The sequence below is a fragment of the Algoriphagus sp. 10J20-15 genome (assembly GCF_055809615.1).
The window spans coordinates 1-115,343 of record NZ_JBVVUG010000006.1; the positions used below are offsets into that span (position 1 = coordinate 1).

General features: G+C 40.4%; 117 protein-coding genes and 7 pseudogenes (1 of these 124 running past the window's edge). 36 read left to right on the plus strand and 88 right to left on the minus strand.

All coding sequences use genetic code 11. From position 1 onward, the window contains the following. The first annotated feature begins 520 nt into the window (after window positions 1–520). Window positions 521–1,141, plus strand: coding sequence for a response regulator transcription factor (locus AC0L6R_RS03325; protein ID WP_473269915.1), 621 nt, complete (start codon window positions 521–523; stop codon window positions 1,139–1,141). A 484-nt stretch (window positions 1,142–1,625) separates the two neighbouring features. Here the strand turns inward: AC0L6R_RS03325 and AC0L6R_RS03330 are convergent, their stop codons facing one another. The 5 genes from AC0L6R_RS03330 to AC0L6R_RS03350 all read right to left on the minus strand — a co-directional run bounded on the left by AC0L6R_RS03330 (window position 1,626) and on the right by AC0L6R_RS03350 (window position 6,455). Continuing rightward, complete coding sequence (locus AC0L6R_RS03330) at window positions 1,626–2,543, minus strand: hypothetical protein (RefSeq protein WP_473269916.1); 918 nt, start codon at window positions 2,541–2,543, stop codon at window positions 1,626–1,628. A gap of 415 nt (window positions 2,544–2,958) precedes the next feature. Beyond that, a complete protein-coding gene (locus AC0L6R_RS03335; RefSeq protein ID WP_473269917.1) occupies window positions 2,959–3,366 on the minus strand; it encodes a response regulator in 408 nt (135 codons plus the stop codon). A 728-nt stretch (window positions 3,367–4,094) separates the two neighbouring features. Beyond that, the gene (locus AC0L6R_RS03340; protein ID WP_473269918.1) at window positions 4,095–4,538 is read right to left on the minus strand and encodes a hypothetical protein; all 444 of its coding nucleotides are present in this window, start codon (window positions 4,536–4,538) and stop codon (window positions 4,095–4,097) included. Beyond that, window positions 4,483–6,102 carry a hypothetical protein gene (locus tag AC0L6R_RS03345; protein WP_473269919.1) on the minus strand — a complete coding sequence of 540 codons (1,620 nt, stop codon included), beginning with the start codon at window positions 6,100–6,102 and terminating at the stop codon, window positions 4,483–4,485. The genes AC0L6R_RS03340 and AC0L6R_RS03345 overlap by 56 nt, the downstream gene beginning before the upstream one ends. Beyond that, entirely contained in the window at window positions 6,099–6,455 is a 357-nt protein-coding gene (locus AC0L6R_RS03350) for a hypothetical protein (RefSeq protein WP_473269920.1), read from the minus strand. Before AC0L6R_RS03350 ends, AC0L6R_RS03345 begins: the two co-directional genes overlap by 4 nt. A gap of 1,478 nt (window positions 6,456–7,933) precedes the next feature. Between AC0L6R_RS03350 and AC0L6R_RS03355 the strand changes: the two genes are divergently transcribed. The 5 genes and pseudogenes from AC0L6R_RS03355 (at window position 7,934) to AC0L6R_RS03375 (ending at window position 13,445) form a co-directional block, all read left to right on the plus strand. After that, window positions 7,934–8,497, plus strand: coding sequence for a glycosyltransferase family 2 protein (locus AC0L6R_RS03355; RefSeq protein WP_473269921.1), 564 nt, complete (start codon window positions 7,934–7,936; stop codon window positions 8,495–8,497). A gap of 369 nt (window positions 8,498–8,866) precedes the next feature. Beyond that, window positions 8,867–10,687, plus strand: a pseudogene (locus AC0L6R_RS03360) (ABC transporter ATP-binding protein). Next, a complete protein-coding gene (locus AC0L6R_RS03365; protein ID WP_473269922.1) occupies window positions 10,684–11,628 on the plus strand; it encodes a glycosyltransferase in 945 nt (314 codons plus the stop codon). Before AC0L6R_RS03360 ends, AC0L6R_RS03365 begins: the two are co-directional and overlap by 4 nt. Before the next feature lie 3 nt (window positions 11,629–11,631). Further along, the gene (locus AC0L6R_RS03370) at window positions 11,632–12,576 is read left to right on the plus strand and encodes a glycosyltransferase family 2 protein (RefSeq protein WP_473269923.1); all 945 of its coding nucleotides are present in this window, start codon (window positions 11,632–11,634) and stop codon (window positions 12,574–12,576) included. A gap of 20 nt (window positions 12,577–12,596) precedes the next feature. Beyond that, window positions 12,597–13,445: a glycosyltransferase family A protein gene (locus AC0L6R_RS03375; RefSeq protein WP_473269924.1), complete on the plus strand. Its 849-nt coding sequence runs from the start codon at window positions 12,597–12,599 to the stop codon at window positions 13,443–13,445. A gap of 421 nt (window positions 13,446–13,866) precedes the next feature. Here AC0L6R_RS03375 and AC0L6R_RS03380 read toward each other — a convergent pair whose 3' ends face one another. From AC0L6R_RS03380 to AC0L6R_RS03410, 7 genes and pseudogenes are all read right to left on the minus strand, one after another. Further along, a complete protein-coding gene (locus AC0L6R_RS03380) occupies window positions 13,867–14,985 on the minus strand; it encodes a gamma-glutamylcyclotransferase family protein (protein ID WP_473269925.1) in 1,119 nt (372 codons plus the stop codon). A gap of 703 nt (window positions 14,986–15,688) precedes the next feature. Further along, complete coding sequence (locus AC0L6R_RS03385) at window positions 15,689–16,219, minus strand: glycoside hydrolase (RefSeq protein WP_473269926.1); 531 nt, start codon at window positions 16,217–16,219, stop codon at window positions 15,689–15,691. Further along, window positions 16,143–17,278 (minus strand): annotated as a pseudogene (locus AC0L6R_RS03390) (glycoside hydrolase). Before AC0L6R_RS03390 ends, AC0L6R_RS03385 begins: the two are co-directional and overlap by 77 nt. 43 nt (window positions 17,279–17,321) lie before the next feature. Then, on the minus strand, window positions 17,322–19,019 hold the full coding sequence (locus AC0L6R_RS03395) for a RagB/SusD family nutrient uptake outer membrane protein (RefSeq protein ID WP_473269927.1): 1,698 nt from the start codon (window positions 19,017–19,019) through the stop codon (window positions 17,322–17,324). Between the two features lie 11 nt (window positions 19,020–19,030). Next, window positions 19,031–20,290, minus strand: coding sequence for a SusC/RagA family TonB-linked outer membrane protein (locus tag AC0L6R_RS03400; protein ID WP_473269928.1), 1,260 nt, complete (start codon window positions 20,288–20,290; stop codon window positions 19,031–19,033). Continuing rightward, a complete protein-coding gene (locus AC0L6R_RS03405; RefSeq protein WP_473270029.1) occupies window positions 20,199–21,692 on the minus strand; it encodes a SusC/RagA family TonB-linked outer membrane protein in 1,494 nt (497 codons plus the stop codon). Before AC0L6R_RS03405 ends, AC0L6R_RS03400 begins: the two co-directional genes overlap by 92 nt. A gap of 101 nt (window positions 21,693–21,793) precedes the next feature. Continuing rightward, window positions 21,794–22,129: pseudogene (locus AC0L6R_RS03410) on the minus strand (carboxypeptidase-like regulatory domain-containing protein); the annotation flags it as partial. Window positions 22,130–22,326: 197 nt separating this feature from the next. Here AC0L6R_RS03410 and AC0L6R_RS03415 point away from each other — a divergent pair. The 4 genes and pseudogenes from AC0L6R_RS03415 to AC0L6R_RS03430 all read left to right on the plus strand — a co-directional run bounded on the left by AC0L6R_RS03415 (window position 22,327) and on the right by AC0L6R_RS03430 (window position 26,409). After that, a complete protein-coding gene (locus tag AC0L6R_RS03415; protein ID WP_473269929.1) occupies window positions 22,327–23,418 on the plus strand; it encodes a ligand-binding sensor domain-containing protein in 1,092 nt (363 codons plus the stop codon). Next, entirely contained in the window at window positions 23,360–24,742 is a 1,383-nt protein-coding gene (locus tag AC0L6R_RS03420; protein WP_473269930.1) for a ligand-binding sensor domain-containing protein, read from the plus strand. The genes AC0L6R_RS03415 and AC0L6R_RS03420 overlap by 59 nt, the downstream gene beginning before the upstream one ends. 105 nt (window positions 24,743–24,847) lie before the next feature. Then, window positions 24,848–26,080: pseudogene (locus tag AC0L6R_RS03425) on the plus strand (sensor histidine kinase); the annotation flags it as partial. Between the two features lie 74 nt (window positions 26,081–26,154). Further along, window positions 26,155–26,409 (plus strand): helix-turn-helix domain-containing protein, encoded by a 255-nt coding sequence (locus AC0L6R_RS03430; RefSeq protein ID WP_473270030.1) that lies wholly within the window; start codon window positions 26,155–26,157, stop codon window positions 26,407–26,409. A gap of 133 nt (window positions 26,410–26,542) precedes the next feature. Here AC0L6R_RS03430 and AC0L6R_RS03435 read toward each other — a convergent pair whose 3' ends face one another. The 9 genes from AC0L6R_RS03435 to AC0L6R_RS03475 form a co-directional block, all read right to left on the minus strand. After that, window positions 26,543–27,334, minus strand: a complete 792-nt coding sequence (locus tag AC0L6R_RS03435; protein ID WP_473269931.1) for an endonuclease/exonuclease/phosphatase family protein — start codon at window positions 27,332–27,334, stop codon at window positions 26,543–26,545. A 61-nt stretch (window positions 27,335–27,395) separates the two neighbouring features. Further along, window positions 27,396–28,094 (minus strand): endonuclease/exonuclease/phosphatase family protein, encoded by a 699-nt coding sequence (locus AC0L6R_RS03440; RefSeq protein WP_473269932.1) that lies wholly within the window; start codon window positions 28,092–28,094, stop codon window positions 27,396–27,398. 96 nt (window positions 28,095–28,190) lie between these two features. Beyond that, window positions 28,191–29,357, minus strand: coding sequence for an Sb-PDE family phosphodiesterase (locus AC0L6R_RS03445; RefSeq protein WP_473269933.1), 1,167 nt, complete (start codon window positions 29,355–29,357; stop codon window positions 28,191–28,193). 19 nt (window positions 29,358–29,376) lie between these two features. Beyond that, the gene (locus tag AC0L6R_RS03450; RefSeq protein WP_473270031.1) at window positions 29,377–30,792 is read right to left on the minus strand and encodes a RagB/SusD family nutrient uptake outer membrane protein; all 1,416 of its coding nucleotides are present in this window, start codon (window positions 30,790–30,792) and stop codon (window positions 29,377–29,379) included. 56 nt (window positions 30,793–30,848) lie between these two features. Further along, complete coding sequence (locus AC0L6R_RS03455) at window positions 30,849–31,130, minus strand: hypothetical protein (protein WP_473269934.1); 282 nt, start codon at window positions 31,128–31,130, stop codon at window positions 30,849–30,851. 19 nt (window positions 31,131–31,149) lie between these two features. Next, window positions 31,150–31,761, minus strand: coding sequence for a hypothetical protein (locus AC0L6R_RS03460; RefSeq protein WP_473269935.1), 612 nt, complete (start codon window positions 31,759–31,761; stop codon window positions 31,150–31,152). Beyond that, window positions 31,715–34,669 (minus strand): SusC/RagA family TonB-linked outer membrane protein, encoded by a 2,955-nt coding sequence (locus tag AC0L6R_RS03465; RefSeq protein ID WP_473269936.1) that lies wholly within the window; start codon window positions 34,667–34,669, stop codon window positions 31,715–31,717. Before AC0L6R_RS03465 ends, AC0L6R_RS03460 begins: the two co-directional genes overlap by 47 nt. 116 nt (window positions 34,670–34,785) lie before the next feature. Continuing rightward, complete coding sequence (locus tag AC0L6R_RS03470) at window positions 34,786–35,751, minus strand: FecR family protein (RefSeq protein WP_473269937.1); 966 nt, start codon at window positions 35,749–35,751, stop codon at window positions 34,786–34,788. A gap of 109 nt (window positions 35,752–35,860) precedes the next feature. Further along, window positions 35,861–36,448, minus strand: coding sequence for an RNA polymerase sigma factor (locus AC0L6R_RS03475; protein ID WP_473269938.1), 588 nt, complete (start codon window positions 36,446–36,448; stop codon window positions 35,861–35,863). Between the two features lie 328 nt (window positions 36,449–36,776). Between AC0L6R_RS03475 and AC0L6R_RS03480 the strand changes: the two genes are divergently transcribed. The 5 genes from AC0L6R_RS03480 to AC0L6R_RS03500 all read left to right on the plus strand — a co-directional run bounded on the left by AC0L6R_RS03480 (window position 36,777) and on the right by AC0L6R_RS03500 (window position 39,999). Beyond that, window positions 36,777–38,375 carry an alkaline phosphatase D family protein gene (locus tag AC0L6R_RS03480; RefSeq protein ID WP_473269939.1) on the plus strand — a complete coding sequence of 533 codons (1,599 nt, stop codon included), beginning with the start codon at window positions 36,777–36,779 and terminating at the stop codon, window positions 38,373–38,375. An 85-nt stretch (window positions 38,376–38,460) separates the two neighbouring features. Then, window positions 38,461–39,186 carry a site-specific integrase gene (locus AC0L6R_RS03485; RefSeq protein WP_473269940.1) on the plus strand — a complete coding sequence of 242 codons (726 nt, stop codon included), beginning with the start codon at window positions 38,461–38,463 and terminating at the stop codon, window positions 39,184–39,186. Then, window positions 39,149–39,391: a tyrosine-type recombinase/integrase gene (locus AC0L6R_RS03490; protein ID WP_473269941.1), complete on the plus strand. Its 243-nt coding sequence runs from the start codon at window positions 39,149–39,151 to the stop codon at window positions 39,389–39,391. Before AC0L6R_RS03485 ends, AC0L6R_RS03490 begins: the two co-directional genes overlap by 38 nt. 85 nt (window positions 39,392–39,476) lie before the next feature. After that, on the plus strand, window positions 39,477–39,770 hold the full coding sequence (locus AC0L6R_RS03495) for a helix-turn-helix domain-containing protein (RefSeq protein WP_473269942.1): 294 nt from the start codon (window positions 39,477–39,479) through the stop codon (window positions 39,768–39,770). Beyond that, complete coding sequence (locus AC0L6R_RS03500) at window positions 39,757–39,999, plus strand: hypothetical protein (RefSeq protein ID WP_473269943.1); 243 nt, start codon at window positions 39,757–39,759, stop codon at window positions 39,997–39,999. The genes AC0L6R_RS03495 and AC0L6R_RS03500 overlap by 14 nt, the downstream gene beginning before the upstream one ends. A 305-nt stretch (window positions 40,000–40,304) precedes the next feature. Here AC0L6R_RS03500 and AC0L6R_RS03505 read toward each other — a convergent pair whose 3' ends face one another. From AC0L6R_RS03505 to AC0L6R_RS03595, 19 genes and pseudogenes are all read right to left on the minus strand, one after another. Beyond that, window positions 40,305–40,775 (minus strand): JAB domain-containing protein, encoded by a 471-nt coding sequence (locus AC0L6R_RS03505; protein WP_473269944.1) that lies wholly within the window; start codon window positions 40,773–40,775, stop codon window positions 40,305–40,307. Between the two features lie 298 nt (window positions 40,776–41,073). Further along, window positions 41,074–41,799 (minus strand): hypothetical protein, encoded by a 726-nt coding sequence (locus AC0L6R_RS03510; RefSeq protein ID WP_473269945.1) that lies wholly within the window; start codon window positions 41,797–41,799, stop codon window positions 41,074–41,076. A gap of 7 nt (window positions 41,800–41,806) precedes the next feature. Then, window positions 41,807–42,643, minus strand: a complete 837-nt coding sequence (locus tag AC0L6R_RS03515; RefSeq protein WP_473269946.1) for a DUF4138 domain-containing protein — start codon at window positions 42,641–42,643, stop codon at window positions 41,807–41,809. 24 nt (window positions 42,644–42,667) lie between these two features. Beyond that, window positions 42,668–43,291 carry a conjugative transposon protein TraM gene (gene traM, locus AC0L6R_RS03520; RefSeq protein WP_473269947.1) on the minus strand — a complete coding sequence of 208 codons (624 nt, stop codon included), beginning with the start codon at window positions 43,289–43,291 and terminating at the stop codon, window positions 42,668–42,670. A gap of 4 nt (window positions 43,292–43,295) precedes the next feature. Beyond that, window positions 43,296–43,910, minus strand: a complete 615-nt coding sequence (locus tag AC0L6R_RS03525) for a hypothetical protein (RefSeq protein WP_473269948.1) — start codon at window positions 43,908–43,910, stop codon at window positions 43,296–43,298. A gap of 8 nt (window positions 43,911–43,918) precedes the next feature. Then, the gene (locus AC0L6R_RS03530) at window positions 43,919–44,188 is read right to left on the minus strand and encodes a hypothetical protein (RefSeq protein WP_473269949.1); all 270 of its coding nucleotides are present in this window, start codon (window positions 44,186–44,188) and stop codon (window positions 43,919–43,921) included. Beyond that, window positions 44,185–44,652: a conjugative transposon protein TraK gene (gene traK / locus AC0L6R_RS03535; RefSeq protein WP_473269950.1), complete on the minus strand. Its 468-nt coding sequence runs from the start codon at window positions 44,650–44,652 to the stop codon at window positions 44,185–44,187. The genes AC0L6R_RS03530 and traK overlap by 4 nt, the downstream gene beginning before the upstream one ends. Before the next feature lie 155 nt (window positions 44,653–44,807). Beyond that, a complete protein-coding gene (traJ, locus tag AC0L6R_RS03540) occupies window positions 44,808–45,872 on the minus strand; it encodes a conjugative transposon protein TraJ (RefSeq protein ID WP_473269951.1) in 1,065 nt (354 codons plus the stop codon). Continuing rightward, the gene (locus tag AC0L6R_RS03545) at window positions 45,869–46,414 is read right to left on the minus strand and encodes a TerB family tellurite resistance protein (RefSeq protein ID WP_473269952.1); all 546 of its coding nucleotides are present in this window, start codon (window positions 46,412–46,414) and stop codon (window positions 45,869–45,871) included. Before AC0L6R_RS03545 ends, traJ begins: the two co-directional genes overlap by 4 nt. Window positions 46,415–46,506: 92 nt before the next feature. Further along, a complete protein-coding gene (locus tag AC0L6R_RS03550; RefSeq protein WP_473269953.1) occupies window positions 46,507–47,172 on the minus strand; it encodes a hypothetical protein in 666 nt (221 codons plus the stop codon). Continuing rightward, window positions 47,162–49,423 carry a TraG family conjugative transposon ATPase gene (locus AC0L6R_RS03555; protein ID WP_473270032.1) on the minus strand — a complete coding sequence of 754 codons (2,262 nt, stop codon included), beginning with the start codon at window positions 49,421–49,423 and terminating at the stop codon, window positions 47,162–47,164. The genes AC0L6R_RS03550 and AC0L6R_RS03555 overlap by 11 nt, the downstream gene beginning before the upstream one ends. Continuing rightward, on the minus strand, window positions 49,347–50,114 hold the full coding sequence (locus AC0L6R_RS03560; RefSeq protein WP_473269954.1) for a hypothetical protein: 768 nt from the start codon (window positions 50,112–50,114) through the stop codon (window positions 49,347–49,349). Before AC0L6R_RS03560 ends, AC0L6R_RS03555 begins: the two co-directional genes overlap by 77 nt. Before the next feature lie 33 nt (window positions 50,115–50,147). Then, a complete protein-coding gene (locus AC0L6R_RS03565; protein WP_473269955.1) occupies window positions 50,148–50,297 on the minus strand; it encodes a DUF3875 domain-containing protein in 150 nt (49 codons plus the stop codon). Window positions 50,298–50,299: 2 nt separating this feature from the next. Continuing rightward, window positions 50,300–50,482 carry a DUF4133 domain-containing protein gene (locus AC0L6R_RS03570; RefSeq protein WP_473269956.1) on the minus strand — a complete coding sequence of 61 codons (183 nt, stop codon included), beginning with the start codon at window positions 50,480–50,482 and terminating at the stop codon, window positions 50,300–50,302. Between the two features lie 58 nt (window positions 50,483–50,540). Then, a pseudogene (locus AC0L6R_RS03575) lies at window positions 50,541–50,618 on the minus strand (DUF4133 domain-containing protein); the annotation flags it as partial. Between the two features lie 83 nt (window positions 50,619–50,701). After that, complete coding sequence (locus AC0L6R_RS03580) at window positions 50,702–51,136, minus strand: hypothetical protein (RefSeq protein WP_473269957.1); 435 nt, start codon at window positions 51,134–51,136, stop codon at window positions 50,702–50,704. Between the two features lie 53 nt (window positions 51,137–51,189). Beyond that, window positions 51,190–51,462 (minus strand): DUF4134 domain-containing protein, encoded by a 273-nt coding sequence (locus tag AC0L6R_RS03585; protein WP_473270033.1) that lies wholly within the window; start codon window positions 51,460–51,462, stop codon window positions 51,190–51,192. A gap of 67 nt (window positions 51,463–51,529) precedes the next feature. Next, window positions 51,530–51,754 carry a hypothetical protein gene (locus AC0L6R_RS03590; RefSeq protein ID WP_473269958.1) on the minus strand — a complete coding sequence of 75 codons (225 nt, stop codon included), beginning with the start codon at window positions 51,752–51,754 and terminating at the stop codon, window positions 51,530–51,532. A gap of 202 nt (window positions 51,755–51,956) precedes the next feature. Continuing rightward, window positions 51,957–52,869: pseudogene (locus AC0L6R_RS03595) on the minus strand (RteC domain-containing protein). Window positions 52,870–53,272: 403 nt separating this feature from the next. On the opposite strand from AC0L6R_RS03595, the gene AC0L6R_RS03600 reads away from it, so the two are divergent. From AC0L6R_RS03600 to AC0L6R_RS03625, 6 genes are all read left to right on the plus strand, one after another. Further along, complete coding sequence (locus tag AC0L6R_RS03600) at window positions 53,273–53,833, plus strand: hypothetical protein (RefSeq protein WP_473269959.1); 561 nt, start codon at window positions 53,273–53,275, stop codon at window positions 53,831–53,833. After that, complete coding sequence (locus AC0L6R_RS03605) at window positions 53,830–54,081, plus strand: LytTR family transcriptional regulator DNA-binding domain-containing protein (protein ID WP_473269960.1); 252 nt, start codon at window positions 53,830–53,832, stop codon at window positions 54,079–54,081. The genes AC0L6R_RS03600 and AC0L6R_RS03605 overlap by 4 nt, the downstream gene beginning before the upstream one ends. Before the next feature lie 362 nt (window positions 54,082–54,443). After that, window positions 54,444–55,061 carry a lantibiotic dehydratase gene (locus AC0L6R_RS03610; RefSeq protein ID WP_473269961.1) on the plus strand — a complete coding sequence of 206 codons (618 nt, stop codon included), beginning with the start codon at window positions 54,444–54,446 and terminating at the stop codon, window positions 55,059–55,061. 6 nt (window positions 55,062–55,067) lie between these two features. Beyond that, entirely contained in the window at window positions 55,068–55,517 is a 450-nt protein-coding gene (locus AC0L6R_RS03615) for a hypothetical protein (RefSeq protein ID WP_473269962.1), read from the plus strand. Then, the gene (locus AC0L6R_RS03620) at window positions 55,477–55,989 is read left to right on the plus strand and encodes a lantibiotic dehydratase (RefSeq protein WP_473269963.1); all 513 of its coding nucleotides are present in this window, start codon (window positions 55,477–55,479) and stop codon (window positions 55,987–55,989) included. Before AC0L6R_RS03615 ends, AC0L6R_RS03620 begins: the two co-directional genes overlap by 41 nt. Next, window positions 55,908–57,089: a lantibiotic dehydratase C-terminal domain-containing protein gene (locus tag AC0L6R_RS03625; protein WP_473269964.1), complete on the plus strand. Its 1,182-nt coding sequence runs from the start codon at window positions 55,908–55,910 to the stop codon at window positions 57,087–57,089. The genes AC0L6R_RS03620 and AC0L6R_RS03625 overlap by 82 nt, the downstream gene beginning before the upstream one ends. Here the strand turns inward: AC0L6R_RS03625 and AC0L6R_RS03630 are convergent. After that, entirely contained in the window at window positions 57,082–57,810 is a 729-nt protein-coding gene (locus AC0L6R_RS03630) for a LytR/AlgR family response regulator transcription factor (RefSeq protein ID WP_473269965.1), read from the minus strand. The two genes, AC0L6R_RS03625 and AC0L6R_RS03630, sit on opposite strands and share 8 nt — an antisense overlap. A 285-nt stretch (window positions 57,811–58,095) precedes the next feature. Then, window positions 58,096–58,872, minus strand: coding sequence for a sensor histidine kinase (locus AC0L6R_RS03635; RefSeq protein WP_473269966.1), 777 nt, complete (start codon window positions 58,870–58,872; stop codon window positions 58,096–58,098). Between the two features lie 1,017 nt (window positions 58,873–59,889). Here AC0L6R_RS03635 and AC0L6R_RS03640 point away from each other — a divergent pair. Together AC0L6R_RS03640 and AC0L6R_RS03645 are read left to right on the plus strand one after the other, a co-directional pair. Beyond that, complete coding sequence (locus AC0L6R_RS03640; protein WP_473269967.1) at window positions 59,890–60,222, plus strand: MauE/DoxX family redox-associated membrane protein; 333 nt, start codon at window positions 59,890–59,892, stop codon at window positions 60,220–60,222. 631 nt (window positions 60,223–60,853) lie between these two features. Continuing rightward, on the plus strand, window positions 60,854–61,147 hold the full coding sequence (locus AC0L6R_RS03645) for a DUF6520 family protein (RefSeq protein WP_473269968.1): 294 nt from the start codon (window positions 60,854–60,856) through the stop codon (window positions 61,145–61,147). Between the two features lie 42 nt (window positions 61,148–61,189). On the opposite strand, the gene AC0L6R_RS03650 is transcribed toward AC0L6R_RS03645, so the two are convergent. The 8 genes from AC0L6R_RS03650 to AC0L6R_RS03685 form a co-directional block, all read right to left on the minus strand. Further along, window positions 61,190–61,891: a RagB/SusD family nutrient uptake outer membrane protein gene (locus AC0L6R_RS03650; RefSeq protein WP_473270034.1), complete on the minus strand. Its 702-nt coding sequence runs from the start codon at window positions 61,889–61,891 to the stop codon at window positions 61,190–61,192. 71 nt (window positions 61,892–61,962) lie between these two features. Continuing rightward, window positions 61,963–62,514 (minus strand): RagB/SusD family nutrient uptake outer membrane protein, encoded by a 552-nt coding sequence (locus tag AC0L6R_RS03655; RefSeq protein WP_473269969.1) that lies wholly within the window; start codon window positions 62,512–62,514, stop codon window positions 61,963–61,965. 155 nt (window positions 62,515–62,669) lie between these two features. After that, on the minus strand, window positions 62,670–63,497 hold the full coding sequence (locus tag AC0L6R_RS03660; protein WP_473269970.1) for a hypothetical protein: 828 nt from the start codon (window positions 63,495–63,497) through the stop codon (window positions 62,670–62,672). Between the two features lie 405 nt (window positions 63,498–63,902). Continuing rightward, a complete protein-coding gene (locus AC0L6R_RS03665) occupies window positions 63,903–64,229 on the minus strand; it encodes a hypothetical protein (protein ID WP_473269971.1) in 327 nt (108 codons plus the stop codon). Window positions 64,230–64,287: 58 nt separating this feature from the next. Beyond that, window positions 64,288–64,644, minus strand: coding sequence for a hypothetical protein (locus AC0L6R_RS03670; RefSeq protein WP_473269972.1), 357 nt, complete (start codon window positions 64,642–64,644; stop codon window positions 64,288–64,290). Then, window positions 64,616–65,374, minus strand: coding sequence for a TonB-dependent receptor plug domain-containing protein (locus tag AC0L6R_RS03675; protein ID WP_473269973.1), 759 nt, complete (start codon window positions 65,372–65,374; stop codon window positions 64,616–64,618). Before AC0L6R_RS03675 ends, AC0L6R_RS03670 begins: the two co-directional genes overlap by 29 nt. Next, window positions 65,346–65,900 (minus strand): carboxypeptidase-like regulatory domain-containing protein, encoded by a 555-nt coding sequence (locus AC0L6R_RS03680; protein WP_473269974.1) that lies wholly within the window; start codon window positions 65,898–65,900, stop codon window positions 65,346–65,348. Before AC0L6R_RS03680 ends, AC0L6R_RS03675 begins: the two co-directional genes overlap by 29 nt. After that, window positions 65,897–67,288, minus strand: coding sequence for a hypothetical protein (locus AC0L6R_RS03685; protein WP_473269975.1), 1,392 nt, complete (start codon window positions 67,286–67,288; stop codon window positions 65,897–65,899). Before AC0L6R_RS03685 ends, AC0L6R_RS03680 begins: the two co-directional genes overlap by 4 nt. A gap of 1,031 nt (window positions 67,289–68,319) precedes the next feature. Here AC0L6R_RS03685 and AC0L6R_RS03690 point away from each other — a divergent pair. Then, window positions 68,320–68,619, plus strand: a complete 300-nt coding sequence (locus AC0L6R_RS03690) for a hypothetical protein (RefSeq protein ID WP_473269976.1) — start codon at window positions 68,320–68,322, stop codon at window positions 68,617–68,619. 135 nt (window positions 68,620–68,754) lie between these two features. Here the strand turns inward: AC0L6R_RS03690 and AC0L6R_RS03695 are convergent, their stop codons facing one another. Together AC0L6R_RS03695 and AC0L6R_RS03700 are read right to left on the minus strand one after the other, a co-directional pair. Further along, the gene (locus AC0L6R_RS03695) at window positions 68,755–69,417 is read right to left on the minus strand and encodes a hypothetical protein (RefSeq protein WP_473269977.1); all 663 of its coding nucleotides are present in this window, start codon (window positions 69,415–69,417) and stop codon (window positions 68,755–68,757) included. Between the two features lie 82 nt (window positions 69,418–69,499). Continuing rightward, on the minus strand, window positions 69,500–71,050 hold the full coding sequence (locus AC0L6R_RS03700; RefSeq protein WP_473269978.1) for a reverse transcriptase/maturase family protein: 1,551 nt from the start codon (window positions 71,048–71,050) through the stop codon (window positions 69,500–69,502). 440 nt (window positions 71,051–71,490) lie between these two features. Here AC0L6R_RS03700 and AC0L6R_RS03705 point away from each other — a divergent pair, with 440 nt between their 5' ends. Both AC0L6R_RS03705 and AC0L6R_RS03710 read left to right on the plus strand, forming a co-directional pair. Further along, the gene (locus AC0L6R_RS03705; protein ID WP_473269979.1) at window positions 71,491–72,054 is read left to right on the plus strand and encodes a hypothetical protein; all 564 of its coding nucleotides are present in this window, start codon (window positions 71,491–71,493) and stop codon (window positions 72,052–72,054) included. 146 nt (window positions 72,055–72,200) lie between these two features. Then, window positions 72,201–72,668 (plus strand): WYL domain-containing protein, encoded by a 468-nt coding sequence (locus AC0L6R_RS03710; protein WP_473269980.1) that lies wholly within the window; start codon window positions 72,201–72,203, stop codon window positions 72,666–72,668. A 99-nt stretch (window positions 72,669–72,767) separates the two neighbouring features. Here the strand turns inward: AC0L6R_RS03710 and AC0L6R_RS03715 are convergent, their stop codons facing one another. The 4 genes from AC0L6R_RS03715 to AC0L6R_RS03730 all read right to left on the minus strand — a co-directional run bounded on the left by AC0L6R_RS03715 (window position 72,768) and on the right by AC0L6R_RS03730 (window position 77,075). Next, window positions 72,768–73,526: a hypothetical protein gene (locus tag AC0L6R_RS03715; protein ID WP_473269981.1), complete on the minus strand. Its 759-nt coding sequence runs from the start codon at window positions 73,524–73,526 to the stop codon at window positions 72,768–72,770. 31 nt (window positions 73,527–73,557) lie between these two features. Then, window positions 73,558–73,920 carry a 4-fold beta flower protein gene (locus AC0L6R_RS03720; RefSeq protein WP_473269982.1) on the minus strand — a complete coding sequence of 121 codons (363 nt, stop codon included), beginning with the start codon at window positions 73,918–73,920 and terminating at the stop codon, window positions 73,558–73,560. A gap of 324 nt (window positions 73,921–74,244) precedes the next feature. After that, window positions 74,245–75,717, minus strand: coding sequence for a hypothetical protein (locus tag AC0L6R_RS03725; protein ID WP_473269983.1), 1,473 nt, complete (start codon window positions 75,715–75,717; stop codon window positions 74,245–74,247). A 149-nt stretch (window positions 75,718–75,866) separates the two neighbouring features. Then, window positions 75,867–77,075, minus strand: coding sequence for a PIN-like domain-containing protein (locus AC0L6R_RS03730; protein WP_473269984.1), 1,209 nt, complete (start codon window positions 77,073–77,075; stop codon window positions 75,867–75,869). A gap of 91 nt (window positions 77,076–77,166) precedes the next feature. On the opposite strand from AC0L6R_RS03730, the gene AC0L6R_RS03735 reads away from it, so the two are divergent. Beyond that, window positions 77,167–77,376 carry a hypothetical protein gene (locus tag AC0L6R_RS03735; RefSeq protein ID WP_473269985.1) on the plus strand — a complete coding sequence of 70 codons (210 nt, stop codon included), beginning with the start codon at window positions 77,167–77,169 and terminating at the stop codon, window positions 77,374–77,376. A 621-nt stretch (window positions 77,377–77,997) separates the two neighbouring features. Next, window positions 77,998–78,285, plus strand: a complete 288-nt coding sequence (locus AC0L6R_RS03740) for a hypothetical protein (protein ID WP_473269986.1) — start codon at window positions 77,998–78,000, stop codon at window positions 78,283–78,285. Here the strand turns inward: AC0L6R_RS03740 and AC0L6R_RS03745 are convergent, their stop codons facing one another. The 6 genes from AC0L6R_RS03745 to AC0L6R_RS03770 form a co-directional block, all read right to left on the minus strand. After that, a complete protein-coding gene (locus tag AC0L6R_RS03745; RefSeq protein ID WP_473269987.1) occupies window positions 78,286–78,909 on the minus strand; it encodes an RloB family protein in 624 nt (207 codons plus the stop codon). After that, on the minus strand, window positions 78,899–80,197 hold the full coding sequence (locus AC0L6R_RS03750) for an AAA family ATPase (RefSeq protein WP_473269988.1): 1,299 nt from the start codon (window positions 80,195–80,197) through the stop codon (window positions 78,899–78,901). The genes AC0L6R_RS03745 and AC0L6R_RS03750 overlap by 11 nt, the downstream gene beginning before the upstream one ends. Window positions 80,198–80,538: 341 nt before the next feature. Continuing rightward, on the minus strand, window positions 80,539–81,873 hold the full coding sequence (locus AC0L6R_RS03755; protein WP_473269989.1) for a helicase-related protein: 1,335 nt from the start codon (window positions 81,871–81,873) through the stop codon (window positions 80,539–80,541). Between the two features lie 386 nt (window positions 81,874–82,259). Next, window positions 82,260–85,004 carry a CHAT domain-containing protein gene (locus AC0L6R_RS03760; protein ID WP_473269990.1) on the minus strand — a complete coding sequence of 915 codons (2,745 nt, stop codon included), beginning with the start codon at window positions 85,002–85,004 and terminating at the stop codon, window positions 82,260–82,262. Window positions 85,005–85,188: 184 nt separating this feature from the next. After that, window positions 85,189–85,746 (minus strand): hypothetical protein, encoded by a 558-nt coding sequence (locus tag AC0L6R_RS03765; protein ID WP_473269991.1) that lies wholly within the window; start codon window positions 85,744–85,746, stop codon window positions 85,189–85,191. Between the two features lie 79 nt (window positions 85,747–85,825). After that, entirely contained in the window at window positions 85,826–86,371 is a 546-nt protein-coding gene (locus AC0L6R_RS03770; RefSeq protein ID WP_473269992.1) for an RNA polymerase sigma factor, read from the minus strand. A gap of 140 nt (window positions 86,372–86,511) precedes the next feature. On the opposite strand from AC0L6R_RS03770, the gene AC0L6R_RS03775 reads away from it, so the two are divergent. The 7 genes from AC0L6R_RS03775 (at window position 86,512) to AC0L6R_RS03805 (ending at window position 91,349) form a co-directional block, all read left to right on the plus strand. After that, window positions 86,512–86,733 (plus strand): hypothetical protein, encoded by a 222-nt coding sequence (locus tag AC0L6R_RS03775; protein ID WP_473269993.1) that lies wholly within the window; start codon window positions 86,512–86,514, stop codon window positions 86,731–86,733. A 28-nt stretch (window positions 86,734–86,761) separates the two neighbouring features. Beyond that, window positions 86,762–86,977 (plus strand): hypothetical protein, encoded by a 216-nt coding sequence (locus AC0L6R_RS03780; protein WP_473269994.1) that lies wholly within the window; start codon window positions 86,762–86,764, stop codon window positions 86,975–86,977. 4 nt (window positions 86,978–86,981) lie between these two features. Next, window positions 86,982–87,851: a hypothetical protein gene (locus AC0L6R_RS03785; protein ID WP_473269995.1), complete on the plus strand. Its 870-nt coding sequence runs from the start codon at window positions 86,982–86,984 to the stop codon at window positions 87,849–87,851. 3 nt (window positions 87,852–87,854) lie between these two features. Then, on the plus strand, window positions 87,855–88,439 hold the full coding sequence (locus tag AC0L6R_RS03790) for a hypothetical protein (protein WP_473269996.1): 585 nt from the start codon (window positions 87,855–87,857) through the stop codon (window positions 88,437–88,439). Between the two features lie 11 nt (window positions 88,440–88,450). Continuing rightward, a complete protein-coding gene (locus tag AC0L6R_RS03795) occupies window positions 88,451–88,966 on the plus strand; it encodes a hypothetical protein (protein WP_473269997.1) in 516 nt (171 codons plus the stop codon). 194 nt (window positions 88,967–89,160) lie between these two features. Further along, window positions 89,161–90,081: a hypothetical protein gene (locus AC0L6R_RS03800; RefSeq protein WP_473269998.1), complete on the plus strand. Its 921-nt coding sequence runs from the start codon at window positions 89,161–89,163 to the stop codon at window positions 90,079–90,081. Window positions 90,082–90,371: 290 nt separating this feature from the next. Next, window positions 90,372–91,349: an OmpA family protein gene (locus tag AC0L6R_RS03805; RefSeq protein WP_473269999.1), complete on the plus strand. Its 978-nt coding sequence runs from the start codon at window positions 90,372–90,374 to the stop codon at window positions 91,347–91,349. An 828-nt stretch (window positions 91,350–92,177) separates the two neighbouring features. On the opposite strand, the gene AC0L6R_RS03810 is transcribed toward AC0L6R_RS03805, so the two are convergent. From AC0L6R_RS03810 to AC0L6R_RS03845, 8 genes are all read right to left on the minus strand, one after another. Beyond that, window positions 92,178–93,098 (minus strand): MBL fold metallo-hydrolase, encoded by a 921-nt coding sequence (locus AC0L6R_RS03810; protein WP_473270000.1) that lies wholly within the window; start codon window positions 93,096–93,098, stop codon window positions 92,178–92,180. Window positions 93,099–93,191: 93 nt separating this feature from the next. After that, window positions 93,192–94,049 carry an alpha/beta fold hydrolase gene (locus AC0L6R_RS03815; RefSeq protein ID WP_473270001.1) on the minus strand — a complete coding sequence of 286 codons (858 nt, stop codon included), beginning with the start codon at window positions 94,047–94,049 and terminating at the stop codon, window positions 93,192–93,194. 171 nt (window positions 94,050–94,220) lie between these two features. Beyond that, window positions 94,221–94,784 carry a TetR/AcrR family transcriptional regulator gene (locus tag AC0L6R_RS03820; RefSeq protein WP_473270002.1) on the minus strand — a complete coding sequence of 188 codons (564 nt, stop codon included), beginning with the start codon at window positions 94,782–94,784 and terminating at the stop codon, window positions 94,221–94,223. A gap of 260 nt (window positions 94,785–95,044) precedes the next feature. Further along, complete coding sequence (locus tag AC0L6R_RS03825) at window positions 95,045–95,782, minus strand: SDR family oxidoreductase (RefSeq protein ID WP_473270003.1); 738 nt, start codon at window positions 95,780–95,782, stop codon at window positions 95,045–95,047. Window positions 95,783–95,862: 80 nt separating this feature from the next. Continuing rightward, window positions 95,863–96,429 carry a Crp/Fnr family transcriptional regulator gene (locus tag AC0L6R_RS03830; protein WP_473270004.1) on the minus strand — a complete coding sequence of 189 codons (567 nt, stop codon included), beginning with the start codon at window positions 96,427–96,429 and terminating at the stop codon, window positions 95,863–95,865. Window positions 96,430–96,495: 66 nt separating this feature from the next. After that, complete coding sequence (locus AC0L6R_RS03835) at window positions 96,496–97,110, minus strand: class I SAM-dependent methyltransferase (protein WP_473270005.1); 615 nt, start codon at window positions 97,108–97,110, stop codon at window positions 96,496–96,498. A 125-nt stretch (window positions 97,111–97,235) separates the two neighbouring features. Next, window positions 97,236–98,801, minus strand: coding sequence for an MFS transporter (locus AC0L6R_RS03840; RefSeq protein WP_473270006.1), 1,566 nt, complete (start codon window positions 98,799–98,801; stop codon window positions 97,236–97,238). Between the two features lie 24 nt (window positions 98,802–98,825). Beyond that, window positions 98,826–99,095, minus strand: coding sequence for a hypothetical protein (locus AC0L6R_RS03845; protein WP_473270007.1), 270 nt, complete (start codon window positions 99,093–99,095; stop codon window positions 98,826–98,828). 113 nt (window positions 99,096–99,208) lie between these two features. On the opposite strand from AC0L6R_RS03845, the gene AC0L6R_RS03850 reads away from it, so the two are divergent. After that, window positions 99,209–99,583, plus strand: a complete 375-nt coding sequence (locus AC0L6R_RS03850; RefSeq protein WP_473270008.1) for a Fur family transcriptional regulator — start codon at window positions 99,209–99,211, stop codon at window positions 99,581–99,583. 284 nt (window positions 99,584–99,867) lie between these two features. On the opposite strand, the gene AC0L6R_RS03855 is transcribed toward AC0L6R_RS03850, so the two are convergent. From AC0L6R_RS03855 to AC0L6R_RS03940, 18 genes and pseudogenes are all read right to left on the minus strand, one after another. Next, window positions 99,868–100,611: a GLPGLI family protein gene (locus AC0L6R_RS03855; RefSeq protein WP_473270009.1), complete on the minus strand. Its 744-nt coding sequence runs from the start codon at window positions 100,609–100,611 to the stop codon at window positions 99,868–99,870. Between the two features lie 136 nt (window positions 100,612–100,747). Beyond that, complete coding sequence (locus AC0L6R_RS03860; RefSeq protein ID WP_473270010.1) at window positions 100,748–102,127, minus strand: outer membrane beta-barrel protein; 1,380 nt, start codon at window positions 102,125–102,127, stop codon at window positions 100,748–100,750. After that, window positions 102,082–103,572, minus strand: coding sequence for a carboxypeptidase regulatory-like domain-containing protein (locus AC0L6R_RS03865; RefSeq protein ID WP_473270011.1), 1,491 nt, complete (start codon window positions 103,570–103,572; stop codon window positions 102,082–102,084). Before AC0L6R_RS03865 ends, AC0L6R_RS03860 begins: the two co-directional genes overlap by 46 nt. Window positions 103,573–104,273: 701 nt before the next feature. Then, the gene (locus AC0L6R_RS03870; RefSeq protein ID WP_473270012.1) at window positions 104,274–104,525 is read right to left on the minus strand and encodes a hypothetical protein; all 252 of its coding nucleotides are present in this window, start codon (window positions 104,523–104,525) and stop codon (window positions 104,274–104,276) included. 12 nt (window positions 104,526–104,537) lie between these two features. Further along, a complete protein-coding gene (locus AC0L6R_RS03875; protein ID WP_473270013.1) occupies window positions 104,538–104,762 on the minus strand; it encodes a hypothetical protein in 225 nt (74 codons plus the stop codon). Between the two features lie 91 nt (window positions 104,763–104,853). Continuing rightward, window positions 104,854–105,411: an FGGY-family carbohydrate kinase gene (locus AC0L6R_RS03880; protein WP_473270014.1), complete on the minus strand. Its 558-nt coding sequence runs from the start codon at window positions 105,409–105,411 to the stop codon at window positions 104,854–104,856. 61 nt (window positions 105,412–105,472) lie between these two features. Continuing rightward, on the minus strand, window positions 105,473–106,519 hold the full coding sequence (locus AC0L6R_RS03885; protein WP_473270015.1) for a ribulokinase: 1,047 nt from the start codon (window positions 106,517–106,519) through the stop codon (window positions 105,473–105,475). Then, a pseudogene (locus AC0L6R_RS03890) lies at window positions 106,516–108,017 on the minus strand (sodium:solute symporter family protein). Before AC0L6R_RS03890 ends, AC0L6R_RS03885 begins: the two are co-directional and overlap by 4 nt. A gap of 73 nt (window positions 108,018–108,090) precedes the next feature. After that, a complete protein-coding gene (locus tag AC0L6R_RS03895; protein WP_473270016.1) occupies window positions 108,091–109,032 on the minus strand; it encodes a dihydrodipicolinate synthase family protein in 942 nt (313 codons plus the stop codon). A 1-nt stretch (window position 109,033) separates the two neighbouring features. Beyond that, a complete protein-coding gene (locus AC0L6R_RS03900; protein ID WP_473270017.1) occupies window positions 109,034–109,480 on the minus strand; it encodes a TolB family protein in 447 nt (148 codons plus the stop codon). Further along, window positions 109,446–109,628: a hypothetical protein gene (locus AC0L6R_RS03905; RefSeq protein WP_473270018.1), complete on the minus strand. Its 183-nt coding sequence runs from the start codon at window positions 109,626–109,628 to the stop codon at window positions 109,446–109,448. Before AC0L6R_RS03905 ends, AC0L6R_RS03900 begins: the two co-directional genes overlap by 35 nt. A gap of 74 nt (window positions 109,629–109,702) precedes the next feature. Next, window positions 109,703–110,155, minus strand: coding sequence for a DUF3748 domain-containing protein (locus AC0L6R_RS03910; RefSeq protein WP_473270019.1), 453 nt, complete (start codon window positions 110,153–110,155; stop codon window positions 109,703–109,705). Further along, window positions 110,082–110,390 (minus strand): hypothetical protein, encoded by a 309-nt coding sequence (locus AC0L6R_RS03915; RefSeq protein WP_473270035.1) that lies wholly within the window; start codon window positions 110,388–110,390, stop codon window positions 110,082–110,084. The genes AC0L6R_RS03910 and AC0L6R_RS03915 overlap by 74 nt, the downstream gene beginning before the upstream one ends. A gap of 216 nt (window positions 110,391–110,606) precedes the next feature. Next, on the minus strand, window positions 110,607–111,461 hold the full coding sequence (locus AC0L6R_RS03920) for a sialidase family protein (RefSeq protein ID WP_473270020.1): 855 nt from the start codon (window positions 111,459–111,461) through the stop codon (window positions 110,607–110,609). A gap of 107 nt (window positions 111,462–111,568) precedes the next feature. Next, entirely contained in the window at window positions 111,569–111,772 is a 204-nt protein-coding gene (locus AC0L6R_RS03925; RefSeq protein ID WP_473270021.1) for a hypothetical protein, read from the minus strand. 24 nt (window positions 111,773–111,796) lie between these two features. Continuing rightward, window positions 111,797–112,924, minus strand: coding sequence for a sialidase family protein (locus tag AC0L6R_RS03930; protein WP_473270022.1), 1,128 nt, complete (start codon window positions 112,922–112,924; stop codon window positions 111,797–111,799). Window positions 112,925–112,948: 24 nt separating this feature from the next. After that, window positions 112,949–114,577 carry a RagB/SusD family nutrient uptake outer membrane protein gene (locus tag AC0L6R_RS03935; protein ID WP_473270023.1) on the minus strand — a complete coding sequence of 543 codons (1,629 nt, stop codon included), beginning with the start codon at window positions 114,575–114,577 and terminating at the stop codon, window positions 112,949–112,951. Between the two features lie 32 nt (window positions 114,578–114,609). Beyond that, window positions 114,610–115,343 carry the 3' portion of a hypothetical protein gene (locus tag AC0L6R_RS03940; protein ID WP_473270024.1) on the minus strand. The gene runs 280 nt beyond the window's last position, so 734 of the gene's 1,014 nt are visible here — the last part of the coding sequence; its start codon lies beyond the right edge, outside the window; it ends in the stop codon at window positions 114,610–114,612.

Sequence of the window (115,343 nt, forward strand, 5' to 3'; positions counted from 1 at the left end):
TCATATGATCATCTAGTGAATACTACTATTAGAAAAAGGTATTCATAGACGATCAAGAAGCACTAAGATTGATCAATTAATTCTATAAAACCAACGTCGGCATCAACCTAAATCGGGGAAATACAATACAAAAAACAGGATTAAAATCATTTGAAAATCAAATAAAATTCATATCGAATCATGAAATAAACTGACACAAATTCGCTCTAAATCTCCTGATAAACGATGTGCTTAATACACTTCAAGGCAAAAATAGCCATTAAAAACAGGATGAAAATAATAATAACAGAAACTGTTACTATTTCATAAAATTATGTAACCAAGATGCAGTATTACGATACCTAAATTATAAAAGGGCACATTTTAAAACCAGATAAATCCTATTTTTTTAGTTTTACTAATTGGATACATGGAATAATTGCAAAAATATTGAAATTATACTCCAACAAATATGTAAATGGTATTCATTTTAATTCAAAAAAAATTAATTTACAGCTTCAAATGAACTTCAAAGATTACAATGCAAACAAGTATAATATTAATTGAGGACAACAAAAGGTTATCAGAAAACATCAATGAAATACTAACCATTCAAAACTATTCGGTTCTTGGAATTTTGGATAATGCAGAAGATGCCTTGATTGAGATTGAAGAAAAAAAACCAGATCTGGTTTTAATTGACATCAAACTAAAAGGAGTTAAAACCGGTATCAACCTCGCCGCAGAAATTAGGAAAAAAATGAGCCTACCCATAGTATTTTTGACATCGGCATCCGGAAAAGAGGTAATAGAAAAAGTTGCCCATTTGAATCCTGAAGGGTTTATAACCAAACCCTTCAATATAAAAAGTATTGTCACTACCATAGAATTTGCGGTCAATAACTTCAAAGCTAAGAAAAAGCTAAATGAAGCCAATTTAGTCCCGAGTGATAATGCAGATATCTATATCCGAGAAAACGGCTGGTTAATCAGAATAGAAGTAAAAGAAATCGATTGGTTAAAGGCAGACGGCAGCTATACCCATTTGTGGGTCAACGAAAAAGCCTATACATTACGAAATACCGCAAAAGAAATTTTGGTGCATTTACCTGAAAGCCAATTCTTTCGAGTTAATAAATCGGACATTGTGAAATCTAAATAAAATCAATGCGATCAATTCCAAAATTATTAAATTGAAAAACCGCGAAATTCCAATAGGAAGAAATTACTATAAGGAGATCATGCAGTTGATCAACAAAATATCAGGTTAAGACTTGTCGTCGAATCCCTGGAAATAAACTGATCAAATTTCAAATCAAGATCCTTTATTTCTTCCTCGAATTAAACTCAATATTTCCGTGGCAGATTGAAGCAGCTCGATATCTGTTTCATCATTTTTTATGATATTCAACAGTCCCAAAACGTTGGCAACAGGTTTTCTGAAAACATGCGAAACGACCCATGGGACCTGTTTTTTCATCCACTCAACTTCCATTTCGGGAATTTTCCCATCAGTTACGTCGAGTGATGTCTATGAGGTTCAGTCGTTGGAAGTCAAATTGAAGCCAATTTTTTTGAACCCTACTTCAAAAGAATAATAGAAATCTTGGGAATTTAATGTCATGGTTGTTTTTTTGGGATTGCCATCAAATAATACCTCTGCTGATAAATCTGTAAAAATCAATCACCCTTTTAAAGTCCTCACGCTGGAGCTTTCTCTTCAAAAATCTGAAAAATTCAACAAACGTAAAGTTCCTTGCTTCGAAAAATGGATATTTCACAAATACCTTATCATTTATTTTGATGACTTTCTCAAAAAGGTCCACTTCCAGTAAAAAGGAATTCGGAATATCACTTATACGTTTAAAACTGTTGAAAGAACTAAGAATAGGGTTTTCATAATTAACCTTTCTTTCAGGCGTCATTCCTACTACCATACCACCTGTAAATGAATTACTTGCATTGAAAAGAAAACAAGAGATTTTAAAATAATCCTTGCCTATTTTTTCCTCAGAGGTGATCATCTCCAATTCTTTCTGTCTACCAATGTAAATGGAAGATCTTTTAATTGAGGGCATCATCCTTTCCACGAATTCAGGTCTGGGATGAAGCTCAGTAATGGAATTGGTGTTATTGAGCAAATCCTGCATCAGTGGATTAGGATAAAAAATCTGCCCCTCCTTATTAAATAAGAAGAAGAGTTTGCTTTCATTTTTTATCTTATCAAATAGATTCCCTGAATAATACTTAATCAATATATAATTATTTTCTATCAGAAAATAGAAGGCTGCCAAAAAACCTGTTAACACAATAGACAAGCCCGGAAGACTTCTATTATAAAATATAGGAAATATAAATTGAGAAACAGTAGCAAACAACACCACTACTAGGGCTATATAGTTTACAAAATTCAATCCAACAATCTTATTTTTAGTAGTTCTGACAGTCATAAACAAGAAAAATAGTGTCACAAGCAATTCAAAAAAAATCCATATGGGAATAGCAAAATCTTTAGAGTCTTCACGAAACTCAAGTGCATATCCAAAAACACTGGAATGTTGCATACTTATTTCAGCTGGAAAAGTAATATAATCTATAAACAACCATAAACTATAGATTAACATAATCAACTTAATCAAAAAATATCTTCTCCCCTGCTCATTTACTAATCCGGTAACCAAATCAAACAAGAGGTATCCGATAATAATATAAAAAATAGAAAAATAATTATTAAAACCCTTAACAATATTCAAAAAATAGCCGCTCCTTAAACAAAGCTCATACAATTGCCATACCAATAAAGACAAGTTAAATAGTAAGAATTTTCTTTCAATAGGAGAATTCAATCCTTTTGAAACAGATAATCCTAAGAAAATGGATGAAACAAGCAAACAAATGAATGTGATCAAAAAAAAAGAGTATACATTGTACTATTTAAATTTACACGATTGATTTAATTTTCCAATAGTATGCATCAATTTAAGAAATCCATTTCATTACACTACTTGCTTTATCTTGAGTCATAGGTTTAGATATATAATAATCAACATGGTTGATCTTTATTGCTTTTTCTCTATCCAAAATATTATTAGAGGAAGAATGGATAATTACCTTTATTCGTTTTTGCAAATCGATTGCTTTGAGATGTTCCATAAATTTCCATCCATCCATGCCAGGCATATTCAAATCCAGAAGAATTCTGCTATTTTCATGGCAATACCTTTCTGAACCACAAAAATCCTTCACATACTGCAATCCTTCAAATGGACAGCAAAAGCATGTAACCCGCACAGAACCATCCTTTGGTATGGTTTTCTCAAGAAAGAACCTTGATAGAAGTATTGAAATAGGGTCATCATCAATCAAAAGTATTTCCGAAGTATTCATAAAAAAACAGCGATATTTTAACTATTAAAATTATTTGGCTCTATTCCTAAAGCCCTATTATCCAAATATATAAGTTCCTGCTTAGTAATAAAAATGTGCTAATTCAATGTCCATTGCCCATATATTTCAAACCACATATTTACATTATAATATACATTTTTCTGCTCTTCATAAACCTATGGATTTAATCGTTATGGAATCACGATCACCTTTATATTAATTTCCGTAACAATATTTATACATATCCCTACAAAATCCTTCAATGAAACAAACCATCAGGTATAAATGATCAATATCCTTAAGAAAACATCGATTTCTGAAAGAAAGGCAGACCAAGAATTAAATAATGAAAAGGATGAAATGATCTCTGGCCAATCTGCTTCATTCATCACATTCACGGCTAGTAAAATTTTTTCTTATCCGCAAAGATGGCAGTCAACTTAGATTATTTGATTATCTGGTCGGAAGATCGATGCCCTAAGATTCCCGCACTGACAGCACAGGCTGAAACAGCCTCAATTCTTAAGTCTAACTTATCCTTTTAAATCCTCAGAAAACATCAAATTTTACAGAATGTATTCGAATAAAAAACAGTACTGGGATCAGGATGCCACGATAATCCGAACCCGATACTAACCATAAAACAGACTTGATTTAATAATACCTCACCCATTCCATGCATCTGAAAACCATAATGAACTTCATACCAAGTTCACTAAAAATTAAATTCATTTTTTTATCAAATGAAAACTATGTTTGACTTCTTGGTCAAACAACAATAAAAAATACTCACCCAAGGCAATTGATTCCAAATTTACTATCATGAAAGGCGATTGTGGCTCAATTAATGCCTGTCCATTTGCGACAAGCGCACCCTGACTGGAGTAGAGATAGTAGGTTAGTTTCTTAGCACTGTATTCAGTAGTACCAATAGAAAAAGAATCCTTGAAATGATTAGGGTAAACAAATAATTCAGCTTCTGAAAAATGGGGAATGAAGACCCTGTTAAGTTTTGAAACCAAAGGCGCAACTCCAGTATCCGAAATTACCCGAATCCTATAATAATTATCACCGAACATGGGGTTAGTATCCTCAAAGCTCCCATACTCCCCATCCTTAAGATTCCCATTCCAGATCTCTTTGAAAATCATATCGGAACCGCTTCTTTCCATGGACCACAGAGCTTGACAATGAATTTTCATGGACTTTCCATTCTACCAAAACCGTTCTTTCCGGTCGTGTTTCTGCATGAAAAAACTGGACGGATCTGTTTAATATCCTAGCCATAGAATTCAAACTCACTAATTTCGGTGAAGGTGCTGAACATCCTTCTTCAGGTTGCCAAACCAGAAAATAATTGATCGAATCAAACTGGTCCGAGTAGGTCAGCCCAGAAATACTCAAGCTTCCTTCATCCACTGAGTAAGACACCCCATCCACCAAACTCCCATGTTGGATTTCAACAGTTTGATTCTCGTCCTGGTACCATTTGAATTCCCCTTCACCTGACCAATCAGTCAAGGCTGGGGTAAGAATTACCGGATTGATTCCTTCTATATAAGTAAAAAGGCCATTTTCATCTATCCCCACCTCTCCAGATGGGGTAACAGTAAAGTTTGCCAAAGATGGTGCGGGCAAAACCTTTACCTGAAAAATTGATGGTTCACTTTCTCCGCTACAAAGTAAGCCAGTGGATTTGACAGAAAATTGATAATCTCCTGCAGGAAGTTCCTCAGAGGTGGTATAAGAATCCATGGTGCCCATGGCAATCTCTTCTTCTCCTTCTATCCGGTACCAATTTAATTCTCCCCCAGCTATGTTTTCTGGGCTTATTGTGACCGTTTGTCCCTGACAAATTTGAAAAGCCCCATCTTCCGATTCCAGTGTAATTTCAGGCCTTTTGGGCCGCACTTGTGTTTCACTGATCTGAAGATTCCCTTCCAAGACACCTAGACCTAGCAGAGATGAAATTTTTATTCCTATACGGTCAATCGGATAATCATCACTACTTATCGGGAAATCGAAAAATTCACCAGTGGAGAAAAGGCCCAATACATCCAGGTCTAATAAGGTAGAAGCGGTAACCGAACTAACGATTACACCGTCTGAATACGCTACTAGTTCCACATATTCTAATAGATCCAGATCGACCAGTGATTGACCTGAAGCAAGGCTGACTGTGATTTCATTACCCGGCTCCACGGGAGAATTGAAATAGATTAGCTGTTCAACCGTTCCGGCTAGCCCTATAACTCCAAGTGAAATCTCAGAGAAAGTTTCCAAGTCCCTATCCACAGCAAGTTCCAATCCTAAGACAGGGGGATTCAGGTCCACTAGGTCTAAATTGATTCCGCTTCCATCATAGCTGGTGAATGTAGGAACCACCGAACAGGGATCCACTTCAAAATAAAAGGCATACCAGACATCCAGGGTATATTCCGAACCAAGCCCAGCCAATGCAGTGGACCGATTCGACAAGCGGATCCTATCATATGGCAGGTTTGGTTTCAGAGCAAGGTAGTAATATCCATTCTTATCCTGCACTAATCGAACATCATCCGTATCAAAACCCTGGGTACTGTTTCTGGTCAACACAGTGGCACCGGAAGAGTTTCTGACATCAATTTTAATTTCCTGTTCACCCAAAATAACCAGTCCAAGGGTAGTGGATAAAAACTCTCCTAGACTTCCCCCAGTTAATAGCTGCAAGAGGTTTTCATCTGCCCCAATCCTCACATAGGACCAGGATTATCAGCAGGAACGGTTACAGGAAATTTCAATTCAATTTCTCCGTCATAACTTCCCAAGCCGGCCAATAATCCGGGGCTTGACAAAAGACGGGCATACTGATTATCTTCCAGCACCGCGTATCCAGGGTATTGGACGGTGGCACTGTAACAGGGACCCAAATTCAAAAAACCACATCCCACCATAGAAGTCATTTTATCAGCTGGGCTGGTAAAAGTAACCTGATCTGCTAAGACTTTTATTTCCTGCGCTTTAGCAGGGCTGAAAGTGAAACAAATCAGAATGACAGCCAATGAAATCTTAATACTCCCTTGAGCCAATTTAAAAAAATCCAGAGTCATCATAGAAAATTGAATTTTTCCTCATTCAACTTTCTAAGCTAAATATTCTGGCAGCTACTTTTTTCTAAGGTGTTTTTGCAGGTAAAAAAACAAAATCAACAACATTTTTTTATTAATCAACCTCTTTTTTAATACTACCAATAACACTCCAAATAGATAAAACCCGTGGTTATTACAATTATTCGAAGGTTTCTAACAATATTTTTCTTCATTCTGTCAAAAAAAAACCATTTGAAACCATGTCCTCAAAAAAACACTTTATCATCGCAGCAAAAGGAGACTTAAGCTCCACTACGTATGCAACGAATAAAATCTTTCCGAAGTGACGATTGAATATAGTGATCAAATGGACCTCCTATCAGCGCTACAATTGCCACCCATTTTATATTGATTTTTGTGGTCCGGAACAGTGGACCTAGTCGCGCTTAAATTATTGATTTGTAGGATGGATTTTACATTTTCTTATGGATTCTCCACATTTATTCGACGCGGTGTGAATCAGGAACAATTCAGTCCAAAATCCATCTGCCAGAGGGGGGGCTTCGATGAATTCAGACGATGAACTTACTGGTAAATGGGAGGTTATGATTTTGGACTTATTCATATGTAGATCTTAATAGCCTCCTATTCTTTTCCAAAAAAAACAATTTCTGACGCGGGTCAGTTTGCCCCACCAACGAGGAGTAAATTTGTATAATAATCTATGGGTAAACTTGAATTACCAGCAGGGAATCAATTTCATCGTTTTTTGCACTAAGAGCATGAGGAAACGGAATAAACCAGCAAAGGCAGGAGCGCTGGCTTTATGCCGTAGTCTCTTGCCTCGTGTGACGGGATCAGGGTAAATTGGCGAAAGAAGGAATAGAAAAAAATATAATTGATTTGAACCAGTGATGAACCAGTGTTGAATCAGTGCTGATTCAGCGAATTTAGGGGGACTATAAAAGCAGTCTTGGAACAAACCAATCATTTCCAATTCTGCTAGAAATACCACAGTGTAATTTGAACTGGAGTTTTCAAACCGATTCAAAAAATGATTAGGAAGGGAATATGCTTGTGGCATTGCCGGTTCAAAAAAGTAAGAGGTATTTTTTTCTTCATTTTAACCACTTTCTGACTCAATTTCTTAGCTCAGATCAATCCCCTCCCAAACTAGAAACCAAAAGATTCTCCTCCCAAAAACAGAATAGTTTTACTTTTTTTTCCTTAAAAATTAATTAAACTAAAATCAAAAGAAAAGGCGGTAAAGTCACATCCAGACGCTTGATCTTCAGGAAGGTATTTGTTGAATTCAATTACTCAAATCGCGCTGTTGACTATTTCAAAATTTACAAGAGAACTAATTTAAATTTTAATTTTTTGTAGCGATTCAACAGGTTTGAGCGTCTTCATCCCAACTAAACCACTACTATTTTGAATTACACCCTATCAGTGGTCCTGCCTAATTATAACGGCAGAGACCTTCCTGGAGATCCTATTTGCCATTCACAATTAAGGCACTGAAAAAATCGAATTGCGAATATGAGTTTATCCTTGTAGATGATGCCTCTCAGGACGATTCCGTTTCTTTCATAAAGCAGCATTACCCAGCTATTACTATTCTTCAAAATTTCCAAAACAAGGGGTTTTCATTTTCCTGTAATAGAGGAATTTTGGCAGCTAAGCATGACTTGGTTTTTTTGCTGAATTCAGATATCAAACTAGCACCTGATTACCTGGAAAAATTGCTCCCATATTTCGAAGACAGCAACACCTTTGGGGTAATGGGTAAAATTCTGGACAAAACAGGAGCTAAAATAGAAGTTGCAGCAAAAATTCCCAGGTTTAATGGATACAAACTAAAATCCGACCGGCAGGTTTATCCCAACTCATCCTTAAGCAGTAGAATACCTACCACCTTCCTATCAGGTGCAAACTGCCTGATAAACCGGCAAAAGCTACTGAAACTGGGAGGCTTTGATGAAATCTATTCTCCTTTTTATGCCGAAGGCCTGGACCTATCCATGCGTGCCCTGGAAAATGGGCTGGTCTTGTTACTATGAGCATGAAGCTACATGCTTTCATTTAGGCTCCCATACCACCAAAAGCTATTTTCAAAAAACAAGAATCAAGGAGATCTACTTCCGCAACCGCATGTTATTCCGATGCCATCCATATGGACAGAAAGGATCTCAAACGCTGGAAGTTGTACCTACTATGGACTGAAGTAATGCCAAAATTACTAATAGGGCAATTTTGGATCTTAAAATCCTATGCAGCACTTGATGTACATAAAAATGAAATCCGGCATTCCAGAAAAAGACTACGGAATCTTTTGATGTGCAATAAGGGAAGAAAAAGCATAGCTGAAGTCACCCATACTATCCATGGCCTATTGGTAAATAAAGAATTAACTGCTTTATAAATCTACTATGCAAACCTATTGGCGCTTACTTTCATTTGCGAAACCCATTGAAAAATACGCAATCCCCTACGTGTTATTCACCATTTTTTCGGTGCTGTTCAACACCCTAAATCTAGCCCTACTTGCCCCCTTACTCAGTACACTTTTTAAGGAAAAAACAACAACGGTGGTAAAGCCTGAGTCATGGGTAGACATTATGGACTACTTCAGTTACTATGTCTACTCGATCCAACAAAGCTGGGGAGCCTACGAAGCATTAAAATGGGTGTGTTTTTTCATCTTCCTTTCGGTACTGCTCAGCAATACATTCCGGTATATTTCGCAGAGGGTGTTGGAAAACCTTTGGATTCACACCTTACTGAATTTGAGAAGAACAGTGTTTAATCATGTAATGGATTTACATGTAGGTTACTTTAATGAGCAAAGGAAGGGAAATATCATTGCCAAAATCACTTCTGATGTACAGGTAGTACAGTATTCAGTTACCAGCACCCTTCAGGTTTTATTCAAAGAACCATTCCAGTTATTGGCATACCTTTTCATCCTGTTCGCTATCTCTTATAAGCTGACCCTGTTTGCCATGCTGGTTATTCCCATATCAGCCTTTGTGATTTCCCAAATTGTAAAGCGCCTGAAAGCACAGGCAAAAGAGGCACAGGAAACGTTTGGCCTGATGGTAAGCTATCTGGATGAGGCGCTTTCAGGAATAAAGATTATCAAAGCCTTCAATGCTACTGAACGAATCAAAAACAGATTTCACCAGGAAAATGTTAAGCTTCTCCGAGATCGGCAGGAAAATGTCCTACCGCCAGCAATTAGCCTCACCTGTATCCGAGCTACTCGGAGTAGTCATGGTCATCATCATAGTACTTTACGGAGGGTCTCTGGTGATTGATAACCAATCTGAACTCAGTGCCTCGGCATTCATCACCTACATAGCTATTTTCTCGCAGATCATGCGTCCTGCCAAAGCGATCACAGAATCCTTTAGCACCATTCATTCAGGAATTGCAGCTGGAGAAAGGGTCTTGGAACTGATCGATGAAAAAGCCTTAGTGAAAGATCAGGAGGGAGCGATCCAAGTCCATAGTTTAAATAATGGCATTGCATTGAAAGAAGTGAGCTTCTCCTATGGCCACGAAAAAATCCTGAAAAATATAGATATGGTAATCCCAAGGGGATTTACCGTTGCCCTGGTTGGCCCTTCAGGAGGCGGTAAATCCACCTTGATGGATCTGATCCCAAGATTTATCGATCCTCAGGAAGGAAGCATATCCTTTGACGGGGTTGACATCAGAGATCTTTCCAGCGATTCCTTACGTGCTTTGATTGGCATTGTAAATCAGGAATCTATTCTATTTCATGATTCCATAGCCAATAATATAGCTTTCGGTAATCCTGATGCCAGTATGGAAGAAATCCAGCTTGCTGCCAAAATCGCCAACGCTGAGGATTTTATTCTTCAGACCCCAAAAGGATTTGATTCCAATATCGGGGATAGAGGCACCAAATTATCAGGTGGTCAGAAGCAACGTATCTGTATAGCCAGAGCCGTATTAAAGAATCCCCCTATCCTACTCTTGGACGAAGCTACTTCCGCATTGGACACCGAATCAGAATTTCTGGTGCAGGATGCACTGAATAAGCTAATGAAGAACCGTACCACCCATGCGTTATCGCACATCGCCTTAGCACCATCCAAAATGCAGATTTAATCCTTGTTCTGGACAAAGGGAAGATTGTGGAGCGGGGGACCCATTTTGAGCTACTCATTCAGGAAGGAATGTACAGCAACCTAATTGATAAACAACAATTTACACAAGGATGAATACCTCAAATCTACCTTTGATTTCTATTGCCATGTGTACCTACAATGGCTCCCGATACTTACGTGAACAATTGGACAGCCTGGTTTATCAGACCTATCCAAACTTGGAAATTTCCATTTTTGATGATTGTTCTTCAGATGACACTGTAGCTATTATCCAGGAATACGCAAAACAATTCCCTCAGATCAAGCTTACTCAAAACCGGGTAAACCTAGGTTATCAAGAGAATTTTGCAGCCAATTTCAAGGCTTGCCTAGGCGAACTCATTGCACCATGCGATCAGGATGATATCTGGGGCTTGGACAAAATAGAAAAACTATTCCACATCCTCGAAGATCATTTGCTGGTTTACCATGACTCCGAACTGATTGATGGAGATGGCAAAAGGATGGGTATCCGTATGAGTAGCAAACTCAACTTTGTAAAAGGAAAACAACCCAAATCATTTTTGTTTTTCAACTGTGTATCAGGGCATAGCATGCTGTTTCGCAAAGTATTACTGGATTATATTTTCCCTTTTCCTCAAAAAGGATTTTATGATCATTGGATGGTATTTGTGGCCTCCCACTATGGTAGCATAGACTTTAAAAATGAATGCCTGGTAAACTACCGGCAACATCAATCAAGCATTACCGACATTCTTGGTGCCAGGAGAAAAGAGAGCAAACTTCAAACCGCCATTTCCAGAATCCAGCGGGAAAATGATTGGTTGGAAATCTGCGCGGACTATGAAAAACAGGTTTATGGTCATGGGTTTACAAACAACCTTTTCGAGCAGGGAAAGAACCGGGATGATAATTATTTCAATTTCAGGTTTGGATACACCATCTGGAAGCATCAGGAGGAACTGCTTCACATTCCAAAACAAAAGCCTAAAAAACGCCTGGGTTTTGCAATCAGACAGATCTGGGGCGTGAAGACCAAAAGCTTGTTCAAATAGCCCATGAAAGTTTCTATAATCATACCTAGCTATAACTACGCAGGCTATCTGGGTGAATGCTTGGATTCAATTTTGGCGCAGAGCTGGGCAGACTGGGAAGTTTGGATTGTTGACGATGGATCTACTGATCATACCGAACAGGTAGCAAAGCTATATCAGATCAAGGACAAGCGGATCAAGTATCACTATCAGGAAAACCATGGGCTATCAAATGCCCGAAATACAGGTCTCTCCCTTAGTACAGGAGAATATTTGCAATTTCTGGATGCTGATGATTTAATCAGCAAGCACAAGCTTGAATTACAGGTCAGGCACCTGGAAGAAAATCCCGAGATAAGCATTTCCTATTGCCAGACTTGGTATTTCGACACCAAATTTCCTGAAAAAACATGGGAGGATCTTGCCTTAAAAAACCAGACACGACATCCGATTTTGGATGATCAAGGGTTTGGATTGTTACAGACACTCATCCGAGGAAACTATACTACAGTATCCAGCCCGCTTGTTAGAAGAGCTATCATTGAAGATGGAATTGTATTTCCTGAATCAGTTACAAATTCTGAAGATTGGTACTTCTGGCTTCAGTGCGCGCTGCGGGGACATCACTTCCAGTACTTGCCTAATACATCAGCCTTTACCAAAATCCGGGTACATGCTGATAGCATGAGCCAACAAAAACTCCAGATGTACTATGGGGAACTCCAACTCCGGCAATGGCTTTCTGAGCAAATCACAGGCACTTCTTTACACCCCAAGGAAAAAGAGCAGTTATTGATTTTGAATCAGGTTCAAGAAGAGAGGTTGTTTAAACACTCCATGCTCACCGGACCACTTTGGAATGTCTCACATTTAAAGCAAATGTTCCGACTAAGTGATTTTTCTAAGCTAATAAAATACCACAACCTAGCCCGCAAACATCAGCGGGTACTATCCCACGCCAACTTTTAAGCTAAACCAACTAATTCCCAATGAAAAACCAAAACCTCTCCCCTAAAACCCCATTAGTATCCATAATTATACCCTGCTATAATCATGGAAAATATCTTCTGGAGGCTGTGAATTCAGTTTTTGAATCTACCTATCAGCATTTCGAAATCATTATAATTGACGATGGATCTACTGATGGTTCATTCCAGGTAGCACAAGAAATTGCATTACAATATCCAACGCTAATCCAGTCCTTCACCCAAAATAATTCCGGCCCTTCGGTAGCAAGGAACAGAGCCATAGCCATAGCCAAGGGCAAGTACATCCTGCCGCTAGATGCAGACGATAAAATCGGGAGTAACTACCTAGAGCAGGGAATATACTTTCTTGAACAAGATTCAGATATCAAGCTGGTGTATTGTGAAGCAGAGAAATTTGGACTTAAATCAGGTCATTGGAAATTAGGACCATTCTGCAGGCAGTCATTAGCCCAGGACAATATGATATTTGTTACATCCTTATTTAGAAAAAGTGATTGGGAAGCTGTAGGAGGATTTGATGAGCGATTGAAATGGGGATGGGAAGATTGGGAGTTCTGGATCAGTTTGCTAAAAAATGGTGGCCAGGTTAAAAAGCTTCCAATCTTAGGGTTTTACTATAGAATACATACCATTTCTCGCCGTAAATCGGTCACAAAGCAGGATAAAAAGAGAACAATAGCCTTGTTGAATAATAAACATACAGCGTTTCTCACCCAACAGTTGGGAGGCCCCATCCGAAATCCAAGAAGCTGGTCCAAGGCAATCAATAAAGGACTATCCTACTTTTCTTTTTTTACAAAATACAGACATGAAGAAAGCATCAATTCTCCCATGTTGAATAAAAGTTAGGAGGCCAACAGTTGGATTTGCACTTAAACAATTCATAAAAGGCCTAAAAATTGGATCGGAATTTAGAGCCCCATTGATTTGAGGTCAGTTTATTTGGGAAAGATTTACTTAAAAAATAACGTGCGACACCCCTAAAAACCTCAATTAAAAAGCTTGCTTGTACGTATCCAATAAAACCTTGGAGTAGAAAGAAAATAGAAATCTTTTAGCAAAAAATGGAAAGAACTCCTTTTGGAAGTCAATGGTTATTAGTCAACCTCACACTCGATTAACCCGAGCATTTATGTCAATTAATTCATTGATTTCAAATCTAGTTGCTCAAAAGTCCTCCAATTAAGGATATGTCCCTTTGATCAGGAAAAATTATCATTTTATTCAAGTAGGTGTTTCTAAGGATTTTAAAAGACTATCTTAAAAATTTTCATATGCTTTTTTCTCTATAATCTTCCAATTTTCTAATGTAATCTTTCGGAAGTTTTGACCTTTTCGCGGCCCGGATTATTAGTTCCAAGTATTCTTTATTTGGTGGTATATCGCCTTGCGGAATTGCCAAATATACTTCACACCTAAATTCCTCCCTATCTGACATCACTTCCATTTCTTTTCTTATGTATGCATTTGGGTCTTCAATTTTATCAAGTGCTATAAAATCCTGCTCGGATAATTGATATATAACTCCCCAAACTTTATTTCTGGCTGCAGGTTCAATACTTGCAACCCCACCCTCTCGGTAGGAACCTTTCCTGTTAAAAACCAATTTGTGATCTGTTATAAACCCATTGTTGATTTTTATAGCAGAACTACATCTACTTTGCATCTGCTTTTCATCCATGTTTGAACCATATGAAAAATACAAGATTTTATTGGTTAAGAGTCTTTCAAAATTCTCAAGTGTCACTCTCTTTGTAGTGTTTTCTTTCTTAATCTCATTAAGTACTTTACTTTTAAAATCATTACAGAGTTCTTTATCATTCTCAATAAAAAAAGCCAAGCCAGCTAATTCAGCATCCGTATCACCTATACTTCTTCTAACGGAGAACATAAATTCGACTACATTATTTTCATCGTCCGCATCATCTATGGCGCAAATTGATGCAATAGGATTATTCTCTGTGAAATTTTCTGTGACGTACAATTTGAATTTGTCAGGATAGTCCTCAAGTAATGACTTTAACATCTTTGACCATTCATCTGACACAAAACCCTTTGTCTGAAGTCTGACAATATTTACTCCTGTGTTCAATGCTTCTCTATGCGCATTTATAAAATTTCTTGCAATCCTTTTTCCTTTGTCATCTTTACATTCAAATCCTTCACCAGTTATGTAAATATCATGCTTCGCACTTTTAATCTTATCTAAGAAGTACTTATAAAATTGGTGATTGTATTTCGAACTTGCTGCCGTTTTAAACACCTTATTTGTTGCAGACTTTTCAGCATGTTTTCTTGACAAATATTGTTGTAAATAGAAACCAAATATCCCACCTACCAGGAGTAAAGCAATTGCAATCAGTAAGTGCAATAGATTTTTTTCATCCAAATAAATCAGTATTGATAAAATACTTGAAACACTTCCAAATATTCCTAATTACAGCAATATTTTATTTGAACTATCTTCCATTTTGTATTTTTATTATTAGACAGAAAAATTATTTATAAAAAACACCCACCTCCACTTTACTTATATCCCGTGCTTTTCCACAGGGTTTCGAAGGGCTGTTTGCCCAAATTAAGGTTTTCGTAAAAGCCTTCAAGTGAACTTGAATATTATTGTAGGAAATTGTAAGAACATGAGTATAATCTGCGTAGCCTACCCAGGACAATATGATTTTTGTTACTTCTCTAATTAAAAAGTGATTCGGCAGTCATAGGTGGATTTGATGGGCGAATGAAGTGTTAGGTCCTTGGCAATTAACATTTCAGCCCTCCTAGCTTTTGTGTTTTGGCTTGACAAATAGGTATGAACCTGCCCCAGCCACCGACCGGCCCTAGGTGCAAGAGTAAAAGGAATAAAAAAGGGAAGGCAAGAGGGATGACTTTATACCATAATCTCTTGCCTCCCGTGAAATGATCAGGCTAAATGGACGGAAGAAAGATTAAAAAAATTAAAAATGATTCAAGTAAACTTATGTTAGGATAGGACACTTTCTTATTACCAAATCAATCGTTGCCATTTTTCAAATTGACCAATGAAACCTTTAATCCTCTGACAGCTCACAGTTCTATTGTCCAGCACCTTAAAATCAGGGATTTGATACTACAGTAACCACAGATCTGGCTGGAATCGTAATCCCTTCTTCCGCAGTTTCCATTTCTACAGATTCCAAACTCTTATCTTTTGAGGTCACGTACAAACCCTTGACGGAAACCAATTTCCCATCTGCATTCAATTTCACCTGCATCTCTTTAATCCCGGAATTAACCAGTACAAAAACAAGTTCATTATTAGCTGCGGCATGATAGGCAGACACCAATAAGTCCGGTGACAGGTGCACTTCATTAGGAAGCTCCACGGCTATTCTCTGATACCCCGGACGGATAAATCTACTGTAATTCCCCAAGGCCCAGAGCATCTTGCTTTCATGGAAATCACCATCCTGCTTTTGTTTGTCTATATACACCAAGCCGTCTTTATAGTCATAAGGGGAAATTGCCAGCCACCAATGCCAGGCAGAAGCATTGGCTACCGTGAGGTCATTATGAATAACCCGAGCCATATATAGTGCTGGATCTATTCCCAGAATCTCTTCCACTTCCATTGATTTCGCCTCCATTATCACCCAGGATACAATACTCACTCATCCAGTAACTCAATCCGGAGACAGCATTAATTTCTGAGGCAAGTTGGGCGCGTTGCTGCACTGCAGATTCAAATGGCGAAGTTGTGAAATAACTATGGGCAGACACAGTAGGACTGACATGTGTAAGGTCTGCGATGTAACTGGAAGATCCTGAATGAAAAATGCGCTAATCTGCTCTCCCCTTCCATCCTTATCTGCCTGCTCGTAGAGGTAATTAATCTTGCCTGCTTCGGCCACATCTATCTTTGTGTCCAAGCTATTCCTAGTCAAGGCAGCATCGAGCGCTTTCACTAAGCCCGAAATCTCAGTATTCCAAAATGGGGTTCCCTCCTGTCCTCCATCAGACCAGTCCCATTGAGGTTCATTCACAGGACTAACATAATCTACCTGAAGTCCCTTTCCTTTTAGGCCTATGATCACCTGAGCCAGGTAGTCTGCAAACTTTCCATAGTTTTCACCATCCAAATTGGATTGTCCTCCTGTTGCATAGGCTTTACCCGTTTTGGTAAAGTTTACAGGAGGGCTATTAGGGAAAACAAGCAATTTACCCACACCATACTCCTGGGCGGCTTTAGCAAACCATACTTGCCCTGCCTGTCTGTCCCAATTATAAGATCCATTTGTTTCCAGGAAGGATTCTGCCCTCCTCCATTCATCTCCGATTCCACTTTGGTCTCCTTGCCCGGCACTACCCGCTCCTACATTAAACCTCCAAAGTGACAAGGCTATTCCTTTGGGATTACCTTGCTGATCATTCTCCTTACTGAATAGCAGTTCTGCAATGGCATTTTTCTTTTGATCAGGCCAAAGTCCCACAAACTGAGCCACGAGGGCATCCGACGCACCGAAATGCTCCATCACTTGGTATGTTTCTGCACTGTTTGCATTGATTTCAATGGTCTGAATTACGTCCTCCTGATTTTGGCTTTCCTGACCTGAAGTCTGACATGCAAAAAACACCCCGAACGTACATAGAAGAATAGGGAAGGAAGTTAGGCTTTTAACAGTCATTTTTGTTTTTGTCATATACATAAGTAGTTAAAAAGGGAAGCTTTTTGGCTTCCCTTTTAACTGATCAATATCCCGGGTTCTGTTCCAATAGATTGTCAGAAGCTAAGATTTCTGAACGAGGAATCGGTAACCAGTAATTTTGTGTTTCAAATTTCTTTCCATTGAGTGAAACTTTTCTGTTGTAAGTCAATGTACCGTCTTGTGCTTTCACGATTTCGATACCGTAGGCTGGGGTATTTTCAACCTCATCTGCAGTCATCCATCTTCTTACATCGTAATAGCGATGTTCCTCAAAAGCAAGTTCAATCCTGCGCTCATGGTGAATTTTTTCTCTCATTTCATCCTGACTCAACCCAGGTGGAAGCGGTGGCATTTCAACACCAGCCCTGCTTCTGATCGAATTCACAGCATCATAAACACTTGCATCCGGACCTGCGGATTCATTCTGGGCTTCGGCATAATTTAACAATATCTCCGCATACCTGAAATAAATCCAGTTTTGAGTTCCTGCTACTTCCCAAGGGTTTCTGATTGGCAAATCTTCATTAATAAATTTTCTTAGGTAATACCCTGTTTTACTGGTATTCCAGTTGGAAGGTCCACCTTGACTATCTCTTCCATTTGGAAGAAACGTTTCCACCGTACGGTCTCTGTAAGGAGCTCCGTTGAAAAGAATACTTTCGTAAAATCTAGGATCCCTGTTTTCATAGGGCGCACTTGCCTGTTCCTCATTATTCCAATCAAACGGGGTACCGTCCATCATTTCATAATCGTCAATCAGGTTTTGAAGTGGCACATTTCCACCCCAACCGTCATATCCATTGGGGCCATTGGCAATTTCAAGCGCAGTATGTCTCGCATTGATATTATAGTATCTGGCAAAGATGATTTCAGAATTACTTTGCGGAGTCAAAAACAACGCTCCATACCCACTTTGGTAGAGACTATATTGGTCTAGGTCCATTAAATCTTTTGCCGCTTGTGCTGCTTGCTGCCATTTTTGGATATCAGATCCTCCGTTAGTATAAAGTGGACTCGCAGCGTAAAGAAGTAGTCTGGACTTCAAAGCCATTGCTGCTCCTTTGGTTGCACGGCCCTCCAGCCAAGTGCCACTGTTGGTCTGTGGTAAAGTAGCGATAGCCGCATCCAGTTCCCCAATCACATAATCAATTGCCTCTTCTTTGGGAGCTCGCTCATAAAAAGCCGGGTCAGTAAAATCATCTCCCAGCTGGGCTACCTTATCTCCCATCATCACCACATCGCCATAATTTTTAATGAGGTCAAAATAACGGAAAGCACGGATAAATTTTAGCTCAGCAATCAGCAAATCCTTACCTGACTGGCTCATTTCCAAATCAGCTATATTGGCAAGCGCATAATTTACTTCACGAATACTCCGATAGGATCTACCCCAAAATGTCCCAGCTATCCCGGTATTTTGTGGAGAAAGCTGTCCCTGCTGGATAAACCAGGTATTATCGTCATTATTATAAATCGACTCATCGGTAAGGGAGCTCCACATAGCATACTCAAAGCCACGACCAAAACCTGGCTGATAGGAGTCACCCTCCTTATTGGTAAGCCTCACGCCTAGGTATCTATTGATCACGTAGGCTTCGAAAAGTGTGGAGTCTGAAAGAATAGAAGCATCCGAAACTCTATCTGTAGGAACTACATCAAGAAAATCATCCTGACATCCACCTAGCAATAGACCGCTTAACGCAAGTCCTAGGAAAGGTTTAAATATATTTTTACTAGTCATTTTCTTTGGGTTTAAAATTGAATGTTTACGCCAAGGTTGATGATCTTCTGCTGCGGATAGAATTGCCCGCTTTCACTGGATCCTTCCGGATCAAAGTCTTTGACACCTGTGAGTGTAAACAGGTTAAAGGCATTCGCATAGATCTTCAAACTGCTGATCGATAACTTGTCCAAGATCGGCTGAGGCACATTGTAACCGATCTGCACATTTTTCAAACGGGCAAATGATGCATCATTCAACCAGAAATTATTGCGATACAACCCGCCACTGACTGCAGAGGAAGACCGTTCACTAACTCTTGGATATGTCCCTTCAGGATTGGTAGGTGAATAGCGGTTATCTGCCCAGCTGCTATAAAAATTCCCCACCGTACCAGACTCTGGAAGAACGTATTGATTTACCTGCGTTTGTCCGGATATAACTGCTGAGAAATCCCAATTTTTCCAGGCCGCATTCAAGGTCATACCAAAAGTAATCTGAGGAATATTCCCATACTTGCTTCTGGTCATATCATCCGCATTGATCACACCGTCTCCGTTGAAATCCTCATAAATCAGGTCACCCACCATAGCACCAGGGACGTGAGGGGTATTGTTTAACTCCTCCTCAGTTCTGAATATCCCAATGGCATTGTAGAGCAAATAGGTATTCACCGGATTACCCGTTTGACGTTGATATTCCAATACCCCGGCAGCCTCGTCTATAAATACAATTTCATTTTTGGCATAAGTGAAGTTACCTGATACTCCAAAACTGATATTTCCTTCATGCTGATACCCAACAGTGGACTCAAAACCATGGCTTTTTACCTCACCTATATTTTCTGCAGGAACCAAAGACTCCCCGTCGTAAGGGTTCACAATTCCGGAAGATCCAGGGATGGAGGCATTTCGGATTGTCAAAATCTTACTTCTATCCTGTTGGAAATAAATAAACTCTGTGGTGAATTTCTTAAGCCAAACGGCATTGAAACCCAGGTCAGTTTTAGTGGCCACTTCCCAGGTTATATTTGGGTTGGAAGGACGGGTCAGATCGATACCGGTGCGAACTACGTCACCCAACACATAGCGGTTATTGAATGAGTAATTATCAAAATACTGGAACTGGCCCACGTTGTCATTTCCCAGTTTACCGTAGGAAGCCCTGAATTTAAGGTCATCAAAAAAGCCTACTTTCTCTCTAAACCAGCCTTTCTTCTGATATTCTATACCCAACCGAAAGAGATGGGAAAAAACCATACCTGCTGTCTGAGGGGAAGTTGGATGAGCCATCCACTCTCATCTGAAGTTCTGCCAGGTATTTCTCATTGTAATTGTAGGCAACTCTACTCAGGTAACTTTTTCTGGTATAGTTGTAGCTACTTCCCCAGTTGTCGTAATCTGATGCTGCTGCTCCTCCCTGGGAAAGTTCAGGGGTCTCTGCTGTAGGAAAATGAAGCCTGGAAGCGCCCAGAGTATGAGATCGGTTTTCACTCTGCTCATACCCTACAAAGGCATCAATAAAGTGATCCCCGAAATAATGCTTGAAGTTCAATCGAAGGTTAGACACCATCATAGACTGAGAATAATGCGTCTCAGAGAGTGTTGGCTGCTGATCAGGACCTCCGCCTACAACCACCGGATTATAGGAATCTGAAGTCCGGTCATAATTATACAAGGTGTATGGCTTACTGAAGTTTCTGGATCTATCCGAGCTTTCATCCACCGAGAAGAAGCCTTCGGCGGAAAGACCATCTAGGAAACCAAACTCATATTTACCACGCAGAATACCATTGAATACATAGCGGGGATTTTGGTTTAACCCACCCTGATCGGTAGCCATTACGACAGGATTGGAATTTTCGATTCCAGAAGAAGGAAGTCCGTTGGGATAAGTGGCGGCAACGGTTGGATAAGCTCTATAGATGGAGCGAAAAATATTCCCTGCACTTGCTGTAGGATATTGCCTGTCCTCTTTTCTACCCGATAGTGATAATCCCACAGAGAATCGTTCTGTAATATCAGCATCTATATTTGACCGGAAACTATATTGGTCATAGCGAGTAGCTCCATCCTTATACAGTCCATCCTGACCAGTTTTACCCAATGACAGGAAATAAGTCACATTTTCCGACCCACCTCTGATGCTTAGATCATGCTGACTTTGTAACGCTGAATTATTCAACGCTGCAGCCGCCCAGTCGGTATTTGGATAGTTAAGTGGATCAGATCCGTTTCTAAACATCCCCAACTCATCCTCTGAGTAGATCTGGTTTAAACCACCTTGAGGATTATTATAATAGGCAATTTCATTTCTGATCTGGCCATAAGTACCCGCATCAGCCATGTCAGGCAGTCGGGTCGGAGAAGAAAAACCTTGATTAAAGCTGTAAGAAATCACTGGCTTACCGGACTTCCCACGCTTAGTCGTCACCAGGATCACGCCGTTCGCAGCTCGGGATCCGTAGATCGCTGCCGAGGCATCCTTTAATACGGAAATACTTTCAATGTCATTGGGATTCAGTCGCTCAAGACCGCCTATCTGACCGGGTACCCCATCCACTACTACCAGGACATCATTGTTTCCAGTAGTTGCAAGACCTCGAATACTGATACTTGATCCATCGTATCCCGGTTCACCGCCTCTGTTGTTGGCAATGATCCCTGAAAACCTTCCTGAAAGTGAATTTGAAATATTGGGTTGAGGACTGTTTTCAAATCCCTGCCTTCTACCTGTGAGATGGAGCCGGTCAGGGTTGCTTTCTTCTGCTCACCGTATCCCACCACCACTACCTCATTGAGTGATTGTTCATCAGGAACCAGTTGAACGGTGATTCTACTTTCCCCACTTTGAATAACCCGCTCCTGAGTAACGTATCCGATGAAGGAAATACTAAGTGTAGCATTTTCAGTTGGAGTAAATGACAAGGTAAAATTGCCATCCAAGTCTGTCACGGCACCAGAGGTAGTGCCTTTCAATAAAACTGAAGCTCCTGGGAGTCCTGTTCCGTTTTCGTCCAGTACTTGGCCTGAAATTTTTTCTTGACCAAATACATTGGGCACACTGCACATCATTGCTAGCATAAATGACATGCAAAACAGCCATGCCCTGGCTGGTAGTTGTGTTCGCATATTTTTTAGGTTTATTATTAAACAGATACTATCAAAACTCTAATTGAAGAATCTCGTAATTCAGTAAGCAATGTTCAGGAAAAAGCTCGTTCAACACGGGGCATAAATCAGTAAATTTGGGGGCACAAAATGAGCAAAAGCCGCTTCCTAGGAAATTTACTGGTATACTTGTTTACATTTTTGGTGATTGTGAGTTGATGAAACCCGTACTACTAACCTTCCTTATTCTGTGTTTTTCAATCGTTGGAAATGCGCAAAAAGTTGATACAAGGTCTGTATTCTCAGATCAAAATCACCTTACCTTTTACTTGCTAGATGTAGAAGACGGTCTGTCCAACAACTACATTAACCACATTGTGCAAGATTCTTTAGGCTTTATCTGGATTGCCACGATAGATGGTCTAAACCGATACGATGGGCATAATTTCCAAGTCTATCGAAAAAGCAATCTTTTCTCCTATTCAGGACCATCATCCAACTATATAGAGCATTTGGAAATCACCCCAAATCAGGAACTTTTGCTCGCCACGAATAAGGGCTTGAGTAAATACGACCCAAAAACAGATCTATTCCATCATTTTGACAGGCCATCAGAAAATTCAATCAGCTACATTATCAGCCAACCCAATGGCCGACAAATCATCGCCAACTATGAAGGTGGGGTCGCTATAATGGAAGCTGACAGCGTCATTTCATTTTTTCCTTATTCTACTTACCAACCCAATTCTCTTTCCTCATCACGGATCTCATCCTTGGCCATACAAGGCGATTCAATTCTTTGGGTTGGACACTTTGATAAAGGATTGGATAAAATCGATCTGAGAAAAAATACCGTCAGTCCATTACAAAGATCAACTCCTACCTTCCCTGAAAATATAAACGCACTCTATTTGGATGAGCAGGGAAATCTCTGGGTCGGCTCAAATGATGGAATCCGTGTCATCAGAAAAGACGGTGAAATAGTAACCATCAATGAGGCGAAAATTGCCGAAAAAGGACTCAGTGACGGAAATGTGCTTTGCTTTGAAAAAGGTCCGGAGGGAAACCTTTGGATAGGTACCAGAAATGGTGGATTGAATATCTTAAACACAGCCAAATTTCTTCGAGATCAGGAGATTGAACTAAAGTGGTTTAGACCCGAATCAGACGGATCGAGCGTTTATAATAGAACTGTTTCTTCGCTGAAACTGGCTGATAACGGTTACATGTGGATCGGTACAGAGTACAGGGTTGAATTTTGTAAATCCATCGGGAGACCCCGTCAAATTAATTACAAGGAATTTATCTAAAAATCAGACCATCTCCCACGACCGGATAGGATCACTGGCTGAAGGAAAAAATGGCAGTATTTGGATCGGTACAGATGGAGGTGGACTGGATCGCTACTTCCCCCAAACTGAGCAATTCCAACATTTCAAACACGATCCTACAGATCCCAGCAGTATTTCAAATAACTACATCATCTCCATTCTGGAAGATAGTAACAGCAACCTTTGGGTTGGCACATCCCAGGGCGGGTTAAACTTATTGAATAGCTCTACGGGAAAGAGCAAGCACTACCTACAGGAAAGTCAGGAGGAAGGCAATGATGTGCGGAAAATATTTGAGGGTAAAAATGGGCAGCTATGGGTAGGTACAAACCGGGGCGGATTGTATCGTTACCATCCGCCAATCGATAATTTTGATTATGTAAAAGTGCTTGGTAAGATCGATATCAGAGATATTGCCGAAGATGATTTGGGTAATCTATGGCTGGCAACGTTCGGAGACGGAATAATCCGATACAATTACCTGACTGGAGAGCAAGAACTTTTCAACAATAAGACTATACCGGGTTTTCCAGTGGAAGTAGTTTTTGGAATAGAAATTCTTGAAAATGGAGATGTTCTGGCAGGAAGCAGATATGAAGGATTGATTAGGCTTAACCCGGAAACCAAAGCCTATACCCTCTTTACCGAAGAAAACGGTCTTAGTAACAACTCCATCAACAGCTTGGTAAAGGGGGAAAACGGAAAGATCTGGCTTGGTACGTATCGTGGGATCAGCTATTTCGACTCCAAGACCAACACGGTCGGCAACCTGAACTCGATCAATAATATCCAGTTCAGTGAGTTCAATATAGGAGCTTCTATCGTCACAGCCTCAGGGGAGGTTTACTTGGGTGGGAATAAAGGTATTAATGTGTTCAATTCACAAACCTTGGATAGCCAGACTGCCAGCTACCCATTAATCTTTACTGATTTGAGGCTGATGAATAAGCGGATTTCCGTCGCTACTGATTCTGAAGATTTTCAACTCAATAAAAGTCTCCCCTACCTCGAGGAACTCAGGTTGGCTCACGATCAGAGTTTGATATCCATAGACTTTGTTGCGTTAAAATTCCCAAGAGGTAAAGATGTGAACTATGCCTATAAGCTGGAGCCTTATCATAGCCAGTGGATTGAAACGAACCAGGCAGGTACAGCCAACCTAAGTAATATACCACCCGGAAACTATACACTGAAAGTGAAAGCAAATTTCGGAACCTCGGCCATTTCCGAAAACCAGTTGGCTATTATCATAGCTCCCCATTCTGGAGAGCCTGGCCTGCATACCTACTCTATGCGGTCTTGATCGTTACGTTGACTAATGCCGGCATGCGCTATTATGTGGAAAGGCTTAAGCTGAAAAACTCCCTGCTATTTGAGAAAAAGCAGCGTGTACTGGAACATGAACTCAATGAGGAACGCGTGCAGTTTTTTACAGGATTTTCACATGAGCTTAAAACACCGTTGACACTCATCATGGCTCCTTTGGATGATTTAATTCAGGAAATAACCAATTCAAAACATCTTAAAGGACTTAAATTGGTGCAGAAGAATGCAAAATACCTCCATGAGATGATTTCCAAACTTCTGGAGTTTAGAAACTCCGAACTCAATGTCTATGAATTGAATCTAAAGTCCCAGTCCATCGTCACTCCCATCAAACAGTGGATCGAACAATATCAGCCCCTTGCCAAACATAAGAGCATAAAGTTAAAAAGCGAACTACCGAAGAATGATTTTAATGCGACTATCGATCTTCAGAAATTCCATATCGTATTCAATAACCTACTTTCCAATGCGCTAAAATACTGTAGGGCCAAAGATCAAATCATCGTTTCGCTGGAAGAAAAACAAGATGAATTCCAGCTAATTGTGAGTGATACCGGGCCAGGAATTCCACTGGAAGATAAACAGGATTTTCAACTGGTACTATCAAAGTGGAGAAAATACCCAAGAACAGGGTAATGGTATCGGGTTGGCTTTAACCAAAAGGCTGGTAGAAGACCATAAAGGCAGCATTCGTCTGCTCAGCAACCCTGGAAAAGGCAGTACTTTTTCAATCTTGATACCCAAAAACGAAAGTTCAGCACAGGATTTTTTATCGGAAATAAACAGCAATGAGTGGATTTCAGAACAGGAATCTAAGCAGTTGCAACCCAGTGTAAACTTAAATCTAAAAGAAAACAGGGAGGTATTGTTGATAATTGACGATAATCCTCAAATTCTTGAATACCTGAATAATTCCCTTTGTGGCGAGTATGATTTGATATTTGCCAAGAATGGTGAAGAAGGATTAAAAAAAGCAACCCAATATATTCCTGACCTGATCATCTCGGATGTTATGATGCCGGAGAAAAACGGAATTGATTTATGTGGGATTTTGAAAGAAAACCAAGGTACCACCCATATTCCTGTGATTTTGCTTTCTGCCAAAGACAGCACCGAAAGCATCACTTCAGGATTTGACAAAGGAGCAGATGATTACATTACCAAGCCATTTAATGGGCATATTTTAAAGTCCAGAGTCAGAAATCTAGCTTGGATGCAAAAATCAGATTACGCACCTACTACCTGGAAAAAAATGAGCAGGTGGATAATTTCACATCCTCTGAAAAAAATGCAATTCAACGGGAAAAGAATTTTTTAAAAGAGCTTGAAAAACATATTCTAGTAGCTATCTCCCAGCAAAACTCAGATGTTGACTCCATCTCACAAGCAATGGGAATGAGCAGAACCTCTCTATTTAGAAAATTAAAGGCGATTACGGGAAACAATATCAACCATTATATAAGCTCAGTCAAGGTGAAAAGAGCTGCCGAGATGATTAAGCATGAGAAGCTAGGTGTTGCTCAAGCTGCTTATGAAGTTGGGTTCACCAGTACCAAGCATTTCAGGAAACTATTTAAAGAGCAATTTGGCATCCTTCCCTCGGAAATAAACGAAAGTGAAATCAACCAAGAAGAATCCAACTAAGCATTTAAGAAACGCAGCATAAACATTTTACAGCTATCCTTTTAATTAATTATAAGATCATTACTCCTTATAAAATCATTTATTGAACAGGCTGGTTCTAAGTAGAACCAGCCTCTTGAGAAAGATTGCAAAGCTAAAATTCCAGCTTTGCCAATACAGGTAAATGATCTGAGGCATAGTGCTCCTGTATTACTTCGTGCAATAAAGTCTGGATTCCAATTCCTGAGGAGTAAAAGATAAAATCAATGGTTTTACGGGGATTCACCACGGGAATTGTAGGAGGACAACCTTGCTCACAGCTTCTATCAAACACTTCATCCAAATGAGCGATAGTCTTACTGCCTGCCTCAGCATTGAAGTCTCCAACCAAGACAATGGGCTTAAGCTCATCTTTGAAATAGAATGTGATTGCATGGGCTTGTGCCAGCGCATTTTCATCACTGGTAAAATCCAGATGGGTATTGGCAAACCTTATTTTCTGCCCATCCGGTAACTCTGCAGTAAGAACGGAAAGTGTGCGCTGTTCTGTCCCGGATTCCATCGGCAATAGAATTGTCTCCATCTCAGAAATAGGATATTTAGACAAAATTGCTGACCCGTATGCCCCACCTTTGTAATCAATCCCTTTTGAAAAAAAGAAATGCATGCCCGTAAGTTCGGCTAACTTTTCTGCCTGATCAAGGTGTACTCCTGAGCGCTCGTTGTTTACATCTATTTCCTGTAGCCCCACCAAGTCTGCGTTGGAATCGTTAATCACTTTAGCAATTCCATCCACATCGATTAATCCGGGTTTACTCGGTGGATTGCAATGGTGCACATTATAACTCAACACCTTCATTTCCAAACCTTCACTTATATCAACTTCCTCATCAGCAGGAGTGACTGAGGTTGGTTCCTGTGCCTGAGCACAGGAATAAAGGATCATTATCAAAAAGAATAAAAAGCAATTGCGTAAATTTTTCATAACTGATTTTGAACTAACCAATTCACCATTCACTGCAGTCTAGCATTATAGTAGCCACAAGAGGAAGGTGATCGGAATAGGTAATGGATATTGGGATTTGAACGGGTATTTCTAACTTTTGACAAAACTTACTTAGCCAGATGTAATCTATCTTCTTACTAGGATTCCCAGCCGGAAAGGTATTTCCAAGAGTAGCATCAGTCATATTATAGCTGCTTGCCAGCAACTCTATTTCTTCAGTATTTGGTTCTGCATTGAAGTCTCCCGTAAGAATTACAGGAAGTTTTGATTCCAGAAAACCCAGTGCTTCACGAGCCTGGATCAACCGGGTGGATTGATCCAAGGCAAAGTGAACAGTAGCAAATTTTACTTCTTTTCCACCAGGAAGTGAAATCACTGTTGATAGCAAAGCAAGGGTCTTGTTTTCTCCATTTTTAATGGAAGTGATCTGATCATTTTGCTGGCTGGCTATGGGAAACCTGGATAAAACACCTAAGCCATAGGCACCCCCGTCATATTCGAAATGGCGTTGAAAAGCATAATACATTCCTGTAATTTCAGCCAGCTTCTTCATCTGATCCACCTGTTCCGACCTATTGCAAAGACTGTCTACTTCTTGTAATCCGACTAGGTCTGCGTTGGAGTTTTTGATAAACTCTCCCATTTTCTGAAGTGTATTCACTTCATCCTTATCAGCTCCATGATGGATATTATAGGACATTACCCTAAGTGATTGGGCATTGGCAAAATGTGCACACCCCACAAACAAAATAACAAAAGTAAAATATACCCTTCTTTGTATCAACAGCATATTCTCCTACTTCTTGGGTTCAGTAGCAATGGTGAATTCAGTCTCCAAACCTGCATCAGGAGTAACAAGAATATTTTCCACCACCACATTAAGAGTCGTTTCTGACGGATACTTCCAAACAGCTTTTAATATCACCTGAGTAGTATCGTGGGCTGCAATTTCAACCTGTCCCATAGGAAATCCTTCAATATCGTAGTCTGATTTCATCTTGGTTACGAATGGAATATCACTTGAATTAACAAAGTTCAGCACAATTAGCGGCTCAGCTTTTCTCAGTTTACGTTCTGCGGTTACCTGTACGGAGGATTTAAACAATGCTTCAGCTTCTGGCTTTCTTGCCACCAGATAATCCCCGAAATACAAGGCTGTCCTTTTTGCAAAAAGTGCTTCCTCTACCCCCGCTGCCGATCTTTCTTTTGCAAACACCAGAGTCATGGGACGGTGGGTATCCTTGTATCGAGGATAATTATCGTAATGCTCATCTGTATTGCAAACCATCGCCAAATCATGCTCCAATGCCATTCTGTGAGCGATCACATTGTAATTCCCCGAGTTTACCACTTCCACGCCTTTTAGAATATCCAAATCCAATAATTCCTGATGAAAAGACGTGAATAATACGGTATCTTTTTTGTCCCACCATCCCCAACTTGGGTGATTATAAACCACAAATGCATTTTGCTTTTTGACCGCAAGAAATGACCCCATCAGCTGGTCATGCGTAATTTCATCCTTCATTACAAATTCAGCTTTGCCACTTTTCATATAAGCTGTGGGTATATTATTTGCATCCTCCAGAAACAGGGCATTGTGATGGTAAGGTGCTACTCTAGGTGAAATCTCAACTCCTCTAATGACAATCAAATCCTTATCTGCAGCTGCCTTACTGGCTAACTCATAGGGTTTGTTATAATCCTGATCTATAATATCAGGAAAACCTTCGTAATCAATATGCTCTGTAAGGGAAATCACGTCCAAGTCATCTCTGATCGCCTCATTTACTCGGAAAGTCGGCCAGACATGTCCATCTGAAAAGACGGTATGCATATGAAAATCTCCTTTCAAGGTATAATACCCTGGGATATCCGGGATGATCACTTTGCTATGCTGTGCTAAGGAAATACTGCTGATGGTCATGACCATCAGCAGTAGACTTTTAATTTTATATTGCATGGCTACTTAATCCATTTGATCAGTCCCAACCCGGATTTTGTTCCAGATTCGGGTTCAGCACAATATCTGTATTGGATATTGGATGCAGGTACTTTTTGTCTGGGAACTCCCTATTCTCATCATCTCTCCAGATTAAATGGCCCTTTGAACCCTCAGATAGCTGGGAGGCTTTACCATCTATGATAAAGTAAATAACACCCGGTAATTTGCTTGCGGGAACAGTGTTTACAAAAGACACATCAGGTGTACCGTTTCCATCCAGATCCATAGGAAAATCCAAGGCTAGCACATAGATGCCTTTCCACTGCATTTCGACCAACTCTCCCTTTCTCCATCTCAGTAAATCATCGTATCGGAACCCTTCATAGCAAAGCTCAATCCCTCTTTCCCTTCTGATTTCCAATAAGTACTTATCCGAAATACCCGGATAATATGTGCTTTGAAGGTAGCTATCAGCTGAAGCGGGAATTATAGGAGTTACTCCTCCCCGTTCACGTAGTGGTGCAATAGTCATGTTCCATATCGACTCGTCGAATTGCCCCAACTCGGCCTTTGCCTCTGCATAATTCAAAAGCACTTCAGCATATCTGATTAAAGGGATAGAATTGTAGGATTCAGAAATTCCATCCAATCTTTTATCATCCAGGCTATGTTTTAATATATGGTATCCGGTAAACGTGTAGCCGAAATTAGGTGGGGCAGCACTTCCATCACTTCTGGTATAGCCTAAGGATCGTACGGTTTGGGCAAGACGATAATCCCTATCTTTCATTTCATCCACAAAAAGTAGTTCATCAAAGCCTTGCTTGTCTGAAAATCTAGTTCCGTCTGTCATTAGATAGGTATTGACAAACTGCTTATTCAAACCCCATCTAGATCCGTAGGTTGCTGAGTTGAATTTCCAGGTGATGTTGTGCCATCTTCTCAACGCGTTATTGTAGACTACAGCAAGCATTACTTCGGTGTTTACCGGATTTTCGCTGGTAAAAAGCGCTCTGTAATCAGAAGCCGGGCTACCGGTGTTGTAAATTGAATACTTCCCAGAATCCATTACTTTCCTCGCAGCATCGGCAGCTTCGGACAAAAATTCATTTGCACTGCTTGAAAGACCTGCTTCCTCATGGTATTTTCTAAAGGTTCCTTCAAACAAAGCCACTCTTGACTTAAAGGCCAGTGCCACCTGACGGGTGATTAGGGAGGAGCTGTTATCCTTGGTATCCCGGATATTTTCCACAGCAAAATTCAAATCAGCCATTACATTTTCCATGACCAATTCACGAGAATCCCGTGGTTTATACAACCCATCTTCATCTGAAGTAGCCAAGGTCTTATCATACCAGGGAACATCCCCGTATCTTTTCACCTTTTCGAAATAGAACCAAGCTCTGAAGAATCTTGCAATCCCCTCATAATGATCTCTGGCTTCCTGAGGGATTACCTCATTATCAAAGTTTTCAGGAAATAATTAATATTTCTCAGGTCGGTCCAACTTCAGGCTCCCTCATTCACAGAAGAATAGTTTCCTGCAATAAAAGTTGGAGATTGGTTTTTGGAGGTGAAATCCCCCAATTCATCGCTTTGAACAACTTCCAATCCACTTGGAAGCATTCGTTGGTAAAAGGAGGTGGTGTATAACTCCAGGTCTTTTTCAGACTGGAAGAACGTATTTGGTACCAGTTTATCGAAAGGCTCGGTCTCCAAAAAGTCTTCACACGAACTGAATGAGAGGATGGAAAGTAATGCCGTAGCTAGTATTATCAATGATTTTTTCATAATCAAATGGATTCAATAATTAGAAAGAAAGATTCAAACCGACCGTGTAGGTTTTCAGCATAGGATAGGCATCTCCTTGTCCATGACTGTTGGTCATACCCCCTGTCGGGCTTTCGATGATTTCCGGATCAAAATTGTCCGTATGCTTGTAGAGCCCGGAGAAAGTCAGGATGTTTTGACCACTGACGTATACCATGGCATTTTTCATCCCAGCTTTTTCCACCCAACGGGTTGGAAAAGTGTAATCCAAGGTCACATTTTTCAATCTCAGATAACTGGCATCCTGCAAATAACCGGTCTGAGGAGCTCCCAGAGAACGGGTAGTGCCTAATGCCGTATAGCCTCGAAGTCTTGGCCAGTATGCATCCGGATTATCTTCTGTCCAATAATCATCCATCATGATTTCAGGCTGGAACCCATATGGCCGGTTGTAAGGACCATAGAAAAGGTCAGCTTCCGGCGCAAAATACCAGTCTCTTTTCGCTATACCCTGGAAGAAGGCACTTAAACCAAATCCTTTCCAATTGGCCCAAAGATTAAACCCGAATTGATAGCGTGGAGAACTGTTACCTATAATTCTACGATCACCTGGATTTTCGTACTGTATTTTCCCCCTGATTAATGACCCCATCACCATTTAGATCCCTGAATTTCAGGTCACCTGGCAACCACTGTCTGTTATTTGAGTTGATTAAGAAAGACTGATCTGCGTGGTTTTGAACATCTTCTTCAGAAGAGAAGAAACCCATCGTTTCATATCCCCAAATCTCCCCAATCTTGCTACCCTCATAATAGGTACTGCTGATTACTTTTTCAGGATTATTAAACTTGGTTATTTCAGACTGGTTATCCCATAGGGAGCCGGAAAAACTCAATTTTAACGGGCTGCTTCCGGTATTGAATTGCTCTCTCCACGCCAGCGTAAGCTCCCAACCTTTGGTTGACAGGTCAGCATAATTGCCATAAGGTTCAGTAGCCCCAAATACATTCGGCAAAGGAGGGCCATAGGTAAACATATCTGTGGTTATTCGATTATACCAATCGTAGGTCAGGTTTATCTTCCCCTGGAAAAATGATGCATCTAATCCTAAATCTACCGTAGTGGCTTTCTCCCAAGTAAGCCCCGAAGGAATAACTCCTGGTAGGTAGGTGTAGCCTTTTTGGATCCCTTCCAGAATCACACTTGTTTTAGCCACAGACATTGTTTCCATATAGCGGTAAGGCGCTACGTTACCATTACCCAACGTACCATAGGAACCTCTGATTTTTAAATTGTCTAGCCAGCCGCGCGTATCCTCCATAAATCCTTCTTCGGAAATATTCCAGCCTGCAGACATAGAAGGAAAGAAACCGAACCGCTGATCATTTGGGAATTTGGATGAGCCATCGTATCTACCGTTGAATTCCAATAGGTATTTTTCTTTGAAAGCATAATTCAAGCGATAGAATACCCCTACGTATTTCCATTCATTTCCTCCTCCTGAAATAGAATAATTCAGCCCATCCATCAGGTTAAAGTCTGGTTTTGATGGAACCAACAATCCGTCTCGCTGCGAGTCAGTGTTGATGAAGCGATTACTTTCCACATTATAACCCAACAGAAGCGTGAAGTTATGTGCATTGTTGAGCGTCTGTTTAAACTCTGTGGTGATATTTGATCCCCAATAAGTCGTTTGGTCCGAAAGTCCACGTAACAAACTCTGACCAAATCTTGCTGAATGTTCAGGAGCGTTGCTATAGTTTATAAAATTGTTGTATCGCTTATCGGTATTGAAAGTCTTGGCAAAGGTGAAATTAGCTTTGAAAGTCATCAAATCTCCAAAAGGCTTAGCTGTCAGGCTAGGCGTATTTCTTACATAGAATTTCGATTGGTTTGACTTGCTGCTACCTTCCACGAAGGATGCACCTGTGTTAACTCCCTGCTGGGTAAACGTACCGTCAGGGTTGGTCATCATCGCCATTGGAAACCCTCCTACTGCCATGTATCTCCAGATTCCTGCATCTCCATTCGCAAGCAGTGGATATTCATATTTAAAAGTGCTTAGGTCAAAGTTATTTTCCAGAGAAAGCCATGGTTTCAGGTCAATTTCACCTTTAGCCCGGATGTTGTACTTATCAAACTTGTCAGGAGAGTATCTGAAAATCCCATCTTGATGATAATAAAGTCCAGATATAAAATATCTTGCTTTGTCATTTCCCCCTGATGCTGAGAGGGAAGCTTCCAATGCAGGCATTTTATCTTTGTGCAGTAATTGAAACCAATCCGTATTTCCGTAGTATTCATATCGGTTCAGTTCCTGATTAAACTCTACCTTCGGCAAAGATGGGTCCTCATCGTGTGCCTTTAGTCTGTCCAAATATTCCAATGAGAAAGGAAAATTGGCGTTAACTGAAATAGGATGGGTTTTGTAATCGTACCATGCAAAAAAAGCTTCGTCAAAGTTTTTTGCCCACTGGTATCCATTGGTTACCAGATTTGGAACTACCGTTCTCTCATTCACCGAACGGCTGATTTTTAGATCCAAGTTAGATTGACCTTTTGTAGGGTTTTTAGTTGTGATCAAAACAACTCCAAATGCCGCTCTTGAGCCGTAAACTGCGGCAGAAGAGGCATCTTTCAACACTGTCACACTTTCCACATCATTTGGGTTCACAAGGTTAGCGTCTCCTTCTACCCCATCAATCAAAACCAAAGCATCTCCTCCGGCACCAATAGAAGTTGTGCCACGGATATTAAAGGCAGCTGAACGGGTTGGGCTACCATCCACCATTTTAATGTTAAGGTTAGGTAGTGTGCCCTGCAACATTCTGGTCAGGTTGGGGGAAGGTCTGTTTTCTATTGCTTCTGTACCTATCTGGGACACAGCTCCTGTAAGGTTGATTTTCTTTTGCGTCCCATACCCTACAACCACTACTTCTTCAAGTTGCTGAGGAGCTAGCATGAAAATGATATCACCATTGCCTATCATCATCACAGAGGAATTAAATCCCAATGCAGAAGCTTTGATTTCTTTGCCAACCAAAGACTCGTCAATCTCCAAGGACCAATTACCATCCAGATCCACCATAGTTCCCTGGCTTGTTTCGGGAATAAAAACACTGGCTCCAAGTATTGGATCCTGAGTTTCAGCATCAAGAACCTTTCCTGAGATTTTAATTTTCACCTCAATCATTTCCTGAGAATTTTTCAAATATGGTTTAACTGCAATAGATTCATTGACCTGCTTGAAACCTAATTTGGTCTGTGCAGCTAATTCGTAAAGCAAGGTTTCTAAGTCAGCATTACCGGAAAGTGCTATTTTTTGGTTTCCAATAGTTCCTGGATTAAAGTGAAACCTGAACTCTGTTTGTTTTTCCACCAAGTCAAAAAACTCCAATATTGATGTTTGTTTGGACTTGACAACAATTTTAGTCTGATTTAAATGCTGCGCATGTGAGTCATTGGCTAGCGCCAATCCACTCATGCAATAGGTCATCATTAAGACTACCATGAGGCACTTCGTTGTATCCCACATGAGTTGTAGTAATTTTTTTTTCATAATTTTGAGAAATAAAGGTTGGGACCTGAGGTGCCGCATCGCCAAAATTGCCATCCTCAAGTCATTAAATTCATTCGATCTTTAGTCCGATGGTTTCCTGAAATCATCGGATTTTTTTATTCACAGGAATTAGCATGGATTGTTACATGTGCGTTGTCGATTTTATAGGTTAGGTTAAGCGAATAGCTAAGTGTTTCTAGAATTTGTTCAAGACTTGCCTGGGTAAATTCACCTGTGTAATGGCAATTTTTCCCCTGTCCATTGATTGCTATGTCGACGTTATACCAACGTTGTAGCGTCTCTTCAATCATGGCTAAATCCGCATTCTCAAAAGTAATTTTACCCTGGCGCCAATCAGGAAGTTGGGTTAAATCGAATAGCGCTATTTCGGAGAATCCCTCTTCCGCACTCCAGCTCACCTTTTCTCCTTTCAGTAGAATAGAAGAATACAATCCTGACTTTTGGTCTGAAAATTTTACCCTACCGGAATAAACTGAAAGTTCCACTTCAGATTCATTATAAGATCGGAGATTAAAAGATGTCCCAAGAACTTCTGTCTCTAGGAAACCTGTACTGATTTGAAAAGGGAATTCAGGATTTCTTACTACATCAAAAAATGCTTCTCCAAACAATTTTACCTGACGATTTCTGGGAAAGTCTTCAGCATATTTCAGGGTGGATCCCGTACTTAGCCAAACCTTACTTCCGTCCGGTAGGGAAAACACTGAGACCTTTCCAATTTCATTGGTAAAAGTTCCTGCCTCCAACCTGATCTGATCTGCAGTCTCAGGAATAAATCGATAAAGGCCATATCCTGCCCCACAGAAAATAAGGAGGATAGCAGCTCTCCAGATCCATGAACCAATGACAGACTTCTTTTTAATAAGTTGGTCATTATTCGTTGGCTCTATTCCTTCGATCACATGCCCCCAAGCCTTTTCCTTTAGATTTCCATTTTGAGGCAATAAAGTTTGTTCATCCAGTGATTTGTACCAACGGTTCAATTCTTTGAGAACCGTTTGCTTTGTGGATTGCTTAGTAAATAGCTGCCTGAGCAGTACTTTGATTTTCTGTGAATTCATAAAGTCTCTCTTCCTTATTAAGAGACTCGTTTGAACCTATCTGTCTAATCTGAATCGATTATTGAATCATGAAATAAAAATTCAACTTCTTAACAAATCCATAATGACTTCAAGAGATCATTATTGCTAAAAATGTCAATGCCGTCAAACTGTTTTCAAATTGGCCCTGAAGTTTTGCGTTGGCCTGACTGAGGTGAGTTCTGACTGTTGATTCAGCAATAGCATAGGTTTCAGCCAACTCTTTTACAGATTTATTCTCAAACCTGTTCTGCAAAAATATCTCCTTACTTCTAGTAGGAAGCTCATCAATTTTTTCCATTAAAAACTCGTACAATTCATTAAACTCCATGAGTTGAAAACCATCGTAACTGTCGCAATAAAAAGCATTGGGAATAGCTGAATCCAATGTATCAAAAATAATTTTCTCCTGGTCTATCCCTTTAAAAAACTGATATTTCAACATGGTTAACAGGTAGTTTTTCAGATTCTGAATATCCCCTATTTTCTTTCTGTATTTCCAGAAATTAATAAAGGTATCCTGGGCCAGATCCATAGCTAAATCCTGAGATTTGGTTTTTTTTAAAGCATGATGAAAAAGCATTTCCCAATAGGCATCAAACAGAATCCTGAAGGAACCTGTATCATCCTCATTTTGGATCTTCCGGAGAAGCTGTTGTTCATTACTAATCGTATTCATACGCCTATATTTGCTAGTAAAGTTACCAGTAACAGGTACGCACAAAGAAGATTTGATATTAAGAATAGGTTATGATTGAGTGGACCTTAGCTATTTTTTTTCCAAGACTAAAAAATTATAAGCACCAAAAATTGATGGTAGGCTAATTAATCTTGATGCTTTTCCTAGGGTGTAAAGGGATTCAAGCTACCTGCTGCAAAACTTAACTATAGATAGTGCTTTTTAGTAATAATATGGTAACCAAAACCATTAATAATAGGTCCATCAGTCAGGTAATTTTGGAGAAAAAATAGCCTCATTGTTTTTCATATTAAACACGCTACCTAAAATGAAATCAAAGAAAGAACCTGAATACATAGATTCAATTATCCAGCAGGGTAAAATTGACAGAAGAACTTTCCTTCAAAAGACAGCCTTCACACTTTCAGGGGTTGGTTTATTAGGGTCTCTTTCCAATTTTTCCAAAGCTGGGGAATTGAGTGATTATCCCTTCACCTTAGGGGTGGCCTCAGGAGAACCATTTCCTGATGGCATTGTATTGTGGACAAGATTGGCCCCGAAACCTCTTGAAGGAGGAGGAATGCCGGATCAAACTTTCGGCGTGGAGTGGGAGATTGCATTAGATCCCGATTTCTTACAAGTAGTACAAAAAGGTAAAGAGTTTGCCACAAAGGACTTTGGACATTCTATACATGTGGAAGTTTCCGGACTTGAACCTAGTCATTACTACTATTACCGATTTAAGTTTGGCGAATTTGTTTCTCCTACTGGAAAAACGAAGACTGCTCCTGCATTTGGAGCCGATGTACAGGAAATGAAATTTGCCATAGCTTCCTGCCAGAACTATGCATCAGGGTACTATACTGCTTATGCGCATTTGGTCCAAGAAGATCTTGATGTGATCCTATTTTTGGGGGATTATATTTATGAAAAGGGAAGCAGTGCCAATTCCTTACGAAAGCATCTTCCGGATAAGGAAATCATGACACTGGAAGATTACCGAATAAGATATGGCCAATACAAAAGCGACCCATCCTTAATGGCTGCTCATGCAGCTTTTCCCTGGATAGTGGTTCCTGATGACCATGAAATTAAAAATAACTGGGGAGGCGAAGGCCCGCCATACGATGACAATGCTAATTTCCTTGAAAGGCGAGCTGTAGCTTTTCAGGCATATTACGAGCATATGCCCATGCGAAAGTCATCGATGCCAAAAGGAATTTTCATGGATATTTATAGGAAGTTCCAGTTCGGAAATCTGGTGGAATTATCCATGCTGGACACCCGACAATTCCGAACTGATTTTGCGTGTAGCGGTAATTCGGAAGCAGACTGCGCCATGAGGTTTGATCCCGGCCGTACTATGTTGGGTTTAGATCAGGAGAAATGGCTGGCCGATAATCTATCGAAGTCCCCTGCTAAATGGAATATTCTAGGCCAACAGGTGGGAATGGCTCAAGTTGGTAGAAAAATAAATGGAGTGGTTACTTATGGAATGGATAAGTGGGATGGCTATGCAGCGACTAGAACACGTTTATTTGAAGGAATCCAAAAAAACAAGGTGAAAAATTTAGTCGTGCTCACTGGAGACTCCCACAAAAATTGGGTAAATGACTTGCATCTGGATGCAGATGATCCCACTTCGCCGATTATTGGCACTGAGTTCATGGGAACCAGCATTACCTCTGCGGGAGATGGGCAGGCAGATCCACCTATAGGAAAAGAACTTATGAACCTTAATCCTCATATCAAGTTTTACAATGAGCAGCGTGGCTATGTATGCTTCACTGTCACTCCAAGTGAAATACTATCTGAATTTAAAGTCATGCCCTATGTGACCCGTCCAAATGCTGAGATCAAAACTACGGCAAGATTTCAACTAAAAAACGGGATCTCTGGTGTAATAAAGGCTCCACTAATTGAATGAATTAGAGAGTTAGGTTATCCAGATTTATCAGGAGTTTCAACTCAAAAGAATTCCAATTACAGCTGATGCTATCAAGCATGAACTCTTGGGAACCCATGCTAAAGAACATACCATTTCCATGCTCTTTGAATACCACAATGAGAAGTATAGAAATGTTTTAGCATGGGGCACCCTTAAAAATTACTTCACTACACAAAAATACGTGATGGCCTTTTCCAAAGAACAGTATGGAACAGAGGACTATTTCCTTCAGGACATCAATTACCGGTTCTTGAATGAATTTGAGCTATACCTTATAAACTACAAGCCTCAGGATCATCATAAGCCGCTTGGAAATAACGGCATCATGAAGCATCTGGAAAGGTTTAGAAAAGTAATCAACTTAGCCTTGCGCATGGAATGGATGGTAAAGGATCCCTTTGCAAAATTCAGTTTCCGATACCAAAAAGTAGAAAGAACCTGCCTCAATCCTACTGAACTCAGCAGAATAGAGGAAAAGCAATTTGATATCCAGCGATTACAATATATCAGGGATTTGTTTGTTTTTAGCTGTTACACCGGACTGAGCTACATAGATACCATGAACCTGATGCATGATGACATAGTATTAGGCATGGACGGAGAGTATTGGATATCCATAAGCAGGCAAAAATCCCAACAAAAGTCCAAAGTTCCCCTTTTACCTAAAGCTTTGGATATTATCAAGCTCTACCAGCGACAAAGACAGGCCCTATTCCAAAGGAAAGATTTTTCCCCTCATATCCAATCAAAAGTTGAATGCTTACCTCAAGGAAATTGCACTCATATGTAGGGTTAAAAAAAACCTGACTTTTCATTTGGCAAGACACACCTTTGCAACCACTGTCACGCTGTCTAATGGTGTTCCGATTGAGACAGTAAGTAAAATGCTCGGGCATGCAAGTATTAGAACTACACAGATTTACGCTAAGGTGTTGGAGAAAAAAGTAAGTGATGATATGAAAAAACTCAAAAGGAAACTGGGTAAACCAAAATAATCACATCACCACCTTCGGGTGGTGATGTGACTTTCTGTTGGATATTAGCCTGATTTTGCGAATTCAAAACCAAAATCAAAATTACATGCCAACAGAAATCATCACATTAAATGACTTGGAGAAATTTGGGACTGAACTGAAGGCAGACTTAAAAAAAATGCTTTCAAACCTAAACGGGCAACCAACCAAGAAATGGCTGAAATCCCATGAGGTCAGAAAACTTTTGGATATTTCCCCTGGAACCCTTCAGCACCTGCGGGTGAACGGTACTATGCCATTCACCAAGATCGGAGGAGTGATTTACTACGATCATGAGGATATAGTAAAGCTATTTGAAAATAATAAGCGAGTCAATAAATTTCCCCATGATGGAATATAGGAATGCCGACATGGAAGATAAGTCAAACTTGGGATATGGGACTGAAGTCCCTCCTCTCCTTGAATATGTTAAAATCATGTGTGCCCAACAGGATATTCCAGAAAAAGATGCCATTGCATTTTTTACTCATTTCCAGGAAAATGGTTGGCAAACTAAAACAGGGGTTCCGATAAAAAACTGGAAGCATATCCTTGACCAATGGATTTGGGATTTAAAGAAGGTGATTTAAGTAAATATGTATATCGAATTTGCGCCAGCAGGAGTCAAAAGGCAAAAACGATATGTTAAATTTTAGCATTGAGGTCGCTTCATCCTGTCCCGCCAGTGAGGTCTTCGATCATCTGACCAGATAAGCAGAGAATCTAAGTTGACTGCCATCTTTGCGGATATTCAAATAATAAAGCAACCCTACTATTTCAACAAAAAAATAAACCGTAAATCCGGTATAGGTTATAGATTCAAAGGCAGTCAACTTTGGATTAATTTTTAAAATCAGAAGTTGGAAGCTTAATTAGTCACATAAAAAAAGGAAGCTTAAAGCTCCCCTTCATCCGCAAAGGAATAATATCCGTCTGCCGTGACGATTAAATGGTCTAGAATTGGCAGATCTAAAGCCTTTCCAATTTTCACTAGATTAGCTGTCAATCGTTTATCCTGTTCTGAAGGCATCAGGTTACCAGATGGATGATTATGTGAAATTATTACCGACTGTGCGGCTCCCTTTAGCGCTGCTCCAAAAACCAGCTTTGCATCAACCACTGTACCGGCAGTTCCACCTTTTGAAATCGTACATATTCCTAGCACGCGGTTTGCCCTGTTCAATAACATCACCTGAAAATGTTCCGCCAATTCTAGGGTGTTCTTATCCCAAAACTTATACAAGACTTCATACACCTGTCTGGAACATCCTACTTTTGGTCGTTGGGATGATTTTACTTTTGGGGAATAGCCCAGTGTAATTTCTGCCACTTCATTGAGATTGATAATTTGATTTACAGCTTCCATGATAACTACGTTTAAGTTTGAAATTATTTAGGATGCAATACACAGGTGAACCGGGAGCAAGGAAGCAGGAAACGGAATAAATAGCGCAGCGCAGCAAGCGGCTTTATGCCGTAGTCTGCTGATCGCCCCGAGCGGGACGCCTAACTTTGTACCGAAATAATAAAAACCGAAACTTCCCTCCTCTTAAGCTCAGTTATGCATGAAATCTCAAAAAAAGCAAAACATAAAAAAACCCGGCTTATAACCGGGTTTTAAAGTAAAACTTCACCAACACTTAAATTCTTACAACCTTACACCTTCACTCCTTTTGATCTCTGTTTAGACTTAGACTCGGAATTCTGTTTGTTTTCCCCTTTACCTGGCCCTGCGCTTCTTTCAAGAGACTGGATTTGATCCGTTTTCCCTCTACATCATAGACGTTCAGTGTTTTATATTTGGGATTGGCCTCCAGCAGAAACCTCGAATCATTCCCTATTATGTCAACCTCGTGACGGTTTCCTTTTTTCAGGCTGTAAAGTAACAGGTCAAGCTGTTCCGGTGACCCCATGTTATTTAAAGGGAGCTCCTTTACCGCATCCTCCAGTTTAAACCCATAATTCTGGTGGTATTGGGTTACCGGATGCTGTCCCTTTTCCTCCTTATTCCTCAAATCCAACTGAAGCCAGGCATTGTATCGTTCCCCTTCCTTGTTAAACATACTTTTGAAAACTGCCCTTCCTTCCAACAGGTTCAAGGCCTCTTTGGCTGAAATTCCCTGATTTTGGTAAAATCGTTGGGATTTTTCTTTCCCTTCTGGTGTACTCAATTTGGCATCAAAGCCATTATAATAATACCTGCCATCATCTGACTTTCTAAAATGTAATCCGAACCCGAGTTTTTTATCTCCAATATCCTTGGTCAGATTCAGTTCAAAATTGCTTTTCTTGGCTTTGATCTGTTTTTCCAGTTCATTGTTCAGTGTCTCTCCGAATCCTGAATACTTAAGCCGGTCCTGCAGTTCCTGTATATTTTCTTTTATCGTCATGATTGGATTATTTTTGGTTTGAAAGTAAAATGGGATTTACGTTAAGCAGTTTCTTCCCTGAGAGCGTCACGACCGGATTACGGTCTCCGTTGGTTTCAAAAACCTGTATGGAGAACTCCTTTGAATCAGAGATCGTAAATCGGGAAAATACAAAAACAGCCACCCCCGCGGACTTTCCTTCAACGCCTTGAAAAGGACTGAATGAAATTGGTTCCATGATTATTTCTCTGATTGCGGTTCGCTTCGCTTGCTTTTTGTCCTGAACAGTAAATCGCCATTTTTTTGCCAGGAAGTCCACCCAACTTTCGTTTTCTAAGGCAAGTTGAAAAAACAACAACCCATCTTTTTCAACTATTTCTCCCAGTCCCAACCGGATCATTCCCTTTTTTTTACCCCATGATAATCTAGCGGGAGTCCGGCGTAACATGTCCTCAATCACAGCAGATATATCCGCTGCATTCATAACCGATCCTTCCAAAAGGGCATTGGCATAGTTGACTTCCTGTTGTTTTCCAATATCTATAGGTCTGGCATCGGGCTGTTCTGTGAAGCCGACCGTAAAAGGATACAGTTTTCCTTCTGTAGTTATCACGTACATACTCGTGGGTGCGAAATGTCTTACTCCAGCTTTCAGCTTGAGTATGTTGGGAGCAGCTTTGTCCCTTTCAGAAAGGACAGCTGGACTTCCAAAATCTGCACTGACCACTTCGTAAGGAAAAACCAGTACCGTGGTTTTGTCCCATCCAATCTGAATTGGAAAAGTTTCTGTCTGCGCCTCCTGAACTAGTTGGGCACAACAAATTTGAGATAACGAAAACGCTATTAATAGCATTAAATTTTTCATGATGTTAGTTTTATAAGTGGATAATCAATTACCTGAATGATCCGTCAGGAGTAGCGGGTGCCCTGCCTTGACTGACACTTTGATAAGCTTTGCCTTCTTACTTAAAATACCCTGGACCGTTTCCATTCCCGCCCTGGTAGCCTGCGCCTCCCAGGACGATGACACCCCCATCATATTTATGGACTGTATCCCATCACCTGCTCCCTGCTTGACCGCATCACGGGTGATGGCATTTGGAATCTTTATACCGGGAAGTGCATCCAAGTCGACTGCCTCCATACGGACAGGAATGATAAGGTTGCCAGCACGAATATGCCGTACCTCAATATTCAGCCGTTCCCCGTTAAGCGTACACACCCCCGTTACAGGTGTACCTGATAAAAATTCTACCCCATCAATGAATACGGGCTGAGTCAGTTCCATTTCGATGGAAGCGCCCGTCACAACTTCCTGGTCTTTGGTCACTTGAGCAGATATTGCAGGCCGGATAGCTGCAAAGGATTGCTGCCGATCACTTTCCAATGAATAGAACCCATTTCGTTCTCTCCCGCTATTGGCAGATTCCTTAGATGGCTCTGCTTGGGTACTTTGTTCATCCAGACTGACGGCAAAAACAGCCTTCCTTTCCTGTCCATTTGTCTGAGACATGCGCTCATGCACCCGTTGCGGATGCCTGCACATCCAGTAATTTATCCAGCATGGCATCAATCCGAGCCATCTCTGGATCTGCCATTTCAGGGGCTGTAACAGATGCCATCATAGCTTCCAGCCGTTGCAGGTCGAGATCGGCAGAAGCATTCCCATGCACCGGAACTTCGGGGTCAACCGAAACCATTTCCTGACCGCTAGATTCCTGCGACACATTCGCTTGCCTGAGTAATTGTTCCAGGGTAAACAATTTTTCCTGCAACTCGATCTCCTTTTCCTGCAATGTGCTTTCCTGTCCAATAGGTACAATAAAAGGATGAGAAGAATCCTCCTTCTCTGTTGCATTTTCAGCAAACGGATCCATTCTTCTTTGCTCCATTACCTGCGAAGCTCTTTTTTCCGCCTGTTCATAGGATTCCAGTTTATTCAAAACAAGCGGTTCTAACTGGGCTTCCGGTAGCATCATGTTCAATCCTTCCTGTGGTTCTTGCCTAGCATTATCATTACCAGTACCTCCTCCCATCGCCCAGAAGGCAAGGCAAAGAAATGGCAGGGTAAGGATGGGAAGAGCAAGTAAGAATTTTCGCTCTTTTTTCTGTTTTTCAGTTAGCTGCATCATATTATGGATTACTTATATGGTTTATAGTTTAATGAGTCGTAGTAAATCAGCGGAGGTTCATATGAAGGGAGGCGCAGGGAGGCGCTGTTTTCTGAGGGCATTTCCAGAATCAAATTCCCCACTAGCACTGCAATGGAAAGCAGTATAAACCCAAGGATCAATTGTTTTTTAGCCTGCTCTGGGAGTCGGTTTATCTTATTGGAAATCAGAGAAGCATATTTTTCGGTGAAGGCACTTTTCTGAAATGCAGCGAAAACAGTTATTCCCAGTATTCTCATCGTTTACTCACCGTTATCGTTTCGTTGGAAAGGGTTTCCCAGTTTTCTATCAGGAATCCGTGGGGATTCTGATCAGTCCGGTCAATGTGTCGCAGCCTTCCTTTGGTGATCAGACTTCTGGTCACCACCGAAGTTGGCCGGATAATCTTTTGCTTTCCATAAAACCTGAAATCAAAAGGATAAGAATCCATCGAGATGCTCACACTGTCCGTCTCGACGGTCTGATTCATATTGGCCGATACGATTTCTGTGTAATAGCCCCTTTCTCGCAGGTTATCGTAGACTTTCTTGGCAGAGCCATCCGCCAGATACAAGCTTTTGGACACTTGCTCCCTGATGAAGTTTTCGTCCGGACTCAGGGAGAAGAAATAATGATGGAACATCCTAACGTGATCCCTTGCCTCTACCGGTATATTTTCTTTTTTCGTAGCCGAAAAAGCTTCCAGTGCTTTTCCTTCAGCCAATATATAGATCCGCTCCTGTGCTCCTGGGTTACCTCTATTGCTTTCATTCCCAGGTATCCTGACAGGCAGAGTGATCCAAGTATAGCGGCAAAAGAGAGGTATTTTACATGCTGGAAAGCAGTATCCAAATTTTTCAGGTTTTGAAACATAGGCCTTTATTTAATGACTTGTTGAATAACTGTGGTACCACCCACCGCACCGGATTTAGCTGCCCGTGTGGTATTATTGAGTAAACCATCCCGGCCGCCGGGCTGTACAATAAATCCCGCCACATTGGGCACTGTCATATAACCGATAATGGCAATGACCATAAATACCAGGTATCCAATCGATGATGTAAAATCACCGTCCAATACCATCATATTGAGTTGAATTTTGGCGATGATGGCCCCGAAGATGTTGGCTACCGGGAGCCACATGGAAATATTGATGTAGCGGGCAAACCAAGCCGCCATCGTATGCTGAAACCCATCAAAAACAGACAGACCAAAGACAATCGGACCTAAGATGGACAATACTATCAGCTGAAAGGTGCGGATGGTATTGATGCAAAGTGCCGCTGCAAAAAACAGCATCTGCAAGAATTCGGAAATCAGCTTACTGATAATCGCTTTCAGGTTAAATACAAAAACCTCGTTAGCCATCCGCTCAAAAAAGCCCATGTCCTTCAGGTTTTCAGGGTACTTTTGTTCTCCGCTCTCGGTGATATGATTGATATATGGCTCAAGTTGCTCAGCCTCCATTTCATAGATATGATTAGCGATAGCTTCGTTTGTTCCTTCTACCATTTCTGAGGTAGCCCGGATGATTGGGTTCATGGTTCCGTTCATCACCGCCAATACTTGCGGAAAAAGCATAATTGCAATACCTATCGCAAAAGGACGAAGCAATGGATACATATCAATAGGTTCAGAACGAGCGATATGGCTCCATACCCGCAAGCTGATATACCAGATGGCTGCAAATCCTGCCAGCGCCCGAGCCACCGTGATCAGCTCATTGGCCAGCGGAATCATCTCACCGTAGAGTTGATCCAATACCTCATGCAGGCCTTCGACACTTCCGGAAATAGTCTGCGCATGGGCGGTTCCTGTAAGTAGGAATACTATTCCCACTAGCAAAAAGGCTTGTTTATTCATGTGTATATAATTTGTCTTTTTAAAGTCCACCCTGCTGTGTGTCATTACTGAAATACTTGCCTCAGTCAAGCTCGATTTCATGGATTTTTCCCGTTTAATCCCAAAATTGACTTGCGTTCATTTCTCTTTCTATTTCGTTGAATCCCAAGTGATTTAATCTCTGTGTTTATATCCCGCAGAGAGACCAACAGACCAGACATTTCTACATGCAGGCGATCAATGGCTTCCAAACGTTCGAAGTCTGACATGCGCAGCTCCCCTGCGGTGAGAATCAGTACCAGCTCATCGAGGCTACGAAGGGAGGCTTTAAACAGCCCTTCATACATTCCCGCCAGAAATGCGAGCTCCGCTGCAGAAAAGGAATCCCCCTTGCTAACCTCCTTATAGGTGGATTTATATTCACGCAAAATCCGCTGTTGGTATTGAATGATTTCTGCTACACGGTAGTACTTTCTAACCTCAGGACTCACCTTAAGGAGTTCATTTAAAAATGCTTCGTGGAGCTTGAAATTCCCTTCGGCTATACTCTTTACCCTAGCATACCCCTGATCAAGAACTACATACCCTTTATGCATTTGGTCTAGGATTTCTTTCATCTGCATCAACTTTTCGTAATTCAGCATAAGCTGAGTAGCCTCATGGGTCTGGCTTCTCCCAAGCGTGGGTTGCAGACAACCCAAGCAGTAGCATACCGCACCAAATGAGTTGTTCGATTTTACCTGACATCATAGAACCGGTTAAGCTGTTGGTGTTGGGTTTCTTTTCGTTTTCTGTGCATTTCCAGTAACCGGATTTGCCCGTTGTAAGCTTTCAAACCTAAAAAAAGCTGTTGAATCCCGACGTACATTCCATCCATCGCAGCCAGCCGCTCTCCATCATCCATTTCATAGTGATCCGAAGTCAGCAAATCATTAAGTTCACTCACGACAAACCCCGACTGCTCTTTAATTTCCCTGTTGAATTTATTGACAGCCAGTATCTCCCCCTCTTCCAGCATCGTTTGATCAATCAAATAGGTATTCATCCAATCCAACTCCCTGTTGATCTGTGTATACACTTTTAGTATTTGCCGCGCAATCGGGTAATCCCGGACTACAGGATGGACAGGTTTCAGGGATCCGAAGTAATCAGTGTGAAGTGAGAATTCACCGTCCTGGATGTCTCCGACCATACTCCATCCTACCTTGGCTATTTCATATCCTTTTTTCGCCACCTCCAGGTAGGCAGACAGTGCAGCTATCTGATTGAGTTTGTAGCTGGTCTGCAGCTTTTTCTGTTTGGTCCACTCCTCCAGGGCCTGGGACTTTACACAAGTTCCAGAACACACCATAACCAGCAGGAGAATCACCCTGCTTACTCTCCAGGAATAATTATTTTCCATCCAAATCATAGTTCTGTTTTAGGTTGTTGAGCGGCAGTAATTCACGGGAACGAATCAGGCGCATATTCCTTGAATTAACCGATCTTAAATCCACCAGATTTTTGCGGATTCTGTCCTCCGCTAAATGAAGGGAAGCCAATCGGTCTGCATCATTCATCTGGGCGGTAAATGAAGTCATCACCCCGGTCAGGTGGCTGAGGTTCTGTATAGACTCCTCCAGGATTTGTTGATAAACCCCAGAGATCACCTGCTTTTCTTCCCATACCAAAGCAGGGGAATTGTTGATCAGCCCCCAGGTAGTTTGATATTCCCTGACCAGTTGCTTTTGCATTTCGGCAATATCCCGAACCCGCTGAAACTGTGCGATGATTCGCTTGACTTTCCAGAGTTCCTCAAAAAGCTCATCATATTGCTTTCGCTGGCTTTCATTCCATTCAGAAATTTCCTTAAGCTTGAGCTTGCTAAGTTTATTTTCCAAAACCTTCTGTGCATTCTGAAGCCAGATGGTCTGGTTCTGCAATCGCTGGATTTTCAGATCAATTGCCTGGATGACCTTTTTCACCCCAGCCTTTATTACTTCCAAAATCACAGCAATGGGAACGGCAGCAGCATGCTGGACAGGCAATGCAGTCAAACTGATGACCAGCGGCAGTACCACTAACAGAAGGCGTTTTCTTAGTTTCATGATTGTTGGGTTTTGAGTTTCTTCAGCCAGGATCTGAATGGCCTTTTTCCGATTGCCGTATTTAAGCGTGTATTGTTCAACCTTCATTTTCTCTCGCTCCTCGGTCGTATAAGTGAGGTATTCTTCCAGGCTCACTTCCACCCGGTACACCTTTTTATAGATGCTGATATATACTTCCTTGTAATTCCTTTCAGGATCTTTGGCTTTATTCATCGATAGAATAATTGCCTTCTCCTGATCGGTCAAACCCAACAACTCCTGAATGTCTTTAAACTTGTTTTGGTACTTGCTCTGATCCAGCAGGATCTTGACATCGGCATTGTTGATGATCGCATGTTTGATGATCGGGCTGGAGATGATGTCTTCCACTTCCTGGGTCACCACAATTGCTTCCCCAAAGAATTTCCTGACCGTCTTGAACAGGTACTTGATGTACTCTGCCATTCCTTCCTTTGCGATGGCCTTCCAGGCCTCCTCAATCAGGATTATCTTTCTGACCCCCTTGAGCTTGCGCATTTTGGAAATAAATATTTCCATGATCATCAGGGTCACCACCGGAAACAAAATGGGATGATCCTTGATGTTATCCAATTCAAAAACAATGAACCGCTGGTGCAGTAAATCAAGATTTTCCCGTGCATTCAGCAGGTAATCAAATTCCCCTCCCCGGTAATAGGGGCGCAGCACATACATAAAATTGTCCACATCGAAGTCATGCTCCCTGACCTCATCCCGCTTTAAAACCTCCCTAAATTCATCCTTCAGAAAGTCATAAAAGGTATCGAAGCAGGGAAAGATCTCCGGGTTCTTTTCCAAGAGCCCAAAATAACCGGCCACCGCATTGGAAATTGCCACATACTCTGAGCGCCTGAATACCTCATCCTCTTTTTTCCACAACGCAATGAGCAGGGTTTTCAGACTTTCCTTTTTTTCGGTTTCCGGCCTTTTTCTTCCCTCCACGTGAAAGGGGTTAAATCGAATGGGATTATCGTGTTCATAGGTAAAATAATACCCTCCTACCAACTCGCATAAACCCTGGTAGGAATGCCCCACATCCACCAATACCACATGTGTACCCTGTTCATAGTAAGAGCGCATCAGGTGATTGGTGAGAAAGGATTTTCCCGATCCAGATGGCCCCAAAACAAATTTGTTCCGGTTGGTGATCAGCCCCTGCTTCATTGGCTCATCGGAAATATCCACATGGACAGGATACCCTGTAATTCGGTCTCCCAGCCGAATTCCAACAGGACTTCGGGAAGTCCGGTAGTGGGTTTCCAGATTGAAAAAGCAGGTCGCCTGCGCAATAAAGGTATCGAAGGTTTCATTCACCGGAAAAGCAGCTTCATTTCCAGGAAGGCCTGCCCAGAAAATCTGTGGTGCCCCCACGGTTTCCTGTTTGGGCACCACATTCATTTTGGCCAGCGCACCCGCTGCTAGGTTTCGAAGCATCGCCACCTCTTGGGCACTATCCGTCCAGCACATTACATTAAAATGTGCCTTTACCGCCTTTCTCCCTGTAGATATAGCCTCGTTTAGAAACTCCGCAATAGCATCCCGCGCAATAGCATCCTCCCTGGAATAGTGTAGCCAGAGACGCCAGTCGTTGCCGCTTGGATTCCAGCTCTTTCAACTTCTTTTGGGAATCCTCAATAAACAGAAACTGGTTATAGATATGATTACAGGGTAGCAAGGCACAAACAGGCGTGGAAAACCCGATTGGAAATTCTGTCTGATCGGTCCCGTAAGGTTCATATCTTCTATGGGGACTGACCGTGGAAGGCAGATTATCCACCTCTCCCAGACTATAGAGCTGAACATGCTTGCTTCCTATTTTCCACTCCGGCTTGAATTGAATATCCTGAAGCATATCCACCTCGCCAAGATTCAGGTATTCCTCCAAAACACCTGGCTTTAACGGGGTTCCTGCCAGTTGTTCCCCTTTCAACCGCTCCAACACAATTCCGGCGTCGCCAAGAATCTGGACAAACTGACCAAGTATATTCTGAAACTCCTCCAGTACATTGCCTTCCAGCAGTTCTATCGGAACAAGAGTTTTTCTCAGCAGATTGGAAACAGCCGAATTCCCTAGCTTATTTCCCCTGGGTCTTTTGGTGATAAACAGTAAACAGCGGTGGTTAAGATGCGGCCGTTCCGCAAAGAAGCGCTCACTGGAAAGGGAATGGAAGGAATGATCCTGTCGTTCAAACTTTCCCTGATATGCGCCATCTGTAAACCAATCCTGCTTATGCAGCACGGTATTGCCGTGCAGTATCCCAACAGCCTTATTTCAGGCATGATGTAATCCTTCGAATGCTGCGGAACTCAATGAAAACAATTCAGGCAGGCCAACCTCAAAGCCTGCTGTCATGTCCCCAACCCGGGAAAGAATCAGGTTATGCTCCACTTTGTAGATTGGAAATAAATTATCTACATCCATGCTCAGCGCTTGATCAGGTTATAAAAGATTTTTCTACTTCGGATGACCACACTGGCTGGCACCTGATTTTGGGCCATTTTCTTCATCAGACCATGCTCCCCATAGGTAGCACTCAGGTGATACACCAGTACAAAATCTGCTGTTGCCAGCACTACGGCCACCCCAAGGCACAGATACATGGACATCCCCTATGATATACCCGATTGCAAAAGCAATCAGTGTAAGTCCCAGTCCTGCTGCCAGGTATCCGATGTACTGTGCTTTGAGTCCCTTAAACTCCATGGGCTTGTTGATTCCTCTATTGACAGGGTATTTGATCATGCTATAGCTTTACTAAGGTTCAGAATAAGATAGAGTTGGTAACCGTAATGTGCTCAAGCGTAACGCCAGTGCTCTACAGGCAGCTATGGGGATTTGCGGAAGGTTATTTTCTGCGGATCTTGGAGGCCTTGTTGAAGTTGTTTTTGATTAGCCACAACAAACTCCGGCAGTCCTGATTTATCCAATGAAGTAAGTGTAGCCTTACCCGCTTTTTCATAGGGATGCATCTTGAGGAAGTACTCATCACTCAGTCCGTACTTTCTGGCCATCCCTACCGGGTCCAGCCCCAGTTCATCCGGGATTTCCACCAAGACAGCATTCTTCGGTAAGCTTACCATGTCCGAAAAAGCATGCAGAATGGACCGGCTTTCACGGTCATAGAAGAACAGGTAATGTCTTCCGTTTGGAGCCGTCACCATTTCATCGAGTGAAAGTTTTTTGTTGGGCAACTCCACATTCCGTAGTTCATTGAGCCGCAAATCAACCGAATATACGCGTCCTGCAATGTCAATTTCCAAGAGGAAGTATCCCCTTTTTTCGCTGTTTGAGCAGGTCCATATCCAGCATAGTTTCAGACACCAAAGAAACTCTGAAGCACCGTGGCAACCACGACCAGAAACACACAGGAACCAAACCAGGCGGCAGCGACTTTTCCGGTATCCGGTTCCCCGTTATTCCATTTGTTGAACACCTTAACAGCCCCAACGAGTCCAACAATGGCACCTATGGCATACATCAATCCTGTACCCGACTGAAAGTATCCACGTACTTGCTGGGTGGCCTCGTTGATGCCCGCATTTCCGTCTTGGCCTTTCACCACGCCTGCGAGTAACAAGAAGTACATAACACTAATCCATTTCGTAATCCTTTTCATAGTATGTGAGTTTAGTTGGTTTGAATGATCAGTCTGGTTAGGCGTTGAACAGGACAAAGACCTCTTGTTCCTCAAAATCTATCTGTCCATTTTTGCCCGCAAGCAGCAGGTGGTTAATTAGGATTTTGCGTGCCGCAGGAGAATCAGTCAACCCGTAGTGCCTTACCTTTTGACTAAGGAGTTGAATCAATTCGCCTTTCCCTCCTACATTAGCCATGAATTCAGCATCTAATTCCTCCAGCAATGCATACAGATTATCCATGGAAGAGCGTTTGACTTTCATCCCTTTTCCTACCCTGGTTACCCAGCTGTCCCACTCTTTTTCCCTTTACCAGAAAACCGGAAATGTCAGACCGGAAATAGCGGATTACTACAACCCCATAGTAGCAAGTGAGTACTATTCCAAGCAGCGTAAGAAAGACTCCCCATGAAACATTTTCCAGCATAGGTATTTAATTTTGTTGCTACAAACCTGCGCCGGAATCAGAAAAAATGTTCACACCGAATTCCGAAGGTGGGAGAAAAAAAAAGATAAAAAATGAGTCTTCCCCCCTGCCGTTCAGATCTGTATTGTCCATCCAACGTTCCAGTTTATCCTTCATGCGGTCCAGAAAAGTAGTCCTGCTGTTTTTTCGGATACGGATTTCCTGAAACGTACGGTAGAACTGGGAAAGATCCTGACCGAATACCCGCTCCAGGTGTGTGGCAATATCCCGGATGGAAGCATTGCCGTTGTTAACAGCCCCGGTAGCTTTCAACGCATAGGCAAGTTCGACCAATGCTGCTTTAGTAGCTGTCCATTTAAGCGCTTGAGCTCTCCTTTTCTATCCTGTTTTCCAGTCGGCTAATCTCCTTATCCAAAAATCCGTGTAGCTCACTATACGCACGGAATCGGGCAAAAACTTTTCCAGCAGGGGTACAATGGCTATCCCCAAGCGGTAGCGGACTCACAATCGGCAGGGGGGCATCCACTTTTTCCCGGGTAAAAAGCTGAATATCACAATCCGATCTTCCAAGACTCCAGTATTCATATAGCAACTGATATCTTCGGAAAAATAATCGAATCGGGGCATACTGCTTAGCAAGATGCCTGATCCTGTCCTTCCTTCTTCTTGGCAGGGTGGAAAGAATATAATAGAGCTCACCAAAATATAGGAGCTCAGCCTCAAAGCCCGGTCTGATCTTCTTAAAAAACGCTACCTCTGATTCAGGAGAATTAAAGGCTTTTGCTGCCTTTACCTGGCTGCAGCAGTAGGTGCTGACTATCCGGTAGGATTGTTCTGCCGCGCGAAGTGGGTTGCTGGTAGATGACCCTATAGCCCCTACCTCCTCCTTCATCCGTAAATAAAGCCGGTTAAAATGTTCATTAGCTATCATGTTCTGACAATTTTATAGGAAGTAATCCCCTGTTAAAACTGCCCGCGGGCTGAAAATCATTAGGCCTGAGTACCCATTCAGGTACAGAACAAACCTAATTTCTCCCAGAGATAAATTCAAAAAAAACCTATCCCTAGAACATGAATCAGGTGATTTACTGGATGACCCCGTTACAAATAGGAATGAAAAAAAACGGTCTTAACAGGATAAATCGAAGCAGAAACCTTAAAACCAAGGCAAAGAATTCTTAAAAACCATTGGGTATTAGCTTCAATAAAGGCCTAAATCACTGACTTAATTAAGAGTTTATTAACTTATGTACCTATAATCTCCGTTTCGGAAGGACCCAGATAAACCCTGAACCCCACTTAGAGCCGGGATTGGGACTGTAACTACTTGTGTTTTGGTTAAAAAGAAGCTACCGGTACGATACAATGACCAAATGATTCGCATCCTGCTATGCGTAATTGCGGCTTTTCTGGTAGCCATGTACGGAACAGGGGCACGGTTTCTGGAAACACTCTCCGATGGTTCATTTTACATCAAGTTATTAGCCGTCTTTTTAATCGCCTGTTTCTTCATTGAGTTTGTCCATAGGGTAACCGTTCGGCTTGACCACGGATATGACTGGAAGGAAAGACCCATGATCCGGCTTACGCTTCAATTTGCCCTTGGCGTATTACTTCCTGGAATCATAGACTTATTCTTACTTTATGTTTATAAGTGGTATGTTGGACTGACTTCATCCCCCAATAACCCAGGGTATAACAGCTCCATACCTACAATGATGCTGCCTGTCTTCCTGTTCAATATCTATTACCTGTTTTATTACCAAATCCTAAGAATCCGGAAGGCAATACACACACTAAAACTGAGATGGAACTCATGCTTGTCCAACAGGGAAGTAAAACGATTCCCATGCAATTGGAAGAAATACGGTTTATTTACCATCAAAACCGAATGAACTACTTGGTTACTACTAGCCAAAACACCTACTTTCTGAATGAGACACTGGATGAGCTAGAACGGAAATTACCAAGGCGTGATTTTTTCAGGATAAACCGTAAGATGATAATCCATTACCGCGCCTGCACCCATTTCAGGTCAAACGGCCATGGAAAGCTCCTCTTACACCTATCCCCCACATTCTCAGAAGAGGTCACTGTTAGCCAGAGCAGGGTAGGAAAGTTTAAAGAATGGATCAAGCGGTAAAATACAGATTTGAAAATATCCAGCAATTCCTGACTTCAAGAGTTCAAAAAAGTCAATCAATGCCCCATCCTTAAGGCGCCTGGTATTTAAATCCTCAATGCTATTAGGGATATGTCAATCTAGTAGATCATACCAATCGAGTGGTCCAAAATAGGATATGCTGCATAACATGCCTCTAACTTCGATAAAAAGCAACCTCTCTGATCCATTGATTTAGCAACTAAGTCACCTGCTATTTCCCGATGAATATCCATTTGAAAAGTAAGGGGACCTATGCCAAGTTCACCTAAATCCCATACAGTTTCACCAGAAACATCAGACCAATCACATTTACAGCTAGGATTGAAGAAAAAACAATCCTTATGTCTTTACTATACAGAATCCCGCTTTTCCATTATAACATCGATGACCCGGCAGAACTCGAACTAAACAGAGCAACCATCCTAGAAGCAATTAAGCTTTCTTCTACTGCTTTTTACCGTGAGCTTCAAAGCAAACCATTTGCGGAATTGGAGCCCAAACTCAGGATCAAACTCAGGAAATACCTGCTACGTGGACGTTTCCGCCCTACTCCGTTCGGAAAGTTTGCCGGAGTTGGCGTGGGTAAGTGGGGTAATCAAATAAACCTACGTTTTCCCCTGCAGACAGAAGAAGTGGTCAGCAGTAGCAGAATAAAACCCTCCGAAAACACTGAGTCTGAATTAACCCCGTTGAACAGCCACTACCGACTGATTCCAGGAATCCATAAAAAGCTCGGGTATTACCATGCGTTGATCTTTGATGATAAGTGCAAACACTGGAAGGGATGCAAATTTCCAGTTAACAGCCTCTTTGAAACCCTGATCATACCAGGCATCAAAACAACCCATAGACTTCCTTGTATTCCAAAAGTTACTCAATCCAAACGAATCGGATATGGCTTTAAATCAGGCAAAAAAGCTATGGGAGCAGATTCTAGAAACAGGATTTCTGACCCCTGAATACTGATGGAATCCCAATACACCGGTACCGACATGGCGGTTCAAAATCACCTCGAAATCCCTGAAACCACAAAACAGCAACTGCAACAGTTCATAGATTCGGCGGGAGCATTGTTTGCAAAGGAGGAAAGCAACTATATGAGAGACTTCAAAAACTGGTTCACCACCCATTTTGATGACCGATACCTCAACCTTGAGACACTCTTATCCCACAGTGGTTTTCTCTCCGGGCAATTTCTACAGCCAAACAATTCCCCTGTAAACGACATTACCCCGATCCTACCCGTCCATCAAACCCAACATTCCATAGACCTTGAGGAATTTTTTCCTTCCAAAGAACTCGATCAAGCAGAAATTCAACGATCTACAGCTTCTTTTTCGGCTAGACTCATTGGGAAACCCAGTCATAGAAAACATGGTATGCAACCGTCCTTTTGTTTATACCGGAAGATTTAACAGGCATCCAGCGATAGAGGCACACAGCCAAGAAACCAAAAACTGTATCTATGCCGATAATGACGTGATCTATGCGCATCTGTTGCTAAAAGAATCCGATTCAAAACAACACATCTGCAATGTCACCAACCTCTTCGCTTATGAAATCACTGCTTTCGTTCCAGCAACTCAAAACCAACTGGGATTCGATGAGCTGTACTTAGGAATGAGCGCCAACCAAATCCAGCTATTCCATAAACCCAGCGGGAAAAGAGTAATACCAGTTATCCTGCACCCCTTGAACGGAGAACAGATCACCCATCCTATCCTAAGGCTGTTATGGGAGGCCGCCCATCAGGAAAGGTTTAGATTTAAGCCCTATCAGGAAGAATCTTTCACCAACACTTCCTATTGTTCCCAGCTCAATTGTGGGAAAAATCTGTCTTCAGAGCCAAAGAATGGAGGCTTGCTGCCGATCATGTTTACGATCTAACTAAACTGCCTGAAAAACTGGATGAGGTGGGTATTCCCCAGCACATACTTGCCGGTCATGCAGACAGGGAGCTACTGCTCAACCGGTACAACCCGGACGACTTGCAGATACTATGGCAAGAACTTAAACGCTCCAAAACACTCTACATCAGTGATCCATCCTGGTTTCCTTCCGGCATATTTCGCTCAGAAGATGGTACGGCAGCTTACCCACAGTTTGTTTTCCAATACTCCCGGCCTCGCCCCACACTCCCTTTGTCAGGGGAGTTCAATCCTATAACTAGTGCCTATAATCACTGCCTCTGTTTCACTTTTACTCTAGTCGAATCCGACATCCCAGAGGTATTGGAGTACCTGTTCCAACATTTGGAAAAACCGGAAACCAGCTCCATTGTCACAACCTGGTTTTTTCTAATCTATGGCAAAAACGGGGCTGTTGAGATCCGCCTACGCCTATTGGAAATAGCTACCAAGGAAAAGTGTGTGCTATTACCCTACTTTTCTAACCTGTTTTCCTTAGAAGGATTGGATTGGAAAACAGCACATTATTTCCCTGAAACCTCCAAATACGGAATCAAAGACCTGGAAATTTCGCACTGCCTGTTCCATATGGAATCAAAATTCCTAGCCACAAAAACCAATCAAAACCTACACCTTCATGATGAGCCAGATGATAAAGAAAACCTTCTTATCAGACTTTGGACGCTCATATTATCCCAGTCTCCCAACTACCCCCAGTTGTTTGAAGAACTAAAAGCTGAAGTCAAAAATATGCCATTCAACCAAGTCTCTGCCTATAAATCAACTTTTGATTATGTATCAACAAATGATATAGAAATATTCCCTGCAGCAACCTACCTCAACATCATACGCTCCCATGACTATTTTTATACTTTGGGAAATTCAGGTAGTCATTTTCTGCTAAACCACCTTCATATGATGGTCAACCGGTTTTTTCCACAGAAAACACAATACCATGAACGTAGGATCAGATACAGGCTCTACAGGGAATTAGGAAAACAGGTATATACCAATGGAAAGATAAAGGCCCCTTCCCTACATCTGAATATGTCCAAGGTGCATAAGTGCCCCATCAATTAATTCGTTTGTTTTCAAAAATACGTCTCACCTCTTCCTTATAGGTTCTACTCATAGTTATCATATCCCCTGAGACTAGCTCACATTCCTCCGGATGAAGTCTGCTCACTTTTAGAATATTTACTGCATAAGATTGATGCACCCTAACCATATATCTGGACCGGAGTTTCTTCAGACTTTCCAAGAAGGAAGAAGGCATAGAAAATTCGCTTCCATCATCCAGCTTTACGATGGACTTTTTGTTCTGCTGTTCCAGGTATAAGATTTTTGAGGGATTAAACACCTGATTTCGATATCCAAGTTTATCGCTTATCACCCGAATTTCTCCCTCTATTTCCTTTCTGACCCAGTACAGGGTGTCCAATTTCTTCTTTGCCTTTTCCAGGGCCTCAGCCAGATCAACAGATTCAGGTGGTTTCTCCAAAAAATGAAGCGCTTCCACTTTATACCCCTGGATAGCATATCTTGAGTGACCTGAACAAATGATCACCGGGATCCCTGAATCTATCAGTTTTCTTGATATTTCCAGTCCGCCCAGCTCAGGCATTAAAATATCAGTTATAAGGATGTCCGCCATTCCATCGCGGGCATATTCCAAGCCCAAGAAGGGGTCGGAAGTAGCAAACCCAATCTCATAATCCGGTAGCATGGAGATTTCTTGGATCAGGATATCCAATATATGCTCCTCATCGTCTATCAGACCTATTTTGTATCGTTTTCGCATAATGTATTGTAAGCTGTAAGGAATAATTTGACTCGTCTGACTCTACCCTATAGTGAAATCCATCGCCGAATTCATATTCCAACACACGGAAAACAGCAGAGGCTCCAAAGCCTGAACGAAATTTTATCCCTCTATTCTGAACTTTGTTGGCAATGTTAACCCTGAATACCCACTCCATAGAAGGTTCTTCCTGAACAAGCAGAAACTTAATACTGCAGGGGTGGTCCACATTAGAATAATCCCCATGAAAAAATACATTTTCCACCAAGGTAAGGAGACATAACTTCAGGGCATGGGCAGCATTTTTGAAATTGGGGCTACCTCAATGACTGCAATTAATGAAAGCTTTGGAAACCGCATTTTCTGGATTTGGAGGTATTTGTCCACCGCCTTTATTTCCTCATTCAGGAAATTGGGCTCAGCAAATCCCTTAAAACTATACCTGAACAAAAAAATCAGGCTGATAAATTCCGTTCCCAGAGCAGGAGAAAGTTTTATTATTTTAGACAGGTAACTACTTAAGGAATTCAACACAAAATGGGAACTCAGCTGCATGGACCGATGCGTTACCTTCAATTGTTCGTGCTTGATTTCCACATCATATTTACTCTTCCCTAGATCAAGGTTATAGTAGTAAGCCCACACCACAGAGGTTAAGATCAAAAAATTGAAGAGCCTGTTGAATTCATTCACAAGAAAACTTTTGGACAAAGAAATTTCACCCAAAAACACCTGATGTACCCACAGTTTCACAGCTACCAAAACGGAAAATAAGATCAGAAAATATACCATCGCCCGAAGCCTTCTTGTTTGGTTGACAAATTCCGGGAGAACCAACTTGAAATACATGGCACAGGTCAGATACCCTGTAATAAAGTGGTACTGTGCCATTGCCAATCCGTCGATTTCACCGTATTCTATCAAGGTCAAAACCAGATCCACAAAGGCATAAAAGAGAAAAATTAGGAAAAGTAAGTAGAGAGGATATTTTGTCGGATGTGCAAACTTGTCAATTACACCCCAAAACCAGCCACTTTCGTCTGATCGGTCAGACCCATTCATAGTATTACTAGCTTCCATGACACCAAAAAATCACATGTTATGATCAACAAACAAACTATCGAGGAATGCCAGAGGGCACTCGGATCCATCAGGAAAATCAGTTATCAGAAAAAAAGCAACAGCACAACCGGTAAGGTAACAGGAAGCTTCTTCCGGGAGTGTCGTACCACGATTACACGTGTTTGAGCTTAAAATTGAGCTGTTCTGATGTAGAATGACTTCTACTGAAGTCCGCCAACTGCACCGGATATTTTTAAGGTAAATCAGTATCCCAAAAATTTTCCGGTTTCCAAAACCTGCCACTGTGCAGGTTTTTTTTCTGCATGGCCCAAACCATGGACCAGTAATGCTAGCCTATTCTGATACTTTTTAGTAAACAAATGGGCGGAACCCGTAAAGCATTAGTTGAAGTAACTATTTTCCAACCCCTTCCTGCCTATACAGCTTGATTAACAGGTCTTCAAAGTGATACACCCTATCATTCTATTAATTCTCCACTACTAATAAAGAATGACTGTTTCCAAAAAAGTAAATGTACTTTAGAACAAACTAAGTTAATCATTATAAATCAGCGTTCAAAAATTTTTAGGAAAATTCCACATCCGATTAATCAACAGTAAGCTTATAGTTAAGGTATCCCAAAAGGCAATGCCACTCCCTGTTCGGGATATCCCAAACTACATAAATTCAAAAATCCACCTAGCTATACCAACTACTTATTCAAGTTGCCTGCGAATTTCACCAAAAACCCTGCAATGTTCGCCATCTTCTTGCTTTAAGTTTCTCTTTCTCCCCACATTTACCCCAATACAAAAGAGCACATCTTTCGGTTATACCCCTTGGTTTACAGCCTATTGAAACCCAAAGGAGTTAAATCAGGATCATAAAATTCACAGGAGTTATCCTGGACTAATCCTACTCAAATGTACATGATATCAAAAATACCTTCAGCGCTATTGATCCTACTCTGGACTTACACCGGACTGGACAAACTTCTCCGCTGGGAAGCAAACAGAAATGCTTTTTCGCAACCAAACCTTTCCTGCGGAGCTGGCAGAAATATTATCCTATGCAATACCAATCACTGAGTTGCTGATTACCGGGCTCCTGCTCTTTACAGTTACTAGATGGTGGGGATACATAAGCAGTGCCCTCCTGCTCACTGTCTTTACCACCTATGTGGGACTGATCTGGGTGGGAGCTTTCCCAAGGCTGCCGTGTAATTGTGCGGGCATTTTGGAGAGCTTGGGATGGGCGGAGCATTTCTGGATGAATCTGGGGTGTATCGGTATTTCAGTTTATGGATTATGGACAGTTAATCAAAGAGATTCGATGCAAGTTAAGGATTAAGAAGTACTGGTTAATAGGTTAAAAGTTTCGTAGTCGCCACCGTGCTTCGCATTAACCCATACCGAAACTTCACTAATAGGAGGAAGAATGTTACCTGTAGAAGGTTAGCTGCTTGATAGTTTGACTGAGTGTAAGCCAACAAAAAAGCCCAAGACGATAGTCTCAGGCTTTCCTAGGGTTGTTAAGCTTTAATTATTAAGGCGGTAGCCAAATGCTACAACAATGCAAATATAAGTAAAGAAGGCATAATACCCACATGAAGCAAGAGTAATCATCATAATAAAGGGCGACGGAAGTGGAGCCGTCGCCCACAGCCCAAGATTCTAAAGTACGGGCTGCAAAAAATAGCAGAAATAACAAATTCAAAGACCATCAGTCTTAGGAAATCAAACCATAATTACCGCAGCGTCCATCTTCATGACTGGGAGCGAAGATGCCAGTCAACACTCGGCGGTGCAGGGATTCGAATCGACTCCCAAAACCGGGGAAACCCGGACGGTTCATCCGCTGACCCGGAGTTCTTGGACGGATTCCTCATGAAGGTTGAAGTCCCTGGAAGGGGCTCCGGATCAGTGGAACTGCGTAAAATCTATGTTCAACAGGGAGAAACCTCCCACTAACTGACCAGATTATGAAATCAATTAAAAATCTGCTCCCAGCACTAGGATTAGTATTCGGAGCAACCTTGGCCATGGCCATGAATGTACCGTCTATGGTAACAGAAAAAACTGCCACCAAAGTCTGGACCCCGGATTCTCATCCCGACTATGCGATGACCAACGGCTATCGTGAGATAACCAATGAGGAAATCCTTGTGGATTATGAATGCGATGAAAGTTCTCAGGAATGTGCAGTGGAGTTCGTCAATGACAATCCATTTGGCACCATAGAAAATCTGGAAGAAGGTACCTATGTCGCCTTATGATAAAAGGTTAATTCCCAGGGTAATTCTTCCCTGGGATTTTTTTCACCTTTCATTCTGCCTGATACCGGATAATACAATCTCATCATCAGGTATAGGATAGGTATACCTCAACGAATTAGGCTCCAAGATATAGGACTCTCCATTCAAAGATTTTTGCAAGGTTACTGCATAATCCGCTTCCTGATTTATTCTTCTCAGATCAGTCCAACGGAGCCCCCTTCCGATCAACTCCCTTCTTCTTTCCTCTAGAATTAACCGGACCAACTCCTTTCCCCTTTCTTCCAAAGCAGGGATTTCATCACCAGTGATCCTTCTGGACAAGAACTCCCCCAACACCTCCTTAGCCCCGGAATCATCCCCCGTTCTGGCCAATCCTTCCGCCAGGTTCAACTCCAATTCTCCCACACTGATACCTCCAAACATACCAGTGGTACCGGAAAGCCTTCCTGTATAGGAGAGTCTATTTGGACCCACTGAGTCAAAATAAACCGGAAGACGAAGGTCATTCTCCCAATAGGAAGCAGCCAGCAAAGTATCTACATATACTTCGGAAGACCTATTGAAAGAAACAGTCAACAAAGCGGAATAATACATGACCTCCTTACCCATCCGCTCAAAGGGAAAACGGGCAGTCTCGTCCGCTTCCCTAAAATCAAGCCGATCTGGATATAGCTCCAATGCTTCTCTTGCCGTAGCTGCAGCTGCCTGATAGTCAAATAGGGTCAAGTGCAGACGGGACAGCATTCCCAGTGCAGAAATTTTACTTGGTCTGGTTTTAGGAAGCTGAAAATCCGGTAAAAGGGTCACCGCTTCATTCAGGTCATCCAGAACTTTCCTGTAACATTCCTCCAGATTGGATCGGAATGCCTCTTCTCATTGACATCTGGGCTATCCTTCAGCACAATCCCCAGCAACTTATCATTTCCACCAGCCATCTGGTAAGGAGGGGCAAAGTACTGAAGCAACTGATAATAGGCATAAGCACGGTGAAACAAGGCCTCTCCCCTAAGTTCAGCGGATCCTACCCCTTCATTTTTATCCAAATCATCCAGTGCATCCAGTGCCACATTGGCATAAAACACCTGTTCGTAGGGAGAAATCCAGTCGCCTACATAGTCTCCCTGAAAAGGATCGTCCATCCAGAAATAAGAGCCTATCTGGTAAACGGATAAATCTGCCACGCCGGCATCAGCGAGATAATAGTTATCTGCTGCCAATACCCCCAGCACGGGCTGCTCATTAAAAACATTTGAATTATCCAGAAGACTCCGCACATCTGCCAAGGTATTCACCACTACCAGATTCTGATTGGGCTTTTCATCCAAGTATCCCTCACAGCCCCATAAAAGCAGGCTGAATCCGAACATTATTAATCTTATGTTTATTCTGTTCATCGTATTTAAGTCTAAGTTAAAAGGTGCCGTGGAGCCAGCTGGCTCCACAGCTAAGCCGGAATATTGTATTTTGGAGGTAATCACTCCTCCCCTTTATGAAGAAAGTCTCCGGCTACCTTTAGTTGTTGTTAAAAATCAAGTTGAATACCTACGGCTATGCTTTTTCTGGGTATCTGCCTTCCAAAATCCGGATCCCAGTCTGTATCGGTGGCTTTCCAGATCATCCCCAGGTTATTGGCATAAAGGAAGATTTCTGACCGGCTAAATCCGGAGAAGAAACCATTACCCTTCTTTGGAAGGCTATAGCCTAACCGGACATCCTGAAGCCGTATATGATCGCCTTTTTCGACCAGCACACTGCTGTTGCGATAGAAGGTATCCCTCAGGTTATCTATGGAAGCAGGCTGGGAAGGAATCTGGGTAAACAGTTCGTCTCCCGGATTCTGCCACCTCAGACCATAATCTGAATGCCCCCCCCTGCCCATCTGTATACTGCTGTACTGAACTGAAGTCCTTCTGAAATAATAACCAAAACGGTAGGTGATATTGGCAGAAAGGCTGATCCCTTTAAAACTGAAGGTATTCCGCAAGGATCCAAAAGTTGTGGGTCTGGCAGGACCGTGATAGACAATACTTTCCAGGCTCGCCTCATTGACCAGCGTACGGTAATCCTCGGTAGGCTCTCCATCAAGGAGGCCACGAGGAGCTCCAGTATCCGGGTTTAAACCAGCCCATGGCAGACTGTAGAAAGAAAACAGCGGCCTTCCTTCCACCGGATAGTTCACTCCCCCACCCCCTCCGGATGCTCCTCTGTCTAGAATACTTGCTACCGGGGATTCTACCTCATAATCAGTCACTCTTTCCTTTAGGCCGGACAGCAAAAAGGCAGTATTCCATTTCAATCCTCCTTTTAGGTTTCTGGTGTTCATCTGCAGATCATAGCCTATTGTCCGCATGGAGGCATTATTACCGGTGAAGGTCAGTATACCTGCCGCTCGGGGGATAAGGGGACTGTCCCATCAGGTCCAGCCCGTCTTTCAGGTAAAACTCCAAAGTCCCGGAGATCCTGCCGGTTTTACTTTCCATGTCCAGCCCTAGGTTGGTGATCTTGATGCGTTCCCATCGCAGGTTTCGGTTAGGGGGATTGACAATCTGCGCATAAGAGCAAATTGGTCAATGTATTTCTGGTCGCTATCCTTGCAGTGGTAAAGGCAGAAAGGCTTCGGTCCACATTGCCGTTATAACCAGTTCAGGACAACCTGAGTTTTAGATAGGGCAAGCCCTCCCAGTTGTAAAAGTCTTCCTCACTGAGTGTCCAGCCCAGGCCGGCCGACCAAAGTGGTACCACCCGTTGGTTTGCCTCAACTCCAAATCAGATTGGAAGCATCCTTCCTGGCGCTCAGGGTGAGCAGGTAGCGGTCTGAATAGGTAAGCGAGGCGTTCGCAAACAGGGAATAAAAGCGGTCTGCCCCAGCCCCTACACCATCCGCATGGGTAACCGGAGACGTGATCAATGGAAAATTATACTGGGGAAAAACAGCTAGGTAATCCACTTTCTGGGTACTGCCCGTTTCTGCATTGTACCCGTACAGTCTTTGACTGGATGTTTCAAAATCGAGCATTTTCAATTCTGCCCCAGCCAGAGAGTTAAATTCCCAATTATTATCCCAATCTCCCGCATATTCCACCATTGCCCTGGCTGAATGACTGTTGGAGAACCTGCTGGAATGCTGTAAGATCCCGCCGTCAGGGAATGTTCCGGATCAGGTTTCCGTTCCCATCGAATTCGCTGAACAAGTTGATCTCCTCCCTGGCGTAATAGCTGTCTTGGTCATACAGCCTTTCGCTGCGTGTGTTCATCTGCCAGTATTGATAGAGAATCCTGGCCTTCAACCCTTTGAGCAACGCATAATCCAGTCCCAGATTCAATCTCCAGTCATCCAGATAATCCTTGGTGGGACTAAGCCCTATTTCATCCAGGGGAACGTAATCCCAGTCCAGCAGGCCTGATGCTTCCGCTTCCCGCTTGAATGAATTGTCAAACCTGTTGGTCAAGGCAAGCGGATTGCCATTTTCATCGGCCAGACGGGCATAGGGATACATGGACTGGGCCGAGGTAAAGCTCAGAGTCACCTGGTCCAGCATTCTGATCCACTTCCCGGCTTTTTGCCCCATAAAACCCTACTTGTACGCCCAGCTTATCGTTAACCAAACGGAAATCATTTTTCACATTCAAGGTAAACCTGTTGTTTGAATTGCCTACCTCAGAGAGTCGCTGGTCGTCATAGCCCAAAGAAATGAGGTAGCTATGGGCAGAAGATCCGCCCGACAAACCCAAGCTATACTGCTGGTTCAGCTGTGGACGGTAGAGGTACTGCTGAATATCTTCCCGAAGGTCATAACTCCGGTAAGCGGCAATTCGGCGGTCAGCTTCCTCACCGCTGATCAGCCCTTTCCTCTCCTGGTAAAGTGTTTCCACCACCGGGGTGACCGCAGGACGTGTAGGATTGGAAAAGGTACTGTTGTAATACCCTTTCTCAAAAAGCTCCTCTTCTATCGCTATAAATTCATCAATACCCATGACCGGGGAAAGGAAGGGGTCGGGCTGCTGGATCCAGTTGGAATTGGCAGTCAGGCTCACCTTCATTTCCTGATTCCGCTTACCTGACTTGGTGGTGATTACAATCACCCCATTCCCTGCGCGTGCTCCCCAGATAGAAGCGGCAGCCGCATCCCGTAATACGGTAATGCTTTCCACATCATTGGGGTTGATGTCATCCAGGCTTCCATCATAGGGAAAATTATCAATGACAATCAAAGGCTGGGAAAACACCCCTAGTGTACTTCTTCCACGGATGGAAATGGGCGTCTCGCGTCTGATCCCCTGCCCTGTTGAAAATTAACCCTGAGGTCACATCTTCCAGCCTGTCCACCAAATTGGTACTGACCCGCCTGTCTATCAGTTCCTCATCCAGCGTTACAAATGAACCTGAGGCACGGTCTTTTGGGATTTCCTGATAGCCTGTGGATGCCACCTCCACTTCATCCAGTCCCATTTCCATGGGTTCCATCTCCAGTAGAAGTACCTTCCCCGACGGTACCCTCACCTTTGTGGTCAGGGTTTTATATCCCATAAAACTTACCCTGAGCTCGTACTCCCCAGCATCCAATTCCATCTGGAATTCCCCCTCCTCATCAGCCACCGAGGAGCCAATATCCGGCGTAATCAAAACCAATGCACCGGCCATGGGAATGCCACTGCCTTTTTCCATTACCGTTCCTTGTAAGAACTCCTGCGCCTGCAAGGTCTGAAAAACAAAGACCATCAGACCAACCAATAGATATCGAAGAGTTCTCATAAGGCCAGTAGTTTAGGTTCCGCGACTTTTCTTATCACCAAAACACTGATTTCTTCCTCACGTAAAATGAGGTCAAGTCCTTTTTCCCTGAGTGCCTGACCCAAACTTTCCACATCGGAAAAATTGGCTTGGAGATCCAGATCGATGGGATAGTCCAATCCCGTCTTGTTGATGACCGGATAGGGACTATTGCGAAGAAAGACCACATTCAGATGATGTACCAGCCCCTGTATGGAAAGGTTCCTCATTTCAAGGCCGCCATCCATGGTATAAGAACTCTGTTCAGTATCTGAAGGAGGATAGGCGTGACCTTCCTGCTGGATCAATGCATAGACCGTTTTCTTCTTTTTCTCTACCTTAGCCTCAATATGCGGGAAGAAGCGTCTTAAATCTTCCCTCATCATCTTATAAGGATCCGTATGGGCAGGGGCAATCAGCTCATACCCGAACACATGGTTCCCCTGTGCCATCCACGCCCTATAATCATTGCCCGACTTGGAGGTGGTGAGCTCTTCTTCACCGAATCCTACAGTCTCAAATCGGTTTCTACCATAATAGTCCACCATGCTTTTTCCGGAATAGGCCAGGCTATAATGGTCATAGAGTGGCCTATTGGTAATCCTGATATGGGACATTTCCTCAAAGTTCTGGTAAAGTCCCCCTCGTATTTCCGGGATATATCCTGTCATTGCAGATTGAAACCAAATGTTCTTATTGCTTACCTCGGGAGAACCGGAAACCAGCCGCTCCCCTTTGGGAAGCCTCACACGGGTATCTTCCTTGGTTCTAAAGGAGGATTCACCAGTACTCAGCAGTCGGTCCAAGTTCGCAGTGGTAATATCCTCGATCCCCGTGATGGCGACTACCCTTCCTTCAGGATCGAGTACCACCACATGGGGGATCACCGAATGCGGAAAGTAGGATAGCATCTTCCCAGCATCTACCACCAAAGGTAGTTCCACTGCATCCAGACGTTCAATCCCAGAGATGACCCCTAAAATCCTATCTTGGGGAAAGACCGAAATAGGCAGAACCGCAATTCTCTCCCCGTACTTTTTCTGGATGGCATCCAGATGAGGCAAGGAAGCGATACTAGCCGTACAGGTAGGAGCCCAAAACTCCAGAATAACATACTTACCCAAATTATCATCCAGGCGGAGCTTATCCGACTCAAACTGCAAGACCTCGGAGAATTCTATCCCAGTGGGAATCTGATCTCCAATATTCAAAGTATCCAGAGGAGCAGAAGGACTCTCGCCCTCCTGCCCTGGTAAGCCGGAGTGATCAACCAAATCAGACTCCGGAGGTGTATAAGCAACCTGTGCTGTGAGTGTGCTTATGGGTAGACATAGCAGTCCCAGTAAGCAGATGAGTAGTGTTTTTTTCATTGCTTTAGATGTTTGTATTGCTGGGTGTCCGATGTCGGGTGACCGGTGTTGGAAGTAGGAAGTCTGAAAGCTTAATTCAGAAATCTGAAAGCCGATGTGCGGTGAGAGTACCGTCATTGCGAGGACGAAGGACGAAGCAATCTCATCTTCAGATTCAAAATTCTTCACTAATGACTTCCAAATACTGAAGTGAGCACTCTCCTACTTGATACTTTGTACTCAAATCAAGACACACCTCTTCCACCCTACCGATTTCCAGTAGTCCAGCAATAATGAATAAGAAATAAATGAAGTAATGGAGCTAATGAAATGCTGCAGCAGATGATCTCCATCATCGTGTAACGTCGCTCCCTGATCTGTATGAGTAGTCCCGACGAACATACTAAGCCCAATCGGAAGCAATCAGAGAGAAAAAGTGCCTTAACCTTAGATCGGATTCTTGGGCTTCAGGGGATACAGGCGATCTCCCGCGGCGATGCCGAGTTCCTCTGGTAATAGATAATGTGTAATAGGTACAGAACACAATGACCCGCTTACCAATAGAGCATACACTCCCAGCCTGTGGATCCTACAGGCTACTGTCTGCAACAGAAATGGAAGTAAATCAATCATGCTCGTTTTCATTAGAAATGAAAAATGGTAAAACGAGTCTTATAGAAAAGGAGAGCAAACTCTTCTGAAACAAAGGGCGAGCAATACTCCAAATTCTAATGCCACAAGGCTCTGGTAAGCCATCTGCCAAAGACAGTCCGCGCATTTCAAAAAGGAGTGCCCGCCCTATTTCTTTGCAAAATAGGAAACGGGACCACTCTTTGAACCCTCGCGCGGAAAATTTACCAGATTTAGTGGCGAGACTCACTGAGCAGTCCTTCAAAAGAAGATCTGCATATAAATTAGTAAATAATATTGTCGATTTTTAACTAATTGATATAAAGTCAAATATATAACTATATTATCATTTTGCAAATTTATGATTCTATTTTGAAAATATTTCTTCTGAAAATAAAGCTATAGCCCCAGATTCGTTCATAATGAAGTCTAGGGACACTAAAAAATCAATACAGCATCTAAAGCTAATCCAAGAGTTTGAAGAAATCGGAGCACTTTTTAACCAAGGCTCCATTAATAGCTTATCGCGGTTACAAGAACATAAGCCAACGAACTTATGTAAAGCCCTTCAAATGGGCTATAATACATATACCGATAAATTAAGAAATCCAGAACGCTTTTCTATAGAGGACATTATCAAGCTGTCTAAAGTAATTGGAACGGACTATAGGAAGATTCTTGAAGTCATTCAGAAAGAGATCAAAGAAAAATTCAAAGTTTAGAATTAAGTAAATCTAGATTTCCCTGCTAGATATGGCTAAATCAGAAAGTCGAAATGGTCCCATGCAAAGATAAGTGATTACTGGTGAGACAAAGGGGCTAAGGGAGTGCTAGCCTTCGCCCTTAGCCTGACGTTTCTAACAATACTTCAAAAAGAATTGTCTCAACTCTTCTCCCTTTTCATCATAGTTTGAAATTATAGGCTTAGATTTATCATCAAATAATAGCGGCATTTTTAGTCTAAATTCCTCTAATTTTTGGGTAGAAAATACACTTCTGAATTCTTTGTCCCACTGAAAAAGCATCATTTCAGTGATTGCGTTAATCGTTAGATCAAATTCATGCTCAAGGTGTTCAAACTCTAAGTCCTTGATCAACATACCATTTAATTTCAGTTCTTTATGGTAATCGCTCAAGGAGTTATGAAGTTTTCGAAAATTCCATCGAAAAACCAGAGTAGTAAAAATCATCTTTTGAGCAACTTTCTGATGAGTCAAATCAAATTTTTTACTTCTTGAAATTGATAGCTGCAATACCTTTGGATACTCCTCAGTTCCTGCCAATAGAACCGAACTAAAGAATTGAAACATCATTTGATCCATTTTTATTAAGGCTCTTAAACCATTTTCTGCAGCAATCCTTCTTCGTTCCACTTTGAACTTTTCATCATGTTGAACTAAATAATCTTGAGCTAGTACATAACCTTTCCATAAAAAAAACAGGCCACCAAGTGATGCTACAAATGTCAATAACCCTAAAAAAGTATCCATATATTCATCTATTGTAAGCCACTTTTCCATTTTCTTTTAATTTTAAACCATGCGTTACACCTTTAACACCCACCTTATTTAGCGGTCAAAGAGCAATGATATTCGAAAATATTCATGATTTAATCTCCATCCTTTTTCTTAAGGTAGAATTAAAAATTTTTCTATGATTTCTCAGTTGATTAGCAATTGCAGGTTCACCCATGATCCTTGATGCTCTTTTAACATATGAGAAATAATTACCTTTCATTGGTTTATGTATTATTTTGGATTTATAAACGTATTCGCCAAATCTATTTTTTGTAAGAGATATTCTTCTTGTCCTGACTCGATATCGCTCCAGATCGGAATTAGAATAAATGCGATAAAGTTGTCTAAAAAATACTGCTGGTTTATTACCAATTTGATCTGGATCCGATTTGGCGGAAACTTTTGTTTTCCTTTTTATTGAGACCTTCATTCTTCTATAAAATTTCGAAAGGTTCTTTGCCGCTATTAAAGTCCTATCTCCATAAAAATCAAATCCCAAATAATTCAGTGGATAATCATCTGAAAAACCATCTTCTTTAGTTTTAAGCGACCCTTTCAACAAACCATTATCCTTTCTAGAAAAATGAAACAATTCTGTTTTATCCTCGCTTATTTTAATGTAATATTTTGAAATTAAACTCATTACAAGCTCTTCAACCCTTGATTCATATTGACAGTCCGTTACTATTATTATGTCATCTGAATACCTGCGATAAAATCCTCCTAATCCCTTAACTACCTCTTGGATCACATTTTGGTCAAATTCTAACAAATAAAGATTAGCTAGAACTGAGGAAATAGGAAGACCTTGTGGTATCCCAATCCTATTTTTCCTATCCTTGGACCGAAAGGGATTTTTAAAAATTTTCACTTCCCCTTCTTTCACAGCATTTCTGAATTCTTCATGTGATCCAAAATAGCTTTCAATCCCATGCTTTCGAATTTGGCTTAACTTTCTTTCATCAAACCCACTTCTGCTGCCAAATCTTTTTTTGATCTTTCGAAGGTCATCCTTTAAAATATAGGAAAAGTTTGTTGCCGCTCGGAAAACTTTGTAATGGTCTAATGGTAATGATTCCCTTCCTATAATTTTTGCCCATGCAATTTTTAGGTATTGATGGTCAATAGAGCTAAAGAATTTCTCTAGGTCAAATTTTAAAACCGCACAGGATCCTTTTAAAAGAGCCTGCTTCTTAATTTCCGAAAATACTTCATGCGCAAAATGAATCGTACTTTTTCCTCTATCTGGATCCTCGGCATTATAGATTTTTCGATATGCAGTAATAGCTTCAGAAAGGTGTGTATCATCTTGCAAAACATTTTCATACTGAATCTGAAGTTTCTGGGCATAATAGCCAAAAATCAAACTGTCTATGTGGGTTGCAAAATGTAGCGGTCTTTTCTTTGCAGTTGGGCCTTTAACAGAATCTACATGCGACCTTCGCCCATCTGGCATACATTTCTTATACCGTCTTTCTGTGATAACAGCATGCAATAGTGGGAAAAAACCATGTTTACTCACAAAGTTAGGATTTGTGATTTTTGATAAATATTCCTTCTGCTTCCCAATAACATCCAATTTGGGAGTGAGGTGGTAATATCCACGTTTTTTAAGCCATAGGGAATTGTCTATCATATTTTGGTATAAAAATCCCTGCGGGGGACGGCGTACCAGAACTCCAATAATCATACTCTCCATAAGGAGTGGGATCAGCGCCCAAATTCTTGAGCCACGCTGCATTTCAATTATATTATTAAGAAAACTAAGAAACTCATGAAACCATTAAAGGTCTATAAGCCAATAAGCTATCTATTTGTATGGACATTAGCTCTGTACCTTGATCTAGCAAGTACACTATGGCACATTATCTGCTCTACTCCCTCCATGGGATTTAGAAAGAAAATCTGTATATTCAGGAACTATTTATTAAGCAATTACCAACCGATGCCACTTTTGGCAAAGTCACCTCTTTTTAAAAGAGACGTACGATCCCAGCCAAACGACTATTATCTGCTTTTCCCCGCAAGGACAGGAATTTATAATTTTTAACCCAATAAGCCTAATTTTCTCATAACATGACCACACTTTCAATTGGAGATACTGTTGCCTTCAAGTCTCATCCTTACAACTCATCTTCTAACGAAAAACTAATCACCTCTGAATTAGTTGGAGAACATCTTATGACTCCTCCTCTTATGGTAGTTATTGAGACCTTGTATCACCTCAAAGGAAGTTATGATGACAAGTCTGGGAATGAGATTTTGCCTAAGAAAAGCCATAGTGTAAAATGCCTATGGTATAATTCTAGTCTTCATCAATTTGAAGAAACTTGGCTGCAACAAAATGAGCTTAAAAAGGTGATCTGCGATTACAATGAAATCAACATCACGTCAGAAGAATTTAAAGATTGGAAAGATCTAAAATACCAACTTGTATCTCTCAGAACCATAAAGCAAGAACTGGAAAAAGAAAAGAGGTCGGCAAGAAAAGAAGGTTCAACCAAAAAAGACCAAATAACACACTATCTCGAATTTGTTAGTCCTGTTATGGAATTGCTCGAAATCAAGAAGTATGAAATAAAGGAGGCACAATTTGACCCAAAAACGGTGAACGAAAAAAGGGATTCCCTAAGTTTATAGCAAAGTGTAAATGGTACAATCCAAAAGGAAGTAAATATTCTGAGAGGTTTCTCCCTTTAGAGGCACTTAATATTATCCCTGAGATTAAATCCGACACACTTGATTCTATTTCCAAAATAATAGAAGAGGAGAATTACATTTATGACGTGAAAATTGTTAATGAAATTGAAAGGAAATATTTATTCAAGCCTACATTACTTCATAAATCAGGATACTATTATCTTTCTGGCTATAATATTTTAACTAATAAAGAAGGTTCAATTCAATTAGATAACAAAGAATATGCAAATGCAGCAAATATTTTTGGAGAGACTTGGCCAATGTTTACTATTGAGAGAAAAATGATTTCAATAGTAGCTTTTATAGAGGCAAATATTGAAGTTGAGAACTATTGGCTAATAAAATATGAAAACTATCACGGCGAAGTTACTTCTAGAACAATTACGCCGAAAACAATTAATGAAGACCAGATAGCAAATGGAGAAGAAACATCTATTGTTAAATATTTAACAGCTCACTGTCATCTTAGAACTGCTGAAAGACATTTTAGATTTGAAAGAATCAGGTCAATACAAGTGATTCAAATTCCTGAAATCCCCACCTCCATTGCTTAAAAGTTATCGCAATAAGAAAATTTAGATCTTGGCCATTCATTCTGGGTCCAGATTAGTCCAATCATTTAATAGTGATTCCCAAGCATCTATGTGCTTTGATTATTCACATTCTTTTTCCCAGCGCTTATAATAGTTTTGTAATCCAGTTTTCTGACCACCTCGAAAATAATGTCCAGCATTCAGTGTTTCTATTAATTTCTCAATATCTTTTGCATGTCGTGTATCCCAATTCAATTCTCGAACAAGATATGCTCCTACTAAATCGGAATTTAATTCAGGCTCATATTTATGCAATGACTTTATGAATGTTTTAGCTCTAACATTATCCATTGGGTGATTAATTCCTGTTGACATATTAATACTGTTGGTTAATTCCTGCATTGCTAATTTCACGATAGAACTCGGTTCAGGGAATTGTTCCCTTGTATTCCCTTTTCCAGAAATTTCTTTAGCATTCCAAGTTTTAATCCATTTTTCGGTGAGTTTTTTTAGCCAAGGAATTGCTATAATATATTTAACCGAATGATAATTATCTATTTGTAAAATATCATCTGAGTCAATTCCGCAACATATTACAATATCAGAACCCGATCCATATTGTGATTTCTGATATGTTAATTTTGTTTCAAACTTGAATATCGCAGGACAATCCTTAAATTTCATTCCATTGAAAAGTTTTTTAACAACATCGCTTCCATATAGTCTGTCAAACCAATCTGTGTTTTGTTTTGTATAAATATATAGAACTATTTTCTTTACGTCTGTGTCGTTTTTAGCTAATTCACAGGCAAATTGCATTGCTAATTTATATGCATCATCGTCATTGGCTTCTGTGTCAATATAAAATCTTGTCTCCATTGGATAAGTTTTATTTTTTGAATTTCAGTTATTAGGCTTTGTCTTGTGATATAAAATCTACCAAGTCAATATTTGCATACGATGAACTTAAAGAGGGTCTTGAATAAGGAGAATATCTCGAATACCTTGAATATCTACTATACTTTGAATATTTTGAGTATTCCGAATATACAGAATATGAACATTTCTCTCTAATTGAACCCACTCTATATCCATTTAAGTCATATAATATTCCGTCCAAGTACCAGCCAATGTGTTTTCCTCTCCATCCATAAATTTTGTTTTCATACGCATAGGCAACAGCATGTCCATCCCATGTATAAAATGAATTATCATGGTCTGTTGACAAATAAATCTTTGGATGTCCAGTCTTATCATAAAATGTTATTTCCATAATTTCATGTTTTTAATTATAGTAGGTGTTTTTTTTCGCATTGCGCACAATCGCGTCTGACAAGGGAATTTCACCCTCACCTTCCCACAGAACTCCCGAATAGCGGCACAGGCTGCGCGTAAGACTCTCATCCGCCGCGGCGGACTATTCATGTTTAAAAATCTCTTTGTCCTAAAAGCACTTAAGGTTGAATCAATTTCCAATGGTCAAATTTGCTCAGTGAGATGAATCACTCTAGGCACCTCATCTGTTTCTTGCAGCAGAGGTTTCATATTTGGTGCTACTAATGAAGCAAAAATCTATCTGTTAGCACCAGTATTTCTTTTACTTCGCATTTGAAGCTGAAATTTTTCGTCCTGCGTCAATTAGAATTATATTTGGGTCGTTGTCCAGTTTTAATTCCTTTAACGCTTTTGTCACCTTTCTAAACTCACTGTTGTCAAAATAGAGTATTACTTTAATTGATTTTTTCGTATTGTTTGCCTGCTCATAAATTTCAACTTGTTTTGCTAAGTTCTGTTTGAGTTTAGAGTTAGAAGCAAGTTTGAACTCAATTAATGTTTTGTCTTTAGAACCTTTTGATATTGCGTAATCTACTGGTCCACGTCCATTGTTTGGCTCTCTGTTAATATCAAAGTCAGAAGCAAACCAAGTAAGTCTATATATTATTTGTAAATCTTCTTCTCTTTTGATTGGTTTATTATCAATATAAAATAGTCTATATCCATCATTAGCTTCAATAACTTGCTTTAAATAACTTATCCGCTTAAAAGCTTCATCAAAAGAAGAATTTGGATTGATTTTATAAAAATCTGTCTGATCAATTAGGGCCTCAACAAATTTAGTTATTTGAAGAATGAACAATGTTTCAACTTCTTTAACTTTTTGTCTAGATACATTTTTAGCTCCTTCCTTATTTTCCTCCTTCTGTTTTATATACCACTTAATAATTTCTGGAAAATCCCTAATTGTTTGTTGAATTGCTATGGTAATTTCTTTTTGGGTATTGCGCTTGTTTTTTGGTGGCTTTGGCAGAGTTTTTTGAAAGTAATTTAAAATTTCATTTCTTAATTGGTCATTAGGAATGCTATTGCAAATTCGTCTAAAGTCACCTCGTAAATCATTGCTATTAATCCAGTTGTCATCTTTTGTGAGAATATCTCTTGGTGTTAGTAGAACATAATCATTAAAAATAAATGGAAGTGTAAATTCCTTTGGCATCCACCGTTCTACATCATAATCAAAAAATGCTTTGTCAACTTTTACAACATTTAGTTGCTTTGGGTCAATGTATGATTTTGCAAAGGTTTCGGTATATGATAGCAGAAAGTCTTTTGTTAAGTTCGTTGTGAAGTCACTAATATTATCTTTTCCAACGCCAATCTCAAATAGTCCCGCTTTTTCTAGGTGTGAACTTTGCGTAATTCTTTCCTTTCCCAGGTCGTCAAACACAATATGCATTGACGAGGACATTGCTTTTCCAAACTTTTCACCTAAACCGCTTCCTCCATTTCCAACTTTGCTGTAACCGAACCAATTTTGTTTAACCTCTGGGAACAAATACCAAGATTTAATTTGAGAAATGTCAGTTATTCCTGCCTCTGATTTAGATTTAAGAAATGTCAAATATGCCAAAATACTTTTGTGCAATTCTTGATATTCAGGTTTCTTACTGCCAAATAATAAAAAAGGATCGATAAAAACAGGTAGGTCGTTTATGAGTGACAAATTAAATGCACCATAGTCATCTAACGTTTCTGTCGGAACATTAAAGAAGTCTGTAAAGTATATTTTCATTTTCTCTGCTTATGTTGGTTGTATGTCGCTCTAATATTTGGTGCTAACTGTGGCGATATGATTAGTTGCCGATTTCGAAGCATTTTCTTGTCAAGTTACAGCTAATTTTGATACGCGTTGAAATGCTCGAATACGCACAGACCCAGCAATTAACTATACCGCAGATTGTGCATAGTTTTATTTCTAATTTGCTGTTCATATTCTCTTTCTTTCAATTCATTAGTCCTATGCGTAATATGTTCTATTTTGGATTCAATCAGTTTTTGTTCATGTTGAAGTTTTAACATTTTTTGCTCATCAAATGCACTTGGATCACTATTGTTTAAGATCATAAATTGTTCCCTTAACGAACTCTCTAAGTGATTTCTCTTTTCAGCGAGAAATTTGAGTTCTTCATCAAGAATCAATCTTTCCTTCATTAGATTCTCTCTAAATTCACGGAATCTCATTAATTCTTGTTCTTTTCTCATTTTAGATAGTCGCTGTCTTTCATCTAATCTCCTTAATTCTCTAATTTCTTCAATTGCCTTTTCGTTTATATCTTCATTTAAATAATCTCTAGCAAACTCTAGAAATCTATCTGACTGATACATATGAAAAGATTGTTCTGTGTCTATTTGGAACTCTTTTATTAATTCAGGTCTTGGACTGACTGTTTTACCTTTAAATCTAACCCACCAATCTTCTTTTCGATCATCAGTAACAAGAATAACCCCTTGTTTTAATTCTTTTGATTTTTGCAGAGTTTGTTTCCAAACTATAAAATCCCCATATTTCCTAATATTTTTATCAGCATCGTCCTTTTTATTCAAGTCCTTATACCCCGGTGGAATTTTGCTATTAAACCTTGCTTCTCCTTCTTTATATAAAACTCCTAATTCTTCAATAGAATATTCATTTCCAACTTTACGATCAAACAATGATTCAATTTTGTCAAGGATATCATCTTCAGTAATTCTTTTATTATGAAAGTCTTTACTCTTATTAAGTTGGTCGCAAATTTCCTTACTTAGTAATGAGAAATTTTCCAGAAGGTTTTCGGGAATGAATGGATGTTGCCTTGAATTTTTAAATTCACTTTCCATTGAGTTTAGAGAAGTAATTGTTTCTTCATATGCCTTTTCTTGTTGACTTATTACAGTTAGCCTGTTATCAAAAAATTCTTGTGCAGATTGGTGAGGAATCCAAATCCTATCTTTTAGTTTGTCAAGTATCTTGAAAAACTCATCTCGTGTTTCATCAGAATATCGATATAAATTAAGTAAAATATTGGCATCAAATGTAAATAAAGCCTTTGCCCAAAGCTTGTTTACATCCTTTTCTGAAAGCTTAAAGTATCCTGGAAATTTTGTTTTCATATCTTTTTAAATTTTACCCAACATTTGTAGTTAAAGCATTCCCAATAACTTATAGTGTCTATATCTCCATTGTCCACAGGACCCTCGGGTTATGCTGAGAGCAATCAATAAATCACCTCACTCATTTCTTAAAGAAAGAGCGCGTATATTTATTGCTTTCTTTTTGCTATCAGCATCAAAAGGTGTAGATAGTTTCCGGATTTATGCCCGGATGGGTGATAAAAGTTGGCTGTTCTATCTACCTCCTCCCGTCCTCCTCCTTAAAGAGGAGGTGATCGATCCTGCTCCAGATGGAAATTAAGGATAATAAGTAGGTTGGTTGTTCCCGAATCACTTCGCTTCTCGGGATCTTCGATTTCAATACTTAAAGACTACCTGCAAGAAAAGGGATTTTAAATGCAAAAAAAATACCCTGTACAGGGTATTTTTTGGGGAAATGAGAGGATTTTGAGGTGAATTCGAGGTTTTAGACTGAATAGCCGGGGTTCCTGCGATGGGCTCTTTGGTTCTCTCCCACTTGCTTTAGTTAGTTATATAAAATTCAACACTAAAAATAGGGGGCTATTCTGTCCTATATTTTTGAGAATATTCCTAGTTATCTCTGCTTAGCTTTTTTGACAAAATACACTATCACGATTCCATTTAATGGGTATGTCAACATCCCTATTTTTGAAATGCCAGGGGATTAAGGGCAGATTTCAGGTCTACATTTGTCCACTTTTTTTCACATAAGAATTGCCTAAAATGTCTCTGCAAATGACCTGCTCTAATTTTCACTTTCTGGAAGCAATAATTAGATTCCACATCTAAATCTGCTTTAATCACTCAAAAAAGGACGTTTTCGAGTGTCCTCTGACCTAAAAAATACCCGTCCTAAACTTGCTCATCAGATTGATTCAACTTTCAGGCAAATCATCAGAGCATGGGAAAGCAAACTGCTATAGAAATTTTATACTACCTCGGAAAAGGAGCTGAAACGCCTTTCATATTTTACATGGTTCATAGTTTGCTCAAAAGGCTTCATCCCTTTTTTGAAACCTCCATGAACAACTATTCGAAGATTCCGGAAATCAAATCCAATGAAAGAGTTGAGATGGAGAAAATCAAATCGAATGAAAGGATTGAGAAGAAAAAAATAAAATCTCATGAAAGAATAGCGATAAGGAAAACTAAAGCAGCTCAAAAAAAAGAAAAAGGAACGAGATTATAGTCAAGACAACCCCAAAATCTCATACAGCTTATGCATACCAGAATGTCCTCTATCCGGATTCTCAGGATCAAACTCACTGAATTTTTTGGAATGACCTATAGCAGTAGGCAGCTTCTCTTTTAACTTTAAATATATATCATCCCCATCTCTGGTGTAATATTTCTGTGTTTTGGCATAATCTGTCAAATGTTTTCTCAGGCGACGCTCCGCTCTTGCACAATCATCGAAAGGAGCCTGAGTGAACTCAAAGTGAAGCAAGAGCCAAAACTCAATGCATGGTTGATTGATAATAACAGTAACATTCGAAATTGAAATCAACTTATCCTTATACTTCAAAAATTCATCGAGGACTTTAAGCTGACCTTTTTTTGCTTCCCGGGTTTCTTTCAAAATCATATCCATATCTACAATCCATACCACTGCGTCATAGTCATCGGAAAGACTAAGAACCTTATCGAATTGATCATGCAAAGACTTTCTTTGAGGGATTTCAGGTTTGATCTGAAACTTGGCATTGGGCTCATTTCTATTGAGCATAGTCAGATACCAGGCTTCAGTTTCTCCATCTACCACTACAGCGACCTTAGGTTTTCCCTTGGGAGGAATTTTCCTTCTATTTCTCATCAGGCAGATCGATATAGAAGTCCCCGGTATTTGGCACCCCTCCTAGCTTCCCTATTTTATATGCATTATATACACTGCTGGTATTCCTGATCACAGAAGAGTCAAAATCAGCCAGTGAATAGAGCTCAGTAGCGCTACCTCCATTTTTATCAGTAAACCAGATTGCGTCATTTCTATAAATATCCCTGTTGTCCAAAATCTCCCGGTTGTGGGTAGTGGCTATTAACTGGGAATTCTTGGTATTCATCAGGAATGAAAGAATAAAATGATTGTACAGATCAGGATGCAAAGAAGTTTCCAGTTCGTCAATCGGCAAAATAACTGACCCCTTGATCATCAAAGCTAAGAGTCCTGCAAATCCAAAATACCGCTGAGTCCCCTGAGATTCGGATAAAAATGGTAATGAATACTTGCATCCATCTACTGTATGTTCAAATTCCAATTTTGAAAAATATAATTTACCTCTTCTACTCCATTCTTTGAAATCATCAGGATTTTTATAAACTCTATTTTGCAATAGCTCCATAAATTTCGGACGTTCAAGCTGATCTATTTTAATATCTGAAATATTAAAATCAGCCTTTCGTAAGATTCTTGAGATATCATTCTTATCTAATTCATCAGAATCAATTTTGTCTAGAATATAATAATCTAACTGCCTATTTGTTGATACCATTCGATTGAGATGGTTCTCAAACCAGTCAGCCACATTCCTCAATTCATCAACCTGAATATTTGTCTTCAGATATCCACCGAGCACCGTATTATTCCACAGGGTATTTGATTCCAGTGTCTTTTTATAGACTTTATCCACCGAAATCTTACTTCCAAATTTGATTTCAGAAAACTGGTTTTCAACATCTGTAGTCCGCCTAAAAATATTGGCCTTGTTCGGATTATAAAAATTCAGCTCTTCGCTTAAAACTGCGTTTTTATCGAATTCTACTGTATAGGCATACTTTATCTCATCTTGGATAAATTCAATGGAAAGTATTGAAGGATTGTTAGGGGTTTCCTTATCAAATAGAAAAGGAGAAAATTTAAGCTGCCCTGTTTTCTTTTCCTCCGGTTCCAAGACCAGATCTCTTAGAAAATCAAGCGCCCGCAGGATGGTAGTCTTCCCTGAGGCATTGGCGCCATAAATAAGGCCAAGCTTCAAAACCCTGATGCCACTTTGGGTAGTAATCACATACTGATCTTCCAAATGTGTGGAACTATCCGCTTCAAATGAGAGGATTTGCTTTTCTTTAACAGGTCCAAAATTTTGGACACTAAAGTTGAGTATCATCTAGGTGTTATTAAGACTAGCATTATTAATTTACCCGTAAAAGAGTATACAAAAATACAACGAAAAATACTGATTATAGTTATTTTTCATCCAAATATGTAAATGGTTTACAAATTTTGGATGAAAAATCTTAAATATTATAAGCTTTGAGGCCACTTCCAAAGTGCATTCTACACCTCAGCTTAAATAACCACCTAGGTACTAAGGGCATTTAATGCCCTTAAACAATTTAACTTCAATAGGTTAAACTGACTTATTAAGATTCAAAATATCCAGTTTATTTGTGAATAAACTGGACATTTACCCTTTTTTTTAAATCCATATCATGAACTCTAGTCAAGCTATCTTCCATTCCTAACAGGAATTATATGATCTAGCAATATTTCTGCTGAATCAAAATCAAAGTACTTCTGCTTCAGAATCCTTGTTTGATATGAAATCGGCAAGTATATCGCCCATTTGGAAAAGCCCATAATACTGGGATTGGATTCAATTTTTTGTTGAATCTTTAGATCCAGCTCTACTTGTGAATCCTTCCAACTACCCCATTTTGAGGTAAACTCTTCGAGGGGTACTTTAATTTCCTGAGCACTTTTCTGTTCTTCCACAAGATTTACAATTCCCACCATGTCAAATAAGAACTGAATGGTTCTATTGATCTGGCTCCCTGTAAAGGTGAATAACTCTAGCTTCTTTTCTGATACTTTCAAGGGTCTCTGGGAGGTTTGATCTGTTATATCAAAGACGAAAAAGTCCTTCCTGAGTATGTTTATTTCAACAACACTTGGCTCATCCAGAAAATCATAGGATTCGGTAGAAAAAAGTATCTCAAACATTTTCTCCCTGACTTTGGGATGTATCGTACCAGCCCCGCCAAAAAAGATCGGCTTTTTACCATCATGTGCAGGGATAACTTCTACCCGCTTTGCCTGCTCATCCACAAATTTGATCTTCCAGATGCGGGCTGCCAGCAGAATATTTTCATCTTCTACCAACTGTGGAGAATAGGGCACCTCACCGATATTGTTACCAGCACTGACCACCTTAAAATTATCCTCAGATTGAAACATGCTGTAAAAATCCCGGCTGTTAACAACCTTTTCACCCTTTACCCCAATAATTACCTCTTGCCTAAGTTTTTCCAATAGATCAATTTCGATCAAGTGATCAATGATCTCTTTGATCTCACTCCGATCAATCGTTCTAAAAGTGAAGTTATTCGCGAGTTGCTCAATCAACTCTGAAATTGGCAGCCCTGAATATCCTTTGGTAATGGAAAGCGCTTGATGCAGCAAAATATCAAAAGGTTTCTCCGTCATTTGGGGAGGTTCAATAAAACTCTCTTTGTACAATAACCAACAAGCTATAGATTGAAGTAAACTCCATCGATCAGTAGCATACAGAAACAAATTACTTTTCTGGTCATCTTTCCTACCGCTTCTGCCTACCCGCTGGATCAAAGATGCGATGCTATGGGTGGAATGGATCTGCACGACCTCATCCACTGAACCGATATCAATTCCCAATTCCAGTGTTGAGGTACATGAAATGCAAAAGTTCTGATGCTTATTGTTTTTTGCAAAGTACTCCACATACTCCCTAACCTGTCTATCCACAGAGGAATGATGAGAGAAGTAATTAGAATGCCCATTTACCTTGTCTGAGATCTTTTTCAATCTGACAGCGACCCCCTTCTAGGTGTAGTCAAATCAACGTTTGGACTGGGTGGGATTTGTAATTCCAACCTGATATCCATTCCAATTTGCAATAGGCTTTCTTACCTCACCCCTCCCTCTTCCCGATATCGCGATTGCTCATCGGGGCAGGCACTCTAGGAGAAGGCGATTGATCCTGCTACAATTGGGTTAAAGAATAAGAAGTAGTTTGGTTGTTCCCGAATCGCTTTGCTCTCGGGATCTTCGATTTCAATAACCAAAGGGCTCAAGCAAGAAAAGGAATAAAATGATACTAGCACATAGCCAATACTAGGGATAGCAATTTGAGTTATTCATGCCTAAATTTCGGTTTCAAACATATGCTAGGAAACTATCCCTGTTCAAGCCTATGATGCATACATCCGGTAATTATATTTCCATAACGAGAAAAGTATCAGACCGACTAAAAGCCCCCCAATTAAAATATATACCCAAAGTTTAGACTTGGTGACAGGAGTATTTTCCCCCTGCAACACAAAACCAGCCCAGTAGTAAGGATGTTGCTTAAGCCCACTGTTCACCTCTAAATAATGAAGCTGAGCCAACTGAAGAGCTTCATCTTTTGTCCTGCCTTCAGCCAGTTCCTCATAGAAATAATCCATTAGTTCTGCAGTGCTCAGATCATTGACATCCCAAAGGCTAATGATCAAACTTTTGACACCTGAAAAAGAAAAGGCATTCCCCAGACTTTGTACCCCTTCTCCAGCGACAAATTGTCCCAAGCCAGTTTTACAAGCACTCAGTCCCAAAAAATCCAAGGGGAGATGCAGATTATAGATTTCGTAAGAATACAAATTCTGCTTTGCGTCATCAGGATCAAAAACGATCCAAGGAGATTCTCCCGTGTCTCCGGGATAAAAAGCATGGGTAGCCAAATGAACAAACGAAGATGTCTTGGAGGTAAGAATAAAGTTGTCTTTTTCCGCTTGCTTCCCTGTAAAAGGAGTAACAGCAAAAGATCTGGAAATCCCATCCATTTCCTCTTTGGTGCCAGGCAAATTCGCCTGAACTCCTCTTGAAATGTCCCTGCTAGCTTCTGAGTAAAAAGGAGCGAAAAACTGAATTTCAGGAGAGGAAAAACTGAAACTCCTATCAGGTTTGCTGAGTAGTTTTGAAAGTGAAGGCTGATAGGTCACCCGATGACTAGCTATTAAATAATCTCCCTGAGGGCTGGTATTCAACGCCTGAAAAGGAATGATCTGAATTTTACCATAAGGTACTATCCAAAAATCCCCCGAACCGTCATGTAAATGACCTAAAAGAATCTGGTAAAGCTTAGCCCCTATTTCCAAGTGCTTCTGGGTATTATCAGGATAGGAAAGTGATTTGGAAAAGGCGACAAGTGTTTCCTCAAAATTCTGAATAGGAATAGGATCTATAAAGTATTTATTTCCCATTTTCCCAATTCTATACAATTGCCGTTCGTCGTAAAAGTAGGTGATAAAATCCTCCTTGGTATTCACCAGTTCATCCAGGTCTTTTCTACCAAAGGAATAGCGAAGCCTATAATAATCAGGGTATTGACTTAAAATAACATTTTTCAATGAATCCTGCCTTTTATACAGTGTACCAAGGGTGGCTTCCGTTTCAGCAGAAGGGTTTTTCTTTTGTATAATCTGGTTTAAAAATATAGAAGACCGGATTGCCTTCTCTTTTTCCAAAATCAGTCGATCAATTCCAAAATCCAGTTCATTGCCTTTTGTAATCAATTCAACATTAGCCTCAAAAGCCAAATTAAATTCAATGATTTTAAGTGAAGTTATCCAGTCCTCCAGATCACTCTTTGTTTGAAAATTTGAGGCCAAGTTCTGCATTGAATACGCGTTGGCCTGAACAATAGACTCTTCAAAAGCCGGAAGAATACTAACTCCCAAACTCGCAGAAATATCTTCCAAAAATCCATAAAATCTCATCCATGCAGCTGCGGCATTTTGATCAGGAAGCATTTGAGAGGTAATGGCAACTTCCAAAAGTAATTTTGCATGCATTCTTGGGTCTTCAGGAAGAGTTTTAAGATGGCTGGAATATTGACCAAACAGTTCCAACCCTTCCTTCAATTTGCCTTCACTTCTTAATAATGCAACTCTTGCCGCAATAAGCCCGGGGAAATCCAAGACATTATGATCATGCTCTTTTAGTTCCGTTTCAGCTTGTTCCAAGAAACCTGAAGCCGACTGCATATTGCCCAACTTCATTTCAATTCGCGACATATCTTCAAAAGCAATAATACGTTGCATCAAATTGATTGACATATCTGCATTCAACGCCTCAATTCTTCTTTCCTGGTACGCTTTGGCCAGAACAAAATCCCCTTCTTTTACAGCTAATTGAGATAAAAAATCAAAAATACTCTGCTTCAAAGCAAATGGGCTAAATTCAGGGACCAACTTTGGGAACCCTTCATTGGCCAACTCCAACCATTTTTTAGCAAGAACATTTTGATTGGATGCCAAGTATGCTTGTCCCAGATTCTTCTGAAGAATTACCATTTTAAAGGGATAATGACCTTTGGGGCCAGGATAATTACCTTCTCGAAGTTGGTGCTCCTTCAAATCCTCCTGAGCCAGACGAATGGCTTTAGCATATTGCCCAGTTTTAATTGCCAGTTGAGCAGTAATTGTCAATTCCTTGGCACCTTTCCCCAGGCTGTCCAGGAGGTTTTGGTATTCAATTAACTTTTTTTGACACCCTTCATAGTCCCCTATTTCCAAAAGGAAAATGGAAAAATGCTGATAAATACTTTGCCGAAGAATTGGATTTTTTATAACTCCGGATTTTTCCTTGGCCTCCAATCGCTCTAAAATCTCCATGGCTTTGGCGTAATTTCCCCCAAAGGATTCAGCCTGTCTTATTATCAATGTATATTCAGCCCATACGTCGTGCCAATCATTTCTCTCTGCTATTTCCGCCACTTTATAGAGGTATTTTGTGCCTTCCTCCATGTTATTTTGATCATAAAACGCACTTGAAATGGAATCATATTCTATGAGAAGTAAGGAATCTTTCTGAGTGTTCTGAGCAGACAGTTGAAAAGAAACACCAATAAATAGGCATATTATAATGCACTTGAAACCCAATTTGAACTGTCTCATATTAGTTATTTTCTGAAGCCTGTAATTGTTCCAATAATTTTCCGGCATTAATATATTCATAGCCCTTTCTGTTAAAGATCTCAGTAAGCAGCTCTTGAGAATCTGCTGTATTTCCTGAGTAAAGAAGCGCTAAAGCCAAATACCAATCTTTAACATCACCAAACGAACCCCTTTCAGCTGAAGTTCAGGCATGATTTTGCAATAGCTTAATTGCTGGTTCCCATTCCCGTAATTCCATCTTGGAGATCGCTTCATAGAAAACCAATTCGTCTCGAACATCTGTTTGATTTAGCTCATCAAACAGCCTAGCAGCTTTATCAAATTGATTTTTCTCATAAGCCTGAAATGCTTCTGTGGCAGGATCTATATTCTCCTCTCCTCTTTCAAATGGAAGAACAGTATTGGGATAGGATTCAAAGTAGCTTAGATAACTAGTATCCTGCTGAGAATCGAGGTTTCGCCAGCCAAAATATCCTACTACTAACATAATCGAAATAGATGCAGCGACTCCCCAAATTTTCCAGTTAAAGTACTGTGGTTCATTCTCCCATTGCTGCACTCTATTCATTAGCTCCTTCCTTTCCTTGCGGAGGATGACTTGCCTTAGTAGTTTCTCCTCTTCAAGTTGCTTTCGGAGCGGTTCAGACTGGGATAGGGCTTCCTCTACCTGCATACGCATGTCTTGATCCAGCCTTCCCATGAGATAGTCAGGCAAAAGCTCGGCAAAATCTATCTTACTCATCTTTTTTCATATGATTATAATTTGTTTTTTAAAGGCCATATGGAATCTCGCAGATTATAATCATCCCAGTGTGTATCGATTACGACACGCTCGATTTCATTAGTTTCTTTACATGCTGCATGCAGCGATATTTTTGACTTTTCACAGTTTCAGTAGTTGAATAATTCATTTCTGCAGCGATCCTGGACATGTCCCATCCCAAATAATAGAAGGCACGAAGGATTTTCTGACACTGCTCGCCTAACTGCTCAAAAGCATTTTCTAAGTTTTCTTCCCTTATATCAGGTTCTTCGAGTTCTTCCCATTCCATCTCCATACCATGAACCTCAGGATTCCACTCCTCAGATCTATTTTTCATCAAGAATTTAACCTGAGATGAGACCAAGTACCTGCAAATACCCAAAAGATACCCTTCCAAATCCCCTGAGAGATGCCCAAGCTTATCCTGAATAGCTGCTTCATACAGCCGGACGAACCCCTCTTGGTATACATCTACTAAGGAATCTTGATCAAGTTTTCCACGATACATCTTGAGAAACTTAACTTTTACCTTTTGATAAAAAGGTCGCAAAGAGGATTCATTGTTATTCTGAAAATCCTGAATCAAGCGTTCATTCGAGTTCATACAAAAAGGGGTACTAAAAAGGGATAAAAAGTAAACCCTTAATTAAAAAGATTTTTTTTTAGAAACAGGGTTTACCTTTTTCTTTTTTGCCCTACCCCCTATCGAAAGCAGCTTTTAATTCATTCAAATCCAATTTAATTATGAAAAACTATCTAATCACAGGGTTATTGATCCTATTTTCCTTTTGGCAAAAAGGCCATGCACAGATCCTCATCAAGGATGAGGTCAACCCAAAGTCCTTAAAGGCATTTCAAAAAGATCCACAAAATTTTCTAGTCAATTGGGAAAAGGGAAACCTAATCACTTACCACATGGAATTTGAGGACAAAGACATGTCAAAAAAAATTCCAGAAGGGTGTTAATGTCCTGTTTCAAGCAACTATTCAGCGCATGGGAAAGGAAGTTTATACATCCAAACCTGTAAAAGCACAGCTGTTCCCGGGCACCATCCTTTTTCCCGGAACCATTCTGTTTCCAGGAACCATACTCGACAAATTAGAACCCGGGGCGTATGAGCTTCAGATCAAAATGCAGGTAAAGGAGGATGAAATAAACGAGCAGCTAAGCAAATATCCACGGGTAATTCCTATCAAATTTAAACTCTAAAATTATGAAGAAGTACATGTTTTTGCTTTTCATTCTACTAGGTATTCAGCAAGGAGTACAGGCTCAGTTTCTCAAAAGCCTGAAAGAAAGAGTCAAAGCCGCCGCCGAAGAAACGGTGCAAAGAAAGGCTGAGGAAAAAGTAGTGGAGAAAACAGATCAAGCTGCCGAGAAGGTAATGGAAGCTCCTTTTGCCCTGCTTCGTGGAGGAAATAATAAAGAAAAAGGAAATGATGCCCCGATGGCTTTGTTCGAAGGAATGATGGGAGCCACTCAAGCTTCCTATGAGCCTCAGTACGATTTTCATACAGAAGTTGTCACGGAGTTTACCAATTCGGCCCAAAAAATCGAAAAACAGCAAATGAGCCAATTTTATGGGGAAAAAGCCATCATGACCAGTTTACCACAGACTCCAAATAGAACCATTGTTGACTTTGAGAATAGGTCTTCCTTGATCCTCAATGATGGCAATGGCACTGGAACAGCAATTTCGCTTGATTTCATGTCTGGGTTTATGCAGGGTGAATCCATGAGCGAAGAAGATCCGCCCATTCAAATTCGTCGAACAGGAAACACCAAAGAACTACTTGGATACACTTGTCATGAACTAATCGGTGAAGACGATGAGCTGGAGTTTCAGGGCTGGTATACTGAAGAAGTTCACCTAGGTATGGACCGGACGCTGGAAAATTTAGGCAATTTATTCGGCAGTACGGATTTCATGAAAGGAATGGGGAATGATATCAAGGGAATGGCATTGGAAATGACCACCCGTACCAAGAAAAATAATGCTGTGGTCCGGATACAGATACTGGAAATAAAGTCAGCACCCCTGACTGTCAATACAGCTGACTACACCTTCCCATCAAACCTGTAAATCATGAGAAATTTATTCCAAATGCTCGTATTTGCTACCCTACTACTGGGATGTGGCAAAAAAAATACAGACGATTTTGCACTCAAAAACGCGAAAATCGAGAAGGATTCCGGAGAAGATTTCTTTGATCTCAAGATAGAAAGACTTGCAGACGGGAAGGTTTTTACTTCAAAAAGAACAGGGTCGCAGGAATCAGTATTTGCCAGTTTTGCAAATCAGACCGATGCTGCTGGTAAGCGATTTAAGCATGTCCACTTTTCTTTTCCTGTTGGTTTGAAAAATTTTAAAGTAGCTGTTCACGGTGATCAACCAGGAACTTACACGGTCGGCGAAGTAAAGGGTCAATATAAAAGCCACCTATCGATTTCTCAAATGCTTGATGGAGAATTTGTCTCCCTAGAGGCAAAAGAGGTCAGCGTCACACTGGATAAAATCAACACCAAAGAAGCGGAAGTAACTCAGGCAAGTCTTGGAGTAAGCGATGGATATGTTGATGTCCTTGGGAGTTTCTCAGGAATTTTTACCGATGGAAAACAGGATTACCAGGTATCCGGAACATTCAAAACCTGGAATAATCTAACAAACTAAAACGACACATCATGAAATATTTACTATTGATTTGCTGGCTAGGATTAGCCTGCATGGGAGAGAATTATGCCCAATCCAAGGTATGGGAGGGCACTTGGAACACAGATTTCGGCATTATCCGACTTCAGCAAGATGGAAATAAAATCTTCGGTGACTATGCAACACTTGGACTTCTAGACGCTGCCATCGGAGGACAAAACCGCATTCGAGGCGAATTCACAAACAACGGAAAAATCGGACAATTCGCTTTCACTATCGCTTCGGATGGAAAATCATTTTCAGGAAAGTGGTGGTGGGCAGGACAGGCACAAAATCAGGGTAACTGGAACGGAAAGTTGCTAAACGCTGATAAGCCAGAATTGAAGACTCACTTTTGGACAGGAAACTATGTATTCCACCTTCCGCAGGTCTCCTCAAGTCGAAATAGAGAAAGAAAGCTGTCAGTGACTCAACGCGGACTGGAACTGGAAGGGGAATTTGAGGATGGAAAGAAGTTCTCTGCCAGGCTGAAACCCGGACTTAAATAGCCTTTCAAGTGGATATTTCTACCTGGGAGATAAAAAATTCTTTATCGATGGTAAAACGGCAAACCTGAACAAAAACACCTCCTGGCAAGGAGAATATTGGACTCGTCCTGATCGTAAACAGTCCTATATAGTCAACAGAGCTGGTATCCAGAATCTCGGTTCTTTTAAATCAAAAACTTACTAAAGCATTCATCATGAAAATAAAATTGTTAATCGTATTGATATTGGGATTGAGTACAACTACTCTTTTTGCCCAATTTCGGGTCACCGGCACCTACTCTACGTCCTTTGGCGACATCAAACTGGTAGAAGAAAATAACATCATCTATGGTGACTATGGTAGCAAAGGAACTATTATAGGTGAAGTGACGGGAACCTTGGCCGGTACCAGAACCATCAAAGGTACCTTCTACAATAATAGCAATGAAGGGAGTTTCGAATGGATTTTTACACAGGATCGATTTTACAAAAAGAAATTTACCGGGAAATACGGTTGGGGAAGTTCACTTTCTTCAGGAGCCTGGAACGGAACCGAAAAAAACAGCGAGCAACCCAAAGACCTCAAATTTGCTTTATGGTCTGGCAAATGGACCACTACCTATGGAGATCTTATTTTGAAACAAAACGGACAAGATGTAACAGGAACCTATAGAAATATAGGAACCATCAGTGCCAAGGTAAAGGATGGAAACAGACTGGAAGGCACATTTACAAATAATGGAACTAAAGGAACCTTCTCTTTTACACTTAAGGATGACAGTTTTGAGGGAAAATGGGGTTGGGGAAGCTCGGTAGGCAATGAAAAATGGACTGGTAACAAATCCATGAAAACAGGAGTATCACAATCCAATCCCTCATCAGTTTCAACCTATAGTGCTACAAGTGCAACTGCGACTGCCTCAGTGCGGTACAGAATAAAACTACTGGATATAGAAGTGCAATCCGTTGACGATGGGCCTGAGGGAATCTATGCAGGCTATGAGCTATTTGGAATTGCCGGTGTAGAGCATTTGATTATCAGGGAAATCAAGTCAATCCTTTTGATGTTACTTACCTGGATAGGTACGGAAGATTCTGGGAGATCAAACCAAACAATTACATCAAAACGGATTTAAAAGCAGGCGTTTCCCATTCCATCGATAAACAGATCACTTTTGATATCCCCTTCCCAGCCAATGTACCCAAATCGAGCATATTAAAAGATACCAAGCTCGTTCTCACAGTCGAGCTAAAAGATTATGACACGGTGTCTTCGATAGATATTCTAGGAAAAGAGACGATCACAATACCACTCAATGAAGCCGTCAAGTACATCCAAGGTGGGAATCCAGGACATCGGCAAATTAAACTTTTCCCATGGATCCGGTAGGTTGACAGTTTCTTATCAAATCGAAATTCTCTAATTATGAAAAACCTTTTGTTATTACTCATGCTATCATTAGGGTCTGTAACCTCTTTTGCGCAGGATATTGCAGGGTCCAAAGACCATCCATTGATCGACCGTTTTCCTGGTAGTACGATCCTTAATTACTATACAAGAGACTACAATGAAGTAAATGTAGCAGTCAAACCGGGAACTTCAGAATCTCCACCCGCAGAAAGAATGCTTTTGAAAGGAAAGCACACCTCATTGGTATATGAAGCACCCGAAAGCAGGACAAGCTTAGAAATCATTCGGAACTTTCAAAATGCAATTAACGCTGCTGGTGGTGAAGTAATTTTCCAGTGTTCCGGGGCCGAATGTGATGGAACCTCAGCCTGGTACAATGCCAGATTTTTCCCTACCCTGTATGGGGAAAAGGCAAGAACAGGACAAGAGAATAACCACTACTACCCTTTTGAATCTTTTCATACTCAGCAACAATACCTACTGGCAAAAATCCCAACGGAGACCATTGAGTATTTTGTAGAAATAGCTATTAACCCTCAGTACGATGGCTATACGAACAAGATTCTTTTGGAAATAGTTGAGTCAAAGCCCATGGATAGTGGACTGATCAAAGTGAACGCTAAAGTACTTCAGGATCAATTGGACAAAGAAGGTAAAATTGCTTTGTACGGGATCAAGTTTGATACCGGGAAATCAACCATTACCCCGGATTCAGAATCAGAGCTTAATGCTGTTGCATCTTACCTCAAATCCAACCCTGCTGTTAGACTCTATGTGGTAGGTCATACCGATGACACAGGGGATTTTGAGTCAAATCTTTCGCTTTCTAAAGCAAGAGCTGAATCAGTAGTGACTTATTTAACAGAGAAATATGGGGTAGACAAAACTTATTTAATGCCTTGGGGGGCCGGGCCCACCGCTCCAAAATCCACGAACATGACAGAGAAGGGAAAGACGGAAAACAGGAGAGTCGAGCTTGTAAAGCGATTGTAAAGTCAACAATATTACATTTAGCCAGACTCTTATGAAACAGGAAGTTCAGTTTCTTGAACTTCCTGCTCTACATTCCAGAATCTATCTTACAAAATGTTTACCGTTTCCGTCAATAACTCAACACCACTTCTGCATTAGCCGTAGGTAAAAATAATTTGTCATGGATCAGATTATGCCTCTGCACCCTGGTGGGATTGTGGTAGATCACCATTCCATTTTCCAGCACTTCCCTTTTGATATTGCCTTTATCCAGGTGAGTAGTTCAGCACTGCATACGCCCAATCCCAGACCTAGCTGTTTAATTTGATAATTTCTTCAAACGTGTTAACAGGTACATCCATAGTAGATTAGTATGTGGGTTTACCAAATCACTATCGGAATTATCAGCAAAAAGCAAGTGGGTGTTAGTTGGACCAAAACCTTAAAGTAACTCCTGAGCCAGCTATAAAATCCCCTATCTTTTTAGGAAATGCTGCTCAGTAAATGAGTCATAGGTAAGCATGTTCCAAAGGGTAGCTCAATCAGTTGTTAGCTAATAATTCAACAGGTTTAATTCAATCTTTCTCCTATTCATTTCCGATCCATCTTCGATGGCTGATGGTAAAAGCATCGTAGGAGCATCATAGAAACATCGAAGAAGACTACCATCAAACCTTATATAATCCCCAAGAAATTCCCTACTTGCTCCCATGAATCGCCCTTATACATTGTGAGGACCTAAGGAACAACAAGGGCCAAGTGTTTATACTTTGATGACAGGACATAAGCTCTAAGGGATAGAAAAAATCATCAGTATATTCAGTCAATAGCCACCTCTTTCACATTTACTTAATCTGTAGGAACCCATTCATATCCATTATCATTTACGCTAAGTTTACCAATACCAGGGAACTTAATGTGAGCTGCTGCAATAGTTATATTTTTACGTGTTAGAGTTTTGTATACCCTTAGTCGCTGTCTCCTTGCTTGTTCGATATCCAAATCATAAAAATTCTCAAGATTCGGAAATGAAAATTGCACATCTTTGATATGTACCATATCTCCCCAAAACAGTATTTTATTTTGCCTACTCTTAAGTAAGTAAGCCGTATGACCTGGAGTGTGACCAACTAGAGGAATAGTCTCTATTTCTGGAAATAATTCTACAGAACCCTTAAAAGTCTCTATTCTTTCTTTATATAAATTTAATATAACTTGTTCTTTCAAAAAAAAAGATCGTTGCAACTCATTCATAGCATCAAGATTATGATTATTGAAATAGTAATTATATTCAACTTCGTTTAAATGAATAATGGCATTTGGAAAGACAATTTCATTATTAATCGCTAGTCCTCCAGAATGATCCGCATGAACATGTGTAAGCAGTATATCAGTGATATCTCTTGGTTCGTATCCTACCTCTTTTAGACTCTCTACTAGTTTGCCTGCTGAGGCACTATTTAAAAAATCACCAGCTCCAGCATCAATTAGGATTCTTTTATTCCTTACCAAAATTAGAAATACATTGACTTGAATATTTACCGGGTTTTTTATCTCCAATGTACTAAGTATACTTTCGATTTGACCAGGATGCTCCTCTTTTAATAAAGTGAAGGCATCTGTGGGCACAATACCGTCTGATAAGGATATTACTTCTAACTCTCCTATTTTAGTTACAAATTGGTTTTGTCTCACTTGGGCAAAAGATTTAACATTCATTAATTGGACTATACTAAATATTAGTAAGATCACATTCAAAGCGGTTTTCATTATTCATTAACTTTAAAATAAGTGATAGTTTAGCACCTGACAGTTATGCAAATTTCGAGTGGTCAACCTTGTTAAAAAAACCTTATAGAAATTCTATAAAGCATTCATAAAATCCCGTATTTTGGATATTATTTCACCTCCATTTTCCTCAAGAGGAAAATGTCCTGTATTATAAATATTATAATCTATTTTCTTAATATCTTTCTTGAAGGCTTCTGCACCGCTTTCTGGAAAGTATTCATCGTTTTTACCCCACACAACTAAGGTTGGTGGCTGATAATCCCTTAAATACTGTTGCCATTTCGGATACAACTTTAAATTACTTTGGTAATCGTACCATAAATCCAAATTTACTTTATGTGCATTAGGACGCGACATTCTTAAATAATCTAAATGCCAAGTATCAGGATTGATATTTTCAGGATTTCTAGTACCGTGAGTATATTGCCATTTTAAACCTTCAAGAGTAAATGCTGGCAGCAAAGCTTCTTCAGTACTTTCATTGCGGTCTTTCCAAAATTCTTTAATACCTAACCAAGCTTGCCCCATACCTTCCTCGTAAGCGTTGGCATTTTGAGTAATAATCGCGGTTACTTTTTCTGGGTCCGCAGTTGCTATCCTGAAACCGATAGGAGCCCCATAATCTTGCATCATAATGGCATAGGTGTCTAATCCCTTTAATTTAATAAATGACTGCATGGTGTGGGCCAAATGATCAAAGGTGTATTCATATAGGTCAGGAGATGGAAAATCACTAGTACCAAAACCCGGATAATCTGGTGCAATTAAGTGAAATTCATCCCCCAGTTGGTTTAGCACTTTCCTGTACTGATGTGATGATGATGGGTAACCGTGCAATAATAAAATTGTGGCTTTACCTGGATCCCCAACTTCCCGATAAGCAATTGACACTCCCTCAATTATTGCGTTTTTGTATTTAATTTGATTCATTTTATTATCAGTTTTTATTATTTTTTTTTGTTTCGATTTTATTGTCTGTACGGCAGATTAAGATTGGTAAATACATTATGTGAATCCATTTTCTTTTTTCTCATATCAAATAAAATTGCAGACCAGCTACTAAAATACCGAACGTTCGGTAAATAATTAATACAAATTTTTTTACTCTTTAGTATATAAACCTTCAATATTATTCAAGGCATTAATGAAAATAGTTGGGTTATTAAAACCTCTTGAAACAATCAAGCTACCTTGAATTTCAATAAGTACCTGAATAGCTTTTTCTTTTGCTACTGATTGGTTTAAACCAAATGCTAACCCAATATTTGTAAAAGCATCCACCCAATATGACATAGAGTCACTTATAAGTTGGCTAAATATGTTTATCCCAGATTGCATTGAAAAGGCTTGTAAAAGGCAAGGTGAGTTTCCCTCTTCGTAGAGTTTTTTAATGAATTGCAATCCATCTTTAAGTCGCTCTGCTGGAGAAAGCAATTGATTGGTAAGTGTATTGAAGACGTGTTCTTCTACCCAATCATTAATATTTAGCAATACAGCTTTTGCCATTTCTTCTTTTCCTTTGGGAAATCGATGATACAAGCTTGCTTTTTTTAATCCAGTAACCAGAGCTAATTCCGCCAAGCTTGTCCCTTCATAGCCTTTCTCTTTGAAAAGTTTTGCGAAGCCATTAAGCATTTCCTGTTCCTCTATCTTTTGTGGTCTCATAAGGCAAATGTATAAGCCTTAAAATTTTTTACCAAACGTTCGGTAATATATTTTAGAAAGAAAGCTTGAATTTACAATTAGTCGTTCCTAAGGGATGAAATGATGCTTTGTGAATCCGGAAGTAAAATGCAAAGCTCAGATTCTTAAGGAAGATACAGTCTAAATGCAAGTGAATTAATCCCTTGTTGAGAAAAGGGCAACCTGGTTTGCAATGGTAATGCCGGTCCGCAAATGTGTTTGCCCTGTAAATTGGAATTTTGTTACCAAGGAATTTCCCCTGTTTCAGGATTAGTCTCTTCACTTATAAATTTACCTGAAACGCCATCTTTGTCCAATAAAGCGTATTTTACAATGCGTTTACCCGCTTCCTTAACTTCCCCTCCCAGGTAGCCTGTAAATTCTGTTTTAGTATAACCCGGACATACTGCGTTTACTTTAAACGAGGTATCTTTAAGCTCATAAGCCAAATGGACGGTAAACATATTTAAAGCTGCTTTTGACGCACCATAGACTGCATATTTAGCGAAGTTATATCCCATCCAATTGGGATCACTTTGTAGAGTGAGGGAGCCAACGCTCGTGCTTACATTGACAATTCTAGGCTCTGGTGATTGGTGCAATAAATCAATAAAGGCTTGCGTAACACTTGCCACGCCAAAAACATTTGTATTAAACGCAGCTAAAAACTGCTCTCTGCTTGCTTCTAATGCGTTATAGGGTGCACCGCCATTGATTCCTGCATTATTGATCAAAACGTCTAATGAATCCGTTTTCTTACCGACTTCAATTCGGGCATTCTGAACCGATTTAAGATCAGTTACATCAATCCTAATTACTTCAACATTCGTTAAGTTTTCGGCTCTTAGTTTTTGAATGGCTTTGTCACCATTTTCCAGATTTCGACTACCCAGATAAACGTAAAACCCTTTGTCCAATAATTGTCTTGCGGTTTCAAAACCAATGCCTTTGTTGGCACCTGTGATAAATGCTGTCTTCATATTTTTTTGCTTTTAATTTTATAGTGCAAAGGTTTCACTACAAAAAATGAAGTCATTTACCATATGGTAAAAAGCAAAAATCACCTCACATTTTTTCTTATTCTGCTCAGTGACTGTTGGGTGACACCTAAGTATGAAGCTATATGTGAAAGCGCAACTCGGTTGGTAAGTGCGGGATAGTTTTCCAAAAATTCCATATAGCGGGTAGTCGCATCCTGGGAAATCACCGGGCTCTTTCTTGATTTCTGATACAGGCACTTTTGCACCATTTTAGTTTTAATGGTGTCCCAGCCTACAATGGTATGTGAAAGTTCCTCCCAATCCTGCTTTGAAAATACCATAAGCTTGCAATCGGTGCTGGCTTGTATGTATTCTGCAGATGCCGTATTTGCTTCAAAGTTTACATAATCTACCGCTAAATTATTTTCTGAAATAAAGCATCGTGTAATTTCTTCTCCTTTGTTATTATAATAGCAGCCACGGACAACGCCCTTTAAAACAAAACCGACTTGTCTCGGTATTTTACCAGCCTCCGAAAAATACCCGTCTTTGCGGAGTTCCAAATCTTTTGCTTTGCTCGCAATAAGCTCAGTTTGTTGCTTATTCAGATTGCCAAACTGCAAGATGTAATCAATCAATTCCTCCATAGCCGCAAAATTAATAGAGCCTGGTTCCCAAAATTTACCATTTGGTAAATTACGAACTGTTCTGCCTCAAATTTTTACTGTATTTTTTTTGCACTTGATGAGATAGAATGGATAATTTTCTTCTATCTCAAGAATTTCAAACAACCCATATTTTCCAAACTCCTCCTTAATACTCTCCCTATCGTAAAAGAAAATTTTCACACCGCCAAACATTTCAAACCGGTCTCTACCAATCTGGATTCCCTGTCCATAGGTTAGTGCTTTTTTTGCAATCGTTGTGAAAATCATAAACCCGTTTTCGTCAAGCTGGCGATAACAATCAGAAATAAACTTGGCCCTTTCACCACTGTCCATCAAGTGAATTAAAGCATAGCAAAAAATCCCGTCATACTTATAATCATCAAAAGGCATGTCAGCGACAGAACCATGATAAATACTTAAATCTGAACCATAAAGTTTTCTGGCTAAGGCTATTGCGGTTTTTGAAATTTCTATCCCTGTAACGTTCATACCATTCGCTGCGAAAATTTGCCCATTTCTCCCGTAACCTATTCCGGGAATGAGTACATTTTTGATGCCTTTTTCTACAAATAGGTCTTTTGTCAAAATAGCTGAATATGCAGGTTCCTTACCCCACATTTCTTGTCTGTCTTTAAATGCTTTTTCCCAAAACTCTGTCATACTTTTTTTCTTTATCCTAACTGGTAAGCTAACATGTTTACACCGGCCAAGTGTGGATATAATACAGGATGAATAAGTGCCCCCAAATCAATTTTGAAAACTTCTTTTTCAGTTGGTTATATAAGTCAGTTTGAATCATTATTTCCTTGGATTACCTGTTCATTTTTTGTTCCTCTTAAGAGGATGTAAATGAAAAGCACGACCATAACACCGGAACCCACTCCCATGGCTTGTTGCCAACCAGAAATAAATGACTCTTTTGCAATAGTTACTAATAGTTCCTTTTGGTCTCCGGTACTTGGTGCAATTATCTGCGCATGGACTAACCCTTCCTTTGCCTTTGTAATTATTATTTCAGAGAATCCATTTAGCTTTTCGCCTATTGCCGATTTGTATCCAGCTGTTACCAAAGGACCCAAAAGTGCAATACCTAAAGCCGTACCTAATTCTCTTGTAATATCATTTAGTGCGGAAGCCACTCCTTGACGGTCATCAGGTAGAGAAGATGTGATTGCTTCTGTAGATGGTGTCATTGAAAACCCCATTCCTACCCCCATCACAATTAAACCTGAAAGTATAGATAAATAGCCCGTTTCAACAGAAACTAAAACAGCCATCAACATTGCTCCTAAAGCACCCAATCCAATACCGGTTGCCATGGTAATTTTACTTCCGATTATAGATACAAATTTTGGGGCAAGTCCTGAACTGATCATCATTAAAACGGCCAATGGCATCATCGCCAAAGTAGAACGCAATCCTGACCAACCTAAAACCCCTTGAAAGAATGGGAACAGGACAATGAATATCCCTGCCTGTACGCCAAATACAATTAACAAAGTTATCGAACCACTTGAGAGGCCCCTTTCACGGAATAATCGTATATCCAAAAGAGGAACTTGCTGTTGCAATTCCCAAATAATAAATCCAATAACCCCAGTAATCCCAGTCGCCAGACTAATCAAAACAGAAGGTGTACGAAATCCTTGGGATGGTAGTTCGTGTAATGCGTAGATGATTCCAACGGCTGCCATAACTGAAAGGATAGAACCTAATATGTCAAATTTGTGCACCACCTTTTCTACAGAATTAGGGACAAAACGTATGGTCATCACAATGGAAATTGCCGCAAGAATTACCGGTAAAATGAATAACCATCGCCAAGTTGCAATATCTACAAGCAAGGCAGAAAGGTACATACCTAAAATACCACCACCTCCTGCAACAGCTGTCCAGATGCCAATTGCTTTTGAGCGTTTTTCGGAAGGGAATGTGGAGGTAATAACGGCAAGGGTAACCGGCATTATCATGGCTGCTCCAATTCCTGTCAGAAAGCGGGCAAATATCATTATTGTTGCACTAGTTGCTATACCCGAAAGTACACTTGATACTCCAAAAAGTGCGAGTCCCGTCACTAACATTGTTTTTCTCCCGAGTCGGTCGCCTATCGCACCCAAAGGGAGCAGCAATGCTGCCAGCGTAAGGGTATAGATATTTATCATCCATAGCACCGTATTTTGGGACGCATTAAACTCAAGAGCCAGCATGGGTTGAGCTACATTTAATCCGCTCACCGACGCAATAACTGCCACAAGCGCTATACATACCGCAATTAGAATATGTTTTAGATGCGGATGCTTATGCTGACTAGCAACTTGTTGCTCATTTTCTTTTAAAATTATTGTATTCATTTCTTGTCTCTGATTATCTGCTAATTATTTACACACTTTATCTTCCAATACATCACACTTAAATCCAGCTTGGATAAGCATTGAAATGATTTTATCACCATTTATTTTGTTCCCAGATACTCGCAGTATGGTATGCCCACAGGGATAAAGCAGGTCCGTTTCATTTAAATCAAACCTGATTTCAAGGGTAGGAAATCTCTTTTCAAGCTGCTTTTGCAGGAGTCCTACCTGTAAGTTGCTATCGACATCGGTTATATAAACCTCAATCTTCTTTTGATTCAATGTTTTTGTCATTCGGCCTTAAATCTTTTGGCAAAGATAGAATTAGATTTCATTAATGCGACAAGGTCGCATTAAATTAATGCGAATTTGTCGCATTAAATTATTTTCACCACATTTGCGGAGTAATGAAAAGAAGAAATACGCTAGCAAAAGAGGCCGTCCTAACTGTTTTAAGTGAATCAAAAAAGGCTATGAGTCAAGACGCAATTGTTAAAAAATTGGCGGTCGATATTGACAGAGCAACCGTTTACCGAATCTTAAACCGATTTTGTGATGATGAGATAGTGCATAGAATTGTAGCAGACGATGGAAAACAGTATTTCGCCATGTGTGTCAAATGCGATGAGAATACCATACCCGATAACCATTTCCATTTTCGATGCATAAAATGTGAAACTATAGAATGTATGCCCTCTATAGTTGAATTTTCAGCTCCGGAAAAATACAATGTCCAACGTATGAATTGTGTTCTGATCGGCGTTTGTAAGGATTGTAATTAATTGGTTCTTTATCAATGTTCTGTTTTACTTTAAAAAATTGGGGTTGGTATTAGTATCAATAAGGTCCGGTTTGCATGTGCAAAGTGACAGTAAAATACCTAGTTGCGCTGTAGGGGTAGTTTTTTTTAACTAAAAAGAGTGATTTATATTAATGATAAGCTTCATAATCGCTTAGTATGAGGTAATTATTTCACATCAAGCGATTATGAGGAATTGGAAATTATGGAACTTTCAGACAATCCTCCTTCTTCTTGACTCCTCCCATTGCTCTTTACCATGCCTTCTCAATACCTTACACTCCACATCCATGCTTGGTTTCTTTTGATAGAAGTCTGGATAAACTCTCTGACTAGATCCTGATATTCGGCTCCCGATAACTCTTTCCCTTTCATTTTTTTGGGCAGGCTGATAATTTCTTCCGGTTCCCCAAAATTGATTTTCTCTGCCTCCACGATAAGCATGCCGTCGTTAATGTCATAGGCCAAAATCAAACCCGGAAGTCCGAATTGTTCCTCAGGACCGACTGGAACAGGTATGTCGGAAGCGAACCAAGCAGTGATCTTTTGTCCTTTAATGCTGTCTTCAGCCACAGCCTTCATACACATGTGTCCAAGAATATCCCGAATCTCATTCATTACCCTCCATTTTGGAGCATTTAGGCTATCACGAACTAAGTAAGTTTTGCCCATTTGATCCATGTATTTCAGAGAGGTCTGTTCTGTTAGATTATTTTCAATAAAATAGTCTTCCACTTGCCAAGAATAGCTGCTTACTTCATAGGGTTCACCGTAAGTATAGATGCTTTTTTCTGGCCAAAACTGGAGTTTCATCCTGGTGCTGTACCCATCAGGGTTACTCCAGGTTAGTAGAATTCGGTCCTTTTCCTGTTGGGTGATGTGGGGCAGGTTGGAATAGATTTTATCATAGAAAATCCGGTATCGGTATTCTACTTCACCAACAATATTTTGTGCTCTTAATCCTGTGGAAATCAGTATTAGCAGAATGGTTCTTAGATATTTTATTTTCATGTGTTTATATTTTGATTTTGAGCGCTCATCCCGAATAGTCAGGGCAGGCTATGGAATACCCTTTGATAATCGTGCACCTGTGTGTCGACCGTTCGACATGGGCATTTCATTGTTGTTAAGGTTGGTTAGCTGCTTTTTAAAATTGTCTGTTTTTTTTCACCTCTACACCCCGCATATTGTAGGTCACTCCTAGCAGGAAATATCTTGATAGTGTTTCAATCCTTCCAGTGGACACGTAGTTTTGGCCTGCATACTGGCTGATGGTTTGATTTTGCTTGAAGATGTCATAAGCGGATAGTCTGACTTCCCATTTTTTAGCCTTGCCAAGTAGTTTATATACGAATGCGTTGAGGATAGGTACTTTCTGATCAAATCCAAAGCTTTCGTTTTCATATCGGCTGTAGTTAAACTTCACATCCAAGTAAAAATCTTTGGGGAGTTTTATGTTCATATTACTATAAGCACTCCAATTTATTATATCCTGGTTTTGGGAAGGGTTTTGTTCATATTTGGTTTTGCTCAGGCGGAAGGATGATCCGGTATAAAGGCTGAACCATTCCAAAGGGGTTAGGTTTAAGTTTAGCCCAAAGTTATGGCTATACGTTTCGGTCTCTGTCTCAATGGAGTTGATGAGCGAAAGACTTTTAGAATAAGAAGGATTTGCCGATAAGAATGCGGTAGCCTTCGTTTTTACAATAGGAAAACCAAAACTTAGATAGGGGTAATAACGCTGTCCACCTGAAACATTTCCTGCTTTGTAGGTAGTGACAAAGGTTTCGGGGTCTATGGTCTGATTTTGAACAACTTGATTCTGGTAGAATGTTGAATTGAATGAAAACTGCAAACTTATAAAGGTGGCAGGATCATACATACTATATCCTGTATTGAAAGAATGGGATACCTGGGGCTCCAGATCAGGATTTCCTTCACGTATATACAATGGATTTGATATATCCTTGTATGGTTGCAGGTCCGCAATATTTGGGGGAGTGACGGCCATGTTATAGCTTGCGTTGATCCGCTTATTGCCTTTCATTGTTTTCCAGTAAGTCGCATTAGGGGTGAGATTGAGGTAATTCTTATCCACCCGGCCTAATATCTCACTATCTTCTACCACTGAAAACTGTCCATTCAATCGGTAGTTGGAAGCGGCTAAACCCACGCTTAAGTTAGAGCCTTTGTTAGCATATCGGATGCTGGAACCTAACCTATTGTAAGTAATTGTGTTGTCAAAAAATCGACTTAGGTCTGGATTTAGTTCTTGGGTATCACTTGATTCCACATCGTATACTTGTCGGTTTGTTTCACTCGTTGACTGGCTAAAATTGTAGAATGTTTCCCAGAAAAATACTTTTTTGATGGGCTCAACAAAGAGTAAGCTTGATTTGATCAGGTTAGAACTATTCAGTGACTGGTTTAATTGATCCAAGTTTCGGAAATAGGTATTTGGATCTGTTGAGTTCATCAAATCTACAACGGATTTTTGGGTGCCTTCCTGGTCTTCTCCTTGCTCCAAGTATCACTTATGCTTGCAGCAAAGTTTCGTCCGCTCTTTTTGAATTTATGCCTATATATTGCTGTTCCCTGAAAGGCTCCTGACCATCTATCCGATTGGTTGTCCCGATCCATTTGGCTTTGCTCTGTGCTGCTGCGTATTAGCTCCTGGTGGCTGAACAATGATGTAGTGAGTGAACTTAGCCTTCCCTTTGCGTTAATAGTAATGGTGTTGGCGCTGTCCAATTCATTTTGAAAACGAAGGTTTACCCGATGGTGCCCTGCCATGTTATTTTGTAAGCTTTGATCAGTGGAAGTGAAGGATGTATTGTCCTGTAGGAAGTTTGTCCTACTGTTGAAGCCCTCTATTGTTTGGTCACTGCGGCTGTAGAAGTAGTTGCTACTGAAATCCTTCTTATCCTTGAGGTAGTTATAATTGATACCAATGGCTTGGTTGTTGGAGTAGCCTGAGTTGAGGTTGTTGAAGGGGATTTCAAAGGATTCCCCATTGTCCCCGCCTGAAATTGAAATAATATTAATCCCACCGCTTCCATTAAACCCAAAGTCCCCAGTGTCTCCAAATTGGAAAGCACTGCTCCCCCTAAACTCCTGCAGGTCGTCCCAACTCAGACCTGATTGGTCGACATTATTGCCATAGCCAATAATTGAAAATTGGTTTACTTTATCAAATTTATTAAAAGAAGCATTTGAGCTCCATCTTCCATCTGTTCCCCCTGCAGCTGAAAGCTTGCCAAAACCTCCCTTTTTAGCCTCCTCCTTCAACTCAACATTTAGGGTTTTTTCCTTCACTCCATCCTCCACACCTGTGAGTTTGGCCTGCTCTGACTTGTCATCAAATAGTTGAAGCTTGCTTATTGACTCTGCATTCAAATTTTGTGTTGCCATTTTGGTATTTCCTCCAAAAAAACGCCTTCCATCTATTGTTACCTTTTGCACTTGTTGCCCTTGGGCAACTATATTCCCATCCTTGTCAATCTCTATCCCCGGAAGCTTGCGGAGCAATTCTTCTAGAGTGGCTCCAGGTGGTACTTTAAATTTGCTGGCATCGTACTCAAGGGTATCTCCCCGCATCATCAACGGCGCTTTGGCGGCTTTTACCACCACCTCATAGAGTTCCTGTAAAATGGGCATCAGGTGGATCTCTTCCACTTCCAGATCCCCTGATTCGGGAAGAACAAGTTCCTTTTGAATAGGAAGGTAGCCCATATAAGTAGCTTTGATGAGCAGCGGCTGTTTATCTACGCTTTTGAATTGGTACTCTCCGTCTTTATTAGTCAGGGTATACGCCACAAGTGCCGAGTCTTTTGGACTAAGTAATAGCACAGAGGTGTAGTCAAGCGGTGTATCGGTGGTGTCTTTCACCACTCCCCGAATATTAAGTTTGGATTGGGCATGGGAGGCAAAAGTGATGAAAGCCAGAAGAAGGCATGAAATGAGGAATTTCATTGTTTTCAGATTTATATTTTTAACAATAATTTTCTTGACTAAAAACCATCCCACTATTCCCTACCCATCCATCCTTATATGGTGAATTGCATGTATGAGATAATAAGCTCAGGATTAATCGCACAGTTGTTCAATCCATCTGAAAAAGTTGAAGATTGGCGACCATTATTTTCTCGCACCCCTTACCTGACCTTCTTAAATATTACTCTTGAGCCTTAAATTCTAATAGTATATATCCCCTGACTCACTTCTCTTCTCCTCGAATAGCTATCACTTTAAACAAATCAAAAACCGCTTCAAATAAGCAGTACCTTTCTACGAAAAAGTTGCAAATACTTAATTCGTATTCTTATGACTATTTTCTTACTACGAGTATAGTAATAATTAGAATAATAGCAACAAACTAATTTGTTAAATAATGTTATTAGGGGCGGAGTCTATGAGAATAACCCTGAGGTGAAAGGTGGCAAATACCTCTTGCTACCATTTGAATTTTTGAAAAACTGATTTAACTCAAATGAAAACGAAGGTGAAAATCAAATCAGTCAGATAAAAAAATAGCGCTCTATAATTAACATATTGAGAGTAAAATCTAAATTTTTAATTCCCTACTAGCAAGCACTTACAAGTTAAATAATTCCGAATATTTGTAAGCCAATTGATCCATTACCTCGATATTTTAGTACTTAATTATCACTACCTCATCCCTCAGCAAAGAACCACCCTATAGCAGAGAAATTAGACACCACTTCAGGAGAAGAAACCTCCCAAGCTCCTTTAAAGTCATTCATCAAAGTGAGTTCTCCATTCCTGGGCACAGTAATCATCCGTATTCGATCAGAATTTGCTTTTACTATCGCATCATTACCCCCGGCCACGGGCTGTGATTTACATCCTTTGAAAGGCATTTCCATATTGGATTGTCCTGATAAAAACCAGACTTCTCCAACCAATACATTTTTAATCTAATGTTCATCTTCACCATCACTTATGGTAATGGTATAAGGCCCTCCAGCTTCAGGAGTAGAAATTTTAGTTCTCCATTCACCATTTGTACCTGCCTCAAACGTGAGGCTCTCATCAAGCCAGGACGCAGAAAGCGTCACTTTTGAGTCGGGTTTCGCCCAGCCCCAGATCGGAACAGTCATCTTTTGTTGCAGCCCCATATTATCTGAAAATAGTGAGGGCATACTTAACCTCAGCGTAGCTGGAACTGACAATTAAGGTTAACAGATAAAATGTACTAAATAGCTTATATATTAAAATTCTCATAGTCGGTGATTACAATTTCATTCCTTCTACCAGCTCTCCTAACTTCTTGTACTGCTCATATTTAATTTTATAGGCAGATTCAAATTGCATATTGGGGGTGTAAATGGCATCAAATCCAGGCCCCATAGTCTCAATTGCCTCGTCCAGAGAATTAACTAATCCTGATGCTGTGGCTGCATACATCGCTGCTCCTAATGCAGGAGTCTGTGTGGAAGCGGTGACTTTAATAGTACGCCCCAAAATATCCGCCATAGTCTGCATTACATATGACGATTTATTAGCTACTCCACCTATAGCTATAACTTCCTCAATCAGCAATCCTTCCTCTTCAAACCTGTCAATAATACGCTTAGAACCAAAACAAAGAGATTCCACTAATCCCTTAAATACCTGTGCAGCACTAGTTCCCATGGTGAGTTCTGCGAGAACGCCTTTTAAAGATTCATCAGCATCTGGAGACCTCCTCCCGTTTATCCAATCCAACGCGAGTATATCCTGTGAGAATCCTTTCAATTTTTCTGCTTCTCCTGACAAATTTGAAAGCATAGAATCCTGTAATTCATCCATAAGAATCCTTTTTGTCTCCTCATTTATACAATTACTCCTTTGTATGATATTCATACTAGGTTTAAGAACAAAACTCGCAAAACCAGGCTAAAACATCTCCGAATCCGGCCTGCCCTGCTTCCAAGCCATAATAGCCAGGCATTATAGACCCATCAACCTGACCACAAATACCTCTTACTAAATGTTTTCCTAAAGCTTTTTCAGAGGCTATTAACATATCACAAGTAGAGGTTCCTATTACTTTAACTAATGTGTTTTCAGTGATACCTGCTCCAATAGCACCTGCGTGTGCATCAATGATCCCCACTGCCACTACCGTATTTTCGGATAACCCTAATTTTATTGCCCACTCCTGGGAGATAGTCCCAGCTGATTCAACTGAAGTAAAGGTTTGCGAGGAAATATTATCTCTTAATTCAGCCAATTGTGGATCCAATAAGGTTAAAAATTCTTTGGGAGGAAGCCCATCCCAGTCTTCATGCCACATCGCTTTATGGCCTGCTGCACATCGACTTCTTTTCATTGTCCCCAAACTTGTACCTGTAAGCACTCGGGTGATATAATCACAGTGCTCCACCCAAGAAACTGCCGCATTTTTGACCTCCTTATCTTTTCGACCAATAGAAAGAATTTTAGCCCAAAACCATTCAGAGGAATAGATTCCACCGGAGTATTTTGTAAAATCCTCTCCACCCCAAGTCTTTGCCAGGTGGGTAATTTCCTCAGCTTCCGGTATGGCTGAATGATCTTTCCATAAGATCATCATCGCATTAGGATTTTCAGCAAATTCCTCGCTTAAGGCTAAGGATTCTCCATTTGCATCTACTGGCATGGGAGATGACCCCGTAGTATCCACACATATCGCTTTGATCTGGGAGTTATGAATTCCTGATTCTTTGACTATAGCAGAAATAGTAAATTCTAAGCCTTCAAGATGATCCAGCGGATGTTGCCTAAATTGATTGCTTTGCTCCTCGCAATAAAGTCGTTTTTGCCAGCGTGGATAAGTATAAACAGCACTGGATATGACTTCCCCGTTACTTGTAGCTACCAATATGGCACGGACGGAGTCTGTCCCATAATCTAGACCTATTACATAGTTACTCATGAGCTTATGTTGTTATTTTTTGAAAAAAGGCCAGTAAGTAGGAATCCCACAATAAAAATCGTCAAGGTTCCCATTACGATTGTGAGGTTGGTGTGCAATGTATTTTGAAATCCTTCCAGGCTGGTTCCATTAAATAGAACCGGAGAAAGGCTCATCCATCCGATGACCACAACGCCACAAAGTACTCCGATTGCCGCCGCCTTACTGGAAGCTTTCTTTACTACAAATCCAAGTAAAAACAAGCCTAGAATACCTCCGCTAAATATTGATGAAAGCGCCCACCAAGCTTCCAATGCACTGGTAACTCCGTTGAAAGCCAAGGCTACAACAATCGCCAATCCCCCCATCACGAAAGAACTAATCAGCAACACTCGCATTGACTGTTTCTCTGTGGTGTTTTTATGGAGGTATTTTTTATAATGATCTGAAAGAAAAACGGTAGCTGAACTATTGATACTCGTAGATACAGTACTCATACCTGCCGCAAAAATGGAGGCAATCAAAATCCCAGTTACTCCTGAAGGAAGTCCCGAAACGATGAAATAAGGAAATACTTTATCTGCATTCTCAGCGAGATGCAATTCAGCAGGAAGCAGTTCTGGAAATGCCTGATAATAAGAAAACAAAGCAGTTCCTATAAAGAAAAACAGCAAGGAAACGGGCACATAGAGCAAACTCCCAAACCAGGTGGAGATTTTATCGCTTCTTTCTCAGTTCTGGCCGTGATGTAGCGTTGAATATAACTTTGGTCAATCCCAAAATTCTGAAGATTGATAAACAGTCCGTAGATTAAAATCATCCAAAAGGTTGATTCCACAAAATTGAATTTAAAACTACCCAAACTAAATTTATCAGCTTCTGCTGCTATAGTAATCACTTCTCCAGGGCCATTTGGCATAGAAAATAGAATTACTCCAAGACAAAGCAAGGCTCCCGCAATCAGGACAATTCCTTGAATCGCATCTGTCCAGATTACCGCCTCTATGCCTCCTAGCATGGCATATACCATTACACTTATTCCTGTACAAATGATAATCAAAGGAATGCTCCAGCCAAATAAGGCATTCATAGGCAAAGCCAACAAATACATTATTGCTCCCATTCTAGCTAACTGTGTTAACAAATAACAAATGGAAGCATATACTCTGGCCCAGGAACCAAAACGTGTTTCTAAGTAGTAATAGGCTGATTCACTCTTCAGGTTTCGGTAAAGTGGGACAAAATATTTGACAGCAAAAAATGCGGCCAATGGAATAGAAAGACTAAACACAAATCCATTCCAATTGGACAGGTAGGCATTTCCAGGTAAAGCCAAGAAACTAATACTGCTGACGAAAGTGGCAAATATACTCATGCCGATCGCCCAACTCGGAAGTCGGCCTCCTCCTGTGGTGTATTCTAAGGCAGTTCTTTTCTTGAAGGAAAAGGAAATTCCAAACAAGACAATAGCAGCCATGTAAACAAGAAATACTACTAAATCGATGATAGGTAAATCCATTTGTGGGAAGGTATTTTGGGTTTGGGTTTGGGAAAGCAGAGAAACTTTAATTTCCCTATGAAAAAGTGCGCGATTAAACCAAATCGAGCTTCAGACCTAATTTAAGCTTAGCTAAAATTACTTTTACTTTTTCAGCTTCTTCGGGAGAAAAAGGATAAAGTGGAGCAGCAAACTCAGCCTGGCAAAGCCCCATAAATGATAGTGCTGTTTTGAGCCCTTTCATGTAACTGGATTTGTACCCACCTACCTGGTAAATGTTTTGGCTAATTTCCATTACTCGCTGTTGCAATTCAAAAATCTTCTCAAAATCCCTATTTACAGCAGCATCATAGAGTTGTACATAGAGTTGAGGAAACATATTGGCTCCACCACACACTCCTCCGTCACTTCCCATCAAAACTGTTTCTGCCATCATTTCTTCGGGCCCTACCATTAGCACAAAGTCTTTATGATCTCTAAATGCATAGCACAAGGACTGGAAATAAACTGCATGGGCAGAACTGTCTTTCAAACCAATAATGCGCTGATGTTCTGCTAATCTAACAGCGGTATCCATCTCAATAGTCAGTTTAGTATGAGATGGCATATTGTAGAGAAACATAGGAATGGATATCGCATCTGCCAATTGAAGGTAATATTGAATCAATTCCTTTTGGTCAATATTATTGTAAAAAGGAGGTGCTACTACTACAGCATTAGCACCCGCTTTAGCTGAGAACTCAGCCAAAGCTATACTCTCTTCAATGGATACATCTGTTATGCCTACGAGTACCGGAACTCTCCCGGCAACTTGACTACATGTTTGAGTGATTAAATTTCTGCGTGTTTGATAACTCAAACCAGAGAATTCACCGGTAGTTCCCAAGATAAAAATACCATGAACTCCGCCGGAAATAAGATGTTCAATCAGTTTCTTAACCGATGTGGTATCCAAAGAACCATCAGCGTTCAAGGGGGTAACCATCGGTGGTACAATACCTTTTAAAGGCGAATTTAATGTTGAAAGTAACGACATACTACTTGTTTAATAGGTTTGAAAGATCTAGTGTGAAAATTTGATAAAAAGCCTCGCCATTCATCCCAACTTTTCTGTTGTAAGCGATTTTGTGGCCCTGGTTTGACCAATTAATATTACTTAGTGATAAACTATTTTCACGAGATGATGCTATAAGTCTAGTAGAACCATCATCAACCTTTGTGATATATAGTTTATCCTTTGACCCATAGGCCAAGTAGTTCCCATCTGAACTAAGAGAAAAATCCGTATCCGCAGAAAAATCATTACTTGTGACAGCAGCTATTTTTCCACTTGAAGGTGATACGGAATATATCTGAACTATTCCAGCATCATCCTTTTGATAGAAATAGATAGCGCTTCCATCAGGAGAACTCCTTAACCACTGTCTAGGACCTTGGACTCCCGGATACTTATTGTCTGCTGAGAAAGTTAGTCTCCGCTGCATCACTCCAGCTGGAATGGAAGGCAGACTCTGTCTTGCTTCCTGCGCTCACTGTTTTTATCATACTATGTATGTCATCTGGTATATCGCCTATAAATACTTCCGTTACTTTCTCGCCTGATTCAGAAATCACATCTCCCAAAAAAGCCATTGCACGCTTTTGAATGGTTCCATCCGGCTTAGTATAGCCAGCATCTCCAACCCAGCATTCTTCGTAAGCTTTACTTATTTCATCTGATCCTGCTTGGGATTAAGGGTTACTTCTGCAAGCAAAAAAGCAAATCCATTCCCGTCAAAATTCTCTTCATTGTTTTCACCTAAAATAGATATGCGCTTGCCGAGTAGAAATGCACCTACAGTTCTTAAATCATGTACTTTAGGATTGGATAATGACTCCTCTGCTAATACGGCATCATTATAAGTGAAACTAATTATTTGGCCGTCTGAGCTATAGGAATAAGCATGAGAACCTCCACGCAAAGCCCCCTGAGTAAAGGGAGGCACCACATCCCTTGCCTCTAAGGGAGAGAATTCATTATCATTTTCAAGATTTACCTGCATAGCAATGCGCCTTGTAAATCCATATGGGGTACCCTCGGATGCATTATTCAGACCATTGATAAAAACAATTTCTTTTTTTGAAGGATGAAATGAAACCGCCCCAGCACCAGGAACCATAAGCAGATTGATTAGGCAGGTTATAAACTGTTTCCACGCGCTTTGTAGCAAGATGAACAAGTTGAATACTTCCATTTTCGCCTATCTTGGAATCATCATTTCTATTGTCAAAGACTAAATATTCATCATCTGGAGAAAATGCCTGTCGCTGGTTTAAAAAGTGCCCATTAGTATTTTTTGTCAATTGGATTACCTGAAGATTTTCAATTGAACCTTCATTGGAATTACTTGTCATAGTTGAATTTGGGGGACTGCATTGCACCGTTGAAAAAAGTAAACTTAGAAGGATAATAAGTCTTCTATATACTTTTAAATATTCAAATTGACTACCAAAATTGGTAGGTAGTAGAACCAGATTGGTTATAAAGTCAAAATCGATTTTTAAAATATTTTATTTACTTAATTCACGTTTAAACAAAATAAACATGCCTATCAACTCTCCCTTTAGAATCTATTTCCACTCTTCTGGGTCAAATAAAGTTGCTGCGATATACCTATATGGCTCTGCTCCATCTGTATTGACATTATTCCAATAATAAATAATCAACAACTTCCCATCTTCTCTCTGAATCATCCGAGGGTAACCTACGTCTTTGTTAGCACCATCTCCACTTCTCAATATAATTTCATCTCCCCAAGATTCTCCATTATCTGCACTAAAACGGACATGAACTCTAGATCCAAATTCGCTTCTGTGTATATAGCCTAACGCCAATCTACCATCTTTCAATTTGACCAATGCAGGTGGAGATCCACCTGTACCTGTGTCTGACACAGGGTCTACTAATCTACTCCAAGAGTTCCCGTTATTATTTGAAACATAACTAGAAATCAAATTTTGACCATTTTCGTACCTAGTTCTAATTGTGGTCAACCACGTATTTTCATCTAATTTGATAGAAGAAGGCATGATATCAAATCCTCCATGCTCAGCGGTAATCCATGAAACCAAATTCCAATTTAGACCTCCATCCTGTGTTCTCACAAAGGCAACTCTTCCCTCTTTTGAGTTAGATTTTGCAGTTGTTACAAAAGCGCTCAACGTTTGTCTTCCCTCAACATGGTAATCGGTTCTATTTGCTAACCCAGATGTCCCCATATTTGGAAACACATAAGGTCCATCCCATTGGTTTCCTTTATCCTCAGAATAATAAAAATGACTAGGACCATCGTGATTATTATGTCTTAAAAAGGTCAAAAGGAAACCCTCAGATGTAAAATCTGGCATAGATTCCAGTAAGATTTTTGGAGTTTCAGCTCTAGCAGCACTTATATTATTGTCATGCCCCCAAGCTTTTTGCCCCATAGAATAGGCATCATTGATCTCCCATGTCTCTCCTCCATCAAAACTTCTGGCATACTGATTTTCTGCAGTATTAGGGTGGTCGGTGTGGAGGCCCTGGTTGAGTTTGCTTAAATGATGCTTTTAACAAAACCTACCAATATCTCATCTCCCCAATTCGATATTCCATGATTTGCTGGCCATCCTGCATATTGCCCCTCTTCTTTAAAAATCACTTTATGTTCGATAAACTTATCAGATTGAGCTTGTGTGGGGGTTATTACCGCTATTATTGAAGATACAGTAAGTGTTACTATTCCTACTAAATATCGCATTATCATTTCTGGTTAATTTCTAATTTAAAAATTACTTGGATCGACTACTGCATACTTTACAGACCTTCTGTTGTAAGTATAAGTGATATGGACCAACCCATCTGATGCCTGAATTATAGAAGGATAGGCATATCCATCTTCAACAGGAATATTCTCCAAGGTCAATACTGGCTTCCAGTCTCTTCCATTCTCTGATATAGCAAGGTTCAGAATGTTTCTGCCTTTTGGCTGATTACCCTCTTTGGTGGAGTGATTGTAAACTAATAGCTGTCGCCCATCTTTCAATGTAACTGCGTCGGTCCCAGAATTGGGATTTGGTAAATCTAATGCAGTCATTTCTCCCCAAGTTTCACCTTCATCTTCAGACCAAATCTGGGAAAGGACATCTTGCTTTGTTCTGGAAATCGCCTGAATTCTTCCATCAGAATAGCTCAAAACACTTGGTTGGATTGCATCAAATTTTACCCCGTCATGAACTGGCCCAATCATTCTCCAAGTTTCACCTCCATCATCACTTAGTTCAAAATATACTTTCCAATCCTGTTCGTCATCATTTATTATGTATTCCAGGCTAGTAGGATTGATAATTCTGCCAGACGCAAGTTGAACAGGCTTATTTTTTACAGGACCTATTATATGACCGATTGTAGGATCTTCCCCAAGTTTTTGTGGTTTTGACCAGGTTTTGCCGTTGTCTTCTGATACAATAAGCATTCCCCACCACGTTGTCGGGCTAGGTCCAACTTTATAAAACAGCATTAAAGGCTTCCCTTCTGGTTGAAATAAAACAGGGTTCCAGCAAGGATATCGAAGGGTATCATTTTGTATACCATTCACTATTTCTTCAGGCCAGCTCCACTCTCCATTTATCAAGCGGGAAACTCTAATTCCTACATCAGGGTTGTTTTCGTGAGTTCCTCCAAAAAAAGCAGAAACAATACCTTCTGGAGTTTCTATTAGAGTTGAAGCGTGTACCTGAGGAGTAGGTCTATTATCAAGTTGATATATCAACTCAGACTTAATCAAGCCTCCTTCTCCAGGTTTAGCCATAGGAGGTAAATAATATTTACCAGTGATATCATTGGGAATTTGCTGTGCTGATCCCAAAACTGGGATCAGCATAACAAATAAGGCCGCTATTAAATTGCGCATTTTGGAAGTCATAAGTTAAATAGATTAATAGCCAGGGTTTTGTTCCAAATCCGCACCAAGGTTAGCATCTATTGCTACCTGAGGAATTGGCCAAAGACCATTGTAATCCTGGATGGTATTACGCGAGCTCTCCAAAAGCCCATATTTTCGTACTCTCTCTACCAGCTTGCCCATTCTGATTAGGGTACGCCTTCTAGGTTCTTCAAACAATAGTTCGCGGGCTCTTTCATCCAAAATTAAGTCTAAAGACAAATCGTTTCCGGATATTAATTTGGCTTTAGCGCGACTTCTTAAAGCATTTATATCTTCAGCAGCTTTGCTGACATCACCTTTCCTAAAATAGGCTTCAGCTCTAAGTAAATATGTCTCAGCAAGTCTGTATACATACACATCTTTAGAAGTTCGGCCTGATGTATTATTCAAATTCCATGGCTCCCCTTCAATTTTACGGGGGTATGAATACATACTTCTAAGTGTATCTTCTGCAGCTGTTCTCTGTGGGACTAATTGTCCAAAATACTGGGATTTTGGGTTATTAAAATAAAAATCCCTACGCATATTAAATTCCGAATTCCTAATATCATTTTCATCATTCCAAATTTCGTACAGACTATAAATAGTACCTCGAACTCGACCTACACCTCTACCCATTTCATTCGTCGGTACATTAGGCATTCCATTTGGATCAGTTATTTTGACGAAGAAAGGCCCAAAATTTCTTACAGCCTGATTGCCATCACGGGTACCTCCTCCTCCGGCGGTGAAACTCTCGAATTGCCAAACATATAGTGATTCCATATTGCCTGAACTTCTATTGAAATTTCCATCCTTAAATAAGTCAGAGAAAACATCTCCAGGTTGATCCTGACTAGTTCCGAATCGAGAAGTCATCAACTTATATTCCCCTGAATCAATCACACGAGAAGCACTCTCGATGGCCTTATCAAATTCGCCCAAACTAATATATATCTCTGTAAGTAAATGGTTTGCTACACCTTTACTAATCCTTCCTGGTTTAGTTTGATCAGCTGAGGGCAACCAATTGGCAGCAAACTCTAAATCTTTTTTCGCAAATTCATATACCTTTTGACGCTCTTCTCTAACGTAGTCATATTTTGGAACATTGAGAATAGTATCTACTATAGGAACATCCCCATAAAGGTTCGCCAGAAAGTTATGCGTATACGCTCTATAAAATTTAGCTTCTGCTATCAATGCATTTTTCTGAGCTTCATTTACCCAAATGCCATTATTCTCTTCTTTATTGGCGTAAACTATAACGGTATTGGCTTGTGGCAACATGGTTCCATATGCCCAGTTCCAATTTCTATTTACCTCAGGGGTTACAGAAGTTAAATAGGATATCCAATTTCTATAAGTGAAGTATTCTGCTCCTGCATCCTCCCCTACATCAGTTCCAGGAAAATTGGTAATGAAAAAGGTATTATCGTCCTGAGAATACTCTTCTCTGGCTGCCCAGGACAGCCCTGTCATGTAAGTTTCAAATCCAGCCACGGACACCAAAGTGTTATCTGCACTTAAAGAAGAAAGTGGTTCTTCAAATAAGAAATCATCGTTACAGGATAAAAGTAAGGTCAGGAAACATATTCCCAAGAACTTAATTCCCTTACTAGTGTTTTTATATATTTTCATTTGTCTAGTCATTAAAGATTAAGAAGAAAGAATTAGAATGAGACATTCAGTCCAATCAAAAATGTTTTCGGCATTGGATATAGATTATCGCTACCCTGCTCGCTAGTATAAGCACCGCCGTTTTCTGGATCTGTGCCCAACCAATCTGTAATGACCCCTAAATTCTTGCCTGTCATGTAGACTTTCAACCCGTTGATTTTCAATTTATCAAGCATCGATTGACTAAAGTCATAAGAGAAAGTCACATCCCTAAGTCGGATAAAATCTCTACTAGCATACCAATTAGTCTGAAGAGGATTAGAATATACTAGGGAAGGCCTTGTATTAGATTGATTTTCAGCTGTCCACCATCCCGCATCATATTGTCCCAAACTGCGTCCAGGTACTAACGGGTTGATCAGATTGAACGGAGCAATCCAGCCTTGCATAGCATTAACAAAAACTGAAAGGGAGAAATTATTATAACTAAAGTTGTTTCTCAAACCGAACTGGAACTTTGGGATATTCCCTGACCCAACTACTGTACGATCATCGGTATTAATCTTACCATCTCCATTCAAATCTTTTACTCTAACAAAACCAGGTTGCGAACCTGCAGGAATATCGTCATCCCCTTCTTGATAGATACCATCAAATTCATAGTCATAATATGAATTGATCGGATTCCCGATAAACCAGCTGTTTGCAATATTATCATCCTCACGCCCATCTCCATCCAAGTCCGTATTGAACAGATGGACTATTTTATTTTGATTATGGGAAAAGG

Coding starts and splice junctions, on each gene's coding strand:
- AC0L6R_RS03325 (WP_473269915.1), top strand. CDS start 521: ATGCAAACAAGTATAATATTAATTGAGGACAACAAAAGGTTATCAGAA.
- AC0L6R_RS03330 (WP_473269916.1), bottom strand. CDS start 2,543: ATGCAACATTCCAGTGTTTTTGGATATGCACTTGAGTTTCGTGAAGAC.
- AC0L6R_RS03335 (WP_473269917.1), bottom strand. CDS start 3,366: ATGAATACTTCGGAAATACTTTTGATTGATGATGACCCTATTTCAATA.
- AC0L6R_RS03340 (WP_473269918.1), bottom strand. CDS start 4,538: ATGGAAAGAAGCGGTTCCGATATGATTTTCAAAGAGATCTGGAATGGG.
- AC0L6R_RS03350 (WP_473269920.1), bottom strand. CDS start 6,455: ATGACTCTGGATTTTTTTAAATTGGCTCAAGGGAGTATTAAGATTTCA.
- AC0L6R_RS03365 (WP_473269922.1), top strand. CDS start 10,684: ATGAATACCTCAAATCTACCTTTGATTTCTATTGCCATGTGTACCTAC.
- AC0L6R_RS03370 (WP_473269923.1), top strand. CDS start 11,632: ATGAAAGTTTCTATAATCATACCTAGCTATAACTACGCAGGCTATCTG.
- AC0L6R_RS03375 (WP_473269924.1), top strand. CDS start 12,597: ATGAAAAACCAAAACCTCTCCCCTAAAACCCCATTAGTATCCATAATT.
- AC0L6R_RS03385 (WP_473269926.1), bottom strand. CDS start 16,219: ATGGAGGCGAAATCAATGGAAGTGGAAGAGATTCTGGGAATAGATCCA.
- AC0L6R_RS03395 (WP_473269927.1), bottom strand. CDS start 19,019: ATGACTAGTAAAAATATATTTAAACCTTTCCTAGGACTTGCGTTAAGC.
- AC0L6R_RS03400 (WP_473269928.1), bottom strand. CDS start 20,290: ATGGCTCATCCAACTTCCCCTCAGACAGCAGGTATGGTTTTTTCCCAT.
- AC0L6R_RS03415 (WP_473269929.1), top strand. CDS start 22,327: ATGAAACCCGTACTACTAACCTTCCTTATTCTGTGTTTTTCAATCGTT.
- AC0L6R_RS03430 (WP_473270030.1), top strand. CDS start 26,155: ATGGGAATGAGCAGAACCTCTCTATTTAGAAAATTAAAGGCGATTACG.
- AC0L6R_RS03435 (WP_473269931.1), bottom strand. CDS start 27,334: ATGATCCTTTATTCCTGTGCTCAGGCACAGGAACCAACCTCAGTCACT.
- AC0L6R_RS03440 (WP_473269932.1), bottom strand. CDS start 28,094: ATGTCCTATAATATCCATCATGGAGCTGATAAGGATGAAGTGAATACA.
- AC0L6R_RS03445 (WP_473269933.1), bottom strand. CDS start 29,357: ATGCAATATAAAATTAAAAGTCTACTGCTGATGGTCATGACCATCAGC.
- AC0L6R_RS03455 (WP_473269934.1), bottom strand. CDS start 31,130: ATGAAAAAATCATTGATAATACTAGCTACGGCATTACTTTCCATCCTC.
- AC0L6R_RS03460 (WP_473269935.1), bottom strand. CDS start 31,761: ATGGGGTCATTAATCAGGGGGAAAATACAGTACGAAAATCCAGGTGAT.
- AC0L6R_RS03465 (WP_473269936.1), bottom strand. CDS start 34,669: ATGAAAAAAAAATTACTACAACTCATGTGGGATACAACGAAGTGCCTC.
- AC0L6R_RS03470 (WP_473269937.1), bottom strand. CDS start 35,751: ATGAATTCACAGAAAATCAAAGTACTGCTCAGGCAGCTATTTACTAAG.
- AC0L6R_RS03475 (WP_473269938.1), bottom strand. CDS start 36,448: ATGAATACGATTAGTAATGAACAACAGCTTCTCCGGAAGATCCAAAAT.
- AC0L6R_RS03480 (WP_473269939.1), top strand. CDS start 36,777: ATGAAATCAAAGAAAGAACCTGAATACATAGATTCAATTATCCAGCAG.
- AC0L6R_RS03495 (WP_473269942.1), top strand. CDS start 39,477: ATGCCAACAGAAATCATCACATTAAATGACTTGGAGAAATTTGGGACT.
- AC0L6R_RS03500 (WP_473269943.1), top strand. CDS start 39,757: ATGATGGAATATAGGAATGCCGACATGGAAGATAAGTCAAACTTGGGA.
- AC0L6R_RS03505 (WP_473269944.1), bottom strand. CDS start 40,775: ATGGAAGCTGTAAATCAAATTATCAATCTCAATGAAGTGGCAGAAATT.
- AC0L6R_RS03510 (WP_473269945.1), bottom strand. CDS start 41,799: ATGACGATAAAAGAAAATATACAGGAACTGCAGGACCGGCTTAAGTAT.
- AC0L6R_RS03515 (WP_473269946.1), bottom strand. CDS start 42,643: ATGAAAAATTTAATGCTATTAATAGCGTTTTCGTTATCTCAAATTTGT.
- traM (WP_473269947.1), bottom strand. CDS start 43,291: ATGTCTCAGACAAATGGACAGGAAAGGAAGGCTGTTTTTGCCGTCAGT.
- AC0L6R_RS03525 (WP_473269948.1), bottom strand. CDS start 43,910: ATGATGCAGCTAACTGAAAAACAGAAAAAAGAGCGAAAATTCTTACTT.
- AC0L6R_RS03530 (WP_473269949.1), bottom strand. CDS start 44,188: ATGAGAATACTGGGAATAACTGTTTTCGCTGCATTTCAGAAAAGTGCC.
- traJ (WP_473269951.1), bottom strand. CDS start 45,872: ATGAAATCGAGCTTGACTGAGGCAAGTATTTCAGTAATGACACACAGC.
- AC0L6R_RS03545 (WP_473269952.1), bottom strand. CDS start 46,414: ATGCTGAATTACGAAAAGTTGATGCAGATGAAAGAAATCCTAGACCAA.
- AC0L6R_RS03550 (WP_473269953.1), bottom strand. CDS start 47,172: ATGGAAAATAATTATTCCTGGAGAGTAAGCAGGGTGATTCTCCTGCTG.
- AC0L6R_RS03565 (WP_473269955.1), bottom strand. CDS start 50,297: ATGGATGTAGATAATTTATTTCCAATCTACAAAGTGGAGCATAACCTG.
- AC0L6R_RS03570 (WP_473269956.1), bottom strand. CDS start 50,482: ATGTCCATGTATCTGTGCCTTGGGGTGGCCGTAGTGCTGGCAACAGCA.
- AC0L6R_RS03585 (WP_473270033.1), bottom strand. CDS start 51,462: ATGTACTTCTTGTTACTCGCAGGCGTGGTGAAAGGCCAAGACGGAAAT.
- AC0L6R_RS03590 (WP_473269958.1), bottom strand. CDS start 51,754: ATGGATAATCTGTATGCATTGCTGGAGGAATTAGATGCTGAATTCATG.
- AC0L6R_RS03605 (WP_473269960.1), top strand. CDS start 53,830: ATGAACTACTTGGTTACTACTAGCCAAAACACCTACTTTCTGAATGAG.
- AC0L6R_RS03610 (WP_473269961.1), top strand. CDS start 54,444: ATGTCTTTACTATACAGAATCCCGCTTTTCCATTATAACATCGATGAC.
- AC0L6R_RS03615 (WP_473269962.1), top strand. CDS start 55,068: ATGGAATCCCAATACACCGGTACCGACATGGCGGTTCAAAATCACCTC.
- AC0L6R_RS03620 (WP_473269963.1), top strand. CDS start 55,477: ATGGTATGCAACCGTCCTTTTGTTTATACCGGAAGATTTAACAGGCAT.
- AC0L6R_RS03630 (WP_473269965.1), bottom strand. CDS start 57,810: ATGCGAAAACGATACAAAATAGGTCTGATAGACGATGAGGAGCATATA.
- AC0L6R_RS03635 (WP_473269966.1), bottom strand. CDS start 58,872: ATGAATGGGTCTGACCGATCAGACGAAAGTGGCTGGTTTTGGGGTGTA.
- AC0L6R_RS03640 (WP_473269967.1), top strand. CDS start 59,890: ATGCTTTTTCGCAACCAAACCTTTCCTGCGGAGCTGGCAGAAATATTA.
- AC0L6R_RS03645 (WP_473269968.1), top strand. CDS start 60,854: ATGAAATCAATTAAAAATCTGCTCCCAGCACTAGGATTAGTATTCGGA.
- AC0L6R_RS03650 (WP_473270034.1), bottom strand. CDS start 61,891: ATGCTGTCCCGTCTGCACTTGACCCTATTTGACTATCAGGCAGCTGCA.
- AC0L6R_RS03655 (WP_473269969.1), bottom strand. CDS start 62,514: ATGTTCGGATTCAGCCTGCTTTTATGGGGCTGTGAGGGATACTTGGAT.
- AC0L6R_RS03660 (WP_473269970.1), bottom strand. CDS start 63,497: ATGCGGACAATAGGCTATGATCTGCAGATGAACACCAGAAACCTAAAA.
- AC0L6R_RS03670 (WP_473269972.1), bottom strand. CDS start 64,644: ATGTATCCCTATGCCCGTCTGGCCGATGAAAATGGCAATCCGCTTGCC.
- AC0L6R_RS03680 (WP_473269974.1), bottom strand. CDS start 65,900: ATGAGAACTCTTCGATATCTATTGGTTGGTCTGATGGTCTTTGTTTTT.
- AC0L6R_RS03685 (WP_473269975.1), bottom strand. CDS start 67,288: ATGAAAAAAACACTACTCATCTGCTTACTGGGACTGCTATGTCTACCC.
- AC0L6R_RS03690 (WP_473269976.1), top strand. CDS start 68,320: ATGAAGTCTAGGGACACTAAAAAATCAATACAGCATCTAAAGCTAATC.
- AC0L6R_RS03695 (WP_473269977.1), bottom strand. CDS start 69,417: ATGGAAAAGTGGCTTACAATAGATGAATATATGGATACTTTTTTAGGG.
- AC0L6R_RS03700 (WP_473269978.1), bottom strand. CDS start 71,050: ATGATAGACAATTCCCTATGGCTTAAAAAACGTGGATATTACCACCTC.
- AC0L6R_RS03705 (WP_473269979.1), top strand. CDS start 71,491: ATGACCACACTTTCAATTGGAGATACTGTTGCCTTCAAGTCTCATCCT.
- AC0L6R_RS03715 (WP_473269981.1), bottom strand. CDS start 73,526: ATGGAGACAAGATTTTATATTGACACAGAAGCCAATGACGATGATGCA.
- AC0L6R_RS03720 (WP_473269982.1), bottom strand. CDS start 73,920: ATGGAAATAACATTTTATGATAAGACTGGACATCCAAAGATTTATTTG.
- AC0L6R_RS03725 (WP_473269983.1), bottom strand. CDS start 75,717: ATGAAAATATACTTTACAGACTTCTTTAATGTTCCGACAGAAACGTTA.
- AC0L6R_RS03730 (WP_473269984.1), bottom strand. CDS start 77,075: ATGAAAACAAAATTTCCAGGATACTTTAAGCTTTCAGAAAAGGATGTA.
- AC0L6R_RS03735 (WP_473269985.1), top strand. CDS start 77,167: ATGCTGAGAGCAATCAATAAATCACCTCACTCATTTCTTAAAGAAAGA.
- AC0L6R_RS03740 (WP_473269986.1), top strand. CDS start 77,998: ATGGGAAAGCAAACTGCTATAGAAATTTTATACTACCTCGGAAAAGGA.
- AC0L6R_RS03745 (WP_473269987.1), bottom strand. CDS start 78,909: ATGAGAAATAGAAGGAAAATTCCTCCCAAGGGAAAACCTAAGGTCGCT.
- AC0L6R_RS03750 (WP_473269988.1), bottom strand. CDS start 80,197: ATGATACTCAACTTTAGTGTCCAAAATTTTGGACCTGTTAAAGAAAAG.
- AC0L6R_RS03760 (WP_473269990.1), bottom strand. CDS start 85,004: ATGAGACAGTTCAAATTGGGTTTCAAGTGCATTATAATATGCCTATTT.
- AC0L6R_RS03765 (WP_473269991.1), bottom strand. CDS start 85,746: ATGAGTAAGATAGATTTTGCCGAGCTTTTGCCTGACTATCTCATGGGA.
- AC0L6R_RS03770 (WP_473269992.1), bottom strand. CDS start 86,371: ATGAACTCGAATGAACGCTTGATTCAGGATTTTCAGAATAACAATGAA.
- AC0L6R_RS03775 (WP_473269993.1), top strand. CDS start 86,512: ATGAAAAACTATCTAATCACAGGGTTATTGATCCTATTTTCCTTTTGG.
- AC0L6R_RS03780 (WP_473269994.1), top strand. CDS start 86,762: ATGGGAAAGGAAGTTTATACATCCAAACCTGTAAAAGCACAGCTGTTC.
- AC0L6R_RS03785 (WP_473269995.1), top strand. CDS start 86,982: ATGAAGAAGTACATGTTTTTGCTTTTCATTCTACTAGGTATTCAGCAA.
- AC0L6R_RS03790 (WP_473269996.1), top strand. CDS start 87,855: ATGAGAAATTTATTCCAAATGCTCGTATTTGCTACCCTACTACTGGGA.
- AC0L6R_RS03795 (WP_473269997.1), top strand. CDS start 88,451: ATGAAATATTTACTATTGATTTGCTGGCTAGGATTAGCCTGCATGGGA.
- AC0L6R_RS03800 (WP_473269998.1), top strand. CDS start 89,161: ATGAAAATAAAATTGTTAATCGTATTGATATTGGGATTGAGTACAACT.
- AC0L6R_RS03805 (WP_473269999.1), top strand. CDS start 90,372: ATGAAAAACCTTTTGTTATTACTCATGCTATCATTAGGGTCTGTAACC.
- AC0L6R_RS03810 (WP_473270000.1), bottom strand. CDS start 93,098: ATGAAAACCGCTTTGAATGTGATCTTACTAATATTTAGTATAGTCCAA.
- AC0L6R_RS03815 (WP_473270001.1), bottom strand. CDS start 94,049: ATGAATCAAATTAAATACAAAAACGCAATAATTGAGGGAGTGTCAATT.
- AC0L6R_RS03820 (WP_473270002.1), bottom strand. CDS start 94,784: ATGAGACCACAAAAGATAGAGGAACAGGAAATGCTTAATGGCTTCGCA.
- AC0L6R_RS03825 (WP_473270003.1), bottom strand. CDS start 95,782: ATGAAGACAGCATTTATCACAGGTGCCAACAAAGGCATTGGTTTTGAA.
- AC0L6R_RS03830 (WP_473270004.1), bottom strand. CDS start 96,429: ATGGAGGAATTGATTGATTACATCTTGCAGTTTGGCAATCTGAATAAG.
- AC0L6R_RS03835 (WP_473270005.1), bottom strand. CDS start 97,110: ATGACAGAGTTTTGGGAAAAAGCATTTAAAGACAGACAAGAAATGTGG.
- AC0L6R_RS03840 (WP_473270006.1), bottom strand. CDS start 98,801: ATGAATACAATAATTTTAAAAGAAAATGAGCAACAAGTTGCTAGTCAG.
- AC0L6R_RS03845 (WP_473270007.1), bottom strand. CDS start 99,095: ATGACAAAAACATTGAATCAAAAGAAGATTGAGGTTTATATAACCGAT.
- AC0L6R_RS03850 (WP_473270008.1), top strand. CDS start 99,209: ATGAAAAGAAGAAATACGCTAGCAAAAGAGGCCGTCCTAACTGTTTTA.
- AC0L6R_RS03855 (WP_473270009.1), bottom strand. CDS start 100,611: ATGAAAATAAAATATCTAAGAACCATTCTGCTAATACTGATTTCCACA.
- AC0L6R_RS03865 (WP_473270011.1), bottom strand. CDS start 103,572: ATGAAATTCCTCATTTCATGCCTTCTTCTGGCTTTCATCACTTTTGCC.
- AC0L6R_RS03875 (WP_473270013.1), bottom strand. CDS start 104,762: ATGCCCTCACTATTTTCAGATAATATGGGGCTGCAACAAAAGATGACT.
- AC0L6R_RS03880 (WP_473270014.1), bottom strand. CDS start 105,411: ATGGATGAATTACAGGATTCTATGCTTTCAAATTTGTCAGGAGAAGCA.
- AC0L6R_RS03885 (WP_473270015.1), bottom strand. CDS start 106,519: ATGAGTAACTATGTAATAGGTCTAGATTATGGGACAGACTCCGTCCGT.
- AC0L6R_RS03895 (WP_473270016.1), bottom strand. CDS start 109,032: ATGTCGTTACTTTCAACATTAAATTCGCCTTTAAAAGGTATTGTACCA.
- AC0L6R_RS03900 (WP_473270017.1), bottom strand. CDS start 109,480: ATGCAGCGGAGACTAACTTTCTCAGCAGACAATAAGTATCCGGGAGTC.
- AC0L6R_RS03905 (WP_473270018.1), bottom strand. CDS start 109,628: ATGGCTTTTTTGGGAGATGTGATTTCTGAATCAGGCGAGAAAGTAACG.
- AC0L6R_RS03910 (WP_473270019.1), bottom strand. CDS start 110,155: ATGGTTCCTGGTGCTGGGGCGGTTTCATTTCATCCTTCAAAAAAAGAA.
- AC0L6R_RS03915 (WP_473270035.1), bottom strand. CDS start 110,390: ATGACAAGTAATTCCAATGAAGGTTCAATTGAAAATCTTCAGGTAATC.
- AC0L6R_RS03920 (WP_473270020.1), bottom strand. CDS start 111,461: ATGGGGCAAAAAGCTTGGGGGCATGACAATAATATAAGTGCTGCTAGA.
- AC0L6R_RS03925 (WP_473270021.1), bottom strand. CDS start 111,772: ATGCGATATTTAGTAGGAATAGTAACACTTACTGTATCTTCAATAATA.
- AC0L6R_RS03930 (WP_473270022.1), bottom strand. CDS start 112,924: ATGCGCAATTTAATAGCGGCCTTATTTGTTATGCTGATCCCAGTTTTG.
- AC0L6R_RS03935 (WP_473270023.1), bottom strand. CDS start 114,577: ATGAAAATATATAAAAACACTAGTAAGGGAATTAAGTTCTTGGGAATA.